General features: G+C 36.6%; 105 protein-coding genes, 2 pseudogenes, 1 riboswitch and 2 other annotated features (2 of these 110 only partly in view). Of the genes and pseudogenes, 35 read left to right on the forward strand and 72 right to left on the reverse strand.

Annotation, left to right across the window (positions count from 1 at the left end):
• On the reverse strand, positions 1-523 hold the start of the coding sequence (locus MHH73_RS16830) for a cysteine desulfurase family protein (RefSeq protein WP_341068228.1). The gene continues 620 nt to the left of window position 1, outside the view; the window shows 523 of its 1143 coding nt (coding positions 1-523); its start codon is at positions 521-523; the stop codon falls past the left edge of the window.
• Positions 524-901: 378 nt separating this feature from the next.
• On the opposite strand from MHH73_RS16830, the gene brnQ reads away from it, so the two are divergent.
• Positions 902-2245 (forward strand): branched-chain amino acid transport system II carrier protein, encoded by a 1344-nt coding sequence (gene brnQ / locus MHH73_RS16835; RefSeq protein ID WP_341068230.1) that lies wholly within the window; start codon positions 902-904, stop codon positions 2243-2245.
• A 179-nt stretch (positions 2246-2424) separates the two neighbouring features.
• On the opposite strand, the gene ezrA is transcribed toward brnQ, so the two are convergent.
• Positions 2425-4122, reverse strand: a complete 1698-nt coding sequence (gene ezrA / locus MHH73_RS16840) for a septation ring formation regulator EzrA (protein WP_191809941.1) — start codon at positions 4120-4122, stop codon at positions 2425-2427.
• Between the two features lie 308 nt (positions 4123-4430).
• Here ezrA and hisJ point away from each other — a divergent pair, with 308 nt between their 5' ends.
• Positions 4431-5237, forward strand: coding sequence for a histidinol-phosphatase HisJ (gene hisJ, locus MHH73_RS16845; protein ID WP_341068232.1), 807 nt, complete (start codon positions 4431-4433; stop codon positions 5235-5237).
• Here the strand turns inward: hisJ and refZ are convergent.
• On the reverse strand, positions 5223-5864 hold the full coding sequence (gene refZ, locus MHH73_RS16850) for a forespore capture DNA-binding protein RefZ (protein ID WP_191809937.1): 642 nt from the start codon (positions 5862-5864) through the stop codon (positions 5223-5225). The two genes, hisJ and refZ, sit on opposite strands and share 15 nt — an antisense overlap.
• 178 nt (positions 5865-6042) lie before the next feature.
• Between refZ and MHH73_RS16855 the strand changes: the two genes are divergently transcribed.
• The gene (locus MHH73_RS16855; protein ID WP_341068233.1) at positions 6043-6522 is read left to right on the forward strand and encodes a GAF domain-containing protein; all 480 of its coding nucleotides are present in this window, start codon (positions 6043-6045) and stop codon (positions 6520-6522) included.
• Positions 6523-6588: 66 nt separating this feature from the next.
• On the opposite strand, the gene megL is transcribed toward MHH73_RS16855, so the two are convergent.
• Both megL and MHH73_RS16865 read right to left on the reverse strand, forming a co-directional pair.
• Positions 6589-7776: a methionine gamma-lyase gene (gene megL / locus MHH73_RS16860; protein ID WP_341068234.1), complete on the reverse strand. Its 1188-nt coding sequence runs from the start codon at positions 7774-7776 to the stop codon at positions 6589-6591.
• Positions 7777-8066: 290 nt separating this feature from the next.
• Positions 8067-9926 (reverse strand): sensor domain-containing diguanylate cyclase, encoded by a 1860-nt coding sequence (locus MHH73_RS16865; RefSeq protein ID WP_341068236.1) that lies wholly within the window; start codon positions 9924-9926, stop codon positions 8067-8069.
• A gap of 620 nt (positions 9927-10546) precedes the next feature.
• On the opposite strand from MHH73_RS16865, the gene rpsD reads away from it, so the two are divergent.
• Complete coding sequence (rpsD, locus tag MHH73_RS16870; protein WP_095372261.1) at positions 10547-11149, forward strand: 30S ribosomal protein S4; 603 nt, start codon at positions 10547-10549, stop codon at positions 11147-11149.
• A 185-nt stretch (positions 11150-11334) separates the two neighbouring features.
• Here the strand turns inward: rpsD and MHH73_RS16875 are convergent, their stop codons facing one another.
• From MHH73_RS16875 to MHH73_RS16890, 4 genes are all read right to left on the reverse strand, one after another.
• Positions 11335-11766, reverse strand: coding sequence for a hypothetical protein (locus MHH73_RS16875; protein WP_341068237.1), 432 nt, complete (start codon positions 11764-11766; stop codon positions 11335-11337).
• A gap of 434 nt (positions 11767-12200) precedes the next feature.
• Complete coding sequence (locus MHH73_RS16880) at positions 12201-13592, reverse strand: APC family permease (RefSeq protein WP_341068239.1); 1392 nt, start codon at positions 13590-13592, stop codon at positions 12201-12203.
• Positions 13593-13603: 11 nt separating this feature from the next.
• The gene (locus MHH73_RS16885) at positions 13604-15040 is read right to left on the reverse strand and encodes an aldehyde dehydrogenase family protein (protein ID WP_341068241.1); all 1437 of its coding nucleotides are present in this window, start codon (positions 15038-15040) and stop codon (positions 13604-13606) included.
• Entirely contained in the window at positions 15037-16359 is a 1323-nt protein-coding gene (locus MHH73_RS16890) for an aminotransferase family protein (protein ID WP_341068243.1), read from the reverse strand. Before MHH73_RS16890 ends, MHH73_RS16885 begins: the two co-directional genes overlap by 4 nt.
• Positions 16360-16562: 203 nt before the next feature.
• Between MHH73_RS16890 and MHH73_RS16895 the strand changes: the two genes are divergently transcribed.
• Positions 16563-17960 carry a sigma-54 interaction domain-containing protein gene (locus MHH73_RS16895; protein ID WP_341068245.1) on the forward strand — a complete coding sequence of 466 codons (1398 nt, stop codon included), beginning with the start codon at positions 16563-16565 and terminating at the stop codon, positions 17958-17960.
• 63 nt (positions 17961-18023) lie between these two features.
• Here the strand turns inward: MHH73_RS16895 and tyrS are convergent, their stop codons facing one another.
• Complete coding sequence (gene tyrS, locus MHH73_RS16900) at positions 18024-19274, reverse strand: tyrosine--tRNA ligase (RefSeq protein ID WP_191809923.1); 1251 nt, start codon at positions 19272-19274, stop codon at positions 18024-18026.
• A gap of 65 nt (positions 19275-19339) precedes the next feature.
• Positions 19340-19561, reverse strand: a binding site (T-box leader).
• 183 nt (positions 19562-19744) lie between these two features.
• Here tyrS and MHH73_RS16905 point away from each other — a divergent pair.
• Positions 19745-22675, forward strand: a complete 2931-nt coding sequence (locus MHH73_RS16905) for a transglycosylase domain-containing protein (protein WP_341068248.1) — start codon at positions 19745-19747, stop codon at positions 22673-22675.
• An 85-nt stretch (positions 22676-22760) separates the two neighbouring features.
• On the opposite strand, the gene MHH73_RS16910 is transcribed toward MHH73_RS16905, so the two are convergent.
• Both MHH73_RS16910 and acsA read right to left on the reverse strand, forming a co-directional pair.
• On the reverse strand, positions 22761-22883 hold the full coding sequence (locus MHH73_RS16910) for a hypothetical protein (protein WP_341068249.1): 123 nt from the start codon (positions 22881-22883) through the stop codon (positions 22761-22763).
• A 125-nt stretch (positions 22884-23008) separates the two neighbouring features.
• Positions 23009-24727: an acetate--CoA ligase gene (gene acsA / locus MHH73_RS16915; RefSeq protein WP_191809919.1), complete on the reverse strand. Its 1719-nt coding sequence runs from the start codon at positions 24725-24727 to the stop codon at positions 23009-23011.
• A gap of 528 nt (positions 24728-25255) precedes the next feature.
• Here acsA and MHH73_RS16920 point away from each other — a divergent pair.
• From MHH73_RS16920 to MHH73_RS16930, 3 genes are read left to right on the forward strand one after another with little or no spacing between them, the layout of a single operon-like run.
• Positions 25256-25888 carry a GNAT family N-acetyltransferase gene (locus MHH73_RS16920; RefSeq protein WP_191809917.1) on the forward strand — a complete coding sequence of 211 codons (633 nt, stop codon included), beginning with the start codon at positions 25256-25258 and terminating at the stop codon, positions 25886-25888.
• Between the two features lie 25 nt (positions 25889-25913).
• Complete coding sequence (locus MHH73_RS16925; protein WP_191809915.1) at positions 25914-26555, forward strand: acetoin utilization AcuB family protein; 642 nt, start codon at positions 25914-25916, stop codon at positions 26553-26555.
• Positions 26556-26560: 5 nt separating this feature from the next.
• Positions 26561-27709: an acetoin utilization protein AcuC gene (locus tag MHH73_RS16930; RefSeq protein ID WP_341068252.1), complete on the forward strand. Its 1149-nt coding sequence runs from the start codon at positions 26561-26563 to the stop codon at positions 27707-27709.
• Positions 27710-27759: 50 nt separating this feature from the next.
• On the opposite strand, the gene MHH73_RS16935 is transcribed toward MHH73_RS16930, so the two are convergent.
• The 4 genes from MHH73_RS16935 to MHH73_RS16950 form a co-directional block, all read right to left on the reverse strand.
• On the reverse strand, positions 27760-28206 hold the full coding sequence (locus MHH73_RS16935) for a DUF6376 family protein (protein WP_341068255.1): 447 nt from the start codon (positions 28204-28206) through the stop codon (positions 27760-27762).
• 399 nt (positions 28207-28605) lie between these two features.
• On the reverse strand, positions 28606-29061 hold the full coding sequence (locus MHH73_RS16940; RefSeq protein WP_341068257.1) for a DinB family protein: 456 nt from the start codon (positions 29059-29061) through the stop codon (positions 28606-28608).
• A 21-nt stretch (positions 29062-29082) separates the two neighbouring features.
• Positions 29083-29448 carry a cupin domain-containing protein gene (locus tag MHH73_RS16945; RefSeq protein WP_095372238.1) on the reverse strand — a complete coding sequence of 122 codons (366 nt, stop codon included), beginning with the start codon at positions 29446-29448 and terminating at the stop codon, positions 29083-29085.
• Positions 29449-29450: 2 nt separating this feature from the next.
• A complete protein-coding gene (locus tag MHH73_RS16950; protein ID WP_095372237.1) occupies positions 29451-30005 on the reverse strand; it encodes a flavodoxin family protein in 555 nt (184 codons plus the stop codon).
• A 118-nt stretch (positions 30006-30123) separates the two neighbouring features.
• Between MHH73_RS16950 and MHH73_RS16955 the strand changes: the two genes are divergently transcribed.
• Positions 30124-31035, forward strand: coding sequence for a LysR family transcriptional regulator (locus MHH73_RS16955; RefSeq protein WP_191809907.1), 912 nt, complete (start codon positions 30124-30126; stop codon positions 31033-31035).
• Between the two features lie 297 nt (positions 31036-31332).
• On the opposite strand, the gene MHH73_RS16960 is transcribed toward MHH73_RS16955, so the two are convergent.
• On the reverse strand, positions 31333-32553 hold the full coding sequence (locus MHH73_RS16960) for an MFS transporter (protein ID WP_191811301.1): 1221 nt from the start codon (positions 32551-32553) through the stop codon (positions 31333-31335).
• 142 nt (positions 32554-32695) lie between these two features.
• Between MHH73_RS16960 and MHH73_RS16965 the strand changes: the two genes are divergently transcribed.
• On the forward strand, positions 32696-33589 hold the full coding sequence (locus MHH73_RS16965) for a LysR family transcriptional regulator (RefSeq protein ID WP_191809905.1): 894 nt from the start codon (positions 32696-32698) through the stop codon (positions 33587-33589).
• Positions 33590-33608: 19 nt separating this feature from the next.
• On the opposite strand, the gene MHH73_RS16970 is transcribed toward MHH73_RS16965, so the two are convergent.
• From MHH73_RS16970 to MHH73_RS17010, 9 genes are all read right to left on the reverse strand, one after another.
• Positions 33609-34148 (reverse strand): GrpB family protein, encoded by a 540-nt coding sequence (locus MHH73_RS16970; RefSeq protein ID WP_191809903.1) that lies wholly within the window; start codon positions 34146-34148, stop codon positions 33609-33611.
• A 15-nt stretch (positions 34149-34163) separates the two neighbouring features.
• Positions 34164-34808 (reverse strand): VOC family protein, encoded by a 645-nt coding sequence (locus tag MHH73_RS16975; RefSeq protein ID WP_191809900.1) that lies wholly within the window; start codon positions 34806-34808, stop codon positions 34164-34166.
• 161 nt (positions 34809-34969) lie between these two features.
• Positions 34970-35716 (reverse strand): flagellar motor protein MotS, encoded by a 747-nt coding sequence (gene motS / locus MHH73_RS16980; protein WP_191809898.1) that lies wholly within the window; start codon positions 35714-35716, stop codon positions 34970-34972.
• On the reverse strand, positions 35703-36524 hold the full coding sequence (motP, locus tag MHH73_RS16985; protein ID WP_191809896.1) for a flagellar motor protein MotP: 822 nt from the start codon (positions 36522-36524) through the stop codon (positions 35703-35705). The genes motS and motP overlap by 14 nt, the downstream gene beginning before the upstream one ends.
• Positions 36525-36737: 213 nt before the next feature.
• Complete coding sequence (gene ccpA, locus MHH73_RS16990; protein ID WP_191809895.1) at positions 36738-37736, reverse strand: catabolite control protein A; 999 nt, start codon at positions 37734-37736, stop codon at positions 36738-36740.
• A gap of 354 nt (positions 37737-38090) precedes the next feature.
• A complete protein-coding gene (locus MHH73_RS16995; protein ID WP_225230353.1) occupies positions 38091-39164 on the reverse strand; it encodes a bifunctional 3-deoxy-7-phosphoheptulonate synthase/chorismate mutase in 1074 nt (357 codons plus the stop codon).
• A gap of 820 nt (positions 39165-39984) precedes the next feature.
• Positions 39985-40308: a bacillithiol system redox-active protein YtxJ gene (gene ytxJ / locus MHH73_RS17000; protein ID WP_191809893.1), complete on the reverse strand. Its 324-nt coding sequence runs from the start codon at positions 40306-40308 to the stop codon at positions 39985-39987.
• Positions 40309-40437: 129 nt separating this feature from the next.
• Positions 40438-40920: a YtxH domain-containing protein gene (locus MHH73_RS17005; protein WP_191809891.1), complete on the reverse strand. Its 483-nt coding sequence runs from the start codon at positions 40918-40920 to the stop codon at positions 40438-40440.
• A 23-nt stretch (positions 40921-40943) separates the two neighbouring features.
• Complete coding sequence (locus MHH73_RS17010) at positions 40944-41429, reverse strand: DUF948 domain-containing protein (protein ID WP_191809889.1); 486 nt, start codon at positions 41427-41429, stop codon at positions 40944-40946.
• A 318-nt stretch (positions 41430-41747) separates the two neighbouring features.
• Between MHH73_RS17010 and MHH73_RS17015 the strand changes: the two genes are divergently transcribed.
• Complete coding sequence (locus MHH73_RS17015) at positions 41748-42863, forward strand: aminopeptidase (protein ID WP_341068269.1); 1116 nt, start codon at positions 41748-41750, stop codon at positions 42861-42863.
• Positions 42864-43009: 146 nt separating this feature from the next.
• Here MHH73_RS17015 and MHH73_RS17020 read toward each other — a convergent pair whose 3' ends face one another.
• From MHH73_RS17020 to MHH73_RS17050, 7 genes are all read right to left on the reverse strand, one after another.
• Positions 43010-43423 (reverse strand): acyl-CoA thioesterase, encoded by a 414-nt coding sequence (locus tag MHH73_RS17020; protein ID WP_191809885.1) that lies wholly within the window; start codon positions 43421-43423, stop codon positions 43010-43012.
• A gap of 432 nt (positions 43424-43855) precedes the next feature.
• Complete coding sequence (gene murC, locus MHH73_RS17025; RefSeq protein WP_191809883.1) at positions 43856-45151, reverse strand: UDP-N-acetylmuramate--L-alanine ligase; 1296 nt, start codon at positions 45149-45151, stop codon at positions 43856-43858.
• 274 nt (positions 45152-45425) lie between these two features.
• Complete coding sequence (locus tag MHH73_RS17030) at positions 45426-46103, reverse strand: hypothetical protein (protein WP_191809882.1); 678 nt, start codon at positions 46101-46103, stop codon at positions 45426-45428.
• A gap of 29 nt (positions 46104-46132) precedes the next feature.
• A complete protein-coding gene (locus tag MHH73_RS17035; protein WP_341068273.1) occupies positions 46133-48601 on the reverse strand; it encodes a DNA translocase FtsK in 2469 nt (822 codons plus the stop codon).
• Positions 48602-48764: 163 nt separating this feature from the next.
• A complete protein-coding gene (locus MHH73_RS17040) occupies positions 48765-49574 on the reverse strand; it encodes a DUF1444 domain-containing protein (protein ID WP_225230352.1) in 810 nt (269 codons plus the stop codon).
• 342 nt (positions 49575-49916) lie between these two features.
• Positions 49917-50228, reverse strand: a complete 312-nt coding sequence (locus MHH73_RS17045) for a thioredoxin family protein (RefSeq protein ID WP_341068278.1) — start codon at positions 50226-50228, stop codon at positions 49917-49919.
• Positions 50228-51259, reverse strand: coding sequence for a PTS transporter subunit IIC (locus MHH73_RS17050; protein WP_191809876.1), 1032 nt, complete (start codon positions 51257-51259; stop codon positions 50228-50230). Before MHH73_RS17050 ends, MHH73_RS17045 begins: the two co-directional genes overlap by 1 nt.
• A 559-nt stretch (positions 51260-51818) precedes the next feature.
• Between MHH73_RS17050 and MHH73_RS17055 the strand changes: the two genes are divergently transcribed.
• Complete coding sequence (locus MHH73_RS17055; RefSeq protein WP_095372218.1) at positions 51819-52265, forward strand: YtoQ family protein; 447 nt, start codon at positions 51819-51821, stop codon at positions 52263-52265.
• A 137-nt stretch (positions 52266-52402) separates the two neighbouring features.
• Here MHH73_RS17055 and MHH73_RS17060 read toward each other — a convergent pair whose 3' ends face one another.
• Both MHH73_RS17060 and MHH73_RS17065 read right to left on the reverse strand, forming a co-directional pair.
• Complete coding sequence (locus MHH73_RS17060; RefSeq protein ID WP_191809874.1) at positions 52403-52915, reverse strand: DUF84 family protein; 513 nt, start codon at positions 52913-52915, stop codon at positions 52403-52405.
• A 114-nt stretch (positions 52916-53029) separates the two neighbouring features.
• Entirely contained in the window at positions 53030-54103 is a 1074-nt protein-coding gene (locus MHH73_RS17065; RefSeq protein WP_341068284.1) for a M42 family metallopeptidase, read from the reverse strand.
• Positions 54104-54302: 199 nt separating this feature from the next.
• On the opposite strand from MHH73_RS17065, the gene MHH73_RS17070 reads away from it, so the two are divergent.
• Positions 54303-54614, forward strand: a complete 312-nt coding sequence (locus MHH73_RS17070) for a PepSY domain-containing protein (protein ID WP_341068287.1) — start codon at positions 54303-54305, stop codon at positions 54612-54614.
• 67 nt (positions 54615-54681) lie between these two features.
• Here MHH73_RS17070 and MHH73_RS17075 read toward each other — a convergent pair whose 3' ends face one another.
• Both MHH73_RS17075 and trmB read right to left on the reverse strand, forming a co-directional pair.
• Positions 54682-55524, reverse strand: coding sequence for a YtnP family quorum-quenching lactonase (locus MHH73_RS17075; RefSeq protein ID WP_341068289.1), 843 nt, complete (start codon positions 55522-55524; stop codon positions 54682-54684).
• Positions 55525-55902: 378 nt separating this feature from the next.
• A complete protein-coding gene (gene trmB / locus MHH73_RS17080) occupies positions 55903-56541 on the reverse strand; it encodes a tRNA (guanosine(46)-N7)-methyltransferase TrmB (protein WP_341068292.1) in 639 nt (212 codons plus the stop codon).
• 228 nt (positions 56542-56769) lie between these two features.
• On the opposite strand from trmB, the gene MHH73_RS17085 reads away from it, so the two are divergent.
• Positions 56770-57048 carry a YtzH-like family protein gene (locus tag MHH73_RS17085; RefSeq protein WP_191809864.1) on the forward strand — a complete coding sequence of 93 codons (279 nt, stop codon included), beginning with the start codon at positions 56770-56772 and terminating at the stop codon, positions 57046-57048.
• Here the strand turns inward: MHH73_RS17085 and MHH73_RS17090 are convergent.
• The 4 genes from MHH73_RS17090 to thpR form a co-directional block, all read right to left on the reverse strand.
• Positions 57036-57827 (reverse strand): phosphotransferase family protein, encoded by a 792-nt coding sequence (locus MHH73_RS17090; protein ID WP_191809862.1) that lies wholly within the window; start codon positions 57825-57827, stop codon positions 57036-57038. The genes MHH73_RS17085 and MHH73_RS17090 overlap by 13 nt on opposite strands.
• A gap of 146 nt (positions 57828-57973) precedes the next feature.
• Positions 57974-60100 (reverse strand): type I pullulanase, encoded by a 2127-nt coding sequence (gene pulA, locus MHH73_RS17095; protein WP_341068296.1) that lies wholly within the window; start codon positions 60098-60100, stop codon positions 57974-57976.
• Between the two features lie 372 nt (positions 60101-60472).
• Complete coding sequence (locus tag MHH73_RS17100) at positions 60473-61423, reverse strand: NERD domain-containing protein (protein ID WP_191809857.1); 951 nt, start codon at positions 61421-61423, stop codon at positions 60473-60475.
• Between the two features lie 12 nt (positions 61424-61435).
• Complete coding sequence (gene thpR, locus MHH73_RS17105; RefSeq protein ID WP_191809855.1) at positions 61436-61996, reverse strand: RNA 2',3'-cyclic phosphodiesterase; 561 nt, start codon at positions 61994-61996, stop codon at positions 61436-61438.
• A 180-nt stretch (positions 61997-62176) separates the two neighbouring features.
• Here thpR and cysK point away from each other — a divergent pair, with 180 nt between their 5' ends.
• A complete protein-coding gene (gene cysK / locus MHH73_RS17110; RefSeq protein ID WP_191809853.1) occupies positions 62177-63106 on the forward strand; it encodes a cysteine synthase A in 930 nt (309 codons plus the stop codon).
• Positions 63107-63242: 136 nt separating this feature from the next.
• Here the strand turns inward: cysK and MHH73_RS17115 are convergent, their stop codons facing one another.
• The 3 genes and pseudogenes from MHH73_RS17115 to MHH73_RS17125 form a co-directional block, all read right to left on the reverse strand.
• The gene (locus MHH73_RS17115) at positions 63243-63962 is read right to left on the reverse strand and encodes an alpha/beta fold hydrolase (protein WP_191809851.1); all 720 of its coding nucleotides are present in this window, start codon (positions 63960-63962) and stop codon (positions 63243-63245) included.
• A gap of 59 nt (positions 63963-64021) precedes the next feature.
• Positions 64022-64568 (reverse strand): annotated as a pseudogene (locus tag MHH73_RS17120) (IS1595 family transposase); the annotation flags it as partial.
• A gap of 170 nt (positions 64569-64738) precedes the next feature.
• A complete protein-coding gene (locus MHH73_RS17125; RefSeq protein WP_191809849.1) occupies positions 64739-66259 on the reverse strand; it encodes an MDR family MFS transporter in 1521 nt (506 codons plus the stop codon).
• A 156-nt stretch (positions 66260-66415) separates the two neighbouring features.
• Here MHH73_RS17125 and MHH73_RS17130 point away from each other — a divergent pair, with 156 nt between their 5' ends.
• Positions 66416-67288, forward strand: coding sequence for a TetR/AcrR family transcriptional regulator (locus tag MHH73_RS17130; RefSeq protein ID WP_191809847.1), 873 nt, complete (start codon positions 66416-66418; stop codon positions 67286-67288).
• Between the two features lie 79 nt (positions 67289-67367).
• On the opposite strand, the gene MHH73_RS17135 is transcribed toward MHH73_RS17130, so the two are convergent.
• From MHH73_RS17135 to MHH73_RS17150, 4 genes are all read right to left on the reverse strand, one after another.
• Complete coding sequence (locus MHH73_RS17135; RefSeq protein WP_341068302.1) at positions 67368-68624, reverse strand: MFS transporter; 1257 nt, start codon at positions 68622-68624, stop codon at positions 67368-67370.
• 24 nt (positions 68625-68648) lie between these two features.
• Positions 68649-68882 carry a hypothetical protein gene (locus MHH73_RS17140; RefSeq protein ID WP_191809842.1) on the reverse strand — a complete coding sequence of 78 codons (234 nt, stop codon included), beginning with the start codon at positions 68880-68882 and terminating at the stop codon, positions 68649-68651.
• A gap of 350 nt (positions 68883-69232) precedes the next feature.
• On the reverse strand, positions 69233-71272 hold the full coding sequence (locus MHH73_RS17145; RefSeq protein ID WP_191809840.1) for a catalase: 2040 nt from the start codon (positions 71270-71272) through the stop codon (positions 69233-69235).
• A 166-nt stretch (positions 71273-71438) separates the two neighbouring features.
• Complete coding sequence (locus tag MHH73_RS17150; RefSeq protein WP_191809837.1) at positions 71439-73376, reverse strand: FUSC family protein; 1938 nt, start codon at positions 73374-73376, stop codon at positions 71439-71441.
• A gap of 241 nt (positions 73377-73617) precedes the next feature.
• On the opposite strand from MHH73_RS17150, the gene MHH73_RS17155 reads away from it, so the two are divergent.
• The 3 genes from MHH73_RS17155 to MHH73_RS17165 are packed head-to-tail and all read left to right on the forward strand — an operon-like array spanning position 73618 to position 75098.
• Positions 73618-74130, forward strand: a complete 513-nt coding sequence (locus MHH73_RS17155) for a GNAT family N-acetyltransferase (RefSeq protein WP_191809834.1) — start codon at positions 73618-73620, stop codon at positions 74128-74130.
• Between the two features lie 22 nt (positions 74131-74152).
• Entirely contained in the window at positions 74153-74644 is a 492-nt protein-coding gene (locus MHH73_RS17160; RefSeq protein ID WP_191809832.1) for a DinB family protein, read from the forward strand.
• Positions 74625-75098, forward strand: a complete 474-nt coding sequence (locus MHH73_RS17165; protein ID WP_191809830.1) for a GNAT family N-acetyltransferase — start codon at positions 74625-74627, stop codon at positions 75096-75098. The genes MHH73_RS17160 and MHH73_RS17165 overlap by 20 nt, the downstream gene beginning before the upstream one ends.
• Before the next feature lie 44 nt (positions 75099-75142).
• On the opposite strand, the gene ytvI is transcribed toward MHH73_RS17165, so the two are convergent.
• The 5 genes from ytvI to MHH73_RS17190 form a co-directional block, all read right to left on the reverse strand.
• The gene (gene ytvI / locus MHH73_RS17170; protein WP_191809828.1) at positions 75143-76273 is read right to left on the reverse strand and encodes a sporulation integral membrane protein YtvI; all 1131 of its coding nucleotides are present in this window, start codon (positions 76271-76273) and stop codon (positions 75143-75145) included.
• 563 nt (positions 76274-76836) lie between these two features.
• Entirely contained in the window at positions 76837-77703 is an 867-nt protein-coding gene (gene dat / locus MHH73_RS17175; protein WP_191809826.1) for a D-amino-acid transaminase, read from the reverse strand.
• Positions 77704-77794: 91 nt separating this feature from the next.
• Positions 77795-79210 carry a dipeptidase PepV gene (gene pepV, locus MHH73_RS17180; protein ID WP_191809824.1) on the reverse strand — a complete coding sequence of 472 codons (1416 nt, stop codon included), beginning with the start codon at positions 79208-79210 and terminating at the stop codon, positions 77795-77797.
• Between the two features lie 197 nt (positions 79211-79407).
• Positions 79408-80922: an osmoprotectant update ABC transporter permease/substrate-binding subunit OpuFB gene (opuFB, locus tag MHH73_RS17185; RefSeq protein WP_191809822.1), complete on the reverse strand. Its 1515-nt coding sequence runs from the start codon at positions 80920-80922 to the stop codon at positions 79408-79410.
• Entirely contained in the window at positions 80919-81872 is a 954-nt protein-coding gene (locus tag MHH73_RS17190) for an ABC transporter ATP-binding protein (RefSeq protein WP_191809819.1), read from the reverse strand. The genes opuFB and MHH73_RS17190 overlap by 4 nt, the downstream gene beginning before the upstream one ends.
• Positions 81873-82266: 394 nt before the next feature.
• Here MHH73_RS17190 and MHH73_RS17195 point away from each other — a divergent pair, with 394 nt between their 5' ends.
• Positions 82267-82488, forward strand: coding sequence for a DeoR family transcriptional regulator (locus tag MHH73_RS17195; protein WP_095372193.1), 222 nt, complete (start codon positions 82267-82269; stop codon positions 82486-82488).
• A gap of 72 nt (positions 82489-82560) precedes the next feature.
• Here the strand turns inward: MHH73_RS17195 and MHH73_RS17200 are convergent, their stop codons facing one another.
• Positions 82561-83289 (reverse strand): pseudouridine synthase, encoded by a 729-nt coding sequence (locus MHH73_RS17200; protein ID WP_191809817.1) that lies wholly within the window; start codon positions 83287-83289, stop codon positions 82561-82563.
• Between the two features lie 96 nt (positions 83290-83385).
• On the opposite strand from MHH73_RS17200, the gene MHH73_RS17205 reads away from it, so the two are divergent.
• A complete protein-coding gene (locus MHH73_RS17205) occupies positions 83386-83589 on the forward strand; it encodes a hypothetical protein (RefSeq protein ID WP_191809815.1) in 204 nt (67 codons plus the stop codon).
• 379 nt (positions 83590-83968) lie between these two features.
• Here the strand turns inward: MHH73_RS17205 and MHH73_RS17210 are convergent, their stop codons facing one another.
• Positions 83969-85762: a cation:proton antiporter gene (locus MHH73_RS17210; RefSeq protein WP_191809813.1), complete on the reverse strand. Its 1794-nt coding sequence runs from the start codon at positions 85760-85762 to the stop codon at positions 83969-83971.
• 219 nt (positions 85763-85981) lie between these two features.
• On the opposite strand from MHH73_RS17210, the gene MHH73_RS17215 reads away from it, so the two are divergent.
• The 4 genes from MHH73_RS17215 (at position 85982) to MHH73_RS17230 (ending at position 89555) form a co-directional block, all read left to right on the forward strand.
• Positions 85982-86626 (forward strand): GntR family transcriptional regulator, encoded by a 645-nt coding sequence (locus MHH73_RS17215; protein WP_191809811.1) that lies wholly within the window; start codon positions 85982-85984, stop codon positions 86624-86626.
• A gap of 27 nt (positions 86627-86653) precedes the next feature.
• The gene (locus tag MHH73_RS17220) at positions 86654-87853 is read left to right on the forward strand and encodes a CaiB/BaiF CoA transferase family protein (RefSeq protein WP_225230350.1); all 1200 of its coding nucleotides are present in this window, start codon (positions 86654-86656) and stop codon (positions 87851-87853) included.
• 47 nt (positions 87854-87900) lie between these two features.
• A complete protein-coding gene (locus tag MHH73_RS17225; protein ID WP_191809807.1) occupies positions 87901-89196 on the forward strand; it encodes a CitMHS family transporter in 1296 nt (431 codons plus the stop codon).
• A gap of 80 nt (positions 89197-89276) precedes the next feature.
• The gene (locus MHH73_RS17230; RefSeq protein ID WP_191809805.1) at positions 89277-89555 is read left to right on the forward strand and encodes a hypothetical protein; all 279 of its coding nucleotides are present in this window, start codon (positions 89277-89279) and stop codon (positions 89553-89555) included.
• Between the two features lie 173 nt (positions 89556-89728).
• Here the strand turns inward: MHH73_RS17230 and MHH73_RS17235 are convergent, their stop codons facing one another.
• Positions 89729-91345: a putative polysaccharide biosynthesis protein gene (locus tag MHH73_RS17235; protein ID WP_191809803.1), complete on the reverse strand. Its 1617-nt coding sequence runs from the start codon at positions 91343-91345 to the stop codon at positions 89729-89731.
• 242 nt (positions 91346-91587) lie between these two features.
• On the opposite strand from MHH73_RS17235, the gene MHH73_RS17240 reads away from it, so the two are divergent.
• Positions 91588-92868 carry a BaiN/RdsA family NAD(P)/FAD-dependent oxidoreductase gene (locus MHH73_RS17240; protein ID WP_341069814.1) on the forward strand — a complete coding sequence of 427 codons (1281 nt, stop codon included), beginning with the start codon at positions 91588-91590 and terminating at the stop codon, positions 92866-92868.
• An 11-nt stretch (positions 92869-92879) separates the two neighbouring features.
• Here MHH73_RS17240 and MHH73_RS17245 read toward each other — a convergent pair whose 3' ends face one another.
• The 7 genes from MHH73_RS17245 to leuS all read right to left on the reverse strand — a co-directional run bounded on the left by MHH73_RS17245 (position 92880) and on the right by leuS (position 98963).
• Complete coding sequence (locus MHH73_RS17245; protein ID WP_095372184.1) at positions 92880-93062, reverse strand: sporulation protein Cse60; 183 nt, start codon at positions 93060-93062, stop codon at positions 92880-92882.
• A gap of 322 nt (positions 93063-93384) precedes the next feature.
• Complete coding sequence (locus MHH73_RS17250) at positions 93385-93633, reverse strand: MerR family DNA-binding transcriptional regulator (RefSeq protein ID WP_341068320.1); 249 nt, start codon at positions 93631-93633, stop codon at positions 93385-93387.
• 6 nt (positions 93634-93639) lie between these two features.
• Positions 93640-94374 carry an ABC transporter permease gene (locus MHH73_RS17255; protein WP_225230348.1) on the reverse strand — a complete coding sequence of 245 codons (735 nt, stop codon included), beginning with the start codon at positions 94372-94374 and terminating at the stop codon, positions 93640-93642.
• Complete coding sequence (locus MHH73_RS17260; RefSeq protein WP_341068323.1) at positions 94374-95090, reverse strand: ABC transporter ATP-binding protein; 717 nt, start codon at positions 95088-95090, stop codon at positions 94374-94376. The genes MHH73_RS17255 and MHH73_RS17260 overlap by 1 nt, the downstream gene beginning before the upstream one ends.
• 86 nt (positions 95091-95176) lie before the next feature.
• Positions 95177-95620 carry a hypothetical protein gene (locus MHH73_RS17265; protein WP_341068326.1) on the reverse strand — a complete coding sequence of 148 codons (444 nt, stop codon included), beginning with the start codon at positions 95618-95620 and terminating at the stop codon, positions 95177-95179.
• A 496-nt stretch (positions 95621-96116) separates the two neighbouring features.
• A complete protein-coding gene (locus MHH73_RS17270) occupies positions 96117-96422 on the reverse strand; it encodes a rhodanese-like domain-containing protein (protein ID WP_191809797.1) in 306 nt (101 codons plus the stop codon).
• 126 nt (positions 96423-96548) lie between these two features.
• Positions 96549-98963: a leucine--tRNA ligase gene (leuS, locus tag MHH73_RS17275; protein WP_341068328.1), complete on the reverse strand. Its 2415-nt coding sequence runs from the start codon at positions 98961-98963 to the stop codon at positions 96549-96551.
• Between the two features lie 58 nt (positions 98964-99021).
• Positions 99022-99252, reverse strand: a binding site (T-box leader).
• Between the two features lie 185 nt (positions 99253-99437).
• On the opposite strand from leuS, the gene MHH73_RS17280 reads away from it, so the two are divergent.
• Positions 99438-99791 carry a hypothetical protein gene (locus MHH73_RS17280; protein WP_191809793.1) on the forward strand — a complete coding sequence of 118 codons (354 nt, stop codon included), beginning with the start codon at positions 99438-99440 and terminating at the stop codon, positions 99789-99791.
• A gap of 48 nt (positions 99792-99839) precedes the next feature.
• Here MHH73_RS17280 and MHH73_RS17285 read toward each other — a convergent pair whose 3' ends face one another.
• The 3 genes from MHH73_RS17285 to MHH73_RS17295 all read right to left on the reverse strand — a co-directional run bounded on the left by MHH73_RS17285 (position 99840) and on the right by MHH73_RS17295 (position 101760).
• Complete coding sequence (locus tag MHH73_RS17285) at positions 99840-101024, reverse strand: MDR family MFS transporter (RefSeq protein WP_191809791.1); 1185 nt, start codon at positions 101022-101024, stop codon at positions 99840-99842.
• A 293-nt stretch (positions 101025-101317) separates the two neighbouring features.
• Positions 101318-101482, reverse strand: a complete 165-nt coding sequence (locus MHH73_RS17290) for a glycogen biosynthesis protein GlgD (RefSeq protein WP_191809790.1) — start codon at positions 101480-101482, stop codon at positions 101318-101320.
• Between the two features lie 14 nt (positions 101483-101496).
• Complete coding sequence (locus tag MHH73_RS17295; RefSeq protein ID WP_191809788.1) at positions 101497-101760, reverse strand: YtzC family protein; 264 nt, start codon at positions 101758-101760, stop codon at positions 101497-101499.
• A 174-nt stretch (positions 101761-101934) separates the two neighbouring features.
• On the opposite strand from MHH73_RS17295, the gene MHH73_RS17300 reads away from it, so the two are divergent.
• Positions 101935-102903: a TIGR01212 family radical SAM protein gene (locus MHH73_RS17300; protein WP_191809786.1), complete on the forward strand. Its 969-nt coding sequence runs from the start codon at positions 101935-101937 to the stop codon at positions 102901-102903.
• Positions 102900-103472, forward strand: coding sequence for a class I SAM-dependent methyltransferase (locus tag MHH73_RS17305; RefSeq protein WP_191809784.1), 573 nt, complete (start codon positions 102900-102902; stop codon positions 103470-103472). Before MHH73_RS17300 ends, MHH73_RS17305 begins: the two co-directional genes overlap by 4 nt.
• 279 nt (positions 103473-103751) lie before the next feature.
• Here the strand turns inward: MHH73_RS17305 and MHH73_RS17310 are convergent, their stop codons facing one another.
• Together MHH73_RS17310 and MHH73_RS17315 are read right to left on the reverse strand one after the other, a co-directional pair.
• Entirely contained in the window at positions 103752-104837 is a 1086-nt protein-coding gene (locus MHH73_RS17310) for a tetraprenyl-beta-curcumene synthase family protein (RefSeq protein WP_341068334.1), read from the reverse strand.
• Positions 104838-104861: 24 nt separating this feature from the next.
• Complete coding sequence (locus MHH73_RS17315; protein WP_341068336.1) at positions 104862-105665, reverse strand: alpha/beta hydrolase; 804 nt, start codon at positions 105663-105665, stop codon at positions 104862-104864.
• Positions 105666-105846: 181 nt separating this feature from the next.
• Here MHH73_RS17315 and MHH73_RS17320 point away from each other — a divergent pair, with 181 nt between their 5' ends.
• Together MHH73_RS17320 and MHH73_RS17325 are read left to right on the forward strand one after the other, a co-directional pair.
• Positions 105847-106368 (forward strand): gamma carbonic anhydrase, encoded by a 522-nt coding sequence (locus tag MHH73_RS17320; protein ID WP_191809779.1) that lies wholly within the window; start codon positions 105847-105849, stop codon positions 106366-106368.
• A 62-nt stretch (positions 106369-106430) separates the two neighbouring features.
• Positions 106431-107252: a C39 family peptidase gene (locus tag MHH73_RS17325; protein ID WP_191809777.1), complete on the forward strand. Its 822-nt coding sequence runs from the start codon at positions 106431-106433 to the stop codon at positions 107250-107252.
• Positions 107253-107346: 94 nt separating this feature from the next.
• Here the strand turns inward: MHH73_RS17325 and asnB are convergent, their stop codons facing one another.
• Together asnB and metK are read right to left on the reverse strand one after the other, a co-directional pair.
• Positions 107347-109239 carry an asparagine synthase (glutamine-hydrolyzing) gene (gene asnB / locus MHH73_RS17330; RefSeq protein WP_191809775.1) on the reverse strand — a complete coding sequence of 631 codons (1893 nt, stop codon included), beginning with the start codon at positions 109237-109239 and terminating at the stop codon, positions 107347-107349.
• A 426-nt stretch (positions 109240-109665) separates the two neighbouring features.
• The gene (gene metK / locus MHH73_RS17335; RefSeq protein WP_191809773.1) at positions 109666-110865 is read right to left on the reverse strand and encodes a methionine adenosyltransferase; all 1200 of its coding nucleotides are present in this window, start codon (positions 110863-110865) and stop codon (positions 109666-109668) included.
• Positions 110866-111166: 301 nt separating this feature from the next.
• Positions 111167-111292, reverse strand: a riboswitch (SAM riboswitch).
• Positions 111293-111680: 388 nt separating this feature from the next.
• Between metK and pckA the strand changes: the two genes are divergently transcribed.
• On the forward strand, positions 111681-113264 hold the full coding sequence (pckA, locus tag MHH73_RS17340; RefSeq protein WP_191809770.1) for a phosphoenolpyruvate carboxykinase (ATP): 1584 nt from the start codon (positions 111681-111683) through the stop codon (positions 113262-113264).
• 259 nt (positions 113265-113523) lie between these two features.
• On the opposite strand, the gene MHH73_RS17345 is transcribed toward pckA, so the two are convergent.
• Together MHH73_RS17345 and MHH73_RS17350 are read right to left on the reverse strand one after the other, a co-directional pair.
• Positions 113524-113766, reverse strand: coding sequence for a DUF2584 domain-containing protein (locus MHH73_RS17345; RefSeq protein WP_191809768.1), 243 nt, complete (start codon positions 113764-113766; stop codon positions 113524-113526).
• Between the two features lie 69 nt (positions 113767-113835).
• A complete protein-coding gene (locus MHH73_RS17350) occupies positions 113836-114546 on the reverse strand; it encodes an alpha/beta hydrolase family protein (protein ID WP_341069817.1) in 711 nt (236 codons plus the stop codon).
• Positions 114547-114719: 173 nt separating this feature from the next.
• On the opposite strand from MHH73_RS17350, the pseudogene MHH73_RS17355 reads away from it, so the two are divergent.
• Positions 114720-115049 (forward strand): annotated as a pseudogene (locus MHH73_RS17355) (ABC transporter substrate-binding protein); the annotation flags it as partial.
• 228 nt (positions 115050-115277) lie between these two features.
• On the forward strand, positions 115278-115343 hold the 5' portion of the coding sequence (locus tag MHH73_RS17360; protein ID WP_341068342.1) for a helix-turn-helix domain-containing protein. The gene runs 741 nt beyond the window's last position; the window shows 66 of its 807 coding nt (coding positions 1-66); the start codon lies at positions 115278-115280; its stop codon lies off the right edge, out of view.

A 115343-nucleotide genomic window follows, 5' to 3' on the forward strand; every position in this document is an offset into this window, starting at 1 on the left:
CTACATGAAAGAAAACCTTAGGATATTCCTTTAATAATGTTCCAATTTCTTTAATCGGTTGGATGGTACCTATTTCATTATTGACATGCATAACCGAGACAAGAATCGTTTCTTCCCTAATAGCTATCTGTAAATCATGTAAAGAAATTCTGCCATCCTCATCTACAGGTAGATACGTCACTTCAAAGCCTTCTTTTTCTAACTGCTTCATTGTCTCAATAACAGAAGGGTGTTCGATGGTTGTTGTAATTAAATGGTTGCCACGATTCTGATATTGTTTAGCAATTCCCTTAATTGCCATATTATTACCTTCCGTACCACCAGAAGTAAACAGCAATTCTTTTTCTTTTACTTTAAGCAATTGTGCTATCTGTCTTCTCGCTTGTTGCAGTAGTTTTTCAGCTTTCTCACCAACGCCATGGAGGGAGGATGGATTACCAAAAAAGGTAGAAGAAACTTTTACAAACGCATCAATTACTTCTTTATATGGTTGAGTTGTTGCACTATTATCTAGATAAATCATTACGGCTCCTCCTTGAAGAACACTTATGCAATTTTTAATCATAGCATAATTTTGGCTGAGATAGAAATGTTATTTGTATAAGAAGAAATGAAATTTTACTATTTTGTAAAAACAAATTATTACGATACACAACAAAAAAATTTTTTGTGTATTAATACAGATTTTACTTTATCATTTTGGGTATTTAATTTATAATGAAAATAATTGGTTAAAAAAAACTCCGAAAAATCTAATCCTTTCAAAGTTTACCACCGTTATTTCAATATACCCAAAATTGCAACATTTTTATAATTCGACACAGTTCGTCAAAAGCATGGTACTATAGTTTCGGTTGAAAATTTTAGTGACTATTGACGAGCGACTTAGGGGGTAAATTGTATGAATAATAACACACTTTCATTCAAACAAATCTTTTCAATAGGTTTAATGCTCTTTGCTCTATTCTTTGGAGCAGGGAATATGATCTTTCCACCATTTTTGGGACAAGAAGCTGGTACTTCCGTATGGGTTGCAATTATTGGTTTTCTGATTACTGGTGTCGGACTACCGCTCATTGCTGTGATTGCAATTGCAAAATCTGGGGATGTACAAACAATGGCAAATCGAGTTCACCCATTGTATGGATTGATCTTTACTGTGGCAATGTATTTAGTCATTGGCCCACTATTTGCTATTCCTCGTACAGGAACCGTTTCTTATGAGATAGGGATATTGCCGTTTTTATCTGAAAACGCTGCCAATTCGATTTGGCCACTTTTAATATTCTCTATCGTTTTCTTTGTGATTACGACTTTATTAGCTATGAATCCAGGTAAGCTTGTAGATGTAATCGGTAACATTTTAACGCCACTACTTCTAATTATTCTAGCTGTAATTGTAATAAAAGCGATTATTTCACCGATAGGAGACCCTCAAGCTCCAACAGGCGCATATGTAGATAGTGCCTTCTTTAAAGGCTTTATCGAAGGGTACTTGACAATGGATACGATTGCCGCTCTTGTCTTTGGTATTATCGTTATCAGTTCAATAAAAGGCTTCGGTGTTACGAAGAAAGCTTCTATTACAAAGATTTGTATTGCCGCGGGACTTATTGCCGCAGCTGGTCTAGCAATTATTTATGTAGCACTTGCTTATATTGGTTCTACATCTCCAAATACATTAGGTGTACAACCAAATGGTGGAGCGTTATTATCAGTAGCCGCCCAATTTTTATTTGGCTCTGCAGGTGGTTATATTCTCGGGTTTGCGATTATTTTTGCTTGCTTAACAACAGCCGTGGGATTAATTTCATCTTGCGCAGCCTACTTTAATAAAATTGTACCACGTGTTTCTTATAAAAAGTTCGTTATAATTTTTTCAATTTTTAGTATGGCGATAGCAAATGTTGGGTTAACGCAATTAATTAATATCTCAGTACCAGTGCTAACGTTCCTTTATCCATTAGCTATTGTGCTTATTTTACTCTCACTTATAAACAATGTATTTAAAGGGGCATCTATTGTTTATATTTGTGCACTCATTCCAACAGGAATAATTAGCATAATAGATGGATTAAATGCAGCTGGCCTAGCGAGCGAAGGACTAAATCAATCGCTTTCTATCTTGCCGTTATTTAGTGTAGGTATTGGATGGCTTGTCCCTGCAATCATTGGTGCAATTGTTGGTTTTATTATCGCTCTCAATACAAACCCGAAAGAACAGTTACAAACTCAAGAAGATTAAAAAAAAGAAATAGTCACTAAAAAAAGCGAAGGAAAAGGGGCCTTCGCTTTTTTCTTGTGTGATAGTCATTTCTTATGAGTTTTCGGTCAGTCAATCAAGGTTCTAAATCACTCATTAATCGAAAGACTAACGATTATACAAAAACCTGAAAAAAAACTGATGTAGCTTTAATGACCACATCAGTTTTTTTCCTCTTCATCTATCCAATCTTTAATCTTCTCCAACGCTCCTGGTTCAACTTCTTCAATCGCGGTTGCTGCCAGTTCAAGTGCTGCTTTGTATTCATAATTCCTAAAGGCAAGTTCAGCATTCGTAAACTTTTCCTTTAATCCTAGATGACGACTTCGATATCTATTACCATACTGAATGACTTTTTCAGTTAACGAATATGTCTCTATCATATCCTCAGTGTATTCAACTGCCTTCTCTACTGATATAAAGGCTATTTCCATATAATCGTTCACAGAAGAAATATTTAATGGCTTTTCTTCAAGTCGTAAGATAACCTCTTTAATCTGATCGTTTGCTTCTTTCATTACAAATTTATATTCTTCTGGTAATCCCGGAATATTACTTTTTGATACTAAGCGTGCTACGTCACTAACCTGCTTTTTCAACTCGTTAATTTTTTCCCTTGCAACCATTTCATCTTTACGTAGTGCTTCTAATTTTTCGCTAAAACGCGTTTGTTCTTCTTTTATAATATCCAGTTCTTCTTTTACAGCTGTCAATTCTTCTTTTAAAACTGTATGAGGGACTTTTTGTTCCTTGATTTTATCTTCTAATACTTCATATTTTTTAATAGCATTCGTCAGTAGCTTCTGAAGTTTTTCCTGTGTATCACTTTCCGTATCTGGTACATGATATGTATCGGAAATAATTCGCATTTCTTCTATTAAATCCATATGTCTTTCACTGCTATCAATTAAGAGATCTTTTGCCTTGCTTTCTTCTTTAGAAACGAAGTGTTTTGCCATAACTTCCTTTTCTAACAGTTCATATAAACTATCAATTCGTTCCTTAATTTCATCTTGGAGTTCAGAAGCAGCTTTTACGTTTATCTCTTCAACTAACTCAATAATTTTTTTAACTTCTTTTTCAATTTCAATTATATTCTTCTCTACCTGAAGGTGCTCGAGTAGGTAACCTTGCTCCTTCATTTCCTCGAACCCATCCTTTAATTCTGCTAATTGATTAGGCAATTTAGTATTGACCTCAACTAACAATACAGGAATTTGATCTATATGATCGTTCATTTCTTCCATCTTTTGATTTAAAGCAAGAACTAGTTCCCGTGCTTCAAGATAATTACCTTCATTTGTTTTTTGAGTATACAACTCGAATTCATTATGTATTTCACCTAACCTGTTTTCGAGTTGTTCACCCGGCTTACCATAGGCATGACGTTGTGTTAATAACCGCTTTTTATAATTGCGATATGTATCTTTCAACGCTTCCATTTCGAGGCGGTTCTTTTCTTCGCTCCCCACTAACTCTTTTAGCTCTTTTAAAATTTGGTTGATTTGTTCCTCTACTAAGTTCAATTCCGTTTCAATCTTATTTAAGCTTTCCTTTGCTTTATTAAACCGATATTTATCTATGTATTCTTCCGCATCAAATAAAGTCGTTTCAACCTCAGGAAGCTGTGATGTGACGATTTCGTCCCAAGCACTTCGCCACTTTTCAAATAATTCTTCTGTTTGGCCTGTCATATTTAGTGCCTTCACCTTCGATAATTCATCCAAAACAGGGCGATCCATAATTTCAAGCTTCCATGTCTCTAGTCGATCCACTTCCTTGAAGTATTTCTTCTTAAAAAAATACCCTGTAAAATAAATGCATATGAAAACTATGAGTACACCAATTACATATCCCATCTGTAAAGCCCCCTGTTCTGTAACCGAACCAAATATATACTTAAACTAATCATTTTCTTGTTCATTTCAATGCTTTTATGATACCATGTAAACGACATTTTTTGACTATTATTTTAAGATTTTATTGAAATAATTGGACAAAATTTGTATAATCAATCTTTTTACATCTTCAATTGACAGAAAAACTTCTATTTTCCCGGAAAGAAAACCGATTAAAGTTAAATTCTACACGTATAAATGATTATTTTTATTTATCTCATATATCGTACTAAATAACAATTATTTCGCTATGAAAAGGAGCTTTTCACGTGAAAAAAGATGGTCATATTCATACGCCTTATTGCCCTCATGGATCAAAAGATCAAATGAAACATTATATTAATAAAGCGATAGAGCAAGGCTTTACTGATATCACTTTTACTGAGCATGCCCCTTTACCCACTAATTTTATTGATCCTACACCAGCCAAAGATAGTGCAATGAAAAATAGTGATATTGCCAATTATTTAGATGAAGTTGAACAGTTAAAACAACAATATAAAAAGGATCTCAATATACATATCGGGTTAGAAGTGGATTATATTGAAGGGTACGAAGACGAAATAACGGCTTTTTTGAATAAAATTGGCCCAAATATCGATGACGCCATCTTGTCTGTTCATTTCTTAAAAGGAGAAACTGGTTATCATTGTTTAGACTATAGCCCTGATGTTTTCCAAGAGATGATTAATGAATACGGGTCTATTGATGCTGTCTATCAACATTATTTTCGTACAGTTCAAAAGTCCATCTTAAGCGACCTTGGTCAATATAAACCGACTAGAATGGGTCATATTACTTTAGTTAAAAAATTCCAAAAAAAATTTCCCGTTGAACAGGAATTTGAAAAGGAACTAAGTGATATTTTAAATGCAGTTAAAGAAAAGCATTACGAACTGGACTATAATGCCGCTGGGCTCATTAAACCGCTATGTTCTGAAAGCTACCCTCCGGCATCAGTCGCACAAAAAGCCAAAAGAATGGGCATTCCACTTGTGTTCGGCTCTGACGCTCATCAAGCAAAACTTGTTGGGTACGGTTGGCAGAAGTTAAATTCCCAGTTACAAAACATTTAGCAATGTTACTTGCTGTTCTTTTGACTCTTTTCTACAAACAATATGATCAACCCATGCATGAGTTTCACGTACATACTTTTCCACAAAATAACTTTCATGGGGAACAAGGTAAAGCACTTCTGTTAAGTAATGACTATTAAGAAATGGCATAGTAAGCAGACTCTTCCATTGTAGAATTAAATACGACGCCGTGTTTAGATAGAATTCTTTCGTCTTGAATCCTTGTTCAAATATTTTATTTAAATAATACTTCTCCTTCGTTAAATAAGTGGACATAATTTCTCGGACCATTTGCGAATCGATCGACATTTCTCTAATAATCAGTCTCGTTAATTGCACATTTTCAAATTGGAAATAAAGGATATTTTCAGCAACGGCCTTTAGGGATTGAGTCGCTCCTCGGTCTAAGAGATTATACCCTTTCTCAATTTCTTGAATATATGCTTCATAATATTCCGTTAAGCATTGCTCTAACAAACCATTCTTATTGCCAAAATAATAGGATATATTAGCAACATTTGTTTTTGCTTTATTGGCGATATCCCTAACAGATGTTCCATTGAACCCTTTATGGTTGAAGAGATAGATAGCTGCATCAATTATTGCCACTTTAGCATTTTCTTTCATGCGCTCTTTCGCCTCCCTATAACAAGATTTTTGTTCATATTTCCACTGTTCTTGTTATAATAAATCTATTCTTGCATAAAAGAGATTTTCCTTTTATTAATTGTCGACAAAGTCTCCCCTTTTACCCTATGTTATGGCATAATACCTTAAATACTTAAAGAAAGCATGGTGATGCATGATGTTTAACGTCGAAAATTATCAAGGAAATAAAGAAGAAAATTATCAATTAGTTATTAAGCAACTTGCTGCACTATTAGAAGGTGAAACAAATACAGTCGCCAACTTAAGTAATGCTTCTGCGTTATTGAATCAATTTTTAGACCGCACCAATTGGGTTGGTTTTTATTTAATGGAAGATGGAGAACTTGTTCTCGGACCATTCCAAGGATTGCCTGCATGTGTAAGAATTCCAGTCGGTAGAGGTGTTTGCGGTACTGCAGCTTCTAAACAAGAAACACAAAGAATTGCAGATGTTCATGCTTTTCCTGGCCATATCGCATGTGATGCGGCTTCTCAATCGGAAATTGTCATTCCCATCGTAAAAGAAGGAACATTATTAGGTGTTTTAGATATTGATTCTCCTGAAAAAAATCGCTTTGATGAAGTAGATGAAAAAATGCTTGAAGCATTTGTAAAAGAATTAGTGAAGTTTTTATAACTGCAAGAAATGCGAACAAATGCAAGAGAGGCTACATGCATTTGTTCGCATGTTGATTAGATGATGTTATTTGCATTGATATAACGCTTCAGAGAGATCTGCTTGAATATCTTCGATCGCTTCTAACCCCACTGAAAGCCGTAATAAATTATCTTCAATCCCCATTTTTTCTCTTTCTTCTTTCGGTACGACAGCATGTGTCATCGTTGCCGGATGTTGAATTAAAGTCTCTGCATCACCTAAACTCACAGCCACTTTAATAAGACTTAGGTGATTCATCAATGCTTGCGCTTCTTTTTGCCCACCTTTAATTTTAAAAGAGATAATGCCCCCAGGTTGCTTCATTTGTTTTGCAACAATCTTAGCTTGTGGATGATCAGCAAAACCTGGATAATAAACTTGCTCAATTTTCTCATGATCTCGTAAAAAATTGGCAAGAATAGCAGCTTGTTGACTGTGTCGATCTAATCGAATAGGTAATGTCTTGATACCTCTTAATAATAACCAAGCATCAAAGGGAGATATAATACCGCCTATATCTTTTCTTGCTTGTCTCGCGATGTCGTCCATCCACTCTTTTTTCCCTGCCACAATGCCAGCAATGACATCTCCATGGCCACACAAATACTTTGTTGCACTATGAACAACAAGATCACACCCAAGTGCAATGGGGTTTTGCAAATACGGGGAACAAAAGGTGTTATCTACTACAACAGGGATTTGTTTTTCTTTACCTATGGCTGCGACCATTTCAAGGTCAACAATATCTAGTGTTGGATTAATCGGTGTTTCGATGTAAATACAAGTGGTTTCTGGTGTAATGCAATTCATTAACTCTTCTCTAGAGTTCATAGGAGAAAACTGATGCGAAATCTGGTATTTTTCTTCTAATAAATGCAATAGACCATATGTGCATCCATATACCCCTTGCGAGCATAAAATATGGTCTCCTGCTTTCGTTAATGTTAGTAAAACAGATGAAACTGCTGCCATTCCAGATCCAAAAGCTAATGCCGATTCTGCGCCTTCTAATTCTGCCATTCGTTTTTCTAAGATTTCAACAGTCGGGTTACCTAAACGTGAATAAACATATCCTGCTTCTTCAGAGGCAAACCTGCGCGCACCTTCTTCTGCACTTGAGAATGTAAATGTCGCTGTTTGAAACAATGGTGGTATTAAACTGCCGTTATAGAATTGACTATCATAACCAGAATGAATACATTTGGTCTCTATTCTTTTCTCGTTACCTTCCAAGGATATCTCCTCCAAGATTATATTTGAAAACGCTTACATAATTATAAAAATAAAAATAGACTTAATTATTATTACAAATATTCCTATAATTTAGAATATGATACAGTCTAAGAATTTTCAACAATTATTATGATTTATAGTTGTCTAACTAAACAAAGAGGGTGGTATAAGTGACAGTAACGAAATACGATTGGCAGTTTGTGATCGATAAATATCCTTTTTAGACATAGACAATCTCATTTTTAAATCCCATCAATTTCATTTCTGTTCCAACTAACCTAACCAACCTCTTAGTCTCTATCTTTTTCTAAAAAAACAACTTTATTTTTCCCTGCATTTTTCGCTTCATATAATGCTACATCCGCACGATGAAATAAGGTTGCATAGCTCTCGTCATCATTCGCTTTCCAATGAGAGACTCCACAAGAAATACTCACGCCTGGACTCGTTAATCGACTCACTTGTTCCTTTAATCTTCTAGCGATTGAAACACCGATCTTCGCATCTACATTAGGAAGATAAATCGCCAGTTCCTCGCCACCCCATCTTGCGCCCACATCACTCGTTCTAATATGATGGATAATAATTTCTGAAACTTGAATAAGGATATCGTCACCGACTTGATGACCATATTCATCATTAATCATTTTAAAATCATCAATATCGATTAATATTAACACACCTTTTTCGTCACTTTTTAGTGACTGTTCTACTTGATTATCCAAATAACTTCGTGAAAATAATTGCGTTAAGTGATCAGTTACGACTAACTTTTCTAATTCCTCTCTTAATAACGAATTCTTAAATGCAAGCGTTGTATGGTGAATTAATGCTTGCAGTAACTTAAATGAATCAAACGGAAAGTAATAAGGCATAGGATGCAAAATCACTACAAACCCCCACACCGCCCCTAAGTTTCCCATTGGTACAGCCATAAGGGAACGGTAACTAGCTTTCGTATGGGGAATCGTTAAATCACCAATAAAGAGCGCATCTTTCTTCTCTAACATCAGTTTTTGCACATGTATGACAAAGTCTTTCGATTTCTTTGCAAAGAAGAAACTTGTGCTACCACTTAAAGGAGTCCATTTTTCACCATCTTGAGACAAGAAAAAGCCCACTTCTTCTGCGTGAAATGATTTCTTTATTTGTTCGGTCATAAAATGAATCGTCTCCGTAAAACGCAGATCAGCATTTAATTGCTGCGATGTTTCATTAATAAATTGCAAATCACCAATTAATTGTTGTGACTGTTGATGTAATTGAATATTTTCAATAATCGCTCCAGTCATTTTCGCAACTAAACCAAAATACTTTTGATCAGCTTTTGGAATCGCATATACCCCTTTAGTAATCACTTGGAGAACACCATACACCCCCTGGCTCCCTATGAATGGAGCATAGAGGACAATATCGGTTGATGTTTGTTCTATCGTCACTTTGCCTGATACATACGCATCAAGTGCGAGACTGTTTTCTTCCTGATAATCTAAATCCCTCACTGGTAATTGATTGATTTCTTCATAATCATGTGTCAACAATAAATAATATTGAAAAGAAGGATATAGCCTCTGCAGAATTTCTAACAGCTCATTTAATAATACGTCCAGTTTTAAAATTCTATGAAAACTAAAACGTTCGACAAATGCAAACAATTCCGTGTAATGAAGTTTTTTATCGTATAGCTCATTCATTTTACCTTTAAATAACACATAGGAATTTAAAACATCTGTCAGCTTATTCATAAATGGCTGGTTCAGCATGAGTTGTTGTTGATCCTCCATTAGCAAAACCAAATACTCTGGTATACCATCTAACCGCTGAAGTAAGAATATCAGTAAGTGTCCATCTTTACTCGTATAAACTCCCTGTTTTTTATCGGCATAAAATGGATGGTCTTCGCGATAAATCTCATCGATAGGAATAAAAGCAGGTAAAGGCAATAACTCAGCTTGATATTCACCTTCAATGACATATGCCTTTTTCCACTCATTCACGAAATAAAACCCTGCTGCGACACATCCTAAACTAGTAGCAACTTCTTTAACAAAAATATCAAATTGATGCTTAGAAGTGCTTTCTTTATATATAAGTTCTAATAACTTACTTTTTATTCTTAATAACGCTTTTACTTCCTTTTCCTTATCCATCGTTATATCACCTATATTCAACAGGGGTTTGTTTATCACCCACATTTTAGATAGAATATGTATACTTCAGAGGTATAAAAAAACGCTCCTTAAATGGCACTTATGTCTTTATCTGCGTATAAGCATTGTCATTAACTAATGACATAAGAAAATCATCACTCTTAAATATTTTTAGTATTACACTTAGCTATTTTTTTCTATACTATAGTTCTTTTAGCCTAACCAAAATAGATACTTTAGAACTATATTATATCATATATTTTACAATATCAAACATTCTTTATGATCGTTTTGCTATATTCATAAGGAAATGACTCATTTTCACTTAAGTGTTTTCAACTTAAATCTTTTACATCGAAGATTAATAATTGACTCCATGTTACACTTAGCAAAACATTGACTTCTAATGATTAAAGATTGTATAATAGTCTTTGTGTAAAATATCGCAGCTTTTGTGTGTACTTTAATGTTTCATTTTGTTCCTCTAACAATCTTTGTTGATGGGGTATTGTGTAACCCTCTGCTGCGAGGGCGAAGATACTTGAAAACAAAATGTACGTAAAGCTGACCACAACTGTTTTTATTTTACCCAAATAAAAACAAAAAGGAGGAGTCATATTATGGCTCGTTATACTGGCCCAAGCTGGAAATTATCTCGTCGTCTTGGTATTTCTCTAAGCGGCACTGGTAAAGAATTAGAAAAGCGTCCTTACGCTCCTGGACAACATGGTCCTAACCAACGTAAAAAATTATCTGAGTACGGATTACAATTACAAGAGAAGCAAAAGCTTCGTCACATGTATGGTGTAAACGAACGCCAATTCCGTAACTTATTCGATAAAGCTGGTAAAATGACTGGTAAACACGGTGAAAACTTCATGATTCTTTTAGAATCTCGTTTAGACAACGTTGTTTATCGTCTAGGTTTATCTCGTACTCGTCGTCAAGCTCGTCAACTTGTGAACCACGGTCACATCTTAGTTGATGGCAAGCGTGTAGATATCCCTTCTTACCGCATGCAACCAGGTCAAACAATTACTCTTCGCGAAAAATCTCGTAACCTAGATATCGTGAAAGAAGCAGTTGAAGTTAGCAACTTTGTACCTGATTTCGTATCTTTCGATGCAGATAAACTTGAAGGTTCTTTCACTCGTTTACCAGAGCGTTCTGAACTTCCAGCAGAAATTAACGAATCTCTTATCGTTGAGTTCTACTCTCGTTAATCTGATTCAAAAAAACCCACTATATGTGGGTTTTTCTTTTCTTATAATAGTGATAATCCTTACTTCATACTCAAACAAGATGGCACCCATCTCATGCCCAGCAACAATAGTTCAAATTAAACCGAATCGCCTCTTATAATTCTTCTCCTGATTCAATACCTTATTCATATCACCTTAAAGTTAACTTATTCTTTAAAAGTTAGATTATCTAATAAATATTTTGCAATATTCTTAAATAAAGATTGTTTTTCCAAACTTTGCAAAAGATATATTGGATTAACATGTGAAGGAAGAAATTGTTTGATGTAATACTCAAATTCTTCATAACTTGGTTTTTCATCGGAAAACAACTGTTGCTCATTAATATGGAATTTATTTAATTCTTCTATTAAGCCTTCTGCTATTTCTGGTTGACCTTTTTTATACTCGGAAAAAACCGTTTTATTTCTAATATTTAATATAACTAAAATGTCTTTGATTAAATTAGATTGCTTTTCAGTAATATCATGATCTAATAAATACATGAAATATGGATAATCATCATTTGGAACCGCCATTTTTAACAATTTTATTTGGAATTTCAATAATTTAAGTTCTTCTTCTATTTGTTGGTTCAATATTAAACAACTCCAATTAATTTCTATTACTATGAAATATGTTTATTTACATCAGTTCTTAAAACGTTCAATATTTCAGATAACTCTTAAGATAACAGCTTCATTTCCGTACAATCAACAAACAAGTCATAATCCGGGCCATTGATAGGACCGATATTGCCATATTCCTCAACAATAAGTTTTTCTTCCTCCATCGTTATTTGTCCTGACAGACATATTTACTCTTTTACTTGTTTCATTCACATAATCGTTGCTTTTTTCATTTCCTTATCACTTGTTATTCTGGTCTAACCTATAAACAAGTGATAAGGCTACATAAAATGATTAGTCTCCTATAATTATATCCGATGATTAGGAAAATTTTCTCTAACATTATAGAAATAGGCACAAAAAAACACCCTAATAGGGTGCAAAACCTGAAACAAATAGAATGGTTACATTGTTTTTGAATTAGATATATCTTTGCTACTCTTCATATAAGTTTCCCGCTTAAGATAGATTAATAGCCCCCCTATAATCCACCAACCTGCAAAAATGACCCATTCATATGGCCAGATTAATGCAGCAGGCATTCCTGGGAAGAAGAGGACAATAAAACCGATACTTAATAGAACCGCTAACCATCCAACAATATTAGAATTCCCTGCTTTGAATGGTCGAGGCATATTTGGCTCATTTTTCCGTAGTTGCAAAAAGGCAATAGAGACAATTAAATAAGCAAATAGAACTGCCAACCCACCAGCGTCTACTAACCATACAAGCATGGGACGACCTAAGAGTGGCGCTAACATGGATAGTCCACCAATAAAAAGAATCGCATTCGTTGGTGTTTTATTTTTCGGATGTAAGCGACCAAACCAAGCAGGAATCATTTCCTTCTCTGCCATTGAGCATAGAATACGACTCCCACCAATAATAAAGGCATTCCAACTCGTTAGTATCCCAGCAATTCCTCCAAGAATCAAAATGGTCGCAAAATGATCAGAACCATATATGTTTGCCATCGCATCCGCCGTTGGTAAAACTGATGTCGAAAGAATAGATTTGTCTACTGCTATTCCTACTGCTATGACTACGCCAATATAAAATATAACAGCAAAGGCGACTGACATGATTAAAAGTCGTCCAATCGATTTTGGAGGTACATTCATTTCTTCAGCTGTCTGTGGGATAACGTCAAACCCGACAAACATAAATGGAGTCATTACTAAAACAACGATAATACCTGAAACGCCCCCTACAAAAAGTGGCTCTGCATCTGCTAAACTTCCAGTCACTCCAGCACCGGCAATGAGCATGACACCAATTAAAGCAATCACAATCGTTAATACCATCTGTAAAAAGGCAGCTGATTTTACACCAAAGAAGTTAAAAATGGTGACAAATAGAGCGCCTGCTACACCTACTAAAACCCAAGAGAGATAGACATCATAATCATTGATTGTGTACATAAAACCAACTTTGTAATTAGGAAACAAATATTCTACAACAGTCGGCAAGGCAACTGCTTCAAAAGCGACGACTGATATATAGCAAAGCGCTAACCCCCAGGCAGCAATAAAAGCAGATTTACGTCCAATACCTCTTTCGGCAAAAATCATCGTTCCCCCATTTGTCGGCATCGCCGATGATAACTCGGCATAAGCAAGTCCGACAAAAGAAACTAAAATACCGCCAACAATAAAGGCAATCATTGCTCCCACAGAACCGGCAGTATGAACCCAGTTGCCTGAAAGCACAACCCACCCCCAGCCAATCATTGCACCAAAAGACAAAAACAACACATCGAATCGAGATAGGACTTTATTTTTGTTAATAAAATTCAACCCTTTCAGATTTAATCGTAATCTAATGTTTCAAAAGTTTGTATAGACACTGTTTTTATCTCTGTGAAAAACTCAACTGCGGCTTGTCCTTGTTCTCTGCTGCCTGAGCTTGATGCCTTCATTCCACCAAATGGCGCTTGCGGTTCTGCACCTCCAGTCTCTCCATTTACTTGAACCATACCTGCTTCAGCATGTTGAATAAAATGAAAGGCCTGATGAAGATTATTCGTGAAAATAGAAGCGCTTAGTCCATATTTTGAGGAATTAGCTGCTTCTAAAGCCTCCTTGTAATTCGCTACTTTCCTTAAACAAAGAACCGGGCCAAAGATTTCTTCCTTAACAATCGTCATGTCTTCTTTCACATTTTCAAAAATTGTCGGTTGAATGTAGTAACCATTATGCCAATATCCATTAGCAAGCGGCTGCCCACCGCAAACAAGCTTTGCACCTTCTTCCAGTCCTTTTTGGATATAGGATTGTACTTTTTCATATTGTCTCTTTGATACCACCGGACCAATATCTGTCACCTCTGATAATGGATTCCCTATTTTCAATTCATTGCATATATTCTTCAATATTGTTTTAAAAGAATCATAGACTGCTTCCTCAACATAAACAATGCCCGTTGCTGTACAACGTTGCCCAGACTGTTTCATTGCACCGTCTATACATGATTGTGCAGCAAAAGATAAATCACAATCAGCCAATACAATCGCAGGGTTTTTTCCGCCTAACTCGAGTTGATACTTCTTTTGCTGAGATGCAGCAGTAATCGCAATTTGATTGCCTACTTGGTTTGACCCTGTAAATGTAACTGCAGTCATGTCTTTATGACAAACTAGCGCCTCGCCAATCGTTGTGCCTGAACCATTAACCATTTGTAGCACATCTTTAGGTAACCCTGCTTGCCACAGAATTTCAGCTACTTTTATTGCTGTTAATGTTGACTCCTCTGATGGTTTCCAAACAACTGTATTTCCAAAAACCAATGCAGGGGCCATTTTCCATATTGGGATGGCGATTGGAAAATTCCATGGAGAAATAACGGCTATCGGTCCAATTGGCACTCGAGAAGAGTAGAGGGTTTTTCCTATAAACGCAGAAGGAAGATGCTCTCCAATTTGTCTCCATCCCTCTTGCCCATAATAGCGAAGAATCGCTGCTGCTCTTCCTATTTCACCTCTTGTCTCTCTTATCACCTTGCCTGTTTCTTTTGTCGCAAGGTTAGCCAGTTCTTCCATATTTGCTTCTAGTAGATCTGCAGCTACACGTAAAATATCGCCACGTTCTATTGAAGGCTTGTTTTTCCAGTTTATAAAGGCTTGCTTAGCAGAAGTAGCCGCAATGTCTACTTCCGCCAAGGATGATTCTTCTACTTTTCCGATTAATTCATCAATATTAGCAGGGTTATAGCGCATATATGTTTTTTTATTTGTATCAACCTTCAACCTCTTAACACCTCTCCCTTGATATTTACGATCGCTTGGTCGAGGATATTAATCATTTGTTCCACTTCTGCTTCGTTTATGATGAGGGGCGGTGAGAAAACAATTGAGTCATGATCATACGTAACTGTTCGCAAAATCAATCCTAGCTTAGCGGCTTCCTTCACAATGAGTGGACTTACATATTCATCAAAACGCTCACCAGATTGACTATCTTTGACAATATCAATCCCACCTAGTAAACCAAACCCTCTTGCATTTGTCACGATTTCATGTTTTCCTTCTAAGTACTTTAGCCCTTTATATAATACTTCTCCCATTTTTTCCGCATTCTCAATAAGACCGTCTCTTTCGATGATTTCAATATTTTTCAAAGCAACATTACAGGCTACTGGGTGACCGCTATACGTATAACCATGCAACAAAGTACCTTTTGAAAGCGTCTTGAAATCATTGTGAAGGCGATCATTAAGCGCGACACCACCTAATTGGGCATATCCACTTGTTACACCTTTGGCAAAACAAAGCATATCTGGTTGAATGGCATCATGTTCAATGGCAAAGTATTTTCCCGTTCTTCCAAAGCCTGTAATGACTTCATCGATAATCATTAAGATGCCATACTCATCACATATTTTTCTTATCTCTTTAAAGTAGCCTTCTGGAGGGAGATTGACTCCGCCTGCTCCTTGAACAATTTCAGTAATAAAAGCTGCTATCGTCTCTGGCCCTTCCTCTTCTATTAATGTACGGAATTCTTCTACACTCGAATTTACATAGTGAAAATGAGGCGCATTAGCATTTGTAAAATCTCGAAACGGTTTTAACCCTGTAGCACTTGTAGCCCCCATTGCCACACCATGATACGACATTTTCCGGGAAATAATTTTTTGACGCTCTGGTTGCCCTTTTAATATCCAATAATGTCGTGCTAATTTAAATGCCGTATCGTTTGATTCGGATCCACCTGATGTAAAAAAGACAGCATTAAGATCCCCTGGTAATATTTTTGACAACTTTTCTGCTAAGCGAATCGCAGGCTCATTACTAAAAGTACTAAAATTAGATGTAAAGGCAAGTTTAGTCATTTGTTCATAAGCTGCTTCAGCCATTTCCTTCACCCCATGGCCGATATTGACATTCCAAAGCGAGGACATCCCATCAATCACTTTATGTCCGTTCGAATCTGTTAAATATACGCCCTTACCCTCTGTGAAGATATGGCTCGGACCTTCCGCTTGTTGCTGTGCAATTGAGCTAGTTGGATGGATAAAATGCTTCTTATCTAATTCAGATAACTCTGTCGTTAATAATGTTGTCATAGTCAATTCCTCCATTAGGTGATTATTTTGAATAATATTATTTACTCTGCAAGTCTTATGCCAAATATATAAAACTTATTAAATCAGGAAACTTTTTTTATGATTAATTCATTTTTGATTTATTTAATCAATAAATTAATTATTAATTATATTTTGAATTATTGTATAATTAGAGAGAGCTTTATATACAAAGGAGTGTTTATATGGAAAACTCATCACTTCATTCTTTAATTGAAACGATTGTTCTCACTTCCAATAATAATATTACAATTACAAATGGCGCCGGCGAAATCTTATATTTCAATCCAAAACATTGGACTGTTTATGGTGTAAAGCAAGAGGATTGCTTAGGTAAAACGGTTTATGAATTAGAAGCAAAAGGCGTATTTAACCCTTCGATTACAGCACTTGTAATAAAAAAGAAACAACAAGTAGAACTGATGCAGCAAACGTTAACAGGTAAAACCATTATGACCACCGCCTACCCAATTTTTGATTCTAACAATCAAATACAATTTGTAGTGAGCTATGCCCAAGATCAAACAGAAATAAATAAACTTCATCTCCAATATAAAGAACTAGAGAGACAAATCCAGAATTATCAACAAGTCGTAAAAGCACTTAGACAACAAGAAACTGCCCAATATCGCAATAAAAAAATGGAAGAAATCAAACGAACGATTCATCGAGTAGCCAATACGAACGCAACAATCTTGTTATTAGGTGAATCTGGTGTTGGGAAAAGTATGTGGGCAAGAAAAATCCATCAGCTAAGTAACGAAAGAAACGAACCCTTAATTGAGGTAAACTGTAGTACCATTCCAGAAAGTTTATTCGAAACGGAGTTATTTGGTTATGAGCCAGGAAGCTTCACTGGGGCACATAAGCAAGGGAAAAAGGGGTTAATTGAACAGGCACATCATGGCACATTATTTTTAGATGAGATTGGAGAATTATCCTTGTCTTTACAAGTGAAATTGTTAAAAGTACTTGTAGAGAAGAAGTTTAAAAGAGTTGGTAGTAATACAGATCGGACGAGTCATTTTAGACTGATTACTGCAACAAATCGCCCATTAGAGGAAATGGTTAATAAAGGTGAATTCCGCCTTGACCTTTACTATCGTATCAATGTCATTCCGATCGAAATTCCCCCTTTAAAAAAGCGGAAAGAAGACATCGTTTTTTTAGCCAGTCATTATCTATCCATCATGAACAATAAATATCATATGGAGAAAGAACTTCATACAGAGACTTACGAATATTTAACAGAGTATCATTGGCCAGGAAATGTGCGCGAGCTAGAGAATTTAATAGAAAGACTTGTCTTAACAGTTGATTCTATCATTATCTATCCTAGCCACCTACCCCAAGCACTCTTTAAAAACAAGCAAATGGAACCAGACATCATTAATTTACCCCTACCAAAGAATAATGAAAGCTTAAAAGCAAGGTTAGAAAGAATTGAAAAACATATCCTCTTACATACATATAAACAATATCCTTCAAGCTATAAAGTCGCTGATTTGTTAGGCATTAGCCAAGCATCTGCTGCCAGAAAGCTCAAGAAATATCGAGCAGAAATAAGAATCAAGCCAATATGAGGTACATCTTCTTAAAATAAAAAAAGAGCCTTCTTAAGTTTTAGTTTAAGAAGGCTGTTCATTTTAATATTGAATTAATGTATATTTCTTCTTACCGCGACGAATAACAGTAAATTGCCCCTCTATTTTATCTTGCTCACTCAACTGATAATCAACCTCTTGCATCCGATCACCGTTAATGTAGATTGCACCGTTCGTTACGTCTTCTCTCGCTTGTCTTTTTGATGGTGATATTTTAGCCTCTACAAGCAAATCAACAATATTACCCTCGCCGTTATGTTGATAAGAAGGAACATCTTTAAATCCTTCCTTTACTTCCGCAGCGGTTAATTCTTTAATTTGTCCACTGAATAAAGCTTCAGTAATCTTCAATGCTTGATTTAATGCTGTCTCACCATGTATTTGTCTCGTCATTTCTTCTGCTAATGCTTTTTGTGCTTTACGTAAATGAGGCTCTTCTTGCACAGCTACTTCCAAAGCTTCGATTTCTTCACGTGATAGGAATGTGAAGTATTTCAAGTATTTAATGACATCTGCATCTGCCGTATTTATCCAGAACTGATAAAACTCATAAGGTGACGTTTTTTCCGCATCTAACCAAATAGCTCCACCTTCTGTTTTTCCAAACTTCGTACCATCTGCTTTTGTAACAAGTGGAATGGTCATACCGTATGCTTTCGCGCCTTCTCCAACCATTTTACGGATAAGCTCAAGCCCAGTTGTAATATTTCCCCACTGATCACTGCCGCCAATTTGAATTTTACATTGGTGATTTTCATAAAGATGCTTGAAGTCCATCCCTTGTAAAATCGTATAAGTGAATTCCGTAAAAGAAATGCCTGATTCTAACCTTTTAGCAATCGTATCTTTTGCTAACATATAATTCACACCAATATGTTTACCATAATCCCTAAGGAAAGTGACAATATTCATATTCGATGTCCAGTCGTAATTATTGACTAATGTCGCTCCATTATCTCCTTCAAAATCAAAAATACGTTCTAATTGCTGTGATAAAGAGGCAACATTTTCTTGGACTTTCTCAATCGTTTGTAAAGTTCTTTCTTCTGTCGCCTTCGGATCACCAATTAATCCTGTTGCACCTCCCACTAACACAATCGGACGATGCCCAGCGTTTTGAAATCTTCTCAATGTTAAGAAGGGTAATAAATGACCAATATGCATACTATCACCAGTCGGGTCCATCCCACAATATAAGGATATTTTTTCTTTTTCTAAAAGATCCTTCATTCCTTCCTCATCTGTTTGTTGATAAATAATGCCTCTCCACTGTAAATCTTCTAATAAATTCATGCGCTTTTCCTCCTTTATTTTATAAAAGATCAATTATTAACCAAAAAAAATACGCCCCTGCTCATCGCAGGGACGCATTTCTTTGCGCGGTACCACCCAGTTTGAGAACACCATCATTCTCCACTCTTCACTGATAACGGAAAAACCGTTTACTACTACTAGATCAATCGTTCGCAGTAAAAGCTCAGGGAGGTATTTCGCACTTCTATTTGTATCGACTCACAGCAATCCGTCGACTTTCTGAAACAGGGATAGAATGACTACTTATGACCCATCAACGCTAATATTAAATTGAATCGTAATACTGCATTTTTATCACAAAAGAATAACCAATGTCAATATGACGTTTTTTTTCATCTATTTATATCATCATACTAAGAAAAATATGAATTTTGTACTTTATGACGAACCTTGTCATATTCCCTGTTGGGTTATGCTATAATGTATTTGATTTTAGGAGGGATGAACGAATGAATGAAACCTTCAGCAAGATAAAAGAAAAAGCAAAAGCCGCATTCGGTTTTTTAACTCATAATGAAACCAAAAAAGGCGCACGTATTACATATCAAGTTATATGGAACTTATTATTAATTTTTGCGATTACCGCTATTTTAGGTGGGGCATTTGCAGGTGCCACAGGTATTGGCTATTTTGCTTCTCTTGTTAAAGATGAACCCCTTCGTTCTTATGAAAATATGCAAAAGGAAATCTATAATTATGAGGAAACCTCAAAATTATATTTCGCTGGTGATGTATATTTAGGAAATGTAAGAACGGACCTTGAAAGAGAAGAAGTGAAGTTAGAAAATGTTTCACCGTATTTGCAGGATGCTGTTATTGCCACAGAGGATGAATATTTTTATGAGCATGAAGGTGTAGTGCCAAAAGCGATCCTCCGTGCACTGTTTCAAGAAGTCACAAACGCCTCTACTCAATCTGGCGGAAGTACATTAACGCAACAACTGATAAAAAACCAGATCTTAACAAACGAAGTTTCTTTTGATCGAAAAGCAAAAGAAATCTTACTCGCATTAAGGCTAGAGAATTATTTCGATAAAGAAGAGATTCTTGAAGCTTATTTAAATGTCTCTACTTTTGGCCGTAATGCGGAAGGTAGAAATATCGCTGGCGTTCAGGCTGCTGCCCAAGGTTTATTTGGTGTTGATGCTAAAGATGTGTCGATTCCGCAAGCAGCTTTCATTGCAGGTATGCCCCAGTCTCCTTTTGGTTACACACCATTCCAACAAGGTGGTGGCTTGAAGGATGAGGAGTCTCTGCAGCCAGGCATTGATCGTATGAAAGTCGTACTGAAGAGAATGTACGATGATGAAAGAATTACAGAAAAAGAATACAAAGAAGCTAGCGAGTATAATATTGTTGCTGATTTTAGAAAACCAAAAAATGATGATGCAATTGAAAAATACCCTTATTTAACTTATGAAATTCAAGACCGCGCAAAGGAACTTTTAGCATCCATCTTAGCCGAACAAGATGGCTATGAAGAAGCTGATTTAACTGGCGACCTTAAAAACGAATATCTTATTTTAGCTGATCGAGCATTAAGACAGAATGGTTATCATGTCCACTCAACTATTGATAAAGATATTTATGAAGCTTGGCAAAAAGTAGTTAAAGATTATCCTAACTACGGACCAGCCAAAAGTGCGACCTATGTAATCGATGGTGAAGAAAAAGAAGTAATGGAACCTGTAGAAGTTGGTGGACAACTGATTGAAAACAGTACAGGGAAAATTCTGAGCTTTGTTGGGGGTCGTGGCAAGGGTGTATCATTAAATGAGGATCTTAACCATGCAACCGATACTTTAAGACCAAACGGCTCAACCATGAAACCGTTACTTGTTTATGGCCCTGCATTCGAACTTGGTGCAGCACAACCAGGAAGTATTCTTCCCGATGTGCCACTGCGATTAAACCCAGGTTCAAGTGACTATTGGCCAAAAAACTATTCTTTTACCTACCATGGTTTAGTTTCAGCAAGGTATGCACTTGAACAATCTTATAACGTACCAGCCGTTAAACTTTATACCGATATTTTAAGCCAAAACCCGGCACAATATCTTGAAAAGATGGGTATAACCACCTTAACTGAAGAAGATAAAACGAATAGATCAGCTGCATTAGGTTCATTAACAAACGGTGTTTCCGTTGAAGAGAATACGAATGCATTCACTACATTTGCTAATAACGGTAAATTCGTAGATGCTTATATGATTGAAAAAATTACTGATAAAGAAGGCAATGTTATCTACGAACATGAAACGAAAGAAGTGGAAGTCTTTACACCGCAAACCGCATACTTAACAATAGATGTGATGCGTGGGGTTATTAATAATGGGACAGCCACTGCTGTTAAAAACCGTTTAAAATTCAGTGCCGATTGGGCAGGTAAGACAGGGACAGGTAATAATTTTGAAGATGCTTGGTTTGTCGCATCTAACCCAAATGTCACTGCTGGTCTATGGAGTGGCTACGATACGCCTAAGTCTCTAAAAGCAAGTGGTAGCTTATCTTATAGCGCACGTAATAATTACTTATGGGCAGATTTGATGAACGCTACTTATGATGTAAATCCTGAGCTCATGAAACCGGATAAAACCTTTAAACGGCCTGATGGTATAGTCAGTCGCTCATTCTGTGCAATTAGTGGTTTAATCCCGTCTCAAGCATGCTCTGCAGCAGGACTTGTTGATACTGACATCTTTAATGCAAAATACGTTCCATCTAGATCAGATGATAGTCTTGGCACAGGTAGAATTGTCCATATTGGAGATAGAAAGTATTTGGCACTTGAATCTACACCAGCGGAATTTTCTGAGCCTGGTATGGTTATAGATGCCGCGTATATTGAAAAACTATTTGGCATTAAAGCGAATCCAAGTGACTTATTACCGAAAAGGGATAAATGGGCTAAAGTACTCGTGGCAGCCGATAAAATGAGTGAAAATGGCAAAAAACCAGCTGCACCAAATGCTCAATCATCAGGTAACTCCATCACATGGGGGCAACACCCTGAAAATGACGTCATTGGCTATCGTGTATATAAAGACGGTAAAAAAGTAGCCAGCATTAAAGCAGGTGACTCCTTAGGCTATAAAGGTGGCAGTGGTGAATACCATGTTACAGCAGTGGATATTGCCGGTAACGAATCTTCACCTTCAAGCAAAGTACAAGTTGGCAATGTAAAAAAAGAAGAAAAGCCGAAACAAGAAGAAAAAGCAAAAGAAAACAAGCCTAAAGAGGAACAAACAGAACAGGAAACAGAACAGGAAACAGAAACAGATAGCAAACCAGAAGAAACACCTGAAGAGGAAAAACCTCAAGAAGAAACTGAAAATCCTCCAGCGGAAGAAGATCAACCGGATACGAGTGATGAAGAATAAACAAAGAGAAATACGATTATTCCTGATTTAGAAGTAAAAAGAGGTGCCATTCGCACCTCTTTTTTTGATTCTATAATCATAATATCTAAATAGTTTGCTTTCCATTTCTATCAATATACCCCAAATAAATAGATTCACCTTCATCTATCATGACTTCAGACATTGCAATATTTCCAGTGTGTTTGTTAAATATAAAACATGTATTCATAGCTACTCCTCCCCTTTATCTAACAGCCCCCTTTACTTCAAAAGCGTTAACTCAAATACAAAAAGCGAGGCAATAAGAGAGGAATACCTCAATCATTGACTCGCAACACTAACCTCATTGATTAATTAATCTTCCATTGTAGATAAGTCGCCCGTAGGTAAATCTAATTCCCAAGCCTTTAATACACGACGCATGATTTTACCACTGCGTGTTTTTGGCAGTTTGTCACGGAATTCAATTTCACGAGGTGCAGCGTGTGCCGCTAACCCCTTTTTAACGAATTGACGAATATCTTCTTTCAATTCATCTGTTGCTTCATAACCATCGATTAGCGCAATAAAGGCTTTAATAATCTCGCCACGAACCGGATCCGGTTTTCCTATGACACCAGCTTCCGCAACAGCTGGATGTTCGATGAGCTTACTTTCTACCTCAAATGGTCCTACTCGTTCGCCTGACGTCATAATTACATCATCGACTCTCCCTTGGAACCAAAAATAACCATCTTCATCCATATAAGCGGAATCGCCTGAAACATACCAATCGCCTGGCATGAAGTATGAATCATATTTTTCTTTATTATTCCAAATTGTATGCATCATAGATGGCCAGCCTTTTTTGATAGCCAAATTACCCATACGATTTGGTGGTAATTCATTCCCTTGGTCATCAACAATAGCTGCTTTCACCCCAGGAATTGGTTTACCCATAGAGCCAGGTTTAATCGCTAGACTTGGATAATTACAGATTAATTGCGCACCTGTTTCTGTCATCCACCACGTATCATGAATACGTTTATTAAATACTTTCATGCCCCATCTCACGACTTCAGGATTCAGTGGTTCACCTACACTTAACACATGGCGTAATGAGCTTAAGTTAAACCTTTTCACCACCTCATCCCCAGCACCCATTAGCATACGGAATGCTGTTGGCGCACTATACCAAACAGTTACCCCATAATCTTCGATCGCTTGATACCATGTTTCAGGGCTAAATCGGCCTCCGACAATGAGATTAGATGTCCCTGTTAACCAAGGTCCGAAAATACCATAAGAAGTTCCTGTTACCCAACCTGGGTCAGCAGTACACCAATAAACATCTTCTTCTTTTAAGTCCAGTACCCATTTCGCCGTTTGATAATGCTGGATCATTGCATTGTGAACATGTAAAACACCTTTTGGTTTACCCGTTGAACCAGAAGTATAATGTAAAATAAGACCATCAGTTGGCTCTACCCATTCAATCTCTAACTCTTTACTTGCATTTTGCATATATTTACGGAAATCTAATAATTTCCCATTTTCTTCTACATTGTCACCAACAACAAAGATATGTTTTAAGTTTGGTAGTTTATCAGCAGGTACACGATCTAAAAGTTCAGGAGTCGTAATAAGGACTTTTGCTTCACTATCCTCCAAACGGTCTGTTACCGCTCCCTCCATAAAGGCTTCAAACAGTGGCCCTACAATGGCACCTAGTTTGATTGCACCAAGAACTGAAAAGTAAAGTTCTGGTGAACGCCCCATAAAAACAAATACGCGATCTCCTTTTTCCACGTCTCCATATGCTTTTAGTACATTAGCCGCTTGGTTTGAGAAATCCTTCATTTCTTTAAAGGTATACTTTTCTTTACTCTCACCTTCACGATAATAGAGCGCTACCTTGTTTTTCTTATCACTTTCAGCATGGCGGTCAATTGCTTCGTACGCCAGATTCATTTTCCCTGTTTCGTACCAAGAAAATTGCTTTTTCGCTTCTGTCCAATCAAAACTATTATACGCTTCCTCATAATTCTTCAAATTATGGTTCCCTTGTATTACTGGCAGCGCTTCCAATTTCATGTTTTTTTATCCCCCTTTAAACTTGTTTAAACTATTATAATATAAATACTTTATTTTCACAATTTTTTAAATTATAGGTCAGGTAATTATCCATAATGAATTATTAAACTGTAACTTAAAAAGGTATAATCATAAAAAGGTGATACCGTCCATGTTATTGAAACGATTTTCCCAATCACGGCTAATCTCCTTTTCTTTCATTTCATCATCAAATACTAAATGGAAAATATATGTATATTCTATCTCATCATTTGCTCAAAAGTTATACCTTTTAAAGAGATACACTTATTTGTTTGTGCAGCCACTTTTGCAGGAGAGTCAAAAGTTCAATTACTTCCTCATTTTCAACAGTCGTTCTTACTTCATAAAAAGGCAGACGAAAATATTATGATTTTTGCTCTCACCACTACTTAAAAAAATCTACATATAATTTCAAATTGTCATTAAATTGATGTTTTTTATATGAAAGCGCTTCAGCAGTTTATGTATAATAGATAGTAAGATTACTTGTTTTAGGCGGTGAATGAATTGCAGCATCTGAAAACGTATAATGCGATGAAACTGAATACAGCAAACGGAGAATTAATCATTGAAGGTCCGGTTTCTGTCGACCTTCTAAAAACTTATGACTTTCATCATGATCTTGTTGCTTTCAGACCTCCAGAGCAACAAAGGAAGGCTTTAATTGAGATTGCTGAATTACCTGAAGGAAGAATCATTATTGCTAGATTTAGAGATACGATTGTAGGCTATGCGACTTATTTGTATCCAGACCCGTTAGAAAGATGGTCAGAAGGGAAAATGAATAATCTCATCGAACTAGGGGCCATAGAGGTGATTCCTGCCTTTCGTGGAACGGGAACTGGAAAAAGTATCTTACGCGTCTCTATGATGGATGATGCGATGGAAGATTATATTGTCATTACTACCGAATACTATTGGCATTGGGACTTAAAAGGAACTGGTTTAAATGTATGGGAGTATCGCAAAATCATGGAAAAGATGATGAATGCCGGTGGACTGGTATGGTTTGCTACTGATGATCCAGAAATCAGCTCTCATCCAGCTAATTGTCTAATGGCGCGTATTGGTAAACGAGTATGCACAGATTCCATTCAACAGTTTGATAAACTTCGATTTATGAATCGCTTTATGTATTAGTTTTTCTTAAAAAGGGGGATTTTAAATGATTGTTGAAGAAATGATGAAGAAGGAAATCTTTACACTTACTGAAAATCACCTCATTGCAGATGCACTCCAACTTATGCGTGATCAAAAAATCCGCCATTTGCCTATTATCGACGAAACCAATCACCTGATTGGCTTAGTAACAGATCGAGATATACGGGATGCGACGCCTTCTATACTAGATACAGTTCAATTAAAAGAAGGCCTCTCGCAACCAATTAAACGAATTATGAAAACGAATATTATTTCTGGACACCCATTAGACTTTGTAGAAGATATTGCAGCAACCCTGTACGAGCACCGCATCGGTTGTATGCCCATTCTCAATGATAATAAGTTAGTTGGCATTGTAACTCAGACAGACCTCCTTCATACTTATGTTGAATTAACAGGAGCCCATCAGCCAGGATCACAAATTGAAGTAAGAGTGCCTAATCGTACAGGCAAGCTTTTTGAAGTAACCTCGGTATTTCGCAATTTAAAAGCCAATATACTTAGTGTCCTCGTCTATCCAGATAAAGAGGATAGTAATTACAAAATTATAGTCCTTAGAGTCCAAACAATGAATCCGCTTGCTCTTGTAGACAAATTACGTGAGGAAGGACATTCTGTACTCTGGCCTATAGATCCAAGGAAGTGAACATCATGGACCGTTCTGTTTTTTTATATTCTGATGCATTACTTAACTATCGCTTTAATGCTGAGCACCCCTTTAATCAGCAACGCCTAAAATTAACTTTAGATTTACTACAATCTATCCATGCGATAAAAGACGCACAAATGATTGCACCTAGAATAGCAACAGAAGAAGAATTATTACTCATTCATGATCCAGGTTATGTTCGTGCTGTAAAGTTAGCAGGCAATGGTGAGCTTCCCCAAGAGCAGGCAGAAGGTTACGGGCTTGGAACCGAGGATACACCTATTTTCCCTCAAATGCATGAGGCCAGTAGCTTACTTGTTGGAGGCGCATTGACTGCCGCTGATTATGTCATGCAAGGGAAGGCAGAGCACGCCCTTCATTTAGGCGGGGGGCTTCATCATGGCTTTAGAGGGAAGGCATCTGGGTTTTGTATTTATAATGACAGCTCAGTGGCAATTAAATATTTACGAGAAAAGTACAATGCCCGTGTCCTTTATATTGATACGGATGCTCATCATGGCGATGGTGTACAATGGGCGTTTTATGATGATCCAAATGTATGTACATTATCAATCCATGAAACTGGTAGATACTTATTTCCCGGAACAGGGAATATTAATGAAAGAGGTCATAGTCATGGATATGGCTATTCGTTTAATATACCTTTAGACGCTTTTACAGAGGATGATTCTTGGCTACATGCTTACGAAACGTCCTTTAAAGAAGTAGCAGCGTTTTTTAAACCAGATATTATTTTTACGCAAAATGGTGCTGATGCGCATTACTATGATCCATTAACACATCTTTCAGCAACAATGAGAATATATAAAGAAATACCAAGGCTCGCTCACCAACTTGCTCATCAATATTGTGAAGGTAGATGGATTGCCGTTGGCGGTGGTGGATATGATATTTGGCGGGTCGTTCCGAGAGCTTGGTCACTTATCTGGTTGGAAATGACTGAAAATTCAAGCGGAACAGGAGAGCTCCCCTCTGATTGGATGGAAAAGTGGCAAAAGGAATCTCCATTTAAGCTACCACATACTTGGGAGGATTCATCGGATATCTATAATCCCATTCCAAGAAAAAATGAAATCACTGAAAAAAACGCACAAACGGTGGAAAAAGCACTTTATCCCATAAGAGAATAAAAGCAAGCTAACGGTGCTTGCTTTTATTTTTACTCATCATTAGCGCTAGCTTATTCTCCAAGATTTTCAATTTCATTGTAAATGGATGTAATGTCATTTATTGTTTGCATAAATTCTTGGTCCTCAACAAACGCCTTCGTTAATGCACCTTGCTCTAAACTTTCCTCAAGTTTAACGAGTTGCGATGATAATGCTTCATTTTGTTGCACCAACTCAGCATGAAGACTATCAATTAATTCTGGTGCCTCTGTTTGTTCAATAGTATCGATGGCTTTTTGTAACTCCTCGATATTTTTTTCCAGTGATGCTGCCACGTTCTCATCCGTTATCGCTTGCTCTGCTTGTTCTGGAAAATCGTTGGCAAACTCTGTAATCTCATTCATATAATCTTCCACATCATTAACATACGCCAACGTATTTTTTGTATCTTCAATTGGCGAACATGCAGACAAGAACAACAACATACCAAGAGCAGCAACATAAACTTTTGTCTTCATCCCTTATCTACCCTTCCTTTTCTTTAACTGTTCTTTTATGATTGGCACTGCTTTTTTCTTCAAAAACTTCACGCCTTCTTTTTGAATGAGTCTCTTTAGTAATTTTTTCACAGCCATTAGTCTTCACTCCTTAATAAATGAGTTAGTGTTTCTTTTTTAAAAGCACGACAAAAACCCTTACCAAAGAAACTTGGTAAAGGTCTCGCAAACAACGAATGTTGCCAATAAAGCCGAGGGAGAGTCCCTGTATTGACGACTTTACTGTAACTGCTACTCCCCTTTAGACAAAAGGTAGTTGTATATTTAAGTTTTCCCAATTATACCATGCCCATATTTAACCTGCAACTGATTGCAACCTTCATCTGAAAGAACAAGTCGATGACAGTAGCCCAATCAAGCTTAGCCTTCCACTCCTTGGGATGCATCCCACTTTCCTTGCAATTTGCGCAACAAGATGATTTGACCCGTATGATACGCCGTATGCAAATAAAGATGACTCAATGCCTCACTGGCATTATTCATCACTAAATCATCCGCTGCTTCTAGGTTTTTTTTCCAATCATTATATAATTGATGAATCCTCTCTCTCGTGTGAGCAAAAGTTACCCCTTCAGCCAACTGAAAAGTATTTTCTTTAGCTTCATCAACTGGTTCTTCTTTGAAGCGATGCAAGTATCTTTCATTATAATAAAGAAGATGTGTCGTGATTTCATGGATACTATGAACGTCTTCGCTCGGTTTCCAATTTGCTTCTTCATCACTCAAGTTTGTTATGCTATTCAGCAAACTAACAAACCACCCATTTTCATGATGTGATGCATTTAATTGCTCGTTTAATACCTCCCTTAATTCCATCACTTTACCCCCTTTTGCATCTTATATCCAAACATCATTTTCAGCCGTCAATGATGATTTCACCTCTCCAGTATTAATCACTCCTTTCGGTTCAATTAATATGACATGGCACTCTTCTTTTGCATATGGACAATGTTCCACTCCCTGAGGGACAACGAATAAATCACCATTCTTTAATACCACATCTTCTTCTCTCATGCGAATCGTTAATTCACCTTTAACCACCAAAAATACTTCGTCTGTATCATCATGCTTGTGCCACACGAACTCACCTGAGAATTTAGCGACCTTCAATTGATAATTATTCATTTCTGCAACAACTTTTGGAGACCAAAACGTATGAAATTTTGTTAGTTTTTCTTGAATGTTAATGGGTTGATTGTTCATTTTTATGCCTCATTTCCTTGTGAAATAACTTTATTCATTTCTTTTGCTGCACTGATTGCCTTCGTATCTTTTTCAATATCTCTCGGTTTATTTCCTTCACCCAATATATATCCTAAAAACTTCATTCCCATAAAATCAAAGATGTACTGAAATTGTTGAATCATTGGTAATCCCTTGATCGTTGGCTGATCTCCACCAACAGCTATGACATAAGCTTGTTTATTTTCCATGCACTTCTTAAAGTGTTTCATTTCGGGATCCCTGAGTGTTTGGGACCAGCGATCGATAAAATTCTTCATCATACCGGACATACTATACCAGTAAATAGGTGTAGCAAATATTAACGTTTCATATGTCATTATTTCTTGAATTAATTGTTGATAATCATCATCCACTAGAGGAAAACCGCCTTCACTATGTCGATGATCCTTTATAGCATCTATTTGATAGTTAGATAAATGAAATTCCTTAACTTTCACCCCATTTATCACTTGTTTCGTCAACCATTCAGTATTCCCGCTTTTACGTGTTCCACCATATATAACTGCTATTTTCATTACGATTCACTCCTCTAGTTTCCTATCATATTAAGTTTAATCTGTTTCTATTAATAGATACAGATGATAATATAGATATCATCAATCGAAAAATACGATCAATGCTGAAGGTGAAAAAATGGATATGAAGCAATTAAAGACCTTTCAAACAGCAGCCATTACTTTGAATTTTACAAAAACTGCAAAAATGCTTAATTTTGCACAATCAAGTGTAACCGCTCAAATAAAAGCATTAGAAGCAGAACTGCAACACCCACTTTTTGAAAGGTTGGGAAAAAAACTTGTCTTGACCGCTACCGGTAAAGAATACAAGAAGTATGTTGACCAAATGTTAAGGTTAAATGATGAGGCACTACAAAAAATAAGTGACAAACAGTTTAGAACAGCCTCCTTAACAATTGGCGCACAAGAAAGTCAATGTACTTACCGACTTCCACGAGTTTTACAATTATTTAAATCACAGTTTCCTCATGTAAAATTGACGTTTAAACCTGCCCATTCTGATGATTCAGCAAGAGCACTTTTAGATGATGGTACACTCGACCTTGCTTTTATCATGGATGTGAGAAAAACCCCTGAGACCTTACTGACAGAGACATTAATAATTGAAGAGTTAAAAATGGTGGCAGCGCCAGAGTATGCAATTAAATCAAGCGTTACCCTAAAAGATTTACAAAATGAATCATTTCTCTTAACCGAAATCGGATGTGCCTATCGCACTTTATTGGAGCAGACTTTAGCGGGGGAAAATGTCTTTTTGCATAACAGTATTGAGTTTGTGAGTATAGAGGCCCTTAAACAATGTGTAATAGCTGGACTAGGTGTGGCTTTTCTTCCCGCCATGGTCGTCAATAAAGAGCTTCACAACGGTCAATTAAAAGAAATTATTTGGCCAAACGAACACATTCAACTCTATACTCAAATAGCTTGGCATAAAAACAAACAAATGACACCACCACTACAAGCATTTATTGATTTAACTAGAAACGTATTTAAAGAGGAGAGAAAAAAAGCTATTGGTTCTTATTAATAAGAGTTAATCCTATTATCGATAGCTTGGCAGTTACTATTTAATGATCGTCTCCACTATGATGAAATAATGTCGTGACAAGTTGTAACGCAAACAATCTAAATTTGCGCATGGAAACAAAATTTACTAATGAAAAGGCTAACACCACCATCGCTCGTCTTTCACTTCTGCTTTTTCCACTCTTGTCCATCATTCCCTTATATGAAAAAACCCAATCCGATTTGATCAGATTGGGTTTTACTATCGTCTATTACTCTCATAAAAATATTTGATTGAGCGCTCAATCATCAATCATTTTCATTTATAAGAATGCCACTGTTGTTTCAACACTACATGGTTTTTTTGCATATATTGTAGACTTGCAACAAGCGCAAATCCTATCATAAGAAAAATGACAACCATGCCGATGACTCCATGCCATTCGTAGCGCGACCAGAAGAATCCAGCAACTGTACCACCGACACTAGAGCCGAAATAATAAAGAAATAAATAGAGCGAAGAGGCTTGTGCTTTGTCATGTGTTGCTCGTTGGCCAACCCAACTTGAAGCAATGGCGTGTGCCCCGAAAAAGCCAAATATAAAGATAGATAAACCTAAAAGAATGCCGATGATATGAGGTATAGCCGTACAAACTGTACCTACTATGGCCAAGGTGAAATAACTGACTAACATTTTCTCTTTACCGTAAGAACGAACAAGTTTTGCGTTAATTGTAGAACTAACTACACCGATTAAATAAATAAGAAATAACCAGCCAATCGTTGCATGACTATATGAAAATGGCTCGCTCATTAATAAATAACCAACATAGTTAAACAATGCCACATTGCTACCTAATAGTAAAAAACCGATAAAAAACAAAGCTAACAACATTGGATCTTTAAGATGGTCAATTAAAGAATGGGATAATGAACGAAGGTTTAATAATCTCGGTTTAAAGAATTTTGAATCAGGTAAACTTCGTTGAAAATACATTGTGGCAATAAAGCCAATCAGTCCCACGCCAAGGATAGCAATTTGCCAGCTGAAGTAATCTGTAATAACACCCGTAAACACACGCCCAAAGACAGCGCCTGTGGCATTCCCACTAATATAAAGGCCCATTGCCTTTCCTAAACTTTTCGGATCCATTTCCTCAGATAAATAAGCCATTGCAATAGAAGGCAAGCCTGCAAGTGTCACACCAATGAGCACACGATAAATAAGTAATATCTCAAAAGAAGGACTAAATGCCGTCAAAATACACAGAAATGAGGAAATGAACATGGAATAAACCATAATCGGTTTTCTTCCCCACACCTCTGATATAGAACCAAAAAATAACATACTAATCGCTAAAACTACTGTTGTCAGGGAGAGGGAGAGACTTGCTTCTGCTGGGGTAATAGAAAAAATCTTCGAAAACTCCGGCAGTAATGGTTGCATGCAATAGAGTATGGCAAAAGTATTAAATCCCGCAGCAAAAAATGCGATATTCACTTTTTTAAAAAGGTTGGTACCTTGCTGTATGCCGTTCATCAATTCATGTTCTCTTCTTTCTTTTAGAATAGTTCTTCTAACATATTCTTTAATATTAAACATCGTACCACCTTTGAATCGATATGTATAATGCATTATAATAATAAAAATAATGCATTTTTGTAATGGAAAGAGTGAGTCTATGGATATTCAACAATTGCTTTATTTTCGAACACTTGCCGAAACGGAACATATGACACAATCAGCAGAGAAACTATTGATTTCTCAGTCTGCATTAAGTCGTTCCATTGCAAGGTTAGAGGATGAATTAGGCGTACCATTATTTGAAAGACAGGGGCGTGCTATTCACCTTAATGGATATGGGGTTATTTTTTTGCGAAGAGTAGAGAAAATAATTCAAGAATATGTAGAAGCCAAACAAGAAATTCAAGACCTTATTCAACCGCATACTGGAACGATTTCTCTTGGCTTTCTCCATACATTAAGTACCAATATTATCCCTGATATGATTTCACAATTCCGTGATTCTTACCCTGAAACACATTTCCAACTTAGTCAGGGAGCTTCACATGTCATGTTAGAACAACTTTATAATGGACAAATTGATTTATGTTTTATTGCACCTAATGATAAAGATGATGAGGTAGGGTGGATGAAGTTATGGGAAGAAGAACTTTTTGCCGTCGTACCTAAAAACCATCACCTAGCAAAGAAAAACTCTATTACACTCGAAGAACTAAAATATGAACCCATCATCCATTTAAAGAAAGGTTATTCTTTAAGAGAAACCGTTGAGGGGCTCTTTTTAGATGCAGGGATCACACCAAAAATTACGTTTGAAGGCGATGAGGCAGACACAGTGGCAGGGTTAGTTGCCGCAGAGCTTGGGGTTTCAGTTTTACCAGATTTGAAAGGTATCAACAAAAGTAAGATTATACAAATTCCAATTAGTCGACCACATTGTTTTCGTATGATTGGTATTGCTTGGTTAGAAAGCCGTTATATGTCACCTATCACAAAAACATTTAAAAAATTTGTGTTAGACCAATATATTTCACTGGATGGTGAAAAATAGGCCATCCAGTAAAATATATTTAAAACCGATGTTGATGAAGATTCCCGTCCTGTTCAAACCAAGTTAATGCCTTTTGTTCAACTTTTTTCACATAAGCATTTTTTCCTTCTATATAGGCATGAATATCTGCAGAGTGTTTAATGGCCAATGCTTCTTTTAATGCACCATATTTTTTTGCTTCTAATGGATGAGTCCGTAAATAATCACGAAAGGCAAGATGTCTAATAATCTCTTCATTGTCTCTTGCAAAAAAATGAAGATGATGAGTACGATTATCATGTCCTTTTTGAAAATATCTTCTGCCTCTAATACCATTCTCTCCTCTTGCCTCATACCCTAATGCATTCATTTCAGTGATGTAATCATCAACCTCTGTAATATCTTTGACAACCGGTAATATATCAATAATCGGCTTGGATTTAAGACCTGGCACTGAGGTACTACCGATATGAAATATGGCTATCATTTGCTCTTTGAAGACTCGCTTTAACTTCTGTGCCTCTACTTCAAAAGCCGTAGACCATTGTCGATCATAATCAAGTACTTCTACTTTCCTCATGATTACCTCCATTATCTATGATTGAATAATCCCTCTATCTGTTCGAATAACGATTGGTGCCTCTTTAGCATATTTATTAGAGAAAATCCACCTTCTACCAACAGGAGCAACAATAATATAAACTCCATCTTCATATTCTCCGAAAAAATTTAAATATTTCTCGTGTTTAATAGATTCGTTGTTTCTCACTGGTATTCCTTTATCTTGTAATTGCTGAGCAAGCTCTAGTACATGGTTTGTAGCGATACCCACCTCACTTATATTTAAGAAATGAGCCCTATGAAAATGCGATTCATCAGCTACAGCAGACGTTTTTCTTGCAATGAATTCAACGATATTACCGGATGGATCCTCGAAATAGATCGTTTTTGCTTTTGCTTCCTTAAAGTCTGCCTCATCTTCACCCTCTTCCCTTGCCAATGTCACTCTATTACTTAACCAAACTTTCGCTGATTGAAATAAGTTAGGTGGAATATTAATAGCGAAATGATAAAAAGAGGCCTGTTCATACGCCTCTTGAATGGTTAACAGACTTGTACCGACCTGAAATGTAATCTGTTGTTTAGATTCTTTATATACATGTAACCCCATCACTTCTTCATAAAATTTTTTCGTTTCATTGTAATTACCTACATATATTGTTAGCTCTTTTATTTGCATCATTTCTCCTCCTTACTGTTACTTTCATTATACAAAATGACTGCTTTTTAAAAGTCAGTCTAGAGGTTGAAAAAAGTTACTCTTGCTTGTGTAAAATAGATAATGGTAATGCGTATACCCAGCTTTTTCTTAGACTAAATAAAGTGAAAAAAGCTATAGAATCAATGAGATGATTCCATAGCTTCATTATGATTATATTCAGGATCAAGAATAATCACTTCTACTCTGCGATTTTTCTCCCAATTTTCCGAGCTATTGTTAGCGACAATCGGCCTTGTTTCACCGTATCCTACTGCAGTAAAACGAGACGGTTCTATTTCATTATTCTCCACCAAATAACGAATAACACTACTTGCCCGAGCAGAAGATAATTCCCAATTCGATGGGTAACGATAAGTCTCGATTGGACGATTATCTGTATGACCCTCAACTCGGATAAGATTAGGCATTTCTTTGAGCATAATCCCTAACTTTTCGAGAAAACCAAATGAATCTTCAATAAGATCGGCTTGGCCCGTTTCAAACAATACTTGTTCTTGAAGAACGAGCACAACACCTCTTTCGTTTCGATTGGCTGTAATCACATTTTCCATTCCATTAGATTTTAGATAGCTCTCGACTTCCTGAACAAGTGAATCAAGTGAATGGGGTGTTCCTGTCTCTGTTTCATCTGACACAGATTCACGTCCATCCTCAGGTAATATTGATGAGCTAGATTGGAATATCCCTACTTTATTAAATGAATCTGAGACAGCTTTAAACTTCGTCATGTCCACTTGTGACATCGAAAACAGGAGGATGAAAAAGACGAGAACGAGCGTAACAAGGTCCGAATAGGTCACCATCCAAAGGGGAGCACCCTTTTTATTGTTCCTATTTCTTTTAGATCGGCGATTATTGCGCCTCATGTTCAAAGCCCTCCGTTAGCTCTAGTCGCTCCTCGATCGCTTTTTTCTCGGTTTCGGACAAATAAACACTTAATTTCTCTCGTAAAATCGTTGGATTCTGTCCCGTTTGAACCCCAATTACCCCTTCAATCACAACCTGTTTATAAAAAATTTCATCATCCGTTTGAGATTCAAGTTTCGCAGCTAAAGGATTGAAAAAAAGATTTGCTAGTAAAGTGCCATATAAAGTCGTTAATAGAGCAATTGCCATTCCGGAACCAAGTTCTGAGGGGTCATCCATATTTTTCAACATAAGGACAAGACCAATTAATGTACCAATCATACCCCAAGCAGGTGCATAATCCCCCGCTTTTTCAAAAATATTCCTTCCTTTTCGATGGCGCTCTTCCATTGCATCAATATCTGCATTAAGGATATCTCTAATCATTTCTGGTTCAATTCCATCAACCGCCAACAACACACCTTTACGGATGAATGGATTTGGTTCATTTACGACTTCTAACTCTAAAGATAATATGCCTTCTCTTCTTGCACGGTCTGCTAACTTAACAAAAGTCTCAATCAGACTCTCTATCGACCTCTCTTCTTTAGAAAAGCCTTTTTTCATTACTATAAAAGTTTTTCGTAAATCCTTCATTTGGAAGGATATAAAAAGACCTGCAACTACACCACCAATGACAATAAAGATGGATGAGAAATCAAAGAAAGACTTGATCCCTGTCCACCCACCGGAAGCAACAATTCCAAAGATAATCATGATTACACCGACCATTAAACCAACTGGTGTTAACTTGTCTAGCTTTCTCATTCTCTCTCTCCCAAATTACGAAATTAGAAAACTCGCCTATTGGCGAGTCTGCAAGAGGTGAAGACAAGTTGTGCCTTATTAGCCGTAAAGACACTTATCTTCTCACTTGACCATTTTTTCTTACCTTAACATGTAAAAAGTGAGAATTACCTTGTAAATACGGTAAACTCACTTTTATATGTCTTTTCTCTTTTTCTCATATCGGTCGGATGATTATTTTGTTGAGTTCCGCTGTTCAATTCGGTGCGGAAGTACTACTGTGTGATCTGTGACTTCTTCCTTATTCATATACTTCGTCAATAACCTCATTGCTACTGCACCAATGTCATATAACGGTTGAACAACGGATGTAAGTTGTGGTCTCACCATTAAAGCTAATCTTGTGCTATCAGAACTAATCACTTCCACATCCTGAGGTACGTGATATCCTTTATCTTGTGCACCATGAACGATTCCTAATGCCATTTCGTCTGACCCAGCAAATATAGCAGTTGGCTTGTTATCTAACTCTAACAACCGTTCAAATGCCTCTAAACCTGAGTCATATGTGTAGTCGCCTTCAATTACCCATTCCTCATGATAAGGAATATTCGCATCTTGAAGAGCTTTCTTATAGCCTTTTAATTTTTTTTCTGCATTGATTGGTTCTCTTAACGGACCAATAAGAAAGGCAATTTTTTCGTGACCTTTTTGAATAAAGGCTTCCGTCGCATCATAAGCTGCTTGTTCATAATCGATGTTTACAGAAGGAATGGTTTGCGACTTTTCAATCGAACCAGCAAGTACAATAGGTACAGGGGATTTCTCAAATTCCGCCACATGTGCTTCCTCTATATTACCGCCCATAAAAACAATCCCGTCCACTTGTTTTCCTAACATCGTGTTCAATAGATGTAACTCCTTGTCCATATTTTGATCTGAGTTACTTAAAATAATATTATACTTATACATTGTTGCGATATCTTCAATTCCTCTAGCTAACTCCGCGACTAAGGTGCTCGATACGTCGGGTAATATCACACCTACTGTTGTCGTTTTTTTACTAGCCAGACCCCTTGCGACAGCATTTGGACGGTAACCTAAACGTTCAATTACTTCTAATACTTTTTTCCTTGTTGTTGGTTTGACATTAGGATTCCCATTGACAACCCTTGAAACAGTAGCCATTGAAACATTTGCTTCGCGTGCTACATCATAAATCGTAATATTCATGTCACACACTCCTTTTACTTTTTTCTATATTAATAAAATGTATTTATGTATGTCATTCTTCTACAAACCTTATTTGTTCAGCAAGAATTGTCATTATGTATAATCATACGATACTTTTCTCATCCCTCGCAACTTCATGCTGCAATATTTATGAAAAAGTCAAAAAATAGTTAAAATCTAGCCCAGATCACGAATATCAAATGTTCTTCCCTATTGTTCAACTCCTCACATAATCTTAAAAAAATGATTAGAAAATCACAACCATCCTCACTACAAATGATTTTATAAAGATATAAAAAAAGCCGACTCAAAAGGGACCATTACCATTCCCCTTAAGTCAGCTTTATTATATCATTACACTTGAATTTGTGAAGGAAGTTTTAGTTCATTCATGAATTGATCGAATTGATTTAAATCCATTTGCTGTGCGGAATCAGATAACGCCACTGCAGGATCAGGATGGACTTCTGCCATTACTCCATCAGCACCAATAGCAAGTGCTGCTTTTGCAGCTGGAAGTAATAAATCTTTTCTTCCAGTTGAATGAGTGACATCAACCATAACTGGTAAATGTGTTTCTTGTTTTAAAATTGGAACAGCCGTAATATCTAACGTATTTCTTGTTGCTTTTTCATATGTTCTTATCCCACGTTCACAAAGAATGATTTGGCCATTCCCTTGTGCCATGATGTATTCAGCAGCATTAATGAACTCTTCAATCGTTGCAGACATACCACGCTTTAAGAGCACGGGCTTATTGATTTGTCCTGCTGCTTTTAGCAATTCAAAATTCTGCATATTTCTAGCGCCAATTTGAATAACATCTAAGTACTGCACTGCTGTTTCCATATCATTTGGGCTGACGATTTCTGAAATAACAGCTAAACCGTATTCATCTGCTACACGTTTTAAGATCTTTAAGCCTTCAACACCTAATCCTTGGAAATCATATGGAGAAGTTCTAGGCTTAAATGCGCCGCCACGTAACAACTTCAAGCCTTTAGCCTTCACAGCTTCCGCAACTGATGCCACTTGCTCATATGATTCTACCGCACATGGTCCGAAGACAAGATGCGGCTGTCCGTTACCGATCTGCTCTCCATTTATATCAACAATTGTATTTTCAGATTTTTTCTTACGGGATACTAATAATGCTTTGCGATGGTCATCTTTTTGTAATTCTAAACCAGCTTTAAAAATTTCCTTGAACATATGCTCAATTGTTGAGTTCTCAAATGGTCCATTATTATTCTCTTTAATTAGATCCAACATCGCTCTTTCGCGGACAGGATCATAACGATAGACGCCTTGTGTTTCCTTTACCCTTCCGATTTCTTGGACAAGTTCTGCTCTCTCATTTATTAAAGAAAGCAACTGAAGGTTAATTTCATCCACTCGGTTACGCAATTGCTCTAGTTCTTTACCCATAATAGTCCCATCCTCTCAATTGTTATTACATTAAAGCTCCATCCTAAAAAGCGAAGATGAGTAAGATAACTTTCTTGCTTTATTCAGATATCACTTAATTGTTTTGGTGATAATTATAATACATTTTTTATAATTGTTGTTATTATATATGAAATATATACTTCTGTCACTAATTTTTTCTTTATTAATTAGACGCTTTTAAGTAATAAAGTAAAATGATTCAAAAGGATGTGATTCTTTTGGGTGAGAAGCAACAATTTTTTTCCTTTGATATAGGAACAAGGTCAGTCATGGAACTGATGATGTGAAAGAGCAATGATAGATGGTTCACATTGTATTGTAAAGGTTTATATTATGAATGCTACCATTGTTAATGGCTCTGTTTATTGATCTCTAAACAATCTAAGACTAGTTAAGGATATCGATTTCTCTTGGCAGATTCTTTTTTTTGGATAAATTTTTACTATAGTCAGTATTACGATGAGTTAAGAAAATTACCCTTTATAAACAGCTTTTGCAAATCATCTTAGAAAAAGTGATATTAGTTGAGGAATGGAATAATGGAAGGGGAAGAAGCACAATATTTATTTTTATGGTTTCCTTATCATGGAACTTCAATATACGTTATTTTTAGAGAAGTCCTCTATTGGAGTAAATTCAACAGGGGGGCAATTTAGAATTTCACTGATCAGCTAGAAATTACACACTATAGAGTAAATGGCATGAACAGAAAAAAACATGACTCCTTTACCCCATTGAAATAATGACCCGAACGACCCACGTCCATATTAGACTTAAATCGTTCGGATAAGATATCACCTTAAGCTTGTACAGCCTCATTTAGGCTATCATATGTAATTTTACGATGGGATGTATGCCAAGCCACTTCTTTATTAACGAAAAGAAAAGCTTGGGGAGATTCGTGTTTTACTTCAAATATTTCTGCGATTTCATTTGACAAAGGACGATCTTCTTGCACAACTAAATAATAAGCTTTTACATCATTATTTTCAGTTGTGAATTGTTCATATTGCTCGTACGCATCTGCGCTGATTGGGCAAGTGTTACTGTGCTTAAGTAATAACATCTTCTCATTCGCTTGCAATGCTTGGTCAAATGCTTCTTTTGTATTTAATCTTTCCATTTAAATTACCTCTCTTATTATAATTATGGTATTCCTCACATTATTTTACTAAAAAAGGGTTACCTATGACAAATCGATTTCATAATAAAGCGGTAAAGAATCGAGGGCTCTTTACCGCTTAGTTGAAAGTTATTGATTTACTTTTTCCTCTGTTTGATCAAAGGCTACTTTCGTTTCTTCTAATCTTTTTTGTGCTTCTGCTTCCGATGTTGGCGCACTTTCTTGAGGCACTCCGTCATCTTTCGCAGTCATTTGCTTAATTTTATCTTTCATATCTGCAGACTGCTTTGAGACTGTTTGTTGTAGGTCACTAGATTTTTCTTTTGCTGATTGGACGATTTCATTGCTTTTTTCTTTAGCCACTTGAACCCATTCAGTACCTTTAACTTTAGCAGTATCAGCGAGATGGCTAGATTTTTCCTTTAAATGAGAAGCTTGTGTATTAATATCACTGATTAATTCCTTACCAGATTTAGGTGCAAGTAATAATGCTGTACCAGCACCTACAATACCGCCAATTAGTGCTCCGATGACGAAATCCTTAGTATTAATGCTATCTTCATTTTTGGCCACTTGTTTTGATTCATTTTCTTGACGATCTTGGTTACTCATTATTATCATCCTCCAAATTGAATTTATGACCTTGCTCTTTCTCTTTTCTTGCTAGGGACAGGGATAGGATCCTCAGCTGTATACGTTTGCGATGAGGCTTGCTTACGTTGTTTATATTTCTCTCTTAGTTCTAAGATGACATTCCCCCAGCTAATAGCTTGTGCAACTTTTTCCTTATTCGACTCTAGCTGCTGACTGACTGAAGATGATATATTTTGAATAGAACCATTAAAGGTTCTTACTGAGTCCCCTACTTCTTTTACGGCACCAACAACATGATTCAAGCTTTCAGATTTCTTTTGAATATCTTCTGCTAATGCATTCGTTTTATGTAAGAGTACTGTCGTTTCCTTAGTCACTCCATCTAGCTGTTTTTCTAACCCATCTAATGTCTTAGATACACTTGTTAACGTTACTTGTAACGATGAGAGTGTTTTAGAAAGATAGATGACTAAAACTAAAAAAGCAATGGCAATAATAGCTACACTCAAATACAAGATAATTTCCATTAGGTACACCTCCGTATTTTCAAAATAAAAATGATTCAAAGAAAAGAGCAAAGTATTTAATTTATTATTGCTTTTCCCCATTTATTAGAGAATAAACGCTCTTTCCAAATAATCCTTTTTATTTTATCTGTAAATATTATCATAATATAAACAATTACTTAAATGAAGCGATTAGACCTAAAGGGAAGCTTACATATCTATACTTATCTTAATAAAATCATTTATTCTGTCTTTTTCTCTATTTATTTTCGAACAAACATCCCACTTTAGGTTACAATAAGAAGGTAGTAATCAATTTTTTATTCGGAGGGATATGTAATGAAAGATCCTCGTATTGAACAATTAGCTAAGAACTTAATTAATTATTCAATTGGTTTACAAAAAGGAGAAAAGGTTCTCATTGAGAACTTCGGTTTACAAAAAGAACTTGTAACTGCTCTTGTAAAAGAAGCCTACGCCGCTGGTGGTCATCCTTTTGTCACAATAAAAGATAATACAGTTGATCGCGCGCTCTTATTCGGCGCAAATGAAGAACAATATAATATGATGGCTTCATTTGAAGCAAATGTCATGAGCCAAATGGATGCTTATATTGGCTTACGTTCTGGAAATAATATTAACGAACAAGCAGATGTACCAGATGAGAAAATGCGTATTCATGGATCAACAATCGGGCAGAAGGTACATAGAGAAATTCGCGTTCCAAAAACAAAATGGGTCGTACTCCGCTATCCAAACGCTTCAATGGCTCAATTAGCAAAAATGAGCGTGGAAGCATTCGAAGACTTTTACTTTGATGTATGTAACTTAGACTACAGTAAAATGGATGCAGCGATGGACAGTCTCGTTTCATTAATGAATCAAACAGATAAAGTTCGCTTAACAGGACCAGGGACTGATTTAAGTTTTTCAATTAAAGATATTCCCGCTATTAAATGTTCTGGACAAATGAATATACCGGATGGTGAAGTTTATACCGCTCCAGTTCGTGATTCAGTGAATGGAGTTATTTCTTATAACACGCCATCTCCATATAACGGTTTTACGTTCGAAAATGTAAAACTAACTTTCGAGAATGGTAAAATCATTGAAGCCACTGCTAATGATACTGAGCGTATTAATAAAATATTCGATACAGATGAGGGCGCTCGCTTTGTTGGAGAATTTGCTATTGGTGTTAACCCTTATATTCTACACCCAATGCAAGATATCCTTTTTGATGAAAAAATTGACGGTAGCTTCCACTTCACACCAGGACAATGCTATGATGAAGCATATAATGGTAACAAATCAAATATCCATTGGGACTTAGTCAATATCCAACGTCCTGATTATGGTGGTGGAGAAATCTACTTCGATGATCGACTAATCCGCAAAGACGGAAAATTTGTAATTGCAGAATTAGAAGCACTCAATCCAGAAAATTTAAAATAAGCGTCTACCACGAACAAATTTTTGTTCGTGGTTATTTATGTATTCATTTACGAGTTAATGTTGATTCATTTTCCTGTACCGTTTTGTAACCAAAAGGAACAGTGTGTTAAGTAAAATGAGTCATCTACTCGACAAAAGATGAACGCTTAATTGATCTGATTATCTTTCTGGAATAACTGGGCAATTTCCTTAACAACAGGCACACCTTGCCTTGTCATCGTATTAAACATCACAAAAGTTTTTTTACATGTTGTCAGTAACTCTGCATCCTCATTATAAATTTCTTGGTATATATAAAAACTTTTATTACCTACGTTAAGCAATTCCGTAAAAATAGTTAGTTCTTCATTCACACGTGCCTCTTTTTTATAAGTAACATCAAAGTTAACCATTACTGTTCCTAAATTTTTTTGATCTAATTGTTCTCTTCCAATGCCAATTTCTTTATACCAGTAAGATACAGCCTTCTCTAAATAGACAAGGTATTTCATATAGTTCATGTGACCTAAATGGTCAATATCATCTTGTTGAACACTTACCTTTAATGTACTTTTTCGCATACTCATCCCCCGTCATTCATTTATTATTATTTTTTATATTATATTTTATCAAAATAGTAAGAAAATGAATACCATCAACTTTCATCATTCAATTAAGGAATCGTATTTATATTGATGGGTCTTCTTAAAAAAATTCAAAAAATACGAAGATAGTTGTGTCCTTTTTGATAGCCTATGTACGTGCAACACAATAATTACTCCGCTATCTTTGCCGGTTTCACTTCAGTTGGCCGCACAAACTCACTTTGCTCTGCTTTCTTTGTCGATTCGAACTATAATTGTGCGCGCAACAAACCCTTTTCGCTCTGCTACCATTGCCATTTCTACTTCTGATCTACACACCCATTCCCCATTGCTCTAATAGACTTGAACAACAAAATGAATTTATGAAACAAAAAAATAGTCCCCCATTCTTATGAGGAACTAATTTGTTTATAGTTGCATTTCGTATGCTTTCTGGAATTTTTGAATGTCGCCTGCCCCCATAAAGATTAAGACACCATCGTGATGATCTTTTAAGATATTGGTATCCTCTTCGTTTAGAATAACAGCTCCATCCACTTTTGCTTGTAAATCTTCAATAGAGAGCTTTCCGTGAATTTCTCTAGCGGATCCAAAGATTTCACATAAATACACTTGGTCAGCCAAGTTTAAACTTGAAGCAAAATCATCTAAGAATGTTTGTGTTCTCGTAAAGGTATGCGGTTGAAAAACACCTATGATTTCTTTATCAGGGTATTTTTGACGCGCTGCTTCAATTGTTGCTTTTATTTCAGTCGGATGGTGAGCGTAATCATCTATAATGACTTGATCACCAATTTGTTTTTCTGTAAATCGTCTCTTTACTCCTCCAAAGGTTAGGAGCTGTTCTTGCACAATCGACGCATCAATATCTTCGTAATGACACACGGCAATAACGCTTAAAGCATTTAAGACGTTATGATCTCCATATGCTTTGATCGTGAACGTATTATAAAAGGTATTCCTTACAAATACATCAAAGGTTGTACCGCTTGTTGACTTGATGACATTTCTTGCTTGAAAGTCATTTTCTTCACCAAAACCATAAAAAACAACAGGTACTTTTGCTTGCACTTTTTGTAATTGCTCATCATCACCACAAGCGAAAATTCCTTTTTTTACTTGTAATGACATTTCTTGAAACGCAGAAAAAACATCATCAAGACTTGCAAAATAATCTGGATGATCAAAATCAATATTAGTCATGATGCAATAATCCGGATGGTATGACAAGAAATGACGGCGATATTCACATGCTTCAAAAGCAAAGTATTCAGCCAGTTTATTTCCTCTCCCCGTACCATCACCAATTAGATAAGCAGTAGGATTCGCACCTGTAAGTACATGTGCAAGTAACCCTGTCGTAGAAGTTTTACCATGCGCTCCTGTAACAGCGATACTTGTAAAATTCTTCATGAAATCACCGAGGAACTTGTGATAGCGAATGATTGGTAAACCAAGTCTTGTCGCTTCTTCTATTTCCTCATGTGTATCAGGGAATGCATTACCAGCAATAATTGTTAAGCCGGGTTGTATATTATCTTTATTAAATGGCAAAATTTTTATTCCAGCTTCCTCAAGTGCCACTTGTGTGAAGAAGTGCTTTTCAACGTCTGATCCTTGAACATTATAATTCATATCATGTAGAATTTGTGCAAGTGCACTCATTCCTGACCCTTTAATACCGACGAAATGGTAAATAGTCATATAAAGAAACCTCCAACCATCGTATATCTGTAAAACAGTATATGACATATATCTATTTTTGCTCATAATCGTTTATTTCAAGTTTCCATAATTCTTTTTTATTCACATTTAAACATTATATCATTATTCCCTTTGAAAAACTATGTATCACTCGTCCCGATCATCATAATTTTTTACAACTTATAAAGTATGGGATTTTACCTTACCAACGGCACAGTATAATAGCTTTTTCAGCATTAAAAGGATGTTTGTTTTTAGGTAATAAGAACGATGTCTATTGACTCACTACTTCCCAATATTGTCTTTCTGGTAAAATGTCCAGTGCTCTGTGCTTTAAGAAAGACCTCAAAGTATCATTTTTGCCCATTCTTTGATAGTTTGTACGTAATTCAATAAAAAAATGAACATGTGGACATAGCAGGAAAGGGGTAAAAGCAAAATCATTCTTTATACCAGGAATTCTCCTTAAAAAAACAACCATTCCTTTTTCGATAGTTAAAGAAGAATGCTCCACATTATTTAATGATACAACTTGTTCTTCCTCATTTAAGTCATATCCAATAATAGTCTTTCCATCATAGTCAGTAATTAGCAATGGTTCCATCACGGAAGCCATACATAGGGCAGCTTGAATCATTTCATATTCACGCATCTGATTTCTTTGTCTCTGTAAAAAAAGTTGAAACACACTAACCCCATGAATGGTTTGGTAATCAAAAATTAACCAATCAGTAAATAGCTGGTACAAACTTGATGGAATTTCATCTTCTTCCTTTAATTGGAGATGTAATTTGAAAATATGTTTTGCACGGACCATCTCACGGATATTTAAGTGGCGTGCACTGTACCTTTTAACCTTATCAATTAACTGAAAACTAGCTTCCTCACCTTGCAGTTGCTTTTTTTCACGAAACTTGTGCAAATGAACGATGGGTGTATTATTTTCAACCATCATGTCCCTTCCTTACCTTTCTTCTAACATCATTCACTATTTTGTTGAATTTCATTTAGTTCCATTTCATTAATGAGGACATCTCTTGGCTTACTGCCTCGATTTTCAGATACGAAGCCTTGTTCCTCCATCATATCTATTAAGCGTGCTGCTCTGTTATAACCAATTTTAAACCTTCTTTGTAACATAGAAGCTGATGCCGCCTGATGATCAATCACAAAATAACATGCTTCAAAAAATAATTCATCTGTTTCTTCAGTTACTTTCGCTTTCTTTAATAACTCATCTTGTTCAAATAAATATTGCGGTTTCTGCTCTTTCCTCACATGTGCTACGACATCATCAATTTCTTGATCAGAAACAAAAGTTCCCTGCAAGCGAACTGGTTTTGATGAACCGTTTTCTAAAAAGAGCATATCTCCTCTACCCAACAGCTTTTCAGCACCACTAATATCTATTATTGTCCGTGAATCGACTTGTGAAGAGACAGAAAAGGCAATTCTCGTTGGTACATTTGCCTTAATGAGACCTGTGATAACATCAACTGACGGACGTTGAGTCGCTATAATTAAGTGAATCCCGCAGGCCCTTGCCTTTTGAGCGATACGACAGATGGCTTCCTCAACATCAGCTGGGGCCATCATCATTAAATCGGCTAATTCATCTATGACAATGACAATATACGGCAATTTTTGATTGTATTGCTTATTTATTTCTGCATATTCATTATAACGATTAATATCTCGTACGCCCGAATGAGCAAATAGTTCGTATCTTCTTTCCATCTCTTCTACTGCCCACTTCAGTGAGGCTGTCGCCGCTTTTACATCGGTTATGACCGGACTAACAAGATGTGGTATTTGATTGTATGGTGCTAATTCTACCATTTTAGGATCAATGAGCAAAAGCTTTAACTCATCAGGGTCCGCTTTATATAAAAGACTGATCAGAATAGAATTAATACAAACACTTTTACCAGATCCTGTTGCTCCTGCAATTAAACCATGAGGCATTTTGCGTAAATCTGTGACAATTGGATCACCAGCAATATCTAACCCTAATACAGCAGTTAATGGTGACTCCGATTGCATAAACTCTTCACTATGTATGATTTCGCTAATTTGTACAGGTCTACTTTTTTGGTTAGGCACTTCTATGCCTATCGCATGTTTTCCTGGGATAGGTGCTTCTATTCTAATATCTCTTGCAGCAAGACTGAGTTTTATATCATCAGCTAAATTTGTAATTTTATTTACTTTCACTCCTGGCTCTGGTTGCACTTCAAAACGGGTAACAGCAGGACCTTTCGTTACTTGCATCACATGAGCTCGGACATTGAAGTGATGTAGAGTAGCATTTAATAATTCCTCTTGTTCTAATAACCATTCTTCATCTGTGTCCATATTAACCGGAGGATCTAACAGCCTCATAGAAGGAAAAACATAATTAGGCAGATGTTCTTCTACTTCCTCTTGTCTATAAAAGTCATTTTTTTTTACTTGTGACGATTGATCAAATTCTACCGTCTCATTGACATTTAACCTTTTTTTATCCGATTGCAACATCATTACATTAAAAGGCAGGTGACTCCGCTTCTGTGATTGAAGAGACGACTTTTCAGTTTCTATCTCTTCTTCCACATTGACGTGAGCTTCTTCTATACTATCTATGCTTGTTTGTCCTTCATTCTGCACAACCTCTTCATACATCCGTTTCTCTTCAACTTCTTCAAACTGGTTGGAAATAGGAGCGGTGTTTTCAAGTGCGACAGCAGATTGCTCTTGTGAAACGATTACCTCATCTTCTTCCTGAAATGGTACTATTACTTGTTCAGGCTCATTGTTAGTAACGACAAGCGTTTCTTCTTCCATCCTCACATCCACTTTTTCCGGCTCATCGTATTGAGACAATTGATTGTATTGTTCCTCAAGTGGAGTAGATTCTTTTTTGCCACGAGCAATACCAAGGTCATATTCAATAGGCTCTATACTTTCATATTGCTCAAGTTTCGTTTCCTCTTTTATTTGACTTTTTCTTTGACCAAAACCATATATAGGAGAAGGTATTTCTGATGGTTTAAATGGCCCAGTATTCAGCTTAATCTCCGTTTTTTTTATTTGTTTCTTTTCTAATGGACGATGACTTTCTTGCTGATTTTCAATATTTTCTTTTGTTGCATGACTTCTTCTTTGTCTTGTTTGAGGATTTTTGCTTTCTATTGGCTTTTCGTCTGCTAATTTATTTACACGTTCCCTTGGCTTTCTTCTTTCCCGTGTCTCATCTGGAATGAGAGGAAAACGAAATTCACCTTTTGGATATTGATAAATAACTTTTGCTTCAATCTCTCTATGCGTATCATATGATTCTTTAGCTTGAATTTTTTTATTCGTGTTATTTGTAGGTTTCTCTTCTTGAGTTGTATTCGCTGGATCATATTCCTTGAACTCATCGGCATCATAGCCATTAAAGTAGGCTTTTATTCTTTTAAACCAATTCATTCTATCAACTTCCTTTTCTGTTCTAACTTATATTCTATCAGTAAACCTACTAAGAATGATAGCAATTATATAATCTGAGTTATCTTTGATAAGTTTTTGATATCATTGAAAAAGATGACATACAAATGAAAAATGGACCGCCTATAGCGACCCATTTCCATGGTTATTGTTTCTTTTTATTCTTACCTAAAATAAATATCGGCTCTAACTCGCCGTCTTCATATAAGAATGACAGTGCTGTAATCGGGACATGGCCACTTGCAAAAAAGCTCATCGTCATTTGCGCCAAGATATCATATCCTGTTTCATTCATGATATCAGCAATAATTAAGACATCTTGATGAGGAACAGCTACAGCCATATTTCCTTTGACCTTTGACGCCATACTTTTTAGAAAAGGCTCGTTTAAAATACGACTAGCGTCATACCCATCTTTTTTATTGAGGAAATAAAAATCGTTGCCAGCAACTTGATCTATTTTCATTTCTGTTGAAAGCGATCGAACATTAAACTGAGCAATTTCTTTTATTCGCTCTTTTTCCCAGCCTTCTTTTTTAAGCATTTTTTCATCAATTAAGCGGTAAGTGCTCCCTAAATCAAGCGCATAAAAAATACGCGTTTCTGCCGTATGCTCATCATATACAAAGGGAACCTCATCACCAGTTTCAAGCGGAAAGGAGGTGGAGCGAATAACGGGATAGATGTTTTTTTCTTTACCAGAAAAATGCTGTTCCCCTGTCATGGCTTCTAAGCCTTCTTCTACATAATAAACAACCTCATCAATCGCTTTTTCCTTTTGCTCTTGATATCTCGCAACAATGCCAGGCAATTCTATCGTAATCCCTTTGCCAGTATGCTTATTTTCTATACGTAATTGATCTTTTTCTCTATCGAAAGTCATTAGTCGATCATCTTTATGAAGACGCTTTTCTAATTCCTCTTTCATACGTTTACTTGTCATTTTATTCTTCATTCTTATCCCTCCTTACAGGGAAGATTTCGGTACTTAGTTTACACTAAAATGAGCAGAAACAAAAGTGTCCCGCTTCCATAACGGTTGATATGGCTATTATCGAGGTAAAACACATACCTCCATCTATCCTATATAAAACAACAGACAATTACGTGTCAATTAAAAGATGTAGCATTGAGAAATAGATCAACTATCTGAAATGCAAGGTAAATTCATATGCCATTTAAACAAAAATAATTGATAAAACGTGGTGTGACCAAGAAATAATTGCGATTTTCACCCATGTACAAACTTGGATTGTTAAAATAAAAAAACGGCCCCCTGTAAGGAGCCGTGCAATCTTTAAAGCGCTGCAATAAATTGCTCAATTTCATCCTGTGTTTTACGATCCTTACTGACAAAACGACCAAGCTCTTTACCATTTTCGATCGCTACAAAGCTCGGAATGCCGAAAATATCAAGTTCCACACAAAGATCGATGAACTCATCGCGATTCACATAAATAAATGTAAAATCACTATACTTATCAGCTACTTCAGGCATAAACGGTTCAATAAACCGGCAATCTCCACACCACTGTGCTGAAAACATTAAAATATATTTTCCGTTTTCCTTTAATTGTTCGTATTCTTCCATTGACGCTAATTTTCTCATTATTTTTCATCTCCCATATCAAGCTTCATATCGCCGAATTTAATCCAGCCTTTTTTTCTCATATATTCTGATATTATCAAGCTAATGATTGCAGGTCCAATAAAATGAATTAAAATCACTTTTAATAGTACGGTAAGACTAAATCCCATTGTAGTAAAAGTCATTATTTGGCCAACTAAGCCACTCGTACCCATTCCCGCACCAGCTGCCACATTTTCCATTTTAAATACGACAGTTGATATCGGCCCTAAAATAACTCCAGCGATTGTTGGTGGCAGAAGTATAAGCGGATTTTTCAATATATTAGGCATCTGTAATTTCGATGTACCAATACCTAATGCAACGAGTCCAGCAAATTTATTTTCACGATAGCTACTTGAAGCAAATCCTACCATTTGAGCTGCACAACCAATAGTAGCTGCCCCTGCTGCCAATCCATTTAAGTCTAGCATCATAGCTATTGCAGCAGAGGAAACTGGTCCAGAAATAGCAAAACCCATTAACAACGCTACAATAATCCCCATTAACAAAGGCTGTTGCTCAGTTCCCCACATGATGAGTTGACCGATACCCTTCATTAAAGAGTCAATAAGAGGGCCAATAAAAGCAGCTACCGTGTACCCTGAAAAGACGACAACCAGTGGTGTTACAATAATATCTAAACTTGTCTCTTTACTAACTAATTTGCCAATTTCAGTGGATATTAATGCAGCAATAATGGCTCCTGCTGGTCCGCCTAGTTCCGCTCCTGCTAATCCACTAACGGTTGCAGCAAACAAAACTAGCTGAGGAGCTTTTAAGCCATAGGCAACAGCACCACCAATAGCTGGTCCCATCATTCCCATCGCAAGTACACCCATCTCTATGAGAAAAGTAGAAAACGCACCAGCATTTATTTGTTCTCCAATTGTTTTAATAATGACACCGACAATAAGTGAAGCAAATAATCCGAGCGCCATATTACTTAACGCATCTATAAAATACACTTTAAAAGATAAGGATACACCTTTTTTCTTTAGAAACTCTCTCATCTCTTTTCCTCCGAACACTTAATTCTAACACTAATAAATCTTACCACATGTAAAGACAGATGTAATTGTATTATTTTTAGACGCTATTGTCGGCGTAGGGAAATAACTCAATCATATTCACATTACGTATTTTTATAAAATCGAATCAATACAAAGGGTGTGGTCTTTTGTTACATACATAAGCAGTTCCACCCGGAAAAGAAATAAAAAGAAAGAAGCATCAGACGAATCCTATCTGATATGAAAATAAGTGTTCAATTTGAACAAATTGCCAAATCTCAATTCTACTTAGGACAAATGAAAACACCTGATAGAAAAAATTTTAATGCCATACCTTAGATTTAGAGACAGGTGTCATTCCTCCAACAACCAATAATTAAATAAGCAAATATTTGGCACAATTAGTTTTAGTATTTTTATTGGCATTATACAATTTCTTCGCGGTTTTTTATTTATTAAGCAATATCCTCAATCCATACACATTGAATCTATTTAAATTTAATTTTCTTTCTTATTCCAATTGATGATAGAATAAGTAAAAACATAGAGGAGGAAGACAATGGAACTGAATGTATATTTAGCTGGGGAAATTCATTCTAACTGGCGTGAAGAATTGAAGGATAAAGCAAAATCACTACAGCTACCGGTTCATTTTTTCGGGCCTATGGAGAATCATGACCGTAGTGACTTCATTGGAGAAGAGATCCTTGGTAAGCAGCCTAATGCTATTTTCAAAGACGAAGCAGCCTCAAATATCAATAATTTACGCACTGAACTTTTATTGAAAAAATCTGATTTAGTGATTGCCTTATTTGGCGAAAAGTATAAGCAATGGAATACTGCTATGGATGCAAGTGCAGCTATCAACCAAAATAAACCGCTTATCCTCATTCGACCAGAAGAACTTCACCACCCTCTGAAAGAATTATCAAGCAAAGCAAATGTTACAGTGGAAACGGTCAATCAAGCCATTAAGGTACTTTCTTATATTTTTGAGGAAAAATAGAAGATTACTCCCTACCCGCCATTCATGTGGTGGGTATATTTGATTAAGAATTATGCCCAAAACATACATTTGTAACCCATATAAAAAACCAGCCACAAGATAAAACGGGCTGGTTTTAACCATTTATCACCAAGGCTTTATTCACCTCTATTGCGATATTGCCATTGACCATACAATAGCTTCACAAGATGGGTAAACATTTCTTCGCGGTTGATTTCATTTGCTGTAAATACCCCTATTGCCCCTTCTTGGCTACGGATATTATTTTTATTCGTAAAATCATCCATGACTGGTCCCAGTTCCTCTCCTTCAATCAGACGCTGTGCTATAGAATCGGGTAAAAGAATTCTTGCTCCACCTGCAACAATTGGCGTATGTCCTTCTACTGCAAGCGCACCCCAATTACATAGGAATAGACCATAATCTGTCTGCTGCACACCACCTTCTAGGCCGATACCAATCACTCCATCGCCTTCATATAATGCTCCCTTCGCCCTGTTAATTGCTCCTTGAATCGTTTCTTGATCAGTCATTGGTTGTTTAGCTACATTAGATGCAACATCAACAGCAATAACTTCACTATTCTCAATAAAAATGTTTTTAACTGCCTGTACTTTTGTAGGGTTTTTCGATCCAATATAGATCTTCATGATAGCCCCTCCTAGATATAGATATATTAAAAATCACCCTGTTATACTCATTTGCCATTGTAAAATTGAAAAAGGACCTCTTGTAAAGAAGTCCCATGTTACTTATTTGAAATTCTAACTGTTTTGACGAATGGTTTCAACTGTTGTGCGATCAAGGGATTTAATCAATGTGACAAGTAGTTCTTTCGCAGCAGCATAATCATCCACATGGATAATCGAACCGTGCGTATGAATATATCTTGAGCAAATACCAACAACTGCACTTGGGACACCATTATTTGTTAAGTGAACACTGCCTGCATCTGTTCCTCCAGGAGAAACAAAGTATTGATATGGAATTTGATGGCTTTCAGCCGTATCAAGAATAAATTCTCTCATACCACGATGTGTCACCATTGAGCGATCAAGAATTCTCAACAATGTTCCTTCCCCTAGCTGTCCAAACTCATCCTTCTTACCAGTCATATCATTGGCAGGACTCGCATCAAGCGCAAAGAAAAGATCCGGGTTAATCATATTAGCCGCTGTTTTTGCACCTCTTAAGCCTACTTCTTCTTGTACAGTTGCACCAGACCATAAATTAATAGGCAGTTTCTCATCTTTTATCTCCTCAAGCAATTCGATGGCAAGACCACAACCATAGCGATTATCCCAAGCTTTCGCTAAAATTTTCTTCGGATTCGCCATTGGTGTAAATGGACAAATCGGAACAATTTGTTGTCCTGGTTTAATACCGATTGCCTTCGCATCTTCTTTATTGTCAGCCCCGATATCGATCAACATATTTTTTATATCCATTGGCTTATTTTTTGCCGCATCATCTAAAAGATGAGGTGGAATGGAACCGATCACTCCAATTACTGGTCCATTGTCAGTCATAATCTGTACCCTTTGTGCTAATAATACCTGGCTCCACCAGCCACCTAATGTCTGAAATCTAATCATACCATTGTCTGTAATAGCTGTTACCATAAAACCAACTTCATCCATATGACCTGCAACCATTATCGTAGGATCTGTTTCTGCGCCTTTTCTCACGCCAAAAATACTTCCTAAATGATCCTGAACAATTTCATCTGAATATTTACTTAGCTCTTCTCTCATAAAATTCCTAACTAAGTGTTCGTTACCAGCTGCACCGGGAAGTTCTGTTAATGTTTTAAATAGTTCTAAGGTCTTCTCATTCATTATTTCCCACTCCTATTATTGAGCATATTGTATCCTATGTATATTACCATTCTACATAACTTTTATGACGCGTGCCACCTAGGAATGTTATTAGTTTTTAAATATTCAAATCTTTGCTAAGATAAAAGTGAAGCAATTAGCACTAGCAAAAAACATCTAAAAAATTATGTAGTTACTTTTTACTAATGGAGGTTTAATTATGAGCTGGAAATCATTTGTTTTGGGTGTAGGTGTCGGCCTTGTTGGCGGATATATCACGCGCGAAGTAATGACAGAGAAAATAGCAGCGTCACCTGAGAAGGCATTACAAAATGCAAAAGATGCTTTCAAAGAAAATGGAGAAATAAGTGGTTCATGGATTCATATGGAAAAAGAACCTTATCAAAAAGAAGAATTAAGTTATGAAGTGTATAAAGGAGGCATCTCCAGATATACTGGCGAAGATGTGAAGCAATATGAATTTGTTGCCGATGCAAAAACAGGTGTCATTATTGATGCTTACCCTATTTAATTTGTTCTATAATGAGCGCCTAAGCCTCATCGACGCAGATGCGTTGATGGGCACAGGCATTCATTCTTTATTTTTCCCTTTTAATTTCTGCAATGATTTCTTTTCCTGCTTGATTCCATTTAACCGCTCGATAAAAGGCATCATGATAAAAACTAAACCAGGCTTCTTTTTCCAATCCAATCTTCATCCACTCTTGTTTGGCAGAGATAGAATCCATCGGATAATCATCAAACGCCAATACCCATAGCACATTTTGGTGCGCATGTGTTGGCATAATATCGGCCATATGTATAAGCAACTCTTCTTTCCCCTCAATGATAATGATGCTATGTCCATCGCTATGGCCGCCTGTATGAATCATTTGAAGCGGTCCCATACGCCATTCTTTATCAAAAGTTACTACTTGTTGTTGTATACTTTGCCAATTTTCCTTCCAATACGTATTTCGTGAGCGAATATTCGGATTCCTCATTTCATTCCATTCGGTTTGCGAACAAATAATCTTCGCATTCGGAAATACAGAATGATAGGATTCTCCTTCTAATTTAGTCAAACCACAAGCATGATCAAAATGCATATGTGTCATGAGAACATAATCAATATCAGACGTTGTAAACCCTAGTTGGCGTAAGTCTTCTTCAATAAATGATTCTTCCCATGCACCGAAATTCCGCTTTTGTTTATCTGTAAACTTCCCATTTCCTAAACCGCTTTCAATTAACAGCAATTGATTATTCCATTGTATGAGGATTGGATCTGTTCGTAACTCAATTTGATTATTTTCATTACTGGGGTATTTTTTTGACCATAACGGTTTCGGTACTACACCAAACATCGCTCCCCCATCTAGATGATTAACACCACCACGGAGCCAAGTTAATTTTATATCGTCTATTTGTAAAGTATCCATTCTTTCCCCTCCCTTTCACACCATTAGTCTACCATATATACGCAATATTAAGAAATTTAATTATATACGGTATTTCATTTTAAAAATAAGAAAAAACAAGTCCAATTAAGCCAATTGGTATAGTCACTAAAAAGCTGTGAAGCAAGGATGAGAATTGCTAATTCATCGCTACATAGAAGCTCTCTTATCCGTTGACTTCCGTTAAAGGTTTGTATGCCAGAGACCTAACTTAAACCTTGGACCCAATTCATCCATTTTCACCTTTGCTTGTGTACGTATATTCTCAAAGAATCATGATTATAGAAGTGAAAAAGGTCTTTATCATCCATAAAACATGACGATAAAGACCTTTTTCTATTTCTGAGTGGCATTCTTACATTAACGATATTGCACTTCGCATCGGAAAATACGGCTACCTTTATTAGAGAACTTTTCCTCGTACTCTGTCATTATATTTCCTTCATAATTACTTTGGTGAAGGTCTAAGCTGACATATTTCAATATCATACCGTATTGGGAGAAACTCATTAAAGAATATTCGAATAGACCTTGGTTATCTGTTTTAAAATGAATCTCTCCATGTGGAGGTAGAATATCTTCATAAAGAGATAAGAATGTTTGATAAGTTAATCTTCTTTTTGCATGCCGTTTTTTAGGCCACGGATCTGAGAAGTTTAAATAAATACGATCAACTTCACCTTTCTCAAATACCTCACGTAACTCTGCTGCATCGATATTCATCAATTTTACATTCGGTAGCTCTTCTTCAATAATATGATCAAGCGCACTTACGATGACGCTCTCAGCTAATTCAATCCCAATATAATTAATCTCAGGATTCTGTTTTGCCATCCCAGTAATAAAACGACCTTTTCCCGTGCCAATTTCGATATGAAGTGGACGATTATTTCCAAAGCACGCTTGCCACTGTCCTTTTTGTTCTTTTGGCTCTTGGATAATGTATTGTGGATAACTGGCAAGTTTTTCTCTCGCCCACGGTTTATTTCTTTGTCGCATAATTACACCTCTATATTCAATTCATCTTTCAAAAGATAACATGCAATGTAAAAGTGTGCAAGCTCCTTTAAAAGGAGTATCATACTATGCAGTCTTGAAAGGACACACATCACCTGATGAAAAGACTCACTTCACCCCCCCCTGATAATTACACGTTTTTGTATGTATAAAAAACGAAAGGAATCACAATCTAGTTGTGATTCCATAAAAAGAAAAAGGGTGAGTAAAATGCCGATTAGTCAAAAAGACCAATTAACATTGCTGCAGGATCTATTAAGGAACCATCACACAGATGCCTGTGGCTCCAAATCAGAATGTGAACAAATTGCTAGGCTTGTACAATCCCTACAAAACCAAGAAAATGTCCATCAAGATTTACTTCCTTTATTAAACGATGTCGATCAATATAGTAAAAACGGTATTGAATCATCTAATCTAAACGAGCATATTTCTTCTAGCAAAGAGGATCTCTCACAATGGGTCGATACAATGAATCAACTTATATAATCTAAATGAAGCCTTCTTTCCAACCCTTGGATTAGATTATTCATTTCTTGAAAACGGAATTTACTTTTATGCCATTGAATACTATCCAAGGCTTGGAACAATGCATACCACTTCATTCGCAAGCGCAAATCTTCCGTCAACACCATGCCATATAACTGAAGCCATTCATTCCATTGCTCATATGGAATATAGGCATATAATAATGTGCCAATATCTATAGCCGGGTCACCGATCATTGCTCCATCCCAATCTATTAAAAACAATTGATTATCCTCGGATAATAGCCAATTATTATGATTCACATCACAATGACACACAGTTGCTACATCCGTTTCAATCGCGTTCACTGTGTCTTTTAAAAATGTTAGTGACTCAGCTACTAATGGAATTTCCAATAAGTCTTGATCCAATTCCGTTAATAGTGATTGTAATACTGTTTCTGGATGAATGGCCGATTTTCCTAACCTAGTTAACATGGCAAGCAATGGTCTTGATGAGTGAATTTTCTTTAACAGCTTGGCTACGCGCTCGCTATTCATTTGCGATTGCCTAAGCTCACTCCCACTCATCCATTGCTGAGCAGTAAATACATCTCCATTCTCCATCCTTTTCGTCCAAACAAGCTTCGGGACAATTCCTTCAGCAGAAAGCACGGCTAGAAAAGGAGAAGAATTCCTTTTTAAAAATAATCGCTGTTCATCATGTTGTGCATAATAGGCTTCTCCAGTTGCACCACCAGCCGGGATAATCCGCCAGTCATCCCCGAAAAAATTTTCCAAAATAGTTCACCTGCAATTTACTACGCCATTTATGAATAGCTGTATTAAACAATTTCTCACTTAAAATTTCATCTGAAAATAAAAATAGCTATTGATACAAATTCAACAATAGCTATCTTTATAAATTTTATCTCTTTCAAGAGTTTTTAGCAAGTTACTTTTTCCTGAACAAAACAATAGCAGGAAAATGGAGGCAAAGTCATATTAGAATAGTTACCTAACGAATGAGGAGAAGCTTGATTTTGAGTGACATAAAGCTGCCACTCCCCATTTGGTAAGGTAATCTTATATTCCTTTTCAGTTGGATTAAAATAACATAATACGTCATCATTAAATTTATGATGTGAAAGTAAATACGCCAGCAGTGGCTTTTCGATATCTAGAAAACTTACAGCTTCATTAATCAGCTTCGTACTAGATAAGCGTAAAATCGCATATTTTTTTCTAAAAGCAATTAACCCTTTTACATATTCCACATTCTCTTTATATTTACTCCTAGCCATCCAATCCAATTGATTCACACAATCTGGTGAACGGTAACTATTCCCTTCCCCTTTTTTTGTTCGAAAGAACTCTTGACCACTATGCAAGAAAGGGATTCCTTGTGCCAGAAGAACCATCGCTGTTGCTAATCGGTGTCTTAGTCGTTTACTTTCATCTGTATCTTCAGGAAAACATATATGGATTTTATCCCATAAAGTATGATTATCATGTACTTCTACATAATTTACCGTCTGAAATGGCTCGTTAAATATCCCTTGTTGACCAACGCTCCCCTTTAATACCGTTTTAGCTGTTTGATAGTAATAGTGATTACCAAGCGCATATCCACAATCGTATAGATTAAATGTATTCCCTTTTATTCCATCTCTAAACTGATCATTGAATTGTGCAATGGCACCAAGCCTATCTTGATTATGAATATTCGCTTTCTCTTCTTTAGCGAGAGGAGTATTTAAGTCCCAACCTTCACCAATCATAAGGATTGTCGAATCAATACTATCTAACGTTTCCCTAATAAGTTTCATCGTCTTCACATCTAAAATACCCATTAAGTCAAATCGAAAACCATCAACCTTAAAAGTGTTGGTCCAATAAGTAATCGAATCAACAATAAACTTTCTTACCATCTGCCTTTCAGATGCGATATCATTTCCGACACCTGTTCCATTTGATGGTGTCCCATTTAGATCATGTCTAAAATAATAGCCTGGAACAAATTTTTCAAAAGAGGAAGTTTCTCTTTCATACACATGATTATAAACAACATCTAAAATGACCCTCATCCCATTTTGATGAATGACATCAATGAGTTCGATTAATTCATTGATTCTTGTATAGGGAGCGGCAGGATTAGAGGCATAACTTCCTTGTGGCACATTAAAATGAAGAGGGTTATATCCCCAATTGTAACGATCATCTGGTCTTGTTTCGTCAACTCCCGCAAAATGATTCAATGGTAAAAATTCTATATGTGTTACACCTAATTCTTTCATATAATTGAGCGCTGTAGAATCTCCTTTTATGTTAGAAGTGTTCGCATCAGTTAAGCCTTTATATAAGCCTTTGTGGTGGACACCGCTATTTGGATGAATGGTCATATCACGAATATGCGTTTCGTAAATAATGGCATCTGTCATTATTGAGAAGGGTGGGCGGGCTGTTTTTGGATGTTTATATCGATTCTCATCAATAATGACACCTAAATGCCCATTCGGAGTAATTGCTTTTACATATGGGTCTACAGCTTCTCTCCAAACCCCGTTCACACATATGTGGTAGCAATAACGCCATTCATGCACATCCATTGAAACAGTAACCTGCCAAACGCCTTTTTGTTTCCTAATTAGATCAATCATTTCCGTTTCATCGCCATGCTGTAACTCTAATTGTAGGGCAGTTGCTGTTGGTGCCCATACTTTAAAAGTCGTAGCATGTGGCTGATATTCATATCCAAGAGATCCTTCGTATTTGAAGAGCTCATCAAATTCAGGTGTTCGTGTCACCGACCCAATATCAACCTCAATTACATCTCCATGCTCACTTTCTATATAACATATCACCCCAAATGGAAAAGGATGAGGAAAAGAACAATAGTATTTACGAAAATCATTAATTTCTTCTATTCCTTCTATCACAAGCTCGAATCTTTCATCACGATGGATATAAGTAAAACACTTTGACTGGCCTTGGTGATAATCATAAGGAAGTAATAAAGTGATTAAATCTACTCGATCTAAATACGCATAGAACGCTTTCTTACTATCATTCATATTACTCCCCCATCCCTTCATTTAATGGTTATGCTCTTTGCTAGTTCGGAAGTATCTTTTAGGTGTAGCTTCAAACGAGAAGCGCGAATGGAGATAGAAAGTCATGAAGTGTCGTCACTTCCTATACTCATGACGTTTGCGGAAATACATATGTAACGCCATCAAAAGTCTCAGGTTCGATTGTCGTTGGTTATAAACCGATTCACTTTATAGGTAACTTGGACAACAAATCATTAGCCCATATTATTTTTACAATCACAAATTGTGTGATTTAGTCCGCATACTTTTCTTGTATCAAACTCTCCTCCATTATCATCTATATTATTCAACAGTGATTTAAGTGCTTGTTTAGCCTAATAGACTTTCAAAATGTCACCCTTCTCCTATGTCACTCCATTCCGATCTTTCAAATGATATACTTTCCGCATAAGTCAATAAAGCTTGTGCTGCTAATAACTGCTGACTTTTTAGCGGTGCTTTTGTTTGTCTTTTATTTATGAACCAAGACTGATACGCTTTCCGATCAATTAAAGTAACATCAAATGGAACTGTAGGGTAATCAATATAGCCATCTCGGCAAAGAACGACCTTTTGAACAGGTAAAGTGACTACATGTTTGTCCAAAATTTTCTTGACTACTGCAGCTGTTCGGTTCAATGAGATCAATGGGTTTAAAATTTTCTGCTCATTTTCTTTTTTAGCTAACCAAAATCGACCACCACTTCCGGTATAAGCCGTTAATTCATCACCGTCTAAAAAATGAAGACAGATTACTTCTGTCGGTGTGAGAACTATTGTATCAAGAGAAACCGGTGCTTGACCTAGTTTTAGTATCGGCATAAAAAGGATAAGGAATGTATCAGGAAACCTTTGTAACAAGTATTTTAACTGTTCATTATAATAGTAACTTCTTGGTAAAGACGATTCAGAAAACAAGGTCGAGCTTGCCCACTTTAATTGTGTGCGAAATAATTGATCGAGGTACATTTGCTTAAGTTCTTTTGTTGAGGTAGGTCTCACATGATAGTCCGCGGTAAACGAAAAAGACTCTTCATTATGATTCGGTTCCTCTTCAGCCATCTCTTCTTCTATCATTGTCTCCTTGTTTCTTTTGACAATATTGAGCAACTTATCCTTCAAGCCTGGTTTATGATATTGAGATGGTTCTTCCTCTAAGAGTTGGGACTCTTTTCCTTCTTCTTCAAAACGAGTTAACAACAGTTCCCATTGTTGCTTTTTTAATTTTACAAATCTAGAGGGATATAAATAAATATTCTGCTCATATCGTGAAATACAATCGATAATTTTTATTAACTGCCCCACCCTACTACCCCCTTAACTTTTTAATGAGAATGTTGCTATTCTCTTATATTTTGGTTTTTCCTCTGTATTTACTTCATAAAGACCCACTTCAGTAGCTTCAAATGATAATGGTGTTTCCATAATAGATGGAAGATGTGTAAACTGATTTTCACCTTGCCACTTCTTAGCTAATGTAATATGTGGCGTAAAATTTCTTCTATCCCGTGGGAATCCATACTTTTCACAGACTTGAGTAACAATTGCTTGAATCTCATGTAATTGCTTTTCTTTATGTATATCACACCAGAGAATACGAGGGCGTTCCTTAAGCCCAAAAGTTTGCACACCTTCAAGATACAAGTTAAACGAGGAAATATTTTTTAGATCATTAACTAACAATCGGTTCATCTCGTCCAACACTTCTGAGGGAGCACTCCCTAAAAAAGCAAGAGTAATGTGATAATCACGTTCATGTACCCAATCTTTAAATGGGTAATTAGCCTCTATTTCTAGACATTTTTGCTTTATGATTAATTGTATATTTCTTGGTATACTAATCGCATAAAAGTAATGAGGACTTCTCTCTTTCTTCATCTCTATCCTCCCAATTCCTAATTGATCTATATCTATTTTATCAGAACAGATAAGAATTTCAGTATTTTTCCGTAGGTATGATGTCATGTTTGCCTTTAAGCAAATTCCTTTATAACGGATAGGTTAAATATGATATAACTATAATAAAGAGTAAAGCATTGAAGAAAGGATGCGACTTGAATGAAGGTTGTTGAAAACTTAGCGCAACTCATAGGCGACACCCCCCTATTGAAATTAAATAAAATTGGACCTGAAAATGGGGCTACTATTTATGGGAAACTAGAGTTTTTTAATCCTAGCAAAAGTGTAAAGGACCGAGCAGCATATAATATGATTCTACAAGCTGAACAAGCAGGGGTATTAAAACCAGGGGCTACCATTATTGAACCAACGAGCGGAAATACAGGCATAGGTCTAGCAATGAATGCGGCCGCTAAAGGATATAAAAGCATACTAGTAATGCCCGATACGATGACGAAAGAAAGAATCAATTTATTAAAGGCGTACGGTGCAGAAGTGGTTCTCACACCTGGTGATGAAAAAATGCCTGGGTCAATCAGAAAAGCAAAAGAATTAGCTAAACAAATTCCTAATAGCTTTATCCCTATGCAATTTGAAAATAATGCTAACCCTGATGCCCATAGGCATTCAACCGCTATTGAAATTATTGACGGGATGAAACAAATAGGTAAGAGTTTGTCTGCTTTCGTTGCTACTGCAGGGACAGGGGGAACCATTACAGGCACAGGGGAAGTATTGAAAGATTATTATGAGGGGCTCCAAATCCACGTTGTAGAGCCAAAAGGTTCGCCTGTGCTTTCCGGTGGAGAACCAGGTAAACATAAATTAGTAGGGACAAGTCCTGGCTTTATACCAGATATCTTAAATACAAATGTCTATGATGAAATACATCAAATCACAGACGAAGACGCGTATCAAACAACAAGAGAACTCGCACGAAAAGAGGGAATTCTTGTTGGCCCATCTTCAGGGGCAGCCTGTTTTGCAGCGATTCAAGTCGCAAAAAGGTTATCACCAGAAGATGTCGTTGTATTCATTGTTTGTGACACAGGTGAACGATATTTATCAAGTGATTTATTTAAAAATTAAGCTATGTTAAATGATAATTTTGATATTATAAAATATACAAGGGAACTCCATATTTATCTCGGAGTTCCCTTTAAGTTCAAGAAGATTAAATAAATAAGTAATCGACTTTCTAAGCAGAATGTAAATTATATTACTTTTACAGACTGATAATATTGTTAAGAAATGTATGTAAAGTTTTAGTATATAAATCTGGTTGTTCCCTATGTACCAAGTGACCAGAAAAAGGAATAACAGATATATTAATATTATCATTTAATTGCTTGTAGGTTATAGCGGCGGAAACTTCTATTTCTTGCTTTTCGCCAACAATACATAATGTTGGGATTTTGATATCAGATACATCACCTGTTTTATCAAAGGGGTAGAAATCTTCACCATTGAAGGATTGAAGTAACAATTTCCAATCATTTTCTCCGTGAATTTCGTTTAAGAATGATACGGCTTCTTCGTTATTAAACAATTGTTCATAGGATGCAGCTTCTTCTCTTGAAAGTTCTGTCCAATTATCAGGTTCTACTGGAAATATCCCAGAAAAGCTGAGAGACTTAACCTTATTAGGATATACTTTAGCAAAAAGCAAAGCAGCGACTCCACCTATTGAAACTCCTGCAATATGACATTGTTCAATATTCAGAAATTCCAAGGTGTCATTTAAATCTTTCACACAACGACTAAAGTAATTATCGATTTCTCCAACAGACTTTCCGTGTCCTCTTAAATCAGGTCTAATTACTTTAAAGTTCCTAGCTGAAAAGTATTCACTTTGTTCCTGATACTCGGTCAAGCCAGTCATTCCTCCAGAGTGAATGAGAACTAAGGGTTCGCCTTCACCTGTAATATTTGTATGTAAAATCATATAATCCCCCCACCTCTTTGTTTAATTAATATTTCCTATAACGAAATAAGCTTCGGTACTCATTTGGAAAATTCTGATATCCAAAGTTTATCATAGGTAGCATCCGTTGAAAACAGACAACCTTCAACAATCATCTTGCTAACCGTCGTGTCGTCATTTCGATGTTTAATTGGTCTAGAAATTGAAACCAACTCAAATAATGGTCAAGGTATTTCGTTGCCACGCCATTAAACCGATCTATCCAGCCCTTCGAACGACTGTGATAACTATTCACATTTTGGATATGATAAACGCCTCGGACACGTCTTTTCTTTTACGTAAGTCATACATGCCCGCCAAGCATCGGTAGATTTTGCAGGAGACAGTTTAGTGCCAATTGCCTCTTCCAGTCGGGATTTTACAATTCGACCCTGACCAACGACCTTCGAATACGTTTCCTTCTGACGGTCTCTTACAATCAATATACAAACTTGTTCTTTACTAATACCTCGTTTACGAGCCTTTCGACCATCAATTTTGCGTTTCCCTTTTTCCAAGTACAGAAAATAAGTCTCATCCATTTCCACGATACCTGCAAAATCTGTCAAAACCCATTTGTTTAATGGCTATTTACCTTTTAGCAATGTTCTATAGTCTTTCATTGAATACCTTGTTGTTTCCTTAGGAATTGAACACAATATTGTACCAACTTAGCCATGGTAGAAGTTCGATTAATATTGAATTTTATCCAAATCCAGTATTTAAAAAAGGCCACTCGATTTCGAATGGCCTTTCTCTTATACTTCTGCACTCACTGGTTTTGAATGTCTATTGTCTTCCTCTTCTTCTAACTTACGTACCGCTTCCTCACTTGTATCCACTCGTTTGATAAAAAATACGAGTATAAGTGCAACGATATTAATAACTAGTGATACATAGAAGGCATATTGGATACCTGCTAGTAACGCTTGTTGAGTAACTGCAGCAGTAGTTGCTTCAGTCATTGTTGTAGGGTCTACCCCTGTCATTAAGCTTTCTGCTTTTGATTGTGTGACGCTATTCATAATCGTTACTAATATAGCTGTACCAATTGAACCCGAAACTTGTTGAGCTGTGTTATTTATTGCTGTTCCATGTGGATTTAAGCGATTTGGAATTTGGTTCATACCATTTGTCATAATTGGCATCATAACCATTGACATACCAAACATTCTCAACGCATAGATAATGACAATATGACTATAGGATGTGTCAATTTGTAAATTAGCTAACATATAAGTTGAAATAGCTGTGACTATTAAACCAACAGCAGCTAATATACGTGGTCCAAATTTATCAAATAACTTACCAGTGATTGGTGACATAATTCCCATCACAATCGCTCCTGGAAGCATTAACAGTCCAGAATCAAGCGGCGATATGCCACGAACACTCTGAACATACGCAGGCGTTAAGATCATACCTGAAAACATTGCTACCGCATTGACAATTGCAATCACTGACCCTAGTGCAAACATCGGATATTTATATACACGTAAATCCAATAACGGTTTTTCCATTGTCAGTTGGCGAATAATAAAGAGAATCAATGAAATGCCACCAACAATTAAAGTCGTTAGTACCCATGTATCTGTCCAACCATCAGCACTAGCAGAACTAAACCCGTAAAGCAAGCCACCGAAACCTAAACAAGATAGCACGACTGATAAATAATCAAGTTGCACATTTTTATTTTGAGGCATAACGTTCTCTAACTTCCAAATAGAAAGTAATAAGCTGATGATTGCTAATGGTAAGATCATCTCAAAAAGAACACGCCAATCATAATATTGAACAATATATCCAGATAAAGTCGGACCAATGGCTGGTGCAGTAATCATAACTAACCCGAACACACCCATTGCAGTACCGCGTTTCTCACGAGGAAAACTAACTAGCATGACGTTCATTAATAAAGGCCCCATAACTGATGCACCTGCAGCCTGAACCATACGGCCTGCTAGTAACATAGCAAAGTTTGGTGCAAAAGCAGCCATCGCTGTACCAATTGTAAAGACAGACATACAGAAAATAAATAAGCTACGATTTTTAAAACGTGTCAGTAAGAATGCTGAAGCAGGAACAAGCACGCCACTAACTAGCATATACCCAGTTGCCAGCCACTGTACTGTAGAATAATCATCTACATTTAAGTCGACCATAATACTTGGCAATGCCACATTTAATAATGAATTATTTAAGAAAGACACAAACGCACCGACAAATAATACAGCAAGCATTAAATACGGGGGTTTTTGAGGTTGTAAACTTGAATCCATACTTTCTCATCCTTTTTATTTTTTTTATTTCGAGTACTGAACCATTTTAAACCCAAAGTATAAATTGGTCAACATATTTATACTTTGGGTTTAATTACGTTGTATTTCTCCTCTTAAGAATTTATAATGAAAGCCATAAGGGTGGGGGAATACACGATGAATAACAAGAAGAAGAAAGTGGCAGATGCAGCGTTGAAATTGTTTCAAGAAAAGGGGATTCAACAAACATCTGTACAAGACATTATTGATTCAGCAAATATTTCCAAAGGGACATTTTACAATTATTTCGCCACAAAAAATGATTGTATCGCTGAGATATTAGAGGATTTGCGCTATGAAGCAAGCCAAAGGAGAATTGCTCTACAAGTGGGGAAAGATGCACAAGATAGAGACGTTTTTATTGATCAAATCTCTCTTTTATACACATTTCAAGAAGCCAGTAATCTTCATCGATTATTTGAAGCGATATTGCATTCCAATGAAAAGGATTTAAAAAAACTCGTATTACAACATAGAGTGTACGATATGGAATGGTTAACTTCTAGAGTGATTGAGGTATTTGGAGAAGACACTAGAGATTATGCGTTTGAAGGAGTGGTCTTATTCACTGGAATGCTCCAACACCTTCTCTTTGTGAAAAGAATTACGAATAATGTCTATGACTTAAAACAACTGATTGATGTGACACTCTCTTATTTAGAGATGCTTTTACAAACGATGAAATCTAGTGGCGTTTCTCTTCTCAATTATTCAGCCATTGATCAGCTAAGAACCCATATAAATAAACGGATCATCAAAATTGAGGAAATTTTTGAGTTTGCTCAGCAATTGCAAGAACAGCACCAATTTGATGAAGATCAACAAGATTTATTTGATGCGATATTAACAGAATTAAGAGCTGACCGAATTCGCAAGCCTGTTCTGTTACCTTTACTCAAACCGTTCCAAACCTCACTAGACAAGACGGAAATCGAATTACAAGCTCATACATTTATAAATTTAATTTGGTACTATTTACAAACAAAATAAACATAGCTTGGACAGTTTTGCTTTTGTCTAAAATAACCACGAGCCAAATGAATTTTGGTCCGTGGTTATTCATTTGCCATTAGCTATTTGTTTTTGCTAACTTTGGCCAGAAGACAATCGGTACTAAAACGAATGAAATCAATCCACCCACTATACTTAAAGTAGCGTAACTAGAATGAGCAACAACCATGCCCGAAAGCAATCCACCTGTCGCACCTGATAGGGCAATAAATACATCTACTTTTCCTTGAATATGCGCTCTGTTGTCATTGGTTGTTCCATCAACAATTAAAGTCGTTCCGCTAATTAAACCGAAGTTCCAGCCTAACCCTAATAAAGCTAAAGCTAAGATTAATCCAAATAAAGAATCTTCAGGCACACTAGCAGCGGTAATTCCGGATAACAACAATGTCACACCTGCGGCGATAGCCATAAAATATCTACCTAATCGATCAACTAGTACACCTGTAAATAGAGATGGTAAATACATCGCACCAATATGAACGCCAATCACCACTCCGATCGCTTGTAGTGTATGACCATGATGGAGCATATGAACAGGGGTCATCGTCATAATCGCTACCATAATTAACTGTGTTAGAATCATTACTGTTGCTCCAACAACAATATGATAGTTATTTACTCTATTGGTGGCAATAACAGCACTACTCTTTTGTTTTTCTTCTTCAGCTACCCATTGCTTCGCTAAAATAAAAGGGTCTGGGCGCAATAAAATAAACAACACTATCCCGGCCACTATGTATGCCAGAGCAGATAATAAAAACGGGCCAGCTAAAGGAGGAATCGTTAATCGACTTGCCACCTCTCCCATAGTGTTAACTAAATTGGGCCCTAATACTGCTCCAAATGTGGTCATCACCATGGTCAAACTAACTGCTTTTCCCCTTTGATTCTCATTAGCCAAATCACTGCCGGCATACCTCGCTTGTAAATTGGTTGCCGTACCTGCACCATAAAGAAATAAAAAAAAGAATAATAGATAAATATTCTGTAATATAGCTGCCAACACAACCCCTAATGCTCCTAATCCACCAACAATAAAACCTATAGTCAGTCCAATTCTTCTGCCGTAATGTTGAGATGTTTTCCCTACTATAAACGCAGTCACTGCTGATCCAATCGTAAATAAAGCTGTTGGCAAGCCTGCATATGAAGCCGTACCTAGAATATCCTCTGCTAATAACGCTCCTACCGTAATCCCTGCAGCCAAACCTGCTCCACCAAACAACTGAGAAATACTAACAACCGTTAATGTTCTTTTATATAATCTATCTCTCTCACTCTCATTATAACTCGATTGAATCGCTTCTCCCATTTCTTCCCCTCACTTTGTTGGACCTTATATTTCTTGATTTTGAAGTTTTCTTTGTACTGCATCCTTAATAAACTGTTGACAGCTTTCAGATAAAAGTGACTTATTCGGATGAATCATATCACCATATATGTTATTCCCTAGAACTCTTACTTCTCCTGCAAATGGTTGATCGGTTTGTGCATCGAACCCTTGTAGGACAATATAAATAGATTGTCCCCTCCTTGCAAAATCAATGATAGACATTTGATGTTCACTCAATTTTATTCCCATCCCCTCTTGTATTAATCATTAATGATTAGTTTACTCTATTTCTGACACATAGGATTAATTATTTGATTAATCATTCAGCTAGTAAATGCTTTACTCACATCTTATTTTAAGCATAAAAAGTTATACATCCGTTTATTTTAATAGAAGTATTTTCAAGTTACTATCTAGACTGTATCTAATAGATAAGAAAAGATATAAGAACAGAATAGAGTGGACACTATTTCAAAAACAACACCGTATTATAGCAAAGATGATGCCTATAGATAGATTTACTATTCATAGCTCACAAAAAAACAGAGACACCATTAAATGACATCTCTGTTTTCCTTCTTATCTCATTATACTTGCGAACGATTCCAAAATCTGTGAGCTGACAAAGCATCAACGATTTGTTTTGCAAAATCATTACCTGCTTGTTCCTCTAGTAAAATCCCTTCTTCACTAGGATAATCTAAATCTTTAATCCAATAGATAGCATCTCCAGTTGCAGCGATTGGTTTGAAGTGTTGGTAGGCTTCATCTATAAACAGCAAGGCATCATGCTTAAATGTTGCATCAACCTTATCACTACCAATGAGATACACACCATCAAATACGACTGAGCTGTCACTAGCAAATGTATGTTTTGCTTGTACCTCAACTCCCCCACTACCTCTAATAGTGCCAAGACGGTCACTTACAATACATGGGTTCACACCAGCTTCTTGCAAATCATTGAGGATTGACTTTACTTTTTCTCCATCAAACCCATCTGTTACAATGATAGCTAATTTACGTGTAGCGGCTGAAAAGATTGTGTTTTGTTGACTTAGTGCAGGCGAGGATTTCGTTGTCATTGTTTCATTATTTCCAACTGCATCTACACCCACTTTTTCAGCAATGCGATTAGCAAGATTACTATTTACGTGACTAAACATTTCAACTACTCGCTCTTTCACACCTTGACTTTCCACTTTACTCAATTCGAATTGGAAAGCACTTATCGTATGTTCTTTTTCAATATCACTCAAGCTATTCCAGTACAGTGTAGCTTGACTAAAGTGATCTTTAAAGCTGTCACTTCGTTCTCTAATTTTTCGACCTTCTACTTTTTCTTGATAGTGAGCATAACCGCCTTCAGATTCTTCAACCGTATTTGGTGAACCATTTGCTAGTCTATTATTATGATAAGCAACTTGTCCTGTATTAATCGTTTGGCGGCCATACCCGTCTCTTTGATTATTGTGGAAAGGGCAAACTGGTCTATTAATAGGTAGCTCATGAAAATTCGGACCACCTAAACGAATTAATTGGGTATCTGTATAGGAAAATAATCTTGCTTGTAATAAAGGATCATTCGTAAAGTCAATACCAGGTACAACATTTCCAACCTGGAAGGCAACTTGTTCTGTTTCAGCAAACACATTGTCTACATTGCGATTCAGTGTCATTTTACCAATTTTACGAACAGGAATCTCTTCCTCTGGCCAAATTTTCGTTGGATCCAGAATGTCGAAATCAAAAGAAAATTCATCCTTCTCTTCTAAAATTTGTACACCAAGTTCGTATTCAGCATAGTCGCCTGCTTCGATAGATTCCCATAAATCACGACGATTGAAATCAGGGTCTTTTCCTCCTAATTTTTGTGCTTCATCCCAAACGAGTGAATGTGTACCTAATACTGGTTTCCAGTGAAACTTAACAAAGTGACCTTCGCCTTTATCATTAACCAATCTAAATGTATGAACGCCGAACCCTTCCATTGTACGATAACTTCGTGGAATACCACGGTCACTCATCACCCACATAACCATATGGGCAGATTCCTGATTTTGTGAGACCCAATCCCAAAATGTATCATGTGCAGACGCAGCTTGTGGCATTTCATTATGCGGTTCAGGTTTGACCGCATGAATTAAGTCAGGAAATTTAATTCCATCTTGAATAAAAAACACAGGAATATTATTACCTACTAAATCATAATTTCCTTCTTCTGTATAAAATTTCGTTGCAAATCCCCTGGCATCTCTTGGCGTATCAAGTGAACCACGCGAACCAACAACTGTTGAAAACCGGACAAAAACAGGCGTGGTCGTATGAGGATTCGTTAGAAATTTCGCTTTCGTGAATGCCTTCATAGAATCATCATAGACTTGAAATTCACCGTGAGCACCAAATCCCCTGGCATGAACGACACGCTCTGGAATCCTTTCATGGTCAAAATGTGTTAACTTCTCACGTAAATGAAAATCCTCTAATAATGTTGGACCCCTTGTACCAGCTTTTAAAGAATGATCATCTTCTGAAAGTTTTACTCCTCCGTTTGTTGTTAAATCTTTATCCTCATTATCATTACTTCTAAAATGTTCAAGTTGTTGGTCTTTATCATTTTTAGACATAGCGATTCTCTCCTTTTATTATGTAATTATTTTTAAGGAATGGTTGTTTCTATTTACCCTCCATATTCTTTCTAAAACAAAAACAATCATTTTTTTAATAATAATTACAAAAAAAGATGGAATCGATATACAAACATACTAGCGTTTTATCATTCAAAAAAGCACCCTATGATGGATGCTTTTCTTCGTGCATTTGTAATGATTTTTGAAGATGAATCATGTCATTTTTCAAGTTAGACAAACCTTCCATTTTAGGAAAGGAGAAATTTGCTGGGGCATGTTCTCGGTACGCTGCGTTAGCTAAAGATTCATAAGAATACAAGAGTCGCGCTAAAGCTTCATCAGATAATTTCACCTGCTTATCTTTCTCTTCTGCTGTTTTTTCAAGAAAATAGGTGATTTGTTCTAACCAAAAGACAACTGGCCAATAATAGGTTAACGCGCCGCGATCGATGGGGATTTCACCTGCTGCTGTATTGTATACTGTCTTTAAGCCTTGAATGTTTGTTTTCAATTTAGACAGTTCTCTTTCTGATTCATGGCTATCTTTTGTATGGTTCGAAAACATTGTAAACATGAGCTGGGCTTGACTACGAATTGTTTTTGAAATGAAATGGGGTAGCCTACTAGAGGCTGAGCTCCTCCCAATAATTAAAACACCTAATAACCCAATGATACTACCTATAAAAACATCAATTATTCTTGCTTGAGCGAAATAAGTAAACGCAAAATCACCTGGGGTTACTGTTTCTGCCATTAACAATGCATTAGGTGTAAAAAAGATTGCTGCCAATCCATAGTTTTTCACAATAAATAATTCTGTAATAAAGGTAAGTAAAAAGATTAATATGGCGATGACAAGTCCTGTAGGATGAAAACTAAGTATAAGACTAGCGATTAAGATTCCAACTATTGTACCAATTCCACGTTGAATTGCACGATGATAAGTGGCAACAACTGTTGCTCCAGACATAACAGCTACACAAGAGAGAGGGACCCAGAATGAACGTTCAAAATGAAATTGATAAGCGATAATTCCTGCAATAATCGTCATAATTCCAATTCTAATCGCAGAGAGTAAGACAATCGAGTTCTTATCAAATGAATGAAGTAAAGCTTTTCTGACAGTGGGTTTAGAAAGTTCTATTTCTTCTTTCACATGAGAAGAAATATCTTCCGTATCCCAATCGATACGTTTAATAATTGCGTATAATTGTTTATATTTCGCGTGCCAGCCTCTTACTTCATCTTCTTCGATTTCTATTATATTCAATCTACTTTTATCAACTGAATTCGTTAAAACTTGAAGCTGTTCTATTAATTGTTGCGGTGGCGCTGTTTTTTCATTGGAAAAGTTTTTAATCACCTCTAGAAAAATGTGATTCAAATGATCATTTAACACATATAAACGATCATATCTCTTCTGCCTTCTAAGAGGTAAATAGCCAGCAATTAAGATATCCTCGACATCATTTAAGGAGGACATCACTTTATACCTTTGTTCATCAAACTGCTCTGTAGCAATACTTTTTATCAAAATGGTTAATTCATTATAAGCTCTCTTAACGACATCCGTTTCAGGTCCAAAAGGATTCACAAACCAGCCTGCCATCGCAATTAACCACGAAAATGCTCCGCCCAAAAACACCAATCCAGCACGTTGAAACGCTAATTCAGGCGCTACAGGCATACCAGAAGTCATGGCAAAAATTAATACAAAAAAGATCGCACTTGGTCCCGTAAACCGTAACGCACCAAAGACAAACGTAGCTATTGCAGCAATTATACCCATAATAATCGCAACAGCAAGCGGAAACGGCGCAGCAATTGTACCTAAGAACGAAGATAACGTAATACCTATCACAACGAAAAATAGTTTTTTCGCTCTTTGGGCATATGGAATATTAAATACATAAAGATAGGTAAACCCGCCCATACCTGTTAATAAGCCATACTCTAGCTCTCCAAAAAGGATACCAATAATCACCGGAAGCCCTGCAGCTAACCCAGCTAGAAAAGCCTTTACCCATGGAAAAGGTTTTTTGTTCACCTTTAGAGCTTGTTGAAAAAGCGATACATTCTCCCTATCTGTATTTCCACTCATTTACAAAACCTCACTTACAACCTTAAAATAAAAACAATAAAGAGCATCTATTCATACTAGATGCCCATGTTCTATAGAACATAAATAAATTCCTATAAAAAGGAATTTTTCCGCCTAAATATTAGTATACCATATTGCCAAAATACTTATGTGGCAATCGTACGGGTGCTATTCACTTTGCAATTTATGAGAATATTTCGTATAATTTCATTGATTGTATCAAAAGTAAGGAGTGTGGTAGTTGTTGAAAGTACATCAAGCGTTGTTAGCTGATCTAGATGATATACTTACTTTGGAGAAAAGTATCGTTGAAGAAAATCGATTTTTCATTACTACGAACGAAGAATTTTCAGCAAATATAGATGAAGAAAGAAAGAAATTATCTGCCATCCTTACACAAAGTGAAAAAAATGCGGTTGCCTTTGTCGCTAAATCAGATAACAGTGTCGTTGGATGTATTATATTTCGCTCATCATCCATTGCACGACTAGCTCACCATGGTAGTTTTAGTATATATGTTGACTCAAGCTATCGTAAAAAGGGCATTGGTGTACAATTATTGCAAACACTGATCAAATGGGCTGAAGAACACCCGGTCATTGAAAAATTATGCTTAGGAGTGTTTTCGACTAATCAACCGGCTATCCATCTCTATCAAAAGATGGGATTTGTGGAAGAAGGACGAAAAATAAAAGATATTAAGCTTAGTGATGATGAGTATGTGGACGATGTTTTAATGTATAAGATGGTTTAACGAATATTACGAGGTGATTCTGTTGATAAAACGTCATACTATTCTTTTTAATCAATTACACACGTATCGTGAGGAAGTACTAGCAATCGTCAAAGATGTATCTGCAGAACAAGCAGAAATCATTCCTTCCGGTTTTCGCAATAACATCAGATGGCATATGGGGCATATTTATCTTGATCAATTTTTATGGATACAATCGTTAACTAAGGAAGCCATCATAGACTTATCAACGTTTCAATCTTTCTTTGGTTTCGGTACAACACCAGCTGATTTCAACGAACACACACCATCTTATGAAAATCTTATCGGATTACTTCGTGAGCAGCCGACTGTAATTGAACATCATTATGGTGACATCTTAAATCGCGAATATCAGCCAATCGATATGGGTATGTGCACAATTGAGGATGTTCTCATCAGAACGATCTTTCATGAGGGAATCCATATGCAATCAATCAATATAATTAACCGTTTAATTAAGGAAGGTTCCTATGATGAATATCCGAAAAATTAAGCAGGAAGATAACTTAAAGGTTGCAGCAATAATAAAAGAAGCATTAGAGTCAGCTAATTTAGCTATTCCAGGAACGGCTTACTATGATCCTCAATTAGATTCACTCCATCAATACTATAAAGAAACCCCAGGCTCATCTTATTGGATTGTTGAAATGGAAAAAGAAATCATTGGAGGTATCGGCATTGCTCCTTTTGACTTAGACGAAGGAATATGTGAATTACAAAAACTATATGTATCACCAAAAGCTAAAGGACTCGGCTTATCGAAAAAGCTAATGGATACAGCACTCACCTTCGCAAAACAACATTATCAATATTGTTATTTAGAAACACACCATACACTAACAATTGCAGATCGCCTTTATCAATCATATGGTTTTGAATTACTTCATGAACCACTAAAAGGGTCTGAACATTCAGCCATGAATCGTTGGTACATAAAATCACTGTAAATGAAAAAACGAACAAAATTGTTCGTTTTTTCTATTTCACCAGCCTAACCAGCTTTTTCATTCTTAAACCCATCTCTTATAAAGTAATAAATACTATGTGTAATCTTTATATCGTGAAGAATGATAAGTAAAACAAGTGTTACTGGACCAATAAATAAGCCAAATGCTCCAAATAATTGAAGACCGACAAAAAGAGAGATTAACACAGCAACCGGATTTAAATCCATGCTGCTCGATAAAACTTTGGGCTCTAATAATTGTCTTACGACTAATGTCACGCCATAAACAATGGCAATGCCAATCCCAAGTCTAACATCTCCTGTAATGAAAAGATAAACACTCCAAGGAATGAGGATGGTCCCTGTGCCTAAATATGGTAGAAGTTCTGCGATTCCTATAATGACCGCGAGTGTAAATATATTTTCTACTCGCAAAATAGCAAGACCAATGAAGACAATGATTCCTGTTGCAATCATTAAAATAAACTGCGCTCGTATAAAACCAAACAGTCGGTTTCTTATGGCCACGTTAAATTCTTTTGCCTTTACTCTCATACGAAATGGAAGAATTTTTCTAAAAAAGCTTCTGTATTGTCCCCAATCTTTCCCCATAAAGTAAATGCTTAATAAGAAAAAAATAAAGGCAACAAAAAATGTGGGCAAGCTGAGTAGCAATTGAGATAACCGATCAACAATCCCTTGCCCAGCATCACCTAAAATAGAACCCAGCTGTGAACCAAGTTCCATAATCCCCTGCTTCATTGCCTGATTATTACCCGAACCAATTGAGTTAAATAACCCTGACGCATCTTGCCAAAAAGGTAAAACAACCGTATTAAAAAAGTGTTGCACATTAATAGAAGCGCCCTCAATCCAGTCAGGGATTTGCAAGAAAAAGTTTTTAAAATTGGCGATTAGTAAGAACAATATGCCAGTAATCATACCGCATATGACAAGAACACCGCCTAACAAGCCAACGAAGCTTGCCCATCCTGAAGAAAAGCGTAATTTACTTTGTAATAACCGGACGACGGGCTGTAAAAACCAGGCAAATAAGGCAGCCAACCAGAAAGGATAGGTAAGGGTGAATGTTTTTATGATGAACCACCCGAGCAACACCAAAGTAAGTATAAGCATGCCAGCTCGTACAATCATCCAAGCATGACTTTTTTTCATAAAACATCCTCTTTTCATTCAATTCTACTGTTTACTCTATGTCATAATTATATACTAGTCCACTGAAAGAACAAAAAGTCTACACTCGAAAATCATGAAAAATTTGGTATAATTTTTCAAAAAATCTGTTGAGAAATAAATAGTTGAAATAAAAAGAATCTACGTTTTAGTGAATTGATTTATTTTAATGATGTGGCCGCAAACTCACGGTGCCCGTATGTTGGGGGAGATTCGTTAGGGGTCAATATGATTATTTTGTTTACACACGATTTTTCACTAGAATTAAATCGGGTTTTCTCGCTTCTGACGTGTTTTGATGTAACCCCATCATTTTCACTTTTTGTCCACACTGTCTTCATACTCAGGGGGTGCGATTGATGAGTGTGTGTGCAATCAAGGAAGGTTTCATTTATAGCTGGACTTTATTCATGAAAAGGTCCTGTTAGTAATAAAAAAAGCACCTCACTTGTTAGATACTGTCTAACAAATGGGGTGCCTTCACCATAGCTTGTTTGATTTTACTTATTAGAAAGAATTCTATCCTATCTTTTTATTGATAGCCATTACACTGTTGTTGCTAAGCTTCCGCATTCGCTTTCAATCGCTGCATCAAATAATCCTTGAATTCTCTTCGTTAATACGCCAGGTACACCTTCACCTACTTGTTTTTCGTTAATTTGAACGATAGGTGTAATTTCTGAAGTTGTACTAGATAAAAATACTTCATCCGCTGTATTTAAATCATTTAATGAGAACGGCTCTTCCACTACCGGAATACCATCCTTTTCACAAACCTCAATCATTTTACGACGAGTGATGCCATTTAAAATCAGATTGGAAGCAGGATGCGTGTAGAGCGTTCCATCTTTAATAATAGAAATGTTGGATGAACTACCTTCTGTTACAACTTCCCCACGATGTTGAATCGCTTCATAACAGCCTTGTGATACAGCCTCTTGTTTAGCCATTACATTACCGAGTAAATTTAAGCTTTTAATATCACAAAGTAGCCAACGAATATCTTCTTTTAAAATGGCTTTGACACCATTTTCTAAATTCGCAAGCGGACGTGCTACTTCCTTCGTATAGGCAACAAATGAATGAGCCACATCAGAAGGAGGATATGGATGATTACGTGGAGCTACTCCTCTTGAGAATTGCATATAAATCGTTCCATGCTCTAATGAATTTTTTGTTATTAATTGTGTTAACAACTCTTTCATTTCATTAACAGTATAAGTTAACTCCATGCCAATTTTTTTAGCGCTTAAAATAATTCGCTCCAAATGTTCTGTCGCTGTAAACATTTTGCTATTATAGACGCGAATGACTTCATACACTCCGTCACCAAATTGGTAACCACGGTCTTCAATATCAACATTTGCTTCCGATCTTTCAATGATATTGCCATTAAAAATGACATAATTCATGATAGAGCATCTCCTTCAACGATTTCAATTTTCCTTTAAAGTGCTAAACTTCAACGCTATCTTACCAAGGAAAACAGCATTTATCAATAGATTATTTTGTCAATTCGTAGATTGCTTCTGCATAGATGGCCGTTGCTTTCAATAAATCTTCAATATACATATATTCATCTTTTTGATGGGCTACATCTTCTCTCCCAGGGAATAACGCACCAAAAGCTACGCCAGCTTTTAATGAACGCGCATAGGTTCCTCCACCTATCGAAAGCAACTCAGCTTCTTCCCCAGTCTGTTCTGTATACACTTTTTTTAATGTTTGAATAAGGAAAGAGTCGCCATCTACATGATGCGGTCTTGAATCATCTAGGTTTTCAAATAGCATCCCTAATGTTTTAGCCTTTTGTTCAATTTTCTGCAATGTAGATTCAATATCAGTCGTAACTGGATATCTCATATTTAAACCTAATCTGCCGCCAGTTTGTTGCTTGTAATAGATTTTACCTACATTGATTGTTAAGTCTCCGGTGATTTCGTCTGAGAAGGCAATACCTAACTGATTACCTCTAGAATCATTAGCAAAGTGTTTCGCTATGAAACCGATAAATTGGTCTGCTTGCTGATCTAGCTTTAAACTTGAAAGGAAATCTGCTAATAATAGTCCGGCGTTTTTACCCAAATTCGGCTCCATACCATGTGCAGATACCCCTTCAAGCTCAAGAATCAGTTCGCCATTATCCATATAATATTTACCTTGAAGTTCTTTTTCCTTTAAGAAGTCTACATACATTTGTACAACTTCAGTTGGCTCATATTGAACCATCAGTGACGCCTTAGCAAAATCAGGAACCATATTATATCTTTTACCTGACTGAAGTGAGAGCACTTTTACTTGGGAGGAAGCGACACCGCGAATAATTTCTTTTTGCACAAGATCAAAGTCAGCAATGCCCTTCTCTGCATAAATAATCGGAAAATCTGCATCTGGGGCAAAACCTAAAGTCGGCATTTCCTCTACTTCAAAGTATCGGTCCACACAACGCCAATCACTCTCTTCATCTGTACCAATAATCATCCTTACACGTTTGTTCATATCTACGCCGAGCTCTTTGACAATTTTCATTGCATAATAGGCAGCCATTGTTGGTCCTTTATCATCAATCGCCCCACGAGCAAAGATTTTACCATCTCTTATATCCGCCGCATAAGGATCACTGGACCAGCCATCTCCCTCAGGAACAACATCGACATGACAAAGAATGCCGAGTAACTCTTCACCTTGCCCAAATTCTAGATGACCAGCAAGATTCTCAACATTTTTTGCTATAAATCCATCGGTTTCTCCTAAATTTAATAAATAGGTTAACGCTTCTTTTACCCCTTTACCGAGCGGTGCATCAGATGTTGCATTTTCCTCATCTAGTACACTTTTAATTTGCAATAACTTTTGTGTATCTTTAATTAAGTCATCCTTTCTTTTCATGACTTCTTCTTGCCAATTAATATTACCCAATGTAAAAACCTCCTGCTATATGTAATCAACATCCTTCGTTTAAAAGGATTAATAAAGTAAGTGCTTTCATGGTTATTATAACACTACCCTCAAAAATATAACGATATGAACGGTATGTTTCTATTTCAAGGTCCACTCCACATGAAAAGTCCGAACAATTCATTCCATTGTTCGGACTTTCTTATCTTTCTTGTTTACTACTGGATAAGACCTTTCTCTTTTAAATATTTTTCTGCTACTTCTTTGGCACTTTCCCCATCAACATTCACTGCATAATTCATTTTTCGCATCTCATCGTCCGTTATCCTTCCTGCCAATTGATTGAGAGGATCAACAATTTCTGGATATTTTTCAATTGTTTCTTGTCTCAATAACGGTGCACCTTGATAAGGAGGAAAAAGTGATTGATCATCTTCTAGAACGGTTAGTCCATACTCTTCTAACTCAGAATCAGTTGAGTAGGCATCAACAAGATTGATTTCACCATTTTCCAAAGCGGTATACCTTAATTTAGGCTCCATTGTCACCACTTCAGAAAAACTTAGGCCATATAACTCCTGAATGCCGAGGTAACCATCTTCACGATCAGAGAATTCGAGTGTAAATCCTGGTTTCATCATGCGGTCAATTGCTTTTAAGTCGGATATTGTTTGAAGTTCATGTTCTTCGGCAAAGTCATTAAGAACAGCTAATGCATAGGTATTATTATAATCCATTGGTTCTAATAGAGCTAAATCGAATTCCTCTTGAATTCCTTCTTTTGCTTGTTCATAGACCGCTGTTTGGTCTGTGCTCACTGCTTCTTCCTTTAAAAACTCAGCAATCACTGTACCAGTGAACTCAGGATAAATATCAATACTACCGGAAGTTAACGCTTTAAAAACAAAAGAAGTCTTACCCAGTCCTGGCTGAAGCTCAACCGTTAAGTCTGTTTCTTCTTCAATCAATAATTTATACATATTGATAAGGATCTCAGGTTCTGACCCAAGTTTTCCGGCAATCTTCAAATCTTTCTCTTGTTGAAAGATATAAGGAAAAACCGCTATAAATAAGGCCATTATAGCGCCAATACTGACACCCACCATTACTTTCTTAAATGATAATCTCTGAAACCTTCTTAAAATAAAATCAAATAAAATAGCTAAAAGAGCCGCTGGAATAGCGCCAATCACAATCAATGTAGAGTCATTGCGGTCAATCCCTAGTAAAATAATCTCTCCTAGGCCCCCGGCACCTATAAGTGCTGCTAGAGTTGCCGTTCCTATAATTAGAACCATACCGGTACGGATTCCAGCCATAATGACAGGTATAGCTAGAGGGAGTTCAACTTTCATCAACCGTTGTGTAGATTTCATTCCCATCGCACTAGCCGCCTCTTTTAAGGCTGGATCAACTTCTTTAATTCCTGTATATGTATTTCTTAAAATTGGTAAAAGAGCATAAGCAACCAAAGCAATAATAGCTGGAATTTTACCAATTCCTAATAAGGGAATGAGTAAGCCAAGTAAAGCTAATGAAGGGATTGTTTGAATAACTGCCGTAACGCCAAGAATTGGTTCTGCAACTTTTTCATTTCTCGTTAAGATAACCCCTAATGGAATTGCAATAATTACCGCAAATAATAGACTAATAAACGAAATTTGCATATGCTCAATTAATGCACTGAACAATTGATCTTGTCTCTCTGATAAAACGTTAAAAAATTCATTCATACTCTCCCACCCACATCTTTCGCTTGAGTGGCTAAAAATTGAATCACACTCTCCCTTGTAATCATCCCAACGAGAGCACCATTTTCTTGGACCGCAATTTTTTCATGTGTGACCAGTTGGTTTAGCACTTGCTCTTTACTTATATTTGTCGTTACTGTTTCAGAAATTGATCCATCGCCCGTATCAAAAGGAATCATCACATGTTTAATGTCAAATGGATCAACAGTTTGATCAGTTGAACTAATGAATTCTTCAACAAATTGACTTTCAGGTTGATTCCTCAGTTCTTCGGGTGTACCAATTTGCACCACTCCTCCTTCATTCATCACAGCGATACGATCACCTAGCTTTAGCGCTTCTGTCATATCATGTGTCACAAAAACAATTGTTTTATTTATATTTCTCTTCATTAACAGTAAATCATCTTGTAACTTCACTCTCGTAATCGGATCAAGCGCACTAAATGGTTCATCCATTAATATCACTTCAGGATTGGCAGCTAATGCACGCGCGACACCCACTCTTTGTTGTTGACCCCCAGATAGCTCAGCAGGTTTTCTATTCCGATACGTACCTGGTTCTAATCCCACTAGCTCCAATAATTCTGTCACACGTTGATGAATTTTACTTTTATCCCATCTTTTTAATTCAGGTACAATGGCTATATTCTCTTCTACTGTCATATGTGGAAAGAGAGCGATCTGTTGCAGCACATAGCCGATGTCATAACGTAAATCATGAAGAGCATAATCACGAATATTCCTTTCATTTATTGTAATTGATCCACCGCTCGTTTCTTCTAAACGGTTAATCATCTTTAGTGTAGTTGTTTTACCACAGCCGCTTGGACCTATTAACACAAATAGTTCTCCTTTTTCTATGGAAAAATCCAAAGAATTGACGACTTCTTTTTCTCCAAAAGCCTTAGACACACCAGCAAATGTTATCATAAGTTTCCTCCAACTCAATCATTTCAATCTATACTAACTTCCCTAACATTTCATTCTGTAAACCAATAAATTATTTTTTTAATATTCAGAACATAAAACAGGCTCCTTTAGCCATATATATGATGTTAAAAAGAATGGAGGATGCTTTTGTATATTTAGAAGGAAAAAGAGAAAAATAATGTAAAATCATGCAAGTGACTAGAAATTGTCTGAAAATAGGTTTACAATATTAAATAAATAGTATGACATCTTGATTATTTCTTCTGTTAAACCAAAAAAGGAGTTGTCTCGGGAAAAAGAAGACTACATATAACTGAAAGGACATGTTTCTTGACTGAAACTGTCGGTTGCAGGCACTTGCCATGGGTTTATAAATTGGATAGGGAGTGGTTTTTTGAAACCTTCGACTAACCGGATGTTAAACCGTATCAAATCCGTTTATATGTTTATTCGGAAAAACGGAACTGTAACAACTCAGGAGCTTGTAGAGGAATTCGGTATCACTCCTCGTACGATACAGCGAGATTTAAATGTTTTAGCTTATAATGACTTGGTGAAAAGTCCAAGCCGAGGAAAATGGACGATTACACAAAAGAAAGTGAAGATGTCATCATAAGAAAATGACAAGCGAAAAGAAAGAAGCTCTTAAATTCGGGCTTCTTTCTTGTTACAAAGGTATAACTAGTCCTTACATTTCGTTACTTGGATCATAAGATAATAATTCTTCTAATTCTTCATCCGTTAATTCTCGATATTCTCCTAACGCAAGAGAATCATCAAGTTGAAGCGGACCCATTGTAAGCCTTTTTAAATAAATTACCTTTTTATCTACTGCCTCAAACATGCGTTTGACTTGATGAAATTTCCCTTCTGTAATCGTTAAATGAATTTCAGAGTTTGCCCCACTTTTTAATATTTCTAGTTTTGCTGGCTTCGTTTCATAACCATCATCAAGCTTCACACCTTTTGAAAAGGTATGAATATCAGCCTCTGTTACTCTATCATTAATAATGGCATAATATGTTTTTGGCACATGTTTTTTTGGCGACAATAACTGATGACTAAGCTTACCATCATTCGTTATTAGCAATAGGCCCTCTGTATCTTTATCCAGTCTACCTACAGGAAATGGGGAATAAACGATATCTTCCATCTCTAATAAATCAATGACGGTTTGATGCATCGTATCTTCCGTGGCAGAAATTACCCCGTCAGGCTTATTCATCATTAAATATATGTATTCTTTATACTCAATGATCTCACCATGAATATCCACTTCGTCCTGTTTTGGATCAATATGTTGTTTAGCATCTTTAATCTGCGAACCGTTAACCTTTACTGCTCCTTGCTTTAATAATTGCTTCACTTCTTTTCTACTTCCATAACCTAAGTTTGCTAACATTTTATCTATTCGCATCTTACTTACTCCTTTTATATCATCGTTCCTACGCACATATTGCCCATATCAACATAGACTAACATCATAGATTATTGATAAAGGAGTGCATGAAACATGTATTACTATCGTCAACAACCAACATTTTTCCCTATTCCAGGCTTCCCACCAAGCAATAACAGTACCAACCGTAGAATTGAACGTTTAGAAAATCAAGTACAGCGCTTAGAGCAACAATTTGATCGTTTAGAAAGAAGATTAGAAAGAGTGGAACGGCGCATTGGTATTAATCATCCATCACCGTCTCCACGCCCTTATTGAAGAATAGGGAAAGCTTAAAGAGGAATTTTTTTCCTCTTTCTACATATCCGCATATTCTCATTATGTCAGTCATAGTTAACCCTAGTATATCATCTACCTAACATAATGTAACTTACACATACATTGCTATTTGTTAGAGGACCCTCCACTATTTCTTTGTAATCTCCATTGATTCTGTCTGTTTTCATTTAAATGACAAAGGGAACCTAATTTCTGTTGCCCATAGTGATGAGACGAGTGTTTTTTTCTATTAACCAACATTTTCCACACCTCTTCATTCAGTTATATTAAATATTCTATGTAAGTCCTTTAATAAGTGATTAATAAACAATAGAAAATGAAAAACAAGACTGCATGATTCAATCATGTAATCTTATGTTTACTTCTTCACTTCTTCCAAATAAATAATCATATCTTCTTTATCAACAGAAGGTGAGTCCTTTAAGGTCTTAAAAGCGATCGATCCATCTTTTTTACGAACACATAAAGGATACCCATCCACTTGTGCTTGTTCTAATTTTTCATAACTGTCGTTTGCTTGTTTACTTTCTATCGAATAGGTTGTATTAATTTTCTTATTTAACTCTGTGAACACATGCTCTTCGTCAAAAAGGATATGCGCTTTCACAGTCGTTGGAAACCTTTCATCCTTTTCTTCATCCATTCGCTCAGTCGCTATGGTAAACGTTTTATTATAGCCGAATTCCGGAAGAAATGACTGCGTAACCAATGCATTATAATTAGGATCATCAGACATTACCAGGATGAATTCGTAAGGTGTTAAATCGATTTCGAATTGACTATGCTCATCTAGTATTTGTCCCGAGTAAGTTTCAATCCCCTTTTTTCGGATGAGCTTTAACTTGCCACTTGATGTGTCACTAATCAGTACGGGATTTCCCAACTCTTTTAGCTTGTATGCTAAAGCAATGGAAAAACTACTTGCTCCAACGATTAGTACACCAGGCTCTGTTTCAGATGCTAAGTTCAATTTTTTTGCCAGCGGCGCTAATGTAAAACCATGAGCACAAACCGTTATAAAAACGAGAGCAAAAGTTAATGTTGTAAGTAATCCTGCTTCTTGATAACCATCATCCATTAATGTCGTTGCGAAATAACCAGATACTGTTAATGCCACGATTCCTCTTGGAGCAATCCATCCAATTAATGTTTTCTCTCGATTGGTTAGTTCTGTCCCTATTGTTGATATCCAAATCGATAGTGGACGAACAACAAATAACATCACGATTACAAAGCCAATTATTTGGATACTAAAGACTTCTGCAATCGTCTCTCTTGTTAAGGAAGCTGTTAATAAAATGAATATTGTAGATGTTAAGATAACAGAGACATTTTCAATGAAGTGACTTATATTCCCTAGGGCAGATACTTTTTTCTTCTCTCTAGCTAATACAAGTCCCATCACTGTCACAGCAAGCATCCCTGTTTCATGCATAATAAGTTCACTTATGCCGAAACAAATGAACACAAGTGATAGTGTAATAGGGGATTTCAAGTATTCTGGAAACATCCCTCCGTTAGCCATCCAGCTCAAAATCTTTGCAAATATGTAACCAATCACAATCGCTAATAATGAAGCTAGTAGGAATTTTCCGAGCTCCATCATGCCTAATGTATCACTTACTAATACTTTAATAACCTCATAAGCAAATAAGGCGAGTAGCGGCCCTGCTGGGTCAACAATAATACCTTCCCATTTTAACAAAGCACCTACTCGAGGTTTAAGTTTGGACTGCCTTAATAGAGGGATTATAACAGTTGGCCCTGTAACGATAAATAAGCCACCGATGATAAAAGCCACCTCTAAGCTCAAGCCTGCGATATAGTGAGCTGCCAAAGATCCAAGAATCCAAGCAAGAAACGCCCCAACTGTAACTACCCGAAAAACGGATTTAGAAATACTACGAACTTCACGAATATCAAGCGTTGTACTACCTTCAAATAATATGACAGCTACAGCTAACGAAATAATAGGGCTATAAAGACTGCCTAAATCTTGTTCAGGATTCATTAGCCCAAATACTGGACCGATTATTAATCCAGCAATCGACATAATCACAATTGAAGGCCATTGAATCTTCCATGATAACCACTGCGAAAAGACCCCTAAAGCAATAACGAGAATAATTCCTAATAATCCAAATGACTCCATTCTATTCACTTCTTTCAACGAAATACGCGAAGGATTCACTTCTCTTCCTTTTTAGTAATTACCAATTCATTTTCACATTATCAATAAAAAGTAGGGAGAATGTTTTAGTTTGAATATATAAAATATACTGAAAATTTACTGTTGACAGTATACATTAAAATTTTTATGATAAGTACATATTGAATACGCTTACATTTTTTGTTGAAAGGAGTGGTTTGCTTGATTTCCATTATGAGAGAAACATTGACGGTACAAGTATATCAGCATTTAAAAAAGAGATTATTAGACGGATATTATCCTGGAGGGGAAAGATTAATAGAAGTAAAAATCGCTGAAGAATTTAACGTTAGCCGAGGGCCAGTACGTGAAGCTTTAAAAATGCTCATCCAAGAAGAATTAGTTGTACAAAACGGAAACACCCTTAAAGTATTTAGTCCCTCCCTAACAGATATGATTCAAATTTATCAAATTAGACAGCAATTGGAGTCGTTCGCAGCAAAGCTGTCTGCTAAAAACATTGAAAATTCCGACTTAGAATTATTAGAAAGCATTATTGATAAAACGAAACAAGCATGGTTATCGCAGGCGAAAGAGGATGTCGTAAGACTTAGTATACAGTTTCATGAAATCATCTTAAGCTCATCTGGAAATGATCATTTAGTTTCATTAACTAATACCATTCGTGACAAAGTAACCTATTTCCGAAATAGTGGGATTAAAATCGGCATACGAGACGAGAGTTGTATCGAAGAACACGCTCAAATTCTATCCGCACTTAAAGAACGAGATAGCTTAAAAGCAGCGAAGGAAATGTACAAGCATATCGAACAAGATTTACTCTCTTTACAAGCAATCTATCAGTAATTTTATTGATTAATAGAGGTGAAGAAAATGTCCAATAAAGCGTTATCTGGTTTAAAAGTTCTTGAACTGGGACAGTTAATCGCTGGACCCTTCGCATCGAAATTATTAGCTGAATTCGGTGCAGATGTCATTAAAGTTGAACCGCCTGCAAAAGGAGACCCACTAAGAACTTGGAGAGTAATAGAAGATGCAACTAGTCTTTGGTGGTATGTGCAATCTAGAAATAAGAAATCCATCACACTGGATTTAAAAAAAGAAGAAGGTCAAAAAGTTCTCCGAGCATTAGTGAAGGAAATTGATATTTTAATTGAGAACTTTCGTCCAGGTACCCTAGAGAAATGGGGTATTGGATATGAGGAATTAAAGAAAATTAATCCACGGTTGGTAATGGTACGAGTGTCTGGATACGGACAAGATGGACCTTACAAAGATAAGCCAGGGTTTGGATCAATTGGAGAAGCAATGGGTGGGCTCCGCTTTTTAACAGGCTATCCCGACCTCCCGCCAGTGAGGGTAGGCATAAGTATAGGTGATTCTCTATCTGCTCTATATGCAGTAATTGGTGCATTAATGGCAATTTATCACCGTGACGTAAATCATTCGAAAGAAGGACAAGTCATTGATGTTGCCCTTTATGAATCGGTGTTTAGTTTAATGGAAAGCATCCTCCCTGAATACGGAAGAAATGGTGTAATCAGAGAACGTACGGGTAGCACATTACCAGGTATCACTCCTTCAAATACATACCTTTGTTCTGATGGTAAATATATCGTCATTGGTGCGAATGGAGATACAATTTTCAAACGGTTAATGAAAACCATTGGCAGAGAAGAGCTTGCAAAAGATTCTCGTTTTGAAAATAATATCGGTCGATCTAAACATGCAAAGTATTTAGATCAGCTGATTGAAGATTGGACAAGTCAGCACCCACTACTTGTAGTCAAAGAGCTCTTAGATGAGGCAGGTGTACCAGCAGGATCGATTTATTCAATTGAAGATATTGTAAATGATCCACATTATCAAGAAAGAAATATGATACAAGAAGTACCTATTGAAGGAATCGGAACTTTGAAAATGCCAGGAATCGTACCAAAATTGAGTAAAACACCAGGTGAAATTAAATGGGCAGGTCCAAACTTAGGGTCACATACAGAAGATGTTTTAATGTCAGAATTATCCCTTACAAAAGAGCAAATTGCAAAGTTAAGAGAAAAAGGGATTATATAAAAGAAAAAAACATAACAGCTAATTAATAAAAAGGAGTGAATGTAAACTTGCTATCTCTATTAGGCTTCTGCATGATGATATCTTTTCTTCTTTTAGTACTAACTAAAAAACTTTCACCTGTTGTTGCTTTTGTCTTTGTTGCAGTAGCTTTTGCCATTATCGGTGGATTCAGCAATGAAATGGGACAACTGATGATGGATGGGATTATCCAAGTAACCCCTACAGCGATCATGATTGTTTTTGCGATCCTGTATTTTGGTTTAATGATTGATGTAGGGCTATTTGACCCGATGATTTCACGTATTTTAATGTATGTCAAAGGGGACCCATTAAAAATAGTGATGGCTACAGCTCTTATTACAATGATTGTTGGTTTAGACGGGGATGGTTCATCAACTTTTATGATTACCATATCAGCGATGCTACCTCTTTATAAGAAATTAGGAATGAACCGCCTTATTTTATCATGTGTAGTTGCCTTAGCTGCAGGAGTAATGAATATGATACCTTGGGGAGGCCCTTTAGTCAGAGCCACTGCTAGTTTAAATGTTGAAATAAGTGATTTGTTTATCCCTCTTATCCCAGCAATGATCGGTGGACTACTCTGGACATTTTTCTCTGCTTATATCCTAGGTAAGAAGGAAAGAGAAAGAATCGGTGTGATTCAAATATACACTGAGAGTTTCACAGAACAATCGAGTACAATAGAACAGAAAAAAACATCACCCACATTATTCTGGTTTAATTTACTTTTAACAATCGTATTAATGATCATGCTTATTATGGACGTATTGCCACTACAAATTTTATTTGCAATTGCTTTTTCTATCGCACTTTTTGTCAATTTCCGGGATCCAAAAGCGCAACAAGAGCAAATTTTAAGTCATGCAAATAACTTTGTATTAATCAGTACATTAATCTTTGCTGCAGGGATATTTTTAGGTGTCCTAAATGGAACGCAAATGATGGACGCGATGGCTGTTTCCATTGTTTCTATCATACCTGAAGGCCTTGGCCCTTACCTCCCTGTCTTCGTTGCGATAACTAGTTTACCGTTAGTATTTGTTTTCCCACCTGATGCTTACTACTTTGGTATTTTACCAATTATAAGTGAAACAGCAGCAAACTTTGGCATTGACCCAGTGGAAATAGGTAGAGCAGCTTTATTAGGCCATTCAACAACAGGCTTCCCTTTGTCTCCTTTAGTTCCTGCGACCTTTATTCTCATCGGGCTATCTGGTGTAGATTTTGGCGAGCATCAGAAGTTCCTATTTAAGTGGGCGTTTGGAACAACGATTGTGATGACCATTATTTCGATACTTACGGGTGCCATTTCCTTTTAGCAACGAATTTTTAAGTTTATACCACCCCCAATGAAACTTCCAGCTCATCATTCCGTCTACTCATAAAAAGGGGAATCCACTTGATAAAAAAAACATCTTATCTACTGCTATTTCTGTTCCTACTCTTTTTAAGTAGCTGTTCGACAGCACCAGAACCTAAAATTTCCGAACAACAAGCCAAGTCCATCGTTATTGAAAAAAATACAAGAACAATTGGGAAGGTAACTATCGTTTCAATTGAACAGAAAGGCAATAAATATATAATCAAATGGGAGAATCCAGAGAACTGTGAAAGTGGCGTTGAACATATGAACCACCAAAGCGGGGAAATCATTACAAGTGAAGTAACCATCTGTTAACATAAGCGATCAAAAAAAATGGCTAGGGATATATTTATTGGACTCTCTTGAGAGCTGCAACAAATATTTCCCTGGCCATTACTAGTTTCCTTGTAGGACAACATTTCATTAAGACGATACAGTAAAAAAAATGGCACCCAGCATAGATAAGCTGGGCGCCTAAAGACTAGATACTATTTCTTCAACTTCAGTTTAATTAAAATCCGATCGATTCTATCTCCAAATAATAGTGGTAATAGACGAATCTTATTTGCAAGATAGAAGTATACACTTGCACCTACTCCTCCACAAACAAACACAATGATAATTGCATGCCATCCAGAAGCTGGATTTAAGAAAATCATTAATATTTGATAAAGGACCCACGTAATAACAGTCATAACCAATGTAAGAATAATAATTAATAAACTGCGTCGAAATACAAATCTAAATTGGTAGCCTGAGAATATTTTAATGACAATCAAGTTGATTAAAATAGCCACAGCATAACCAAGTGCAGTTGCTAGAACTGCTCCCTCTGTTTCTAACCACTTAATTAGGGGTATATTTAATGCAAGCTTTACTAAAATCCCTACTAATAAACTAAGGATCGTAAAGCGCTGCTCATTGATCCCTTGTAGAATCGCAGCTGTCACTGCATAAAGGGCAAATAACATCGCCACTGGTGCATAAGCCCGCAGTACATCAGTGCCTAACTCACTATGCTCATAAAACAATGTGTATACTGGTTCAGCTAATAAAGCAAGGCCGACAACCGCTGGCAAAATTAAAAATAAAATCACTTGAAATGTTTGATTTAATTGACGGTTCATCGTTATACGATCATTTTTTATAAAAGAATTTGTAATAGTCGGTACGAGTGTTAATGAAAATGCAGTTGCTAAAGTAACAGGAATCATCACTAATTTATGGGTTTGATAGTTAAGTACCGAAAGTGCTGCGCCTGCTTCTGAACCAGTGTAGCCAATCGATTGCATTGCTTTATTAAACGTAGATAAATCAATCATTTGGAATAACGGATTAACCAATGCGACAAGTACAAAGGGAATAGAGTAAAGAATGATTTCCTTATACATGTCTGTAAGAGAAATATCCATTGTACCTTTATCTTTAACCAATAATTGATCTAAATAAGGCTTTCTTTTGTACCAATAAATAAACAAAACAGCTAAACTACCGATACCACCTATAAAGGCTGCAAAAGTAGCGACACTGACTGCTGTAACAAGATCGCCATCCATTACATAAATAACGACAAATGCCCCTGCAAGTAGAAAGGCAATTCGTACAATTTGTTCAACGACCTGAGATACGGCTGAAGGTCCCATTGATTGATGACCTTGGAAGAATCCGCGAATTAAGCTCATAAACGGGATAATGATTAAGGCAAAGCTGACCGCTCGAATAACGGAGACAATGTCTTGTAGCATTGCTACATCTTCTGGGTCCACAAAAATCTTCGCTAGCGTAGGCGCTCCCATATACATGATTAAGAAGCATGCAAACCCACTACAAAGCATAATAATTAAACCGGACTTAAACAGCTTCCTTCCGACTGCATATTCTTCTAATGCGTTATACTTTGAAATAAACTTTGAGACGGCAAGCGGTACACCCGCAGTCGCCACACTAATAAAGATTGTGTATGGTACATAAGAATAGTTATAAAGGATTGTTCCTTCGTTTCCAACGATTTGATAAAATGGAATCACATAAAATAATCCAAGAAACTTAGATATGAATGTACCAAGAGTTAAAATAAATGTTCCTCGTAAAAGCTTAGACGACATATAATCCCATCCTCTATTGTCCAAGCGCTACCAAAAGCGTGGTGTTTTCTATCATTCACAAAATTAAACTATACAACTTCTCATTCTACCATATGTTACGACAATAATAGACATATTTTTATCTCAGACGACTCTTTTCATTCTTAATGATTTTTTAAGAAGATGTTTAGATGTTGTATCTTTTGCTTTATAATAGCAAAGGTATGCTATTTTCATTGAAAGAGAAAAAGTTGGTGAAGAAAATGAAACAAACACAATATGATGTCATTGTCATTGGCGGTGGGCCATCTGGTCTAATGGCTGCCATTGGTGCTGCAGAGAATAAAGCAAAAGTATTACTTATTGATAAAGGCAATAAATTAGGTAGAAAACTGGCGATTTCAGGTGGTGGCCGTTGTAACGTGACTAATCGGCTCCCAATCGATGAAATCATTAAACATATTCCTGGTAACGGACGCTTTCTTCATAGCGCCTTCTCCATTTTTAGTAATGAAGATATTATCCGTTTTTTTGAGAAGCTTGGTATCGCCTTAAAAGAGGAAGACCACGGTAGGATGTTCCCTGTAAGTAATAAAGCACAATCTGTTGTTGATGCGCTACTTACAAGGCTAGACGAATTGAAAGTAACAATAAAAACAAATAGTCCTGTTGCTGATATTCAATTCCAACCAGAGAGAAGCCATACAGTCCAATTACATTCCGGTGAACAGTTTCACGGAAAAGCTGTTGTGCTAGCAGTGGGAGGCAAATCTGTACCCCATACAGGATCTACAGGAGATGGCTACGGTTGGGCAGAGAAAGCTGGACATACGATTACAGATTTATTCCCGACTGAAGTTCCGTTAACATCTAGCGAATCATTTATAAAGAACAAAGCGCTACAAGGACTCTCTTTGCGCGATGTGGATGTAAGTGTATTGAACCCTAAAGATAAGCCATTAATTACACATCGAATGGACATGATTTTCACCCATTTCGGGCTAAGCGGACCTGCGATTTTAAGATGCAGTCAATTCGTCGTTAAAGCGATGAAGAAGTGGAAACTAAACAAAGTAAACGTACGCATTAATGCCCTACCCGAGCAAAATGCTGAGAAGACTTTCCAAGAGATCGTAACACTTAAAAAAAATGAACCGAAAAAGAGTATTAAAAACTTGCTAAAAGGGATCGTTCCTGAAAGGTATCTTCTCTTCCACTTAGAAGAAGTAGGCATTGACCCAACCACACAGGCAGCAAGTATCACAAATGAACTGCTTCGTTTATTCGTTAATCGACTACACGATTTCCGCATTGAAATAGATGGTACATTACCATTAGAAAAGGCCTTTGTAACAGGTGGGGGCGTTTCTGTCAAAGAAATTGAACCACAAACAATGGCATCGAAAAAAATGGATGGATTATTTTTTTGCGGAGAAATCCTTGATATCCATGGCTATACAGGCGGCTACAACATTACCTCCGCTCTTGTCACAGGACGTCTAGCAGGGAGTAATGCTGCTCTAAGGAAAAGCGTAACTACTTGATTTTAAAGTAGTTACGCTCTATATATAACCATCGCCGAAAAACAATAAATTTGCTCCTCATCTTCTTCTTGCATCGCAGCAATATTATATTTAATATCAACAAGCTTTTGTTCTTCAACCTTTTCTAAAAAACGGTTCATCGCAACCTCTAGATCTTTTTCATGTTCTTGGTCAAATAACTTTACCTTGATCATTTGATGAAAACCCCCTCCATGGGAATGAGTATTTTTATTTATTATTAACAGAAAATTCGTAATATATACACGAGTATAAGGTGATGAAATGAGGAGGCTTAAACGTATTCTTTTAACCACCATTTGCCTATCTTTCTTGTGGGTGATGGGAGATATCAGTAAATCAATCACTCATTCGAATGCTACTTGATGTCTTGACAATCCTTTACTTTGGTTTTTTTAGTTGAATATAACCATCCCTCTGCAATCTCAGCTGCTTCTAACGCTCTTTCATATGCCTTGCTTACACGTAGTGAATGTTTTTCAGCCTGTTCATATGCTTTCAGAAATTGTTTCTGACCACTTTGCGCACAACCTCTCTTTCACTGTTACGGATATTTCCTTGAATAATTTCACATCGAAAAGCTAACCTCGCTATTTTCAATTGGAAGAGGTGTATTTCATCATATTGTCTATATCCATTAACAGCACGAGGAGCAGGAGAAAGATATCCCCACTCCTCGTAAACTCTCACTGTATTAGGATGAACGCCCATACTATCAGCGATTTCTTTAGTTAAATAAACCAACATATCCCACTACTTCCATCTAAAATATTTAATTGAAAGGAAGCTACTAATTAATACACATGCCGTCATTGCTACAATTGGATAAATCATGTCGCTTAGAACTCCGCCTAAGCTTACTTCCTTAAGCAACTGAATACCTTGTGATAAAGGCAGGAACGCAAAGACATTCTGTAAAATTTCCGGAAAAATTTCAAAAGGTATGGTTGCACCTGAAAATAGAAGCATTCCGAAATAGGCTAACGACCCCCATAAATTCGCTGCTTTTTGATCGGGAACTACACTTCCGATGAGTATACCAATGCTATACATTGCAATTAAAACAAACAAATAACTGCAAAGAAACAAACCAAAGGAGCCAGCCATTTCATAATTGAAAACAAAAAGATAAACCGCTGTCACACCTAGGAAGGACAATATTGAAGCAATAAATTGAACGAATGCCTGTGCACAAAGCAAAGTTAAAGGCGAAGCAGGGGTCACCTGAAATCTTTTTAAAATATGGCGATGACGGTAATCAGCAATGGTAAGTGGTAGTCCCATTACACCTGTAGCTAATATACTAATTGTGACAACTGCTGGATAAGATTGCAGGAACATTGTATTTCCTTGGGTAAACAGTTCATTATTCATAATATAACCAAATAAAAAGGCAACAATGATTGGAAAAATGATACCGAAGATCAGGATATCTAGACCTCTCCAAACGAGTTTCGCTTCTATTTTTGTTAAAGTATAAAATGTCATTATCTTTCCCCCTCTTCATCTGTTAAAGCTAAATAGGCATCCTCCAGTGAAGCTTGCCCTGAATAAGTGATCACTTCTGCTATCGTTCCTTCACATATGATATGTCCTTTCTTTAAAATCATAATGCGGTCGCAAAGTGCTTCTACTTCATCCATATAGTGAGAGGTAAGGACAATAGATAATCCTTCACGCTTATAATCAATTAACGTTTGCCACAATTTTTTTCTTGCTTTCGTATCTAAGCCCGTAGTTAATTCGTCTAGAAAGACCAATTCCGGGTTGGGTAACAATGCCAATAACACAGCTAGTCTTTGTTTTTCACCGCCTGACAATGATTTAACTAATGAATTCTCTTTATCTTGTAAGCCAAATTTGGTCAATAAAGATTGATATGGCTCAGTGTGCTTATATAACACACTCCATTGCTGACAGCTTTCAGCAACGGTCATTTTGTCTGGAAAGTGAGATTCTTGAAATTGCACACCCACTTTCTCAAAAACTTGCTTTCTATTATGAATAGGAGATTGTCCTAATATAGAGACTTCCTGATAAACAGCAGGCCTAATTCCTAGCACAGCTTCTATCAACGATGTCTTTCCTGCACCGTTTTCTCCTAGTATTCCCAGTACCTCTCCTTTTTGAATGGAGAAACTAATCTTATCAACCACCGTTTTCTCCCCATAACTAACGGACAATTCCTTTACCTTCAGTACCATCAACTCACTCCCTTTTCTAAGAATAGATTCACATCATAGCAAAAGAAATGTAGGGTGGTGTCTTATTGGAGGCTTTGAAAATTTTTTTATTTATTTTCTGATAATAGTATACCGATGATTTGCGTGAGCGGTTCTTTATCTAGGACTCTATAATAAGTAGGTTTTTTATTTTTGTAGTGTATTGCGATGGCTTCTTCATATACGCTAATACTTCTCTCATTTTCAGCTGTCTTCGTTATAAACCCAATTCTATACAGTTCTTTAGATGCTGTGCGGTGAGATCTTTTTAATTCAATATCTGCCAGAAGTGAGCGTATTTCTTTCAGTTGTTTATCATGATCGTCTTTATTTAAAGAAACAGTTTCTGTTGTTCCACTAGTCGCTATAATGATAGAATATAGGTTTTCCTCCGATACTTGTACGACCTCATTTAAACCTAGCTTTTTCTCAGAAAGATAAAATTGATATACACCTATGGACAAAAATAATAGAACAATTACCGATAAAAAAGAGATGATTTTTTTACTCATTCTTTCTCCTTTCGTATCTATTTAAACAATCGTTCGAAGTAAATAAATTGAATTTTTATAATATTATACCTATAATAGAGTGAATTGTTAACAGGTGGTGTAAATATGCAATTTATGGTGGGACAAGCGAAAGCAAGGTAGCAATCATCGCTCTTTCGCCTCTTGGTGAAGGAAAAGAAATTTTTTCCTCTCTCAGCAGTGAGTTAAATGACTATCGCAGCTCTGATCAATCCAGCACTTTGTGTGGGTAACATTTAAGTTACGAACCTAATCTGACTAAGCAAACCGAAATTAGGTACACACCCCGCGATTCTTCATCAAATATACCTTTACCATAGCACTTACACCTAATTGCATTCTCCTTTTGCTACAATCTCAGCAATGGGTTCTCCTCGTATTCTAGAATTCCATCTTCCTTTCCTGAATTAAATGCGATAGCTTTTATACGACAAAAAAGAAGACCTCCTAAAAAAGAGGCCTTCTTCATACGTACCAATTATTTTGTTTCGCCTTCCCACTCAAGCATACCGCCGACCATATTTGTCACTTGATAGCCTTGTTCTTGCATAAAGCGACAAACTTGTCCACTACGATTCCCTGAACGGCAAATCATAATATATTCTTTGTCTTTATCAAACTTATCAAGGTTTTCAGGAATTGTCCCCATCCTAATATGCTTTGCACCAGGAATGATGCCTTGAGCTACTTCGTCATCTTCCCTTACATCTACAAGTTCAAGTTGTTCTCCTGCTTCTAACTTTTTCTGTAATTCTTCTGTTGTGATTTCTTTCATACCAGTCATCCACTACCACCCTTTCCATTATCGTTATCTCTATTTTAAAGAAGTGTTTATCGAAATGCGAATATTACATTCGCATAGGGAAAAGGGTAGCTCTTTTCATAAGCTACCTCTTTTTCCGAAAGAAACTTAATTAGCGACAATATTTACTAGCTTCCCAGGAACAGCAATTACTTTTCTGACTGTTTTGCCATCAATTTGTTCTTTGATTTTATCATCATCCATGGCAATTTGCTCTAGAACATCCTTTTGTGCATCAACAGGTACCATTAATTTCGCCTTCACTTTACCGTTGATTTGGATAACGATCTCTACTTCATCATCTGTCATTTTCGCTTCATCGTATGCTGGCCAAGCTTCATAAGAAATGGTTCCTGTGTGACCAAGGATTTCCCATAGTTCTTCTGCAATATGTGGAGCAATTGGGGCCAACATTTTTACAAACCCTTCTGCATAAGCCTTTGGAAGAATATCGGCTTTGTAGGCTTCATTGACGAAAACCATCATTTGCGAAATAGCGGTATTGAAGCGTAATCCTTCAAAGTCCTCTGTTACTTTTTTCACTGTCTGATGATACACTTTTTCTAGTTGAGATACTTCTACATCCTGCACTTTGCTACTTAAGCTATGATCTTCTTCAGCAAGCAAACGCCAAATTCGGTCCAAAAAGCGCCTAGAGCCATCTAATCCATTTGTAGACCAAGCAATTGAGGCATCAAGTGGACCCATAAACATTTCATATAGACGAAGTGTATCTGCTCCATGACTTTCTACAACCGCATCAGGATTAACAACATTCCCTTTTGACTTACTCATTTTTTCATTATTTTCTCCAAGAATCATGCCTTGGTTAAATAATTTTTGGAATGGTTCTTTCGTATCCACTACACCGATATCGTATAATACTTTATGCCAGAAACGAGCATATAATAAATGAAGAACAGCATGTTCAGCTCCACCAATATAAATATCAACTGGTAACCATTCTTTTAATTTTTCCGCATCAGCTAATGCTTCACTGTTTTTCGGATCAATATAACGTAAATAGTACCAGCAGCTACCTGCCCATTGTGGCATTGTGTTCGTTTCACGGCGACCTTTTTTACCTGTTACAGGGTCGGTAACATTTACCCACTCTTCAATATTAGCTAACGGTGATTCACCTGTACCAGATGGCTTAATCTCCGTTGTTGTTGGCAAAATTAAAGGTAACTCTTCGTAAGGAACTCCCGTCATTGTACCATCTTCCCAATGGATAACAGGAATGGGTTCACCCCAATATCTTTGACGACTAAATAACCAATCACGTAAGCGATATGTCACTTTTTTCGTCCCAATCTCTTTCTCTTCTAGCCAAGCGATCATTTTTGTAATCGCTTCTTCTTTACCTAAGCCATTTAAGAAATCAGAATTAATATGTTCGCCTTCACCAGCATAGGCTTCTTTAGATATATCTCCACCAGCTACGACTTCTTTAATAGGCAAGTTAAATTCTTTGGCGAAATCATAATCACGCTCGTCATGAGCTGGAACAGCCATAATCGCACCTGTACCATATGAAGCAAGCACATAATCAGCAATCCAGATCGGCATTTTTTCACCGTTAGCAGGGTTAATTGCATAAGCGCCTGTGAATACACCTGTTTTTTCTTTCGCTAAATCTGTTCTTTCTAAATCACTCTTTGTTTTAACTTTTTCAATATAAGCATTAACTGCATGACGTTGCTCTTCTGTTGTAATCACATCAACTAGTTTATGTTCTGGTGCAAGAACAGCATATGTGGCACCAAATAATGTATCTGGACGTGTCGTAAACACTTCAAACGTACCTTTGTCACCTTCGATATGGAAAGTCACTTCAGCACCTTCAGAACGGCCAATCCAGTTGCGCTGCATATCCTTCAAACTTTCTGGCCAATCAAGTAAATCAAGATCCTCTAGTAAACGGTCAGCATATGCAGTTATTTTTAGCATCCATTGGCGCATTGGTCTTCTTTCTACCGGATGATCACCACGTTCACTTTTCCCATCAATTACCTCTTCATTAGCAAGCACAGTTCCAAGTGCAGGACACCAGTTCACTGCTACTTCATCGATATAAGCAAGACCTTTTTCATAAAGCTTTAGGAAAATCCATTGTGTCCATTTATAATATTCCGGGTCTGTTGTATTAATTTCACGATCCCAGTCATAAGAAAATCCTAATGATTTAATTTGACGGCGGAATGTGTTAATGTTTTTCTCGGTAAATTCAGCTGGGTCATTCCCTGTATCAAGGGCATATTGTTCAGCAGGTAAACCAAATGCATCCCACCCCATTGGATGAAGGACATTATACCCTTGCATTCTTTTCATACGTGCAAGTATATCTGTTGCTGTATATCCTTCAGGGTGTCCCACGTGTAAACCTACACCAGACGGATAAGGGAACATATCTAACGCATAGAACTTTCTCTTCCCTTTTTCTTCACCTGTTTTAAATGTTTTTTGTTCTTCCCAGTAGTACTGCCACTTACCTTCAATTTGCTGATGATTAAAGCTCATCTTCTTTCCTCCTAAAAAATGCTACGTTTTTAAGTATAAAAAAACCCCTCATCCCTCAAAAAGGGACGAGAGGATTATGTATATCTCCCGCGGTACCACCCACATTAACAGTTTACAGTTAACTGTTCACTTCATTCATCCTTAACGCGGAGTACGGCAAGTATTACTGTTATTTTCACACTTGCTGCTCAGTAGGCGAGTTCATGAAAGGACCTGACTAGCTTACACCAACCGCTAGCTCTCTAATATCAGGCTTCCTAGCATTACTATTCCTCATCATTGCAGTTATAAAATATTCATATTGACATTGTAATCAATTTCAATGGTTGATGCAAGTAGGCTTTCACAAGTTACTATAGATAAGTATAAGCTATTCAAGAAAAGCGAAATCGTGACAATTTTTTTATCCATGTATTTCTCTTCCTTATTTTGCCCATAACTATAGTAAAAAATAAGGAAAGGTGATTTCATATTATGAAAGGTATCGCTTTTATTAATGAAAAGTGGATTATGAATGATTATAAAACTTTAGATGAAAGCCTTGAAGTTCAGAAGCAATCCATCCAGACGTTCATTGAAAATAACCAAATGAAAACCATTAAATTAAATCCTTATCAATTACATGATTACTACACCATTCCACATGCCTTATATTATGATTTAAAACAAACCAAACCGAAGTTAGATTGCCTGATACTCTATTCTGAAAAAGTCATTGAAAGTTTTATCGAGGCTTATCCCGCTCGTTGGTTGATCTTGAAAAGTTTCTTTCATAAAGTCATTTTTCTAGATGAAGTTCAATCACATCATTACCAAGATATTATCTGAATGGTTGAGTAAAGAGCCCCTAGAATTTTTATCTACGGGGCTCTCTTTTTATGAAGATATAGCTGGCATAACTTTTTTCTTTTTAAGCTTTTTATCATAAACAATGGTTGTATATACGGAGATGAGCAGTAATGCCATTAGAATACCGAAAAGCATCTTTACACCGTATACATCGACAAGTACGCCTCCAAGTAACGGCCCGATCATTCTGCCTCCTGTAGAGACACTATTAACAATCCCTTGATAGAATCCTTCTTTACCTTTTGGTGCTAAGTCATTTGCAATAGTAGGTACCGCAGGCCATACAAGCATTTCGCCAATGGTTAAAATAATCATTGCGGTGACAAAACCAGAAAAGGCAACTGCATTTCCTACAACAGCAAAAGAGATAGCAAAAATAAAAATGCCAATAATAATTTGTACTTTTAATGATTTTATTCTTTTAACTAAAAGACTAATTAATGGTTGCGCAAGCACGATCATGGCGCCATTTATTGTCCATAACATACTGTATTGTTTTAAAGAAATCCCAATTTGTTGAGTATATGCTGAGATAGTCGATTGCCATTGCACATAGCCAATACAACATAATAGATAACCGATTAACAGAATGAATAGTGCGTTTAATTTAGGATTGCCGCGCCATTTTTGTTCTGTTTTTATTTCATTTGGTTGATTAACAGGTTTTACTTCCATTTTTCGATAGCTAGTGACTGCTATCAAAAAGAACAAAATATACATTAGACAATTAGCGATAAAAATATAATTGAAAGAAAATGAAGCGATATACCCTGCCATTGCTGCACCTAATGCGACACCTAGATTTGTCGCTACATACATCGCATTAAACGCTTTTCTCCCGCCCTCTTTCCATACACTTCCTGCCAATGCATACATAGAAGGAAACACGATTCCTGAGCCAAAACCTAAAATCGTCAATAATACAATGTATTCCGGCCATCCGTGTTTAAAGACCATAATAATGAGTGAAGCTAACGAAATGACTACGCCTAATAAAATCGAGCGATAGCCACCTAATTTATCAAACAGCACACCACCAACGAGATTGCCTATGACTGTTGCTGCTGAATTAATCATTAAAACAATACCGGCCATCGATAAAGACTTTCCTAATTCTTCATGCATATAAATCGTGTTTAAAGGCCATAAAAAAGAGGAACCTGTTACATTAACAGCCATCCCAATAACTAATAACCACAAAGCTCGAGGCATCATCCATACCCCTTTCACATTCTATTCATTTCATTCCATTTCGAATTCCAAAATAAATTCTATTCGTTTTTGATGATGGATTCAATACTAATTTTGTGACAGATTTAGACATCTACCTTATCTATACATATAAATGAATAAATACTCTTAAAATTAAGCATAAACTGAAGAAATGGATGCCATTATGTATGATATATACAGTAATCGTTTTATTAACTTTTTCAAAAACCGTACACAAGCAAACTCCATGAAATTCGCTTGATGTACGGGATTATTTGACTTACACATATGATTTATTCTGGATGAAATTTTGATTTCACAGGTTGCCCACCTGTTTCCTCATACTTCTTTTTAGACCGTGGGATCACATTCGCACTACCGAATTCAACCTCTTGGTTATTGAGACCATTTCTTGTTTTTTGCTCTGGATTGTTTTGGTTTGATTTTTTTCTAACCATTTATTATTCACCTCTTAATGGGGAGTAATGATCATTTGATTTTGTAATTGCTGTAATTGTAATCTCATTCGATGAAGCTCTTCCCTTTGTGCATCTGTAGCACTATGAGACATCGTCATTAAATCATTGTAGGCTTGTTCAATATGAGCAAGCGCTTTAGCATAGTCTTGGTCGTTATAATGTTCTTGCATTTGTCCATCTTTAAACTGCATATTAGCAAATTGTATTACTTCTTCACATTGTTGCATTAATTGTTGTACGGATTCACGGGTTGCCATAAAAGCCTTCCCCCTCTTTTTAATGAAGTGTACGAAGCAAATGCGCCTCATAGATAGTATTTACCGAGTGTTCCATTTCTACTAATTGAAATGTTATCAATGTGTAATTGAGTTGATGATTTCTTTCATGATAATATTGAATTTGTCACAGTGGTGACTTTAGGAGGGCTAACTTTGGATTTACTCACTCAATTTCCATATACAATTGATCAAAAACGTTATCATACATGGAACTTTCATTTAAAAAAACATTTCGGACATAAGGTCTTTAAAGTAGCTTTGGATGGGGGCTTTGATTGTCCTAATCGTGATGGTACTGTCGCTCATGGTGGCTGTACATTTTGCAGTGCAGCAGGTTCAGGTGATTTTGCCGGTAATCGGGCAGAACCATTAGACGTACAATTTATTAAAATCAAGGATAGCATGCATAAGAAATGGAAAAATGGAAAATACATCGCTTATTTCCAAGCATTCACAAATACCCATGCACCTGTTGAAGTACTTAAAGAAAAGTATGAATTTGTCTTAAAACAAGAAGGAGTTGTTGGCTTATCTATTGCCACAAGGCCTGATTGTTTACCAGATGATGTCATAGACTATTTAGCTGACCTTAATAAAAGAACATACTTATGGGTTGAATTAGGCCTACAAACCGTTCATGAAAAAACAGCCCAACTAATTAATCGTGCACATGATTATGATTGCTATAAAGAAGGCGTAAAGAAACTTCGGCAACATCATATACGTGTCTGTTCTCATATCATTAATGGTTTACCTGAAGAGTCACCTGAAATGATGATGGAAACAGCACAGGAGGTGGCAAAATTAGATGTACAGGGAATTAAAATACACTTGTTACATCTTTTAAAAGGCACGCCGATGGTTAAGCAATATGAAAAGGGCATGGTTTCATTCCTTAGCCGTGATGACTACATTCAGTTAGTTTGTGACCAATTAGAAATTTTACCAAAAGAGATGATTGTTCATCGCATTACTGGCGATGGGCCTATCGATCTTATGATAGGTCCTATGTGGAGTGTGAATAAATGGGATGTCCTAAATGGCATTGATCAGGAACTAAAGCGAAGAGATAGCTGGCAAGGTAAATATCATCAATCATTTACCGAGGAGGTGAGCTCTTGAAGATAGAACGTATTTTACCATTTGCGAGAGAACTACTACAGAAAGCAATTGCACCAGGAGATGTCGTCGTTGATGCCACACTTGGAAATGGACATGACACATTATTTTTAGCTCAACTCGTTGGCGAACATGGCAGAGTATATGGATTCGATATCCAAGAAGAGGCCATACAGTCTACCCAAATTAAACTTGATGAACACGAACTTTCTAATCGTACAGTTCTATTCAATCGTGGTCATGAGCATGTAACTGCTTGCATTCCACCCATTCATTTCGGTCGTATCACTGGCGCCATTTTTAACCTCGGGTACTTACCTGGTGGAGACAAAACGATTGTCACAAGACCGAGAACAACTATTTCCGCGATTGAACAATTAATCGATATGATGGCACCTGAAGGCATCATTATTTTGGTGATTTATCATGGCCATCCAGAAGGTGCTGTTGAGCGTGACTATATTTTGCGTTACTTGAAAACCATTGATCAACATACTGCTCATATTTTGCAGTATCAATTCATTAACCAAGCTAACCGTCCACCTTTTATTGTTGCGATTGAGAAAAGGTAAGACGAAGATCAATTACGTACAGACAAGAACAAATTTGTTCTTGTTTTTTTATTTTATGTACATTTTAGCGTCTGAACCGATTCTAAGCTATTCAAGTCTGCACTGTCTTTTCTTGATGGCTTGCTTGCGAGTCAGACTTGCATACTTTTACCTTGTGTGATTCGATGCAGACCTATGGCGACAGAAACCCCTCATTACCTAATGTTCCAAGATAATGACAGTAGGGAGAATTTTATTCTGCAAATTTTATCGATTTAAGACCGACATTAAGCTTTCAAATCATGAACTCACAACTGCCTTCCTGCTTTTTAATGCGCGATAGGCACGACCATTAATATAAAAAAAGAGGCTTGAAAATCCACCAGATTTAATCATCTTTCTTGCTAGTTTTTTCATTTGCTGTCTTTTTCCAACTTTTTCATCTGATAAGTATAGCCCTAATAACCCCCGGTTAATTAAAAGGTGAAATCGTTTATGGGGAAGCTTATCCGTCTGCTCATCTGCACACTTTACAAAATAACGCATGCGCTCAAATAACTCTTTTTCATCTTCATAATAAAAGCAAAAGTTTAAATCCCCTGCTTCCTTATCTTCCTCTTGATCAATGTAATAGTCTAATAAAATGTGTAAGCCTTGAATGTATGGAAAATACCCATTACGTATAATCTCACCGTAGCTTTCCTTATAGTCCCTTCTCGTTGCATAAGCAACTAAACAAAAAATACCGAGTGTGGAACCCGAACAAGCAGAAAATTCATACCAGCTCATAGATGGGATGATATCTTGATGTTCTTTATACCAATTTTGCAAGCGAGGAACTCTTTGTTCTATTGCCACATGTTTATGTATTTGTAAATCACAATAATATCGACAAAGCTCTGTCAAGTAAGGTTTGATCATTGGATAATTTTCCATAGAAGCTAAAACTTTACGGCAAGTCATCACTAATGCTAATAGATACCCACCATCTTCTTGGTCATCCCGATAACGATAATAGTTCACCTTAGGTAACTGATCATCGATTAACAATGAATGACGCATCGCTTCATGTATTGCCGTAAAATCTTTAGGGTCCATCGATGTACTTCTATCACATAAATTATCTAAGTAATCACTAATGGTTTGATAGGCAACAATAAACGTTATGACTTGACGATAATCATCAACGGCCAAAAGTGACATGATGGCCCCACCCTCACAATGAAAGGTTTTATCTTTTATGCTAGAAAGAGCTTGCGACTTTAATTCCTCATTGGGGATTGATTCCGCCAATTTGCGCCATTTATTTAACTCTTCATTCACAGCAGGCATCACTTTTCTATATGCATTTGTCATTAAGCTGATCGGCATTGTTGGTACATTCATTACATGGACTCCCCTTACGCTTTACTAAACAATATACCCGATAGAACGCAAACTGCTCATTACAAAATCCTTTGCATAATCAAATACATCTTCCCTCTCTGGCTCATTAAAGATTTCATGATAGCATTTTGGCCATTCTTTAAAACGTTTCTCAGTAAACGGAGCTTTATTGAACCATTGTTTAACGGGAACCTTATTAACAATTTTGTCATCACCACCTTGCATAACCAGTAAAGGCACATCTTGCACCTTTTTTATATCTTCAAATGCGAGATTGATCGTTTGCTGTAGTTCACGAAACCACCTTATAGACACTTTGGTAATATATAATGTATCGTTTACATCCATTTCTCTTACATCAGCATTCCTTGTTGCCATATCAATAGTTAATCCGGAATTGACTCTTAATGTAGGAGCAATTTTATTTAAAGGATACGATGCAAGCTCGAGTAGCTTTGGTGGGTTTTTCATAAGTCCTAAACATGGAGATGAAAGAATGACGCCCGCTAGCTTTAATCTTTCTTCTTGTAACAAGCGTATTGTTATTAAACCACCCATGCTATGACCTAAAAGAAAAACAGGTAAATCAAAGGTGTAAGCAGCTTGTATCCAATCCTTTACCTCAATAAGATACTCTTGAAAAGAATCTATATGCCCTCTTCTTGATCTCGTCGTCATTCCTTGGCCCGGAAGGTCACCCATAATGACGTGAAATCCTGATACTCTCCACATTTCTATTAACCAACCATACCTGCCGTGATGTTCCATTGCCCCATGAACCATCACAATCACACCTTTTGCCTCACCCTCAGCTTCCCATTTCCACATCGTCTGATCCTCCTAAAAACAATTCTGTTTCGTTCAAGTTTGTTATCCTTTATTATATCCTACCTTTAAAAAATCTTCACGATTTCTCATGATTTCTCCATGATATAATATTAAAAAAGAGCTGAATGGCTAGAAAACAGCCCTTCTAAATTGACTAAGATAAAAAGGAGCTATGATATCAATGATTTATCCTTTTCATGACAAACAACCAAAAATTGCTGATGATGTATTTATTGCTGATTATACAACTATTACGGGTGATGTAGAAATTGGCGAAGGATCAAGCGTTTGGTTCAATACTGTCATCCGCGGCGATGTTGCACCCACTTATATTGGAAAAAGGGTGAATATACAAGACAATTCTGTTCTTCACCAAAGCCCTCAAAACCCACTCATCCTTGAAGATGAAGTGACAATTGGACACCAAGTGATCTTACATAGTTGTAAAATAAGAAAAAGAGCATTAATTGGCATGGGTTCCATCGTCTTAGATGGTGCAGAAATTGGTGAAGGTGCATTTATCGGAGCAGGTAGTCTTGTGCCTCAAGGGAAGATCATCCCCCCAAACACTTTAGCATTTGGTCGTCCAGCAAAAGTAGTACGTGAATTAAATGACGATGATAAAAAAGATATGGAGCGGATTGTACGAGAATATGCTGAGAAAGGGCAGTACTACAAAGCAATCAAAAAAGAGCAGCAATAACTTCTGATAAATTTTGCTCTATCGCCGATAATAAGTGGAAGACATTTTTTCAGGTGGTGTAATTGTTGAAATTTATTATTGGATTGACACTGATTTTGTTAGCTTATTTATTGATAAAACTGCTAAAAAATGGTGCTAAACAACTGCTTATCCTTCTTCTTATTTTAATTTTCCTTCTTCCTTCTCCGAGAGTAACAACGGAACACGCTGATGCGGCTCCTTTCCGAGAGAACAAAAGGGCGGAAGGTACAAACAATGAAGAATTTATCGTAAAAATAAAACAACAAGTATTATTGGACATTCCGGTCATACCACAATTTCCAGAACTCCCTCGCGGATGTGAAGTAACAAGCCTGGCGATGTTACTCAACCATGCAGGTGTAACTGTTGATAAAATGACTTTAGCTAAAGAAATCAGGAAAAACCCTGCAACGTTTCAAAAAAAAGAGGGCAAGATTTATTATGGTCACCCCAATGACGGTTTTGTTGGCGATATGTACTCTTTTAACAATCGAGGACTCGGGGTTTACCATACGCCGATTAAAGAGCTGGCAGAAACCTATTTACCAGATAAGATTCATGATTTTACTGGTGATGACTTTTCGTCAATCAAAACACATCTCTCTAATGAGAAACCTGTCTGGGTGATTATTAATACGAAATACAATGAACTGCCTGATGCTTATTTTCAGACATGGCACACACCAAGTGGCGTGATTGATATTACGTATAAAGAACATTCCGTGTTAGTCACTGGATACGATGACCAATATATATACTTTAATGATCCCTTTTCAAATATAAAAAATAAGAAAGCACCTATCAAAGAGTTCCAAGCAGGTTGGGAACAAATGGGCAGGCAAGCCATTACTTATTTAAATTAGAAATAAGGCAGTTAAGAAAATCAACATATCAAATAACAAGAAAAAAACCCGGACTATTGTTCGGGTTTTAATTTGATTAATGTTTTTTCTCAGCTTAAAAGTTAGCAGTTGTAGCTGAAACCAATTGGTTTTCGAAATCATACTTCTTCTCAATAAAAACATCATGCCACACAATAAACATAAGGACCGTCCAGATTTTCCTACTGTAATCTGCTTTTCCTTGTGCATGCCATTCAAGTAAATTTACTACATACTCTTTATTAATTAAATAGTCTGTATGGCTCTCTTTAATTAGTGTCTTAGCCCAATCATACATCTCATCCTTTAACCAATGACGGATAGGAACCGGGAATCCTAACTTTTTACGGTTCAACACATGTTCTGGCACAATACCTTCTGCTGCCTTACGAAGGATATATTTCGTTGTTTGATGAGATGTTTTTAAATGGGTTGGAATGGTGGAAGCCACATTAAAGACCTCTTTATCAAGGAATGGTACCCTTAATTCCAATGAATGTGCCATCGTCATTTTATCTGCTTTTAAAAGAATATCTCCGCGCATCCAAGTATGAATATCAATATACTGCATTTGATTAACCGCATCATAGGCTGCACTTTCAGCATATAATGGACGGGTAATATCTTTAAAATCATTCTTCTCGTTATAAACCTGCAATAATTCTCTTTTTTCATGTTCTAAGAACATTTTCGCATTACCAATATAGCGTTCTTCCATTGGAGTCGTTCCTCGTTCAATAAAGCTCTTACCTCTCATCCCCTCTGGCATGATTCGAGAAAGGGTACGCAATAACTTTCTTCCTGCTGAAGGCATTTTATTAAAAATTTCTAAGTCCTGTGGTTCACGATAAATATTATATCCACCAAACAGTTCATCGGCGCCTTCGCCTGATAGCACCACCGTTACATGTTTTCTTGCTTCTCTTGCGACAAAGTAAAGTGGAACGCAAGCAGGGTCCGCTAATGGGTCATCTGTGTGCCACATAATTTTAGGTACTTCTTGCATATATTCTTCTGGAGAGATGATATAGCTTATATTTTCAACACCTAGTTTTTCAGCTGTTTCTTTAGCCACATCCACTTCACTAAAACCGTCCCTTTCAAAACCTACTGAAAACGTTTTAATATTTGGGTGAAACTGTTTTGCTATGGATGCAATAATAGAAGAATCAATCCCACCGGATAAAAACGAGCCTACAGGTACATCACTACGCATATGCATTTTAACTGAATCCGTTAAAACATCTTGAATCTCTTTAATAAACTGAGATTCTTCTTTTTGTACAGGTTGGAAATGTGCTTTCCAATAACGCTGAATATGCATAGAGCCACCGATTTTCTTCTTGAAATAATGACCTGGCTCAAGTTTCTTTATACCAACCGACATGGTCATCGGTTCAGGTACAAATTGATAAGTCATATAATACTGCAAAGCATCATAATTAATGACATCGTTTTTCAATGCCAGTAGAATACTTTTCTTTTCAGAGGCAAAGTAAGTGGTCTCATCATCTTCAAGATAATAAAAAGGTTTAATGCCAAAAGGATCTCTCGCACCAAATACTTCTTGCTTCTCTTTATCCCAAATAACGAAGGAAAACATACCTCTTAACTTTTCTGCCGCCTTCTCTTTATAATAACTATACAAAGCAATAATCACTTCAGTATCCGAATGGGTTTCAAAAGTTAATCCTTTATTGATTAATTCCTCGCGTAGTTCAACATAATTATAAACTTCACCATTAAAAATAATCCAATATTTACCATTATCAAATGTAAGTGGTTGATGACCACTTTCAATGTCTATAATACTTAATCGGCGGAATCCAAATTGGATATGATCAGATCGATAATATCCGGCATCATCTGGCCCACGATGAGTAATAATGTTATTCATATTCTCAAATTGTTTATCTGCTTCTTGTACTTTTTGTGCTTGATCATGTATACAACCAATAAAACCACACATTATGTACGTCACCTTCTTTTTATTTCATCTAGTTTGTTGTATTTTCCCATACCTTGTATAGACGTTAAGTTATTTTAAAAAGTTTCACCTTTCGAAAAAAAATGGAAGATTTATGCTAGGCAGTATGTTCATGTTTTCTCCTTCGTATACTTAAGAACATTTATTCTATACCCACCTTCTAAGACGAAAAGATGACATTAATTTTAATTTTTTATGAAATCGTTTCGATTTCCCTTTATGTCGATTATTGGGGATCTGTAATATCTAAAAAAACGAATTTTGTTCTATTACTTTAATCAAATTCTTTTTGATGTACGAGCAAATCGTTTTGGACGTATTAATTTTATGATAGCCCCTTTTTTTCCAAAAAAAAAAGACTGTAGAAAACTCATTAAAGGCGTTTTCTACAGCCATAACTTTTCTAATTTATTTTAAAGCTTCCTTGCGCAAGTCTTCTGCTTTATCTGTGCGCTCCCAAGGTAAATCGATATCTGTACGGCCGAAATGTCCATAAGCAGCTGTCTGCTTGTAGATTGGACGACGTAAATCAAGCATTTTAATAATACCAGCAGGACGGAGGTCAAAATTGTTTCTAACAACTTCAACTAAAACATCCTCAGATACTGCTCCAGTTCCAAATGTATCAATACTGATGGATACAGGCTGAGCAACACCGATTGCATAGGCTAATTGAACTTCCGCTTTATCAGCTAGTTCTGCAGCAACAATATTCTTTGCTACATATCGAGCCGCGTAAGCAGCTGAACGGTCAACTTTCGTTGCATCCTTACCAGAGAATGCACCACCACCGTGACGAGCATAACCGCCGTAAGTGTCAACAATAATTTTTCTACCAGTTAAGCCAGCATCTCCTTGAGGTCCACCAATAACGAAGCGTCCTGTTGGATTAATAAAGTATTTTGTGTTTTCATCAATTAATTCAGTAGGAACAACCGGATTGATTACATGCTCTTTTAAATTGCGTTGGATTTGTTCTAAACTGATTTCTGGATGATGCTGTGTAGAGATAACAATTGTATCAATACGTACAGGTTGGTTGTTTTCATCATATTCTACAGTTACTTGCGTTTTACCATCTGGGCGAAGATAAGGTAAGATTTCCTCTTTTCTTACTTCAGCTAAACGGCGAGAAAGTTTATGCGCTAATGAAATAGGTAATGGCATAAGCTCTTTTGTTTCATTACATGCAAAACCAAACATTAAACCTTGGTCTCCAGCACCAATGGCTTCAATTTCAGCATCAGTCATCTGTCCTTCACGCGCTTCTAATGCTTGGTCTACACCCATAGCAATATCTGCTGACTGCTCATCAATAGAAGTTAATACTGCACATGTTTCAGAATCAAAGCCATATTTTGCACGTGTATAACCAATTTCCTTAATGGTTTCACGAACGATTTTTGGAATATCTACATATGTGGATGTAGTGATTTCACCTGCAACCAATACAAGACCTGTAGTAACAGACGTTTCCGCAGCAACCCTCGCATTCGGGTCCTTTGATAAAATAGCATCTAGTATTGCATCAGAAATTTGGTCACTGATCTTATCCGGATGACCTTCAGTAACTGATTCAGAAGTAAACAATCTACGTTTTGTTGACATCTGACTTCCTCCTTATTTATCGAATCAATAAGACTTTATATTAGCCTTTAATTTTGATACGGAACTCATTCCCTTATTTGAATCTTCATTATTTATGGGCCAATGTTTATCTCATACCCTTAATAACCTATGCGTTAACTTGGAATATTGAGAATAAAATGGTTGGATCTTTTCCCCATGCATAAATAGTACATTCCAAAAGCCGCTCCTCGTATTCGCCAACATCATGTTAAAAAGCATGAAAAAAAACCTCTTCTCTGATTTAGTGAAAAGGTTGAAGTAAAATGATTCGCGCCTTTCACTCTTATCGTTCAAGGATAGTGAGTAATAAATCCTTGCATCAGGTTAGCACCTTTGCTCATAAAAATGTAGTTGGCAGGTTGCTGGGTTTCATAGGGCCTGTCCCTCCACCAGCTCGGGATAAGAGAGTATCCGTTCAAGGATTCATCATAACTTACACAAGGAATATAGTCAATTGTTTTTCCTCAACTATTCAATGTAAAAATTGTCATATGCTTACTCGATACGCTGAGTTTTGATAGCGAACAAAGGGATGTTTAGATGATACCGTTATTTTTCCTTAATATATATAAAAATTACATTAAATTTGCTGATTATCCTTTTTAAATTTGCAAAAGCTATTTATAATGAATACTGCCTGTATTTGTGACAATTTCATTAATTATATAAAAATGATTTATATAGTATAGACTGAATGAATAAATGTGTTATACTATTTTTGAAGAAATAATCACAAATAGCGACTGAGATGCATATCTCTTAAATAATATTATATAAAGGAAGGTATTCATCAGATGAATTCTGTATCGATAACTGAGTTAAATGATTTACTAAAAGGCGAAAACATCCAAGTTCAATTATCTGTGCCGCAACTAGTTGAGAAAGTATTAAACCGTAATGAAGGTGTACTTACATCTACTGGTGCCATTCGCGCGACAACAGGTAAGTATACAGGTCGTTCACCTAAAGACAAATATACAGTTGAAGAAGCAAGCTCTAAAGATAAAATTGATTGGGGAAGTGTGAACCAACCAATTTCTGAAGCAGTCTTCAATAACTTATACAACAAGGTGATTGCTTTCTTAAAAGAGAAAGAAGAAGTTTTCGTATTCAAAGGATTTGCTGGTGCGGATAAGAAACACCGTATGCCAATCCAAGTAATTAATGAATATGCTTGGCATAACCTTTTTGCACACCAATTATTTATTCGACCTACAGAAGAAGACTTATTAGATCACGAATCTGAGTTTACAGTTATTTCAGCACCTAATTTCAAAGCAGACCCAGCAGTTGACGGTACAGCTTCAGAAACCTTTATTATCGTTTCATTCGAACGCCGTATTGTTCTTATTGGTGGTACTGAGTATGCTGGTGAAATGAAAAAATCTATTTTCTCTGTTATGAACTATATGCTTCCTGAAAATGGTATCCTCCCTATGCACTGTTCAGCCAATGTTGGCCGCGAAGGCGATGTGGCTTTATTCTTTGGTCTTTCCGGCACTGGTAAAACAACATTATCAGCTGATCCAAACCGTCGTTTAATCGGTGATGATGAGCATGGCTGGTCTCCAAATGGTGTATTCAACATTGAAGGTGGTTGCTATGCGAAGTGTATCGATCTTACACGCGAGAAAGAACCACAAATTTTCGATGCCATCCGTTTTGGCGCAGTACTGGAGAATGTTGTATTAGACAAAGAAACTCGTGTAGCTGATTATGCGGACAATACGCTAACAGAAAACACGCGTGCTGCTTACCAATTACAAGCAATTGACAATATCGTTGACCCAAGTATTGCAGGTCACCCGAACACAATCATCTTCTTAACAGCTGATGCTTCTGGTGTATTACCTCCAATCTCAAAATTGAATAAAGAACAAGCAATGTATCACTTCCTAAGTGGATACACTTCTAAGTTGGCTGGTACTGAGCGTGGCATTACTTCACCACAAGCGACTTTCTCAACTTGCTTTGGCTCACCGTTCCTACCATTACCTGCACAACAATATGCTGAAATGCTTGGTAAAAAAATTGACGAGCATAACGCAAAAGTATTCCTTGTAAACACTGGTTGGACTGGTGGCGAATATGGCGTAGGTAGCCGTATGAAGCTTGCATATACACGTGCAATGGTTGAAGCTGCTCTAGAAGGCGAACTTAATTCTGTTGAGACAGTAACCGATCAAGTATTCGGCTTAGAAATTCCGCAACATGTAACAGGTGTTCCTGATGAAGTACTATTACCTAACAAAACTTGGCCAGATCAAGATGCCTATAATGTAAAAGCAAAAGAACTTGCCAATGAATTCCGTGAAAACTTCAAGAAATTCGGTAATATTTCTAGTGATATCGCTGAAAAAGGCGGTCCTATCGCTTAATAGTCAAAACCTTCGAGCTTTGTGCCCGAAGGTTTTTTGTTACAGCATTTTGAGGGTACATCAATTTCGTTCTCTTTATTTAGCGGAGGGCGGTTATTGGATACTTAGAACTGAGTGAGAATGTGGGTCTACAAAGGATTAGTTTCTACTTAAGAAACAATGACCTATCTGCGGACCGTCGTCGCTTAACAGACACTTGTATTATACGAAAGCAAATGAGAAGAAGCCCGACACGGCAATGGCCGTGTCGGGCTTTTTTTTAGTTTGTTGATTTTAGCGATATGAGTTGATAAAAAATTTTCGTACAATCATTTTCCATTTCTAACTTTTGGATGCTTCCCATACCACTGATTTCACCGTCTCTTGTTTTCTTTACTTCAAGTGGAATATTTAGTGGGTAGAGGCGGTATCCTTCTTTTGTTAATGTAAAAAGATTTTCATTTAACCGCTCTTCTCTTCCTTTCGTAACGATCATTGTATTTAATTCTAAAGGCATACCCATAATTGTTTTGCTCCTTGCTCATCGAGTTTTATATAACTATTGTATCTTACAATCTCAATACAATAAAGCTTATTGTTCTTTCATCCACCGCCCAAGATCACGAACAATTTGTCTATTGATAGCTGGTGGAAAATAGTGCGTATACTCTTTGAAATACCATGTATCTACAGGCTTACCCAACTCTTTTAACCGCTTCTCTAAGCGGAAGGCATGTTCGGCAGAAACATTATGATCTAGGATTCCATGAATAATTAATACATTTGCTTGCAGTTGGTCAAGTTCATATAATGGCGTGCGATATTCATATCGTTCCGGGTATTTATGAGGCGTTCCACCGATGACTCGTTTCATCATTTTACGCAAGTCCACTCTTTCTTCATATGTTAGGAACATATCGCTCACACCACCCCACGTAACTACTGACGCCGCTTCAGGCATATGTAAAGCCGTTAATAATGCCATTATCCCTCCTCTAGAAAACCCAAAGACATGGACCCTTTTTACCCGAGGGTGTTCTGCTAATAGTTGAAATGCTGAAAAGGCATCATAACGGTCATCGCCTGCAAAGTCTTCATTTCCCTCCCCTCCTTGATTGCCCTGATAAAAAGGCGCAAATACAATGAAACCATGGAGGGCAAACTGCACAATTCGACTAGGGCGCACTTTGCCGACGTTCTTAATCCCCCCTCTTAAATATAGAAAACCTTCTGATACGTTTTCATTTTCTGGTTCAGCTAATAGACCTTTGATTTTTAGACCATTAGATAAATATGTAATCATTGATAACTTTACTTGAGGGTGCGGAGATGGAAACCGCCATTTATCGATTATCAATGCTTTTCCCTCCTTTACATATAGTAAAAATTTCACATGGGCAATCACACAAATTTGTCACCCTCATAAGATAGTTTAGATGCAAAAATCTAAGAAACATTGAATGAGGAGGTTCTAAAATGAAAAAATGGCTTAAATGGAGCTTCATGCTTCTTTGTATTTCTGTTCTACTCATTCCTATAGCTGCCTGCGGAAAAGAGGATGTGACAAAAATACGTATCGGCGAGGTCACAAGATCTCTTTTTTATGCTCCCCAATATGTCGCAATTGAAAAAGGTTTTTTTAAAGAGGAAGGATTGGATGTTACGTTAACCACCACAGCCGGTGGCGATAAAACGATGACAGCTCTCTTATCTGATAGTATTGACATCGCTCTTGTTGGCTCTGAAACATCCATCTATGTACAGGCGCAAGGGGCAAATGATCCCGTGATTAACTTTGCCCATGTAAAGCTAAACATAGTACAGGGGAAATAAAAGATAAATCATAGCCGTAAAAATTACAAAATAAAAGAGCACAACGTGTATAAGTGATGTACCACCATCCTTACACCGTCCGCCTACTCGGAATAGGCAAACACTTGCTGTACCCTTAGATGTATTTTATTACACCTTGGGTTAATTAGCAACGGTTTGCTAGAATGGCCGTTGCTTTTTATATCCAAGGGAGCCAGGGAAATGAAAAACCGTATTGATGTAATTGCACAAGAAGAATCTTATAATAACTTATCATCATTTAATGAT

The organism is Cytobacillus sp. FSL K6-0265, assembly GCF_038003465.1.
Lineage (GTDB): Bacteria > Bacillota > Bacilli > Bacillales > Cytobacillaceae > Cytobacillus > Cytobacillus stercorigallinarum.

Coding starts and splice junctions, on each gene's coding strand:
- MHH73_RS17240 (WP_341069814.1), top strand. CDS start 91,588: ATGAAACAAACACAATATGATGTCATTGTCATTGGCGGTGGGCCATCT.
- thpR (WP_191809855.1), bottom strand. CDS start 61,996: ATGAAGAAAGAGAGAAGTCCTCATTACTTTTATGCGATTAGTATACCA.
- dat (WP_191809826.1), bottom strand. CDS start 77,703: ATGAATTATGTCATTTTTAATGGCAATATCATTGAAAGATCGGAAGCA.
- brnQ (WP_341068230.1), top strand. CDS start 902: ATGAATAATAACACACTTTCATTCAAACAAATCTTTTCAATAGGTTTA.
- MHH73_RS16950 (WP_095372237.1), bottom strand. CDS start 30,005: ATGAAAATAGCAGTTATATATGGTGGAACACGTAAAAGCGGGAATACT.
- murC (WP_191809883.1), bottom strand. CDS start 45,151: ATGACTATTTACCATTTCGTCGGTATTAAAGGGTCAGGAATGAGTGCA.
- MHH73_RS17145 (WP_191809840.1), bottom strand. CDS start 71,272: ATGTCTAAAAATGATAAAGACCAACAACTTGAACATTTTAGAAGTAAT.
- metK (WP_191809773.1), bottom strand. CDS start 110,865: ATGTCAACAAAACGTAGATTGTTTACTTCTGAATCAGTTACTGAAGGT.
- MHH73_RS17055 (WP_095372218.1), top strand. CDS start 51,819: ATGGAACTGAATGTATATTTAGCTGGGGAAATTCATTCTAACTGGCGT.
- MHH73_RS16955 (WP_191809907.1), top strand. CDS start 30,124: ATGGATATGAAGCAATTAAAGACCTTTCAAACAGCAGCCATTACTTTG.
- MHH73_RS17320 (WP_191809779.1), top strand. CDS start 105,847: ATGATTTATCCTTTTCATGACAAACAACCAAAAATTGCTGATGATGTA.
- MHH73_RS17260 (WP_341068323.1), bottom strand. CDS start 95,090: ATGGTACTGAAGGTAAAGGAATTGTCCGTTAGTTATGGGGAGAAAACG.
- motS (WP_191809898.1), bottom strand. CDS start 35,716: ATGAGGCGCAATAATCGCCGATCTAAAAGAAATAGGAACAATAAAAAG.
- MHH73_RS17020 (WP_191809885.1), bottom strand. CDS start 43,423: ATGCGAAAAAGTACATTAAAGGTAAGTGTTCAACAAGATGATATTGAC.
- MHH73_RS17245 (WP_095372184.1), bottom strand. CDS start 93,062: ATGATCAAGGTAAAGTTATTTGACCAAGAACATGAAAAAGATCTAGAG.
- MHH73_RS16975 (WP_191809900.1), bottom strand. CDS start 34,808: ATGCAAATAAAAGAGCTAACAATATATGTAGGTAATTACAATGAAACG.
- MHH73_RS17065 (WP_341068284.1), bottom strand. CDS start 54,103: ATGAATGAGAAGACCTTAGAACTATTTAAAACATTAACAGAACTTCCC.
- MHH73_RS17005 (WP_191809891.1), bottom strand. CDS start 40,920: ATGAGTAACCAAGATCGTCAAGAAAATGAATCAAAACAAGTGGCCAAA.
- MHH73_RS17150 (WP_191809837.1), bottom strand. CDS start 73,376: ATGAGTGGAAATACAGATAGGGAGAATGTATCGCTTTTTCAACAAGCT.
- MHH73_RS17255 (WP_225230348.1), bottom strand. CDS start 94,374: ATGACATTTTATACTTTAACAAAAATAGAAGCGAAACTCGTTTGGAGA.
- MHH73_RS16965 (WP_191809905.1), top strand. CDS start 32,696: ATGGATATTCAACAATTGCTTTATTTTCGAACACTTGCCGAAACGGAA.
- MHH73_RS17165 (WP_191809830.1), top strand. CDS start 74,625: ATGAATATCCGAAAAATTAAGCAGGAAGATAACTTAAAGGTTGCAGCA.
- MHH73_RS16995 (WP_225230353.1), bottom strand. CDS start 39,164: ATGGGTAAAGAACTAGAGCAATTGCGTAACCGAGTGGATGAAATTAAC.
- MHH73_RS17285 (WP_191809791.1), bottom strand. CDS start 101,024: ATGCCTCGAGCTTTGTGGTTATTAGTTATTGGGATGGCTGTTAATGTA.
- MHH73_RS17290 (WP_191809790.1), bottom strand. CDS start 101,482: ATGGTTAGAAAAAAATCAAACCAAAACAATCCAGAGCAAAAAACAAGA.
- MHH73_RS16855 (WP_341068233.1), top strand. CDS start 6,043: ATGTTTAACGTCGAAAATTATCAAGGAAATAAAGAAGAAAATTATCAA.
- MHH73_RS17235 (WP_191809803.1), bottom strand. CDS start 91,345: ATGTCGTCTAAGCTTTTACGAGGAACATTTATTTTAACTCTTGGTACA.
- MHH73_RS16960 (WP_191811301.1), bottom strand. CDS start 32,553: ATGAACGGCATACAGCAAGGTACCAACCTTTTTAAAAAAGTGAATATC.
- motP (WP_191809896.1), bottom strand. CDS start 36,524: ATGAGAAAGCTAGACAAGTTAACACCAGTTGGTTTAATGGTCGGTGTA.
- MHH73_RS17135 (WP_341068302.1), bottom strand. CDS start 68,624: ATGGGAGAAGCGATTCAATCGAGTTATAATGAGAGTGAGAGAGATAGA.
- pulA (WP_341068296.1), bottom strand. CDS start 60,100: ATGAATGATAGTAAGAAAGCGTTCTATGCGTATTTAGATCGAGTAGAT.
- MHH73_RS17270 (WP_191809797.1), bottom strand. CDS start 96,422: ATGACTGGTATGAAAGAAATCACAACAGAAGAATTACAGAAAAAGTTA.
- MHH73_RS17250 (WP_341068320.1), bottom strand. CDS start 93,633: ATGTTGGTTTATTTAACTAAAGAAATCGCTGATAGTATGGGCGTTCAT.
- MHH73_RS17040 (WP_225230352.1), bottom strand. CDS start 49,574: ATGAAGAATAAAATGACAAGTAAACGTATGAAAGAGGAATTAGAAAAG.
- MHH73_RS17130 (WP_191809847.1), top strand. CDS start 66,416: ATGAATAACAAGAAGAAGAAAGTGGCAGATGCAGCGTTGAAATTGTTT.
- trmB (WP_341068292.1), bottom strand. CDS start 56,541: ATGCGACAAAGAAATAAACCGTGGGCGAGAGAAAAACTTGCCAGTTAT.
- MHH73_RS17310 (WP_341068334.1), bottom strand. CDS start 104,837: ATGAATGTACCAACAATGCCGATCAGCTTAATGACAAATGCATATAGA.
- MHH73_RS16910 (WP_341068249.1), bottom strand. CDS start 22,883: ATGAATACATGTTTTATATTTAACAAACACACTGGAAATATTGCAATG.
- MHH73_RS17190 (WP_191809819.1), bottom strand. CDS start 81,872: ATGATAACATTTGCTGGTGTGTCTAAGGCTTTTGGAGAAAAAGAAGTC.
- ytxJ (WP_191809893.1), bottom strand. CDS start 40,308: ATGGAAAGATTAAATACAAAAGAAGCATTTGACCAAGCATTGCAAGCG.
- MHH73_RS16895 (WP_341068245.1), top strand. CDS start 16,563: ATGGAAAACTCATCACTTCATTCTTTAATTGAAACGATTGTTCTCACT.
- refZ (WP_191809937.1), bottom strand. CDS start 5,864: ATGAAAGAAAATGCTAAAGTGGCAATAATTGATGCAGCTATCTATCTC.
- ytvI (WP_191809828.1), bottom strand. CDS start 76,273: ATGAAAAAAAGTCATGCTTGGATGATTGTACGAGCTGGCATGCTTATA.
- MHH73_RS16890 (WP_341068243.1), bottom strand. CDS start 16,359: ATGACAACATTATTAACGACAGAGTTATCTGAATTAGATAAGAAGCAT.
- MHH73_RS17315 (WP_341068336.1), bottom strand. CDS start 105,665: ATGTGGAAATGGGAAGCTGAGGGTGAGGCAAAAGGTGTGATTGTGATG.
- MHH73_RS17070 (WP_341068287.1), top strand. CDS start 54,303: ATGAGCTGGAAATCATTTGTTTTGGGTGTAGGTGTCGGCCTTGTTGGC.
- MHH73_RS17030 (WP_191809882.1), bottom strand. CDS start 46,103: ATGGTTGAAAATAATACACCCATCGTTCATTTGCACAAGTTTCGTGAA.
- MHH73_RS17035 (WP_341068273.1), bottom strand. CDS start 48,601: ATGAATTGGTTTAAAAGAATAAAAGCCTACTTTAATGGCTATGATGCC.
- opuFB (WP_191809822.1), bottom strand. CDS start 80,922: ATGAATGAATTTTTTAACGTTTTATCAGAGAGACAAGATCAATTGTTC.
- leuS (WP_341068328.1), bottom strand. CDS start 98,963: ATGAGCTTTAATCATCAGCAAATTGAAGGTAAGTGGCAGTACTACTGG.
- MHH73_RS16930 (WP_341068252.1), top strand. CDS start 26,561: ATGGACCGTTCTGTTTTTTTATATTCTGATGCATTACTTAACTATCGC.
- asnB (WP_191809775.1), bottom strand. CDS start 109,239: ATGTGTGGTTTTATTGGTTGTATACATGATCAAGCACAAAAAGTACAA.
- MHH73_RS16865 (WP_341068236.1), bottom strand. CDS start 9,926: ATGGATAAGGAAAAGGAAGTAAAAGCGTTATTAAGAATAAAAAGTAAG.
- MHH73_RS17345 (WP_191809768.1), bottom strand. CDS start 113,766: ATGGGTATGCCTTTAGAATTAAATACAATGATCGTTACGAAAGGAAGA.
- MHH73_RS17045 (WP_341068278.1), bottom strand. CDS start 50,228: ATGAGAAAATTAGCGTCAATGGAAGAATACGAACAATTAAAGGAAAAC.
- MHH73_RS17015 (WP_341068269.1), top strand. CDS start 41,748: ATGAAAGATCCTCGTATTGAACAATTAGCTAAGAACTTAATTAATTAT.
- pckA (WP_191809770.1), top strand. CDS start 111,681: ATGAATTCTGTATCGATAACTGAGTTAAATGATTTACTAAAAGGCGAA.
- rpsD (WP_095372261.1), top strand. CDS start 10,547: ATGGCTCGTTATACTGGCCCAAGCTGGAAATTATCTCGTCGTCTTGGT.
- MHH73_RS17050 (WP_191809876.1), bottom strand. CDS start 51,259: ATGAGAGAGTTTCTAAAGAAAAAAGGTGTATCCTTATCTTTTAAAGTG.
- MHH73_RS17220 (WP_225230350.1), top strand. CDS start 86,654: ATGTCCAATAAAGCGTTATCTGGTTTAAAAGTTCTTGAACTGGGACAG.
- MHH73_RS17125 (WP_191809849.1), bottom strand. CDS start 66,259: ATGGATTCAAGTTTACAACCTCAAAAACCCCCGTATTTAATGCTTGCT.
- MHH73_RS17200 (WP_191809817.1), bottom strand. CDS start 83,289: ATGCGAATAGATAAAATGTTAGCAAACTTAGGTTATGGAAGTAGAAAA.
- MHH73_RS16940 (WP_341068257.1), bottom strand. CDS start 29,061: ATGGAATTAAGGGAGGTATTAAACGAGCAATTAAATGCATCACATCAT.
- MHH73_RS17210 (WP_191809813.1), bottom strand. CDS start 85,762: ATGGAGTCATTTGGATTATTAGGAATTATTCTCGTTATTGCTTTAGGG.
- MHH73_RS17010 (WP_191809889.1), bottom strand. CDS start 41,429: ATGGAAATTATCTTGTATTTGAGTGTAGCTATTATTGCCATTGCTTTT.
- MHH73_RS17075 (WP_341068289.1), bottom strand. CDS start 55,524: ATGGATACTTTACAAATAGACGATATAAAATTAACTTGGCTCCGTGGT.
- MHH73_RS17205 (WP_191809815.1), top strand. CDS start 83,386: ATGTATTACTATCGTCAACAACCAACATTTTTCCCTATTCCAGGCTTC.
- MHH73_RS16925 (WP_191809915.1), top strand. CDS start 25,914: ATGATTGTTGAAGAAATGATGAAGAAGGAAATCTTTACACTTACTGAA.
- MHH73_RS16935 (WP_341068255.1), bottom strand. CDS start 28,206: ATGAAGACAAAAGTTTATGTTGCTGCTCTTGGTATGTTGTTGTTCTTG.
- MHH73_RS17350 (WP_341069817.1), bottom strand. CDS start 114,546: ATGATTACATATTTATCTAATGGTCTAAAAATCAAAGGTCTATTAGCT.
- cysK (WP_191809853.1), top strand. CDS start 62,177: ATGAAGGTTGTTGAAAACTTAGCGCAACTCATAGGCGACACCCCCCTA.
- MHH73_RS16970 (WP_191809903.1), bottom strand. CDS start 34,148: ATGAGGAAAGTAGAAGTACTTGATTATGATCGACAATGGTCTACGGCT.
- MHH73_RS17295 (WP_191809788.1), bottom strand. CDS start 101,760: ATGGCAACCCGTGAATCCGTACAACAATTAATGCAACAATGTGAAGAA.
- MHH73_RS16905 (WP_341068248.1), top strand. CDS start 19,745: ATGAATGAAACCTTCAGCAAGATAAAAGAAAAAGCAAAAGCCGCATTC.
- tyrS (WP_191809923.1), bottom strand. CDS start 19,274: ATGAATTTATTAGAAGATTTACAGTGGAGAGGCATTATTTATCAACAA.
- ezrA (WP_191809941.1), bottom strand. CDS start 4,122: ATGGGATATGTAATTGGTGTACTCATAGTTTTCATATGCATTTATTTT.
- MHH73_RS17265 (WP_341068326.1), bottom strand. CDS start 95,620: ATGAGTAAAAAAATCATCTCTTTTTTATCGGTAATTGTTCTATTATTT.
- MHH73_RS17085 (WP_191809864.1), top strand. CDS start 56,770: ATGCCGATTAGTCAAAAAGACCAATTAACATTGCTGCAGGATCTATTA.
- MHH73_RS17280 (WP_191809793.1), top strand. CDS start 99,438: ATGAAAGGTATCGCTTTTATTAATGAAAAGTGGATTATGAATGATTAT.
- ccpA (WP_191809895.1), bottom strand. CDS start 37,736: ATGAATATTACGATTTATGATGTAGCACGCGAAGCAAATGTTTCAATG.
- MHH73_RS17115 (WP_191809851.1), bottom strand. CDS start 63,962: ATGATTTTACATACAAATATTACAGGTGAAGGCGAACCCTTAGTTCTC.
- MHH73_RS17060 (WP_191809874.1), bottom strand. CDS start 52,915: ATGAAGATCTATATTGGATCGAAAAACCCTACAAAAGTACAGGCAGTT.
- acsA (WP_191809919.1), bottom strand. CDS start 24,727: ATGAAATTGGAAGCGCTGCCAGTAATACAAGGGAACCATAATTTGAAG.
- MHH73_RS16945 (WP_095372238.1), bottom strand. CDS start 29,448: ATGAACAATCAACCCATTAACATTCAAGAAAAACTAACAAAATTTCAT.